Annotated in this window: 99 protein-coding genes, 8 tRNA genes and 1 riboswitch (1 of these 108 cut by a window edge); of the genes, 43 read left to right on the forward strand and 64 right to left on the reverse strand. The window is 45.8% G+C overall.

Going from position 1 to position 103,917, the window contains the following annotated elements:
- The 3 genes from ICN35_RS01595 to ICN35_RS01605 all read left to right on the forward strand — a co-directional run.
- Window positions 1–420, forward strand: partial view of a carboxylesterase gene (locus ICN35_RS01595; RefSeq protein WP_216123724.1) — the end only. Its footprint begins 465 nt before the window's first position; only the last 420 of its 885 coding nucleotides appear in the window; its start codon lies beyond the left edge, outside the window; its stop codon occupies window positions 418–420.
- 217 nt (window positions 421–637) lie between these two features.
- Window positions 638–1,648: a TolC family protein gene (locus ICN35_RS01600; protein ID WP_216123725.1), complete on the forward strand. Its 1,011-nt coding sequence runs from the start codon at window positions 638–640 to the stop codon at window positions 1,646–1,648.
- A 16-nt stretch (window positions 1,649–1,664) separates the two neighbouring features.
- The gene (locus tag ICN35_RS01605; RefSeq protein ID WP_216123726.1) at window positions 1,665–2,111 is read left to right on the forward strand and encodes a hypothetical protein; all 447 of its coding nucleotides are present in this window, start codon (window positions 1,665–1,667) and stop codon (window positions 2,109–2,111) included.
- A 60-nt stretch (window positions 2,112–2,171) separates the two neighbouring features.
- Here ICN35_RS01605 and ICN35_RS01610 read toward each other — a convergent pair.
- The 4 genes from ICN35_RS01610 to gltX form a co-directional block, all read right to left on the reverse strand.
- Window positions 2,172–2,248: transfer RNA gene (locus ICN35_RS01610), tRNA-Asp, on the reverse strand.
- 41 nt (window positions 2,249–2,289) lie between these two features.
- A tRNA-Glu gene (locus ICN35_RS01615) sits at window positions 2,290–2,365 on the reverse strand.
- 35 nt (window positions 2,366–2,400) lie between these two features.
- Window positions 2,401–2,476 (reverse strand) — tRNA-Ala (locus ICN35_RS01620).
- Window positions 2,477–2,554: 78 nt separating this feature from the next.
- Window positions 2,555–3,952, reverse strand: coding sequence for a glutamate--tRNA ligase (gene gltX, locus ICN35_RS01625; RefSeq protein ID WP_216123728.1), 1,398 nt, complete (start codon window positions 3,950–3,952; stop codon window positions 2,555–2,557).
- A gap of 64 nt (window positions 3,953–4,016) precedes the next feature.
- Between gltX and ICN35_RS01630 the strand changes: the two genes are divergently transcribed.
- Complete coding sequence (locus ICN35_RS01630; protein WP_216123729.1) at window positions 4,017–4,982, forward strand: Hsp33 family molecular chaperone HslO; 966 nt, start codon at window positions 4,017–4,019, stop codon at window positions 4,980–4,982.
- A 4-nt stretch (window positions 4,983–4,986) separates the two neighbouring features.
- Here the strand turns inward: ICN35_RS01630 and ftsB are convergent, their stop codons facing one another.
- From ftsB to ICN35_RS01650, 4 genes are read right to left on the reverse strand one after another with little or no spacing between them, the layout of a single operon-like run.
- Window positions 4,987–5,292, reverse strand: a complete 306-nt coding sequence (gene ftsB, locus ICN35_RS01635) for a cell division protein FtsB (protein ID WP_216123730.1) — start codon at window positions 5,290–5,292, stop codon at window positions 4,987–4,989.
- A 13-nt stretch (window positions 5,293–5,305) separates the two neighbouring features.
- Complete coding sequence (eno, locus tag ICN35_RS01640) at window positions 5,306–6,592, reverse strand: phosphopyruvate hydratase (protein ID WP_216123731.1); 1,287 nt, start codon at window positions 6,590–6,592, stop codon at window positions 5,306–5,308.
- A gap of 36 nt (window positions 6,593–6,628) precedes the next feature.
- Window positions 6,629–7,507, reverse strand: a complete 879-nt coding sequence (kdsA, locus tag ICN35_RS01645; protein WP_216123732.1) for a 3-deoxy-8-phosphooctulonate synthase — start codon at window positions 7,505–7,507, stop codon at window positions 6,629–6,631.
- Window positions 7,508–7,516: 9 nt separating this feature from the next.
- On the reverse strand, window positions 7,517–9,178 hold the full coding sequence (locus ICN35_RS01650) for a CTP synthase (RefSeq protein ID WP_216123733.1): 1,662 nt from the start codon (window positions 9,176–9,178) through the stop codon (window positions 7,517–7,519).
- A gap of 85 nt (window positions 9,179–9,263) precedes the next feature.
- Here ICN35_RS01650 and ICN35_RS01655 point away from each other — a divergent pair, with 85 nt between their 5' ends.
- From ICN35_RS01655 to ICN35_RS01665, 3 genes are all read left to right on the forward strand, one after another.
- Window positions 9,264–9,710, forward strand: a complete 447-nt coding sequence (locus ICN35_RS01655; protein WP_216123734.1) for a DUF2147 domain-containing protein — start codon at window positions 9,264–9,266, stop codon at window positions 9,708–9,710.
- A 29-nt stretch (window positions 9,711–9,739) separates the two neighbouring features.
- Complete coding sequence (locus ICN35_RS01660; protein WP_255535671.1) at window positions 9,740–9,904, forward strand: superinfection immunity protein; 165 nt, start codon at window positions 9,740–9,742, stop codon at window positions 9,902–9,904.
- A 143-nt stretch (window positions 9,905–10,047) separates the two neighbouring features.
- Window positions 10,048–12,633 (forward strand): bifunctional aconitate hydratase 2/2-methylisocitrate dehydratase, encoded by a 2,586-nt coding sequence (locus ICN35_RS01665; protein WP_216123737.1) that lies wholly within the window; start codon window positions 10,048–10,050, stop codon window positions 12,631–12,633.
- An 83-nt stretch (window positions 12,634–12,716) separates the two neighbouring features.
- Here ICN35_RS01665 and ICN35_RS01670 read toward each other — a convergent pair whose 3' ends face one another.
- Genes ICN35_RS01670 through ICN35_RS01680 form a run of 3 tightly spaced genes read right to left on the reverse strand, consistent with a single transcriptional unit; the run spans window position 12,717 to window position 18,228 of the window.
- Window positions 12,717–13,472, reverse strand: coding sequence for a spermidine synthase (locus ICN35_RS01670; RefSeq protein WP_216123872.1), 756 nt, complete (start codon window positions 13,470–13,472; stop codon window positions 12,717–12,719).
- 19 nt (window positions 13,473–13,491) lie between these two features.
- Window positions 13,492–17,538: a phosphoribosylformylglycinamidine synthase gene (gene purL, locus ICN35_RS01675; protein WP_216123739.1), complete on the reverse strand. Its 4,047-nt coding sequence runs from the start codon at window positions 17,536–17,538 to the stop codon at window positions 13,492–13,494.
- A 21-nt stretch (window positions 17,539–17,559) separates the two neighbouring features.
- Window positions 17,560–18,228, reverse strand: a complete 669-nt coding sequence (locus ICN35_RS01680; protein WP_370625648.1) for an ABC transporter ATP-binding protein — start codon at window positions 18,226–18,228, stop codon at window positions 17,560–17,562.
- A gap of 8 nt (window positions 18,229–18,236) precedes the next feature.
- Here ICN35_RS01680 and ICN35_RS01685 point away from each other — a divergent pair, with 8 nt between their 5' ends.
- A complete protein-coding gene (locus tag ICN35_RS01685; RefSeq protein WP_216123748.1) occupies window positions 18,237–18,896 on the forward strand; it encodes an arylesterase in 660 nt (219 codons plus the stop codon).
- A gap of 47 nt (window positions 18,897–18,943) precedes the next feature.
- Here the strand turns inward: ICN35_RS01685 and ICN35_RS01690 are convergent, their stop codons facing one another.
- The 10 genes from ICN35_RS01690 to ispD form a co-directional block, all read right to left on the reverse strand.
- Window positions 18,944–20,407 (reverse strand): peptidylprolyl isomerase, encoded by a 1,464-nt coding sequence (locus tag ICN35_RS01690; RefSeq protein WP_216123752.1) that lies wholly within the window; start codon window positions 20,405–20,407, stop codon window positions 18,944–18,946.
- 108 nt (window positions 20,408–20,515) lie between these two features.
- Window positions 20,516–20,591, reverse strand: a tRNA-Val gene (locus tag ICN35_RS01695).
- A 116-nt stretch (window positions 20,592–20,707) separates the two neighbouring features.
- Window positions 20,708–23,140 carry an endopeptidase La gene (lon, locus tag ICN35_RS01700; RefSeq protein ID WP_216123753.1) on the reverse strand — a complete coding sequence of 811 codons (2,433 nt, stop codon included), beginning with the start codon at window positions 23,138–23,140 and terminating at the stop codon, window positions 20,708–20,710.
- Window positions 23,141–23,329: 189 nt separating this feature from the next.
- Window positions 23,330–24,691: an ATP-dependent Clp protease ATP-binding subunit ClpX gene (clpX, locus tag ICN35_RS01705; RefSeq protein WP_216123755.1), complete on the reverse strand. Its 1,362-nt coding sequence runs from the start codon at window positions 24,689–24,691 to the stop codon at window positions 23,330–23,332.
- Between the two features lie 35 nt (window positions 24,692–24,726).
- Window positions 24,727–25,356 (reverse strand): ATP-dependent Clp endopeptidase proteolytic subunit ClpP, encoded by a 630-nt coding sequence (clpP, locus tag ICN35_RS01710; protein WP_215297184.1) that lies wholly within the window; start codon window positions 25,354–25,356, stop codon window positions 24,727–24,729.
- Between the two features lie 31 nt (window positions 25,357–25,387).
- Entirely contained in the window at window positions 25,388–26,725 is a 1,338-nt protein-coding gene (gene tig / locus ICN35_RS01715; RefSeq protein WP_216123762.1) for a trigger factor, read from the reverse strand.
- A gap of 57 nt (window positions 26,726–26,782) precedes the next feature.
- A tRNA-Leu gene (locus tag ICN35_RS01720) sits at window positions 26,783–26,869 on the reverse strand.
- 67 nt (window positions 26,870–26,936) lie between these two features.
- Complete coding sequence (locus ICN35_RS01725) at window positions 26,937–27,527, reverse strand: malonic semialdehyde reductase (protein ID WP_216123763.1); 591 nt, start codon at window positions 27,525–27,527, stop codon at window positions 26,937–26,939.
- Window positions 27,528–27,555: 28 nt separating this feature from the next.
- Entirely contained in the window at window positions 27,556–28,059 is a 504-nt protein-coding gene (gene ispF, locus ICN35_RS01730) for a 2-C-methyl-D-erythritol 2,4-cyclodiphosphate synthase (RefSeq protein ID WP_215317918.1), read from the reverse strand.
- A gap of 10 nt (window positions 28,060–28,069) precedes the next feature.
- Window positions 28,070–28,837, reverse strand: coding sequence for a 2-C-methyl-D-erythritol 4-phosphate cytidylyltransferase (ispD, locus tag ICN35_RS01735; protein WP_216123765.1), 768 nt, complete (start codon window positions 28,835–28,837; stop codon window positions 28,070–28,072).
- A gap of 23 nt (window positions 28,838–28,860) precedes the next feature.
- Between ispD and mfd the strand changes: the two genes are divergently transcribed.
- The gene (mfd, locus tag ICN35_RS01740) at window positions 28,861–32,397 is read left to right on the forward strand and encodes a transcription-repair coupling factor (RefSeq protein ID WP_216123767.1); all 3,537 of its coding nucleotides are present in this window, start codon (window positions 28,861–28,863) and stop codon (window positions 32,395–32,397) included.
- Window positions 32,398–32,399: 2 nt separating this feature from the next.
- Entirely contained in the window at window positions 32,400–33,299 is a 900-nt protein-coding gene (gene serB / locus ICN35_RS01745) for a phosphoserine phosphatase SerB (RefSeq protein ID WP_216123769.1), read from the forward strand.
- 15 nt (window positions 33,300–33,314) lie between these two features.
- Here serB and ICN35_RS01750 read toward each other — a convergent pair whose 3' ends face one another.
- From ICN35_RS01750 to ICN35_RS01780, 7 genes are all read right to left on the reverse strand, one after another.
- Entirely contained in the window at window positions 33,315–34,499 is a 1,185-nt protein-coding gene (locus ICN35_RS01750) for an acetyl-CoA C-acyltransferase family protein (RefSeq protein ID WP_216123771.1), read from the reverse strand.
- Window positions 34,500–34,578: 79 nt separating this feature from the next.
- On the reverse strand, window positions 34,579–35,937 hold the full coding sequence (rimO, locus tag ICN35_RS01755; RefSeq protein WP_216123773.1) for a 30S ribosomal protein S12 methylthiotransferase RimO: 1,359 nt from the start codon (window positions 35,935–35,937) through the stop codon (window positions 34,579–34,581).
- A gap of 2 nt (window positions 35,938–35,939) precedes the next feature.
- Window positions 35,940–36,500, reverse strand: coding sequence for a polyhydroxyalkanoate synthesis repressor PhaR (gene phaR / locus ICN35_RS01760; RefSeq protein ID WP_216123774.1), 561 nt, complete (start codon window positions 36,498–36,500; stop codon window positions 35,940–35,942).
- 108 nt (window positions 36,501–36,608) lie between these two features.
- Window positions 36,609–37,349 carry a 3-ketoacyl-ACP reductase gene (locus ICN35_RS01765; RefSeq protein WP_215297202.1) on the reverse strand — a complete coding sequence of 247 codons (741 nt, stop codon included), beginning with the start codon at window positions 37,347–37,349 and terminating at the stop codon, window positions 36,609–36,611.
- Between the two features lie 49 nt (window positions 37,350–37,398).
- Complete coding sequence (phaC, locus tag ICN35_RS01770; RefSeq protein WP_216123776.1) at window positions 37,399–39,021, reverse strand: class I poly(R)-hydroxyalkanoic acid synthase; 1,623 nt, start codon at window positions 39,019–39,021, stop codon at window positions 37,399–37,401.
- Window positions 39,022–39,143: 122 nt separating this feature from the next.
- Window positions 39,144–39,908 (reverse strand): peptidoglycan editing factor PgeF, encoded by a 765-nt coding sequence (gene pgeF, locus ICN35_RS01775; protein ID WP_216123778.1) that lies wholly within the window; start codon window positions 39,906–39,908, stop codon window positions 39,144–39,146.
- Window positions 39,901–40,944, reverse strand: coding sequence for an RluA family pseudouridine synthase (locus ICN35_RS01780; RefSeq protein WP_370625644.1), 1,044 nt, complete (start codon window positions 40,942–40,944; stop codon window positions 39,901–39,903). The genes pgeF and ICN35_RS01780 overlap by 8 nt, the downstream gene beginning before the upstream one ends.
- A 20-nt stretch (window positions 40,945–40,964) precedes the next feature.
- Here ICN35_RS01780 and ICN35_RS01785 point away from each other — a divergent pair, with 20 nt between their 5' ends.
- The gene (locus ICN35_RS01785; RefSeq protein ID WP_216123780.1) at window positions 40,965–41,852 is read left to right on the forward strand and encodes an outer membrane protein assembly factor BamD; all 888 of its coding nucleotides are present in this window, start codon (window positions 40,965–40,967) and stop codon (window positions 41,850–41,852) included.
- 61 nt (window positions 41,853–41,913) lie between these two features.
- On the opposite strand, the gene alr is transcribed toward ICN35_RS01785, so the two are convergent.
- The gene (gene alr, locus ICN35_RS01790; protein WP_216123874.1) at window positions 41,914–43,014 is read right to left on the reverse strand and encodes an alanine racemase; all 1,101 of its coding nucleotides are present in this window, start codon (window positions 43,012–43,014) and stop codon (window positions 41,914–41,916) included.
- A gap of 74 nt (window positions 43,015–43,088) precedes the next feature.
- Here alr and lplT point away from each other — a divergent pair, with 74 nt between their 5' ends.
- A complete protein-coding gene (gene lplT, locus ICN35_RS01795; protein WP_216123782.1) occupies window positions 43,089–44,414 on the forward strand; it encodes a lysophospholipid transporter LplT in 1,326 nt (441 codons plus the stop codon).
- 6 nt (window positions 44,415–44,420) lie between these two features.
- Here the strand turns inward: lplT and ICN35_RS01800 are convergent, their stop codons facing one another.
- Genes ICN35_RS01800 through scpA form a run of 8 tightly spaced genes read right to left on the reverse strand, consistent with a single transcriptional unit; the run spans window position 44,421 to window position 53,577 of the window.
- Window positions 44,421–44,942 carry a DNA polymerase III subunit psi gene (locus ICN35_RS01800; RefSeq protein ID WP_216123784.1) on the reverse strand — a complete coding sequence of 174 codons (522 nt, stop codon included), beginning with the start codon at window positions 44,940–44,942 and terminating at the stop codon, window positions 44,421–44,423.
- The gene (rimI, locus tag ICN35_RS01805) at window positions 44,939–45,466 is read right to left on the reverse strand and encodes a ribosomal protein S18-alanine N-acetyltransferase (RefSeq protein WP_216123786.1); all 528 of its coding nucleotides are present in this window, start codon (window positions 45,464–45,466) and stop codon (window positions 44,939–44,941) included. Before rimI ends, ICN35_RS01800 begins: the two co-directional genes overlap by 4 nt.
- Window positions 45,466–46,197, reverse strand: a complete 732-nt coding sequence (tsaB, locus tag ICN35_RS01810) for a tRNA (adenosine(37)-N6)-threonylcarbamoyltransferase complex dimerization subunit type 1 TsaB (protein WP_251370080.1) — start codon at window positions 46,195–46,197, stop codon at window positions 45,466–45,468. Before tsaB ends, rimI begins: the two co-directional genes overlap by 1 nt.
- A 40-nt stretch (window positions 46,198–46,237) precedes the next feature.
- Window positions 46,238–46,705, reverse strand: a complete 468-nt coding sequence (locus tag ICN35_RS01815) for a VOC family protein (RefSeq protein WP_215297215.1) — start codon at window positions 46,703–46,705, stop codon at window positions 46,238–46,240.
- A gap of 15 nt (window positions 46,706–46,720) precedes the next feature.
- On the reverse strand, window positions 46,721–48,745 hold the full coding sequence (gene accC, locus ICN35_RS01820) for an acetyl-CoA carboxylase biotin carboxylase subunit (protein ID WP_216123875.1): 2,025 nt from the start codon (window positions 48,743–48,745) through the stop codon (window positions 46,721–46,723).
- A gap of 27 nt (window positions 48,746–48,772) precedes the next feature.
- Window positions 48,773–50,305: an acyl-CoA carboxylase subunit beta gene (locus tag ICN35_RS01825; RefSeq protein ID WP_216123788.1), complete on the reverse strand. Its 1,533-nt coding sequence runs from the start codon at window positions 50,303–50,305 to the stop codon at window positions 48,773–48,775.
- 11 nt (window positions 50,306–50,316) lie between these two features.
- Entirely contained in the window at window positions 50,317–51,342 is a 1,026-nt protein-coding gene (gene meaB, locus ICN35_RS01830) for a methylmalonyl Co-A mutase-associated GTPase MeaB (RefSeq protein WP_216123789.1), read from the reverse strand.
- Between the two features lie 24 nt (window positions 51,343–51,366).
- Complete coding sequence (gene scpA, locus ICN35_RS01835) at window positions 51,367–53,577, reverse strand: methylmalonyl-CoA mutase (RefSeq protein ID WP_216860794.1); 2,211 nt, start codon at window positions 53,575–53,577, stop codon at window positions 51,367–51,369.
- Window positions 53,578–53,644: 67 nt separating this feature from the next.
- On the opposite strand from scpA, the gene ICN35_RS01840 reads away from it, so the two are divergent.
- Window positions 53,645–54,283: a GntR family transcriptional regulator gene (locus ICN35_RS01840; protein ID WP_216123791.1), complete on the forward strand. Its 639-nt coding sequence runs from the start codon at window positions 53,645–53,647 to the stop codon at window positions 54,281–54,283.
- 85 nt (window positions 54,284–54,368) lie between these two features.
- On the opposite strand, the gene ICN35_RS01845 is transcribed toward ICN35_RS01840, so the two are convergent.
- Entirely contained in the window at window positions 54,369–54,722 is a 354-nt protein-coding gene (locus tag ICN35_RS01845; protein WP_215317945.1) for a cytochrome c, read from the reverse strand.
- Between the two features lie 13 nt (window positions 54,723–54,735).
- Window positions 54,736–55,101 carry a cytochrome c gene (locus ICN35_RS01850; RefSeq protein ID WP_251371992.1) on the reverse strand — a complete coding sequence of 122 codons (366 nt, stop codon included), beginning with the start codon at window positions 55,099–55,101 and terminating at the stop codon, window positions 54,736–54,738.
- 173 nt (window positions 55,102–55,274) lie between these two features.
- Between ICN35_RS01850 and ICN35_RS01855 the strand changes: the two genes are divergently transcribed.
- The 3 genes from ICN35_RS01855 to ICN35_RS01865 are packed head-to-tail and all read left to right on the forward strand — an operon-like array spanning window position 55,275 to window position 57,859.
- On the forward strand, window positions 55,275–56,156 hold the full coding sequence (locus ICN35_RS01855; RefSeq protein ID WP_216123793.1) for a MoxR family ATPase: 882 nt from the start codon (window positions 55,275–55,277) through the stop codon (window positions 56,154–56,156).
- 19 nt (window positions 56,157–56,175) lie between these two features.
- Window positions 56,176–57,351: a VWA domain-containing protein gene (locus ICN35_RS01860; RefSeq protein WP_216123795.1), complete on the forward strand. Its 1,176-nt coding sequence runs from the start codon at window positions 56,176–56,178 to the stop codon at window positions 57,349–57,351.
- A 52-nt stretch (window positions 57,352–57,403) separates the two neighbouring features.
- Complete coding sequence (locus tag ICN35_RS01865) at window positions 57,404–57,859, forward strand: RidA family protein (protein WP_216123796.1); 456 nt, start codon at window positions 57,404–57,406, stop codon at window positions 57,857–57,859.
- Window positions 57,860–57,866: 7 nt separating this feature from the next.
- Here ICN35_RS01865 and ICN35_RS01870 read toward each other — a convergent pair whose 3' ends face one another.
- On the reverse strand, window positions 57,867–58,508 hold the full coding sequence (locus ICN35_RS01870) for an NTP transferase domain-containing protein (RefSeq protein WP_216123797.1): 642 nt from the start codon (window positions 58,506–58,508) through the stop codon (window positions 57,867–57,869).
- 47 nt (window positions 58,509–58,555) lie between these two features.
- Between ICN35_RS01870 and ICN35_RS01875 the strand changes: the two genes are divergently transcribed.
- Window positions 58,556–59,515, forward strand: a complete 960-nt coding sequence (locus ICN35_RS01875) for an XdhC family protein (protein ID WP_216123798.1) — start codon at window positions 58,556–58,558, stop codon at window positions 59,513–59,515.
- Window positions 59,516–59,524: 9 nt separating this feature from the next.
- Here the strand turns inward: ICN35_RS01875 and parC are convergent, their stop codons facing one another.
- Both parC and ICN35_RS01885 read right to left on the reverse strand, forming a co-directional pair.
- A complete protein-coding gene (gene parC / locus ICN35_RS01880; RefSeq protein ID WP_216123877.1) occupies window positions 59,525–61,819 on the reverse strand; it encodes a DNA topoisomerase IV subunit A in 2,295 nt (764 codons plus the stop codon).
- A 164-nt stretch (window positions 61,820–61,983) separates the two neighbouring features.
- Window positions 61,984–63,972, reverse strand: coding sequence for a DNA topoisomerase IV subunit B (locus ICN35_RS01885; RefSeq protein ID WP_215317953.1), 1,989 nt, complete (start codon window positions 63,970–63,972; stop codon window positions 61,984–61,986).
- A 79-nt stretch (window positions 63,973–64,051) separates the two neighbouring features.
- Here ICN35_RS01885 and ICN35_RS01890 point away from each other — a divergent pair, with 79 nt between their 5' ends.
- The 9 genes from ICN35_RS01890 (at window position 64,052) to ICN35_RS01930 (ending at window position 73,131) form a co-directional block, all read left to right on the forward strand.
- A complete protein-coding gene (locus ICN35_RS01890) occupies window positions 64,052–65,272 on the forward strand; it encodes a CaiB/BaiF CoA-transferase family protein (RefSeq protein ID WP_216123799.1) in 1,221 nt (406 codons plus the stop codon).
- A gap of 8 nt (window positions 65,273–65,280) precedes the next feature.
- The gene (locus ICN35_RS01895; RefSeq protein ID WP_370624043.1) at window positions 65,281–66,501 is read left to right on the forward strand and encodes an MFS transporter; all 1,221 of its coding nucleotides are present in this window, start codon (window positions 65,281–65,283) and stop codon (window positions 66,499–66,501) included.
- A gap of 232 nt (window positions 66,502–66,733) precedes the next feature.
- Window positions 66,734–66,808, forward strand: a tRNA-Arg gene (locus ICN35_RS01900).
- A gap of 216 nt (window positions 66,809–67,024) precedes the next feature.
- Window positions 67,025–67,858 carry an NUDIX hydrolase family protein gene (locus tag ICN35_RS01905; RefSeq protein WP_216123800.1) on the forward strand — a complete coding sequence of 278 codons (834 nt, stop codon included), beginning with the start codon at window positions 67,025–67,027 and terminating at the stop codon, window positions 67,856–67,858.
- Window positions 67,859–67,933: 75 nt separating this feature from the next.
- Window positions 67,934–68,041, forward strand: a riboswitch (TPP riboswitch).
- A 37-nt stretch (window positions 68,042–68,078) separates the two neighbouring features.
- Window positions 68,079–70,019, forward strand: a complete 1,941-nt coding sequence (gene thiC / locus ICN35_RS01910; protein WP_216860795.1) for a phosphomethylpyrimidine synthase ThiC — start codon at window positions 68,079–68,081, stop codon at window positions 70,017–70,019.
- A 5-nt stretch (window positions 70,020–70,024) separates the two neighbouring features.
- Window positions 70,025–71,170 (forward strand): FAD-dependent oxidoreductase, encoded by a 1,146-nt coding sequence (locus ICN35_RS01915; protein ID WP_216123801.1) that lies wholly within the window; start codon window positions 70,025–70,027, stop codon window positions 71,168–71,170.
- On the forward strand, window positions 71,161–71,358 hold the full coding sequence (gene thiS, locus ICN35_RS01920; protein WP_216123802.1) for a sulfur carrier protein ThiS: 198 nt from the start codon (window positions 71,161–71,163) through the stop codon (window positions 71,356–71,358). The genes ICN35_RS01915 and thiS overlap by 10 nt, the downstream gene beginning before the upstream one ends.
- A gap of 17 nt (window positions 71,359–71,375) precedes the next feature.
- Window positions 71,376–72,194, forward strand: a complete 819-nt coding sequence (locus tag ICN35_RS01925) for a thiazole synthase (RefSeq protein WP_216123803.1) — start codon at window positions 71,376–71,378, stop codon at window positions 72,192–72,194.
- Between the two features lie 10 nt (window positions 72,195–72,204).
- The gene (locus tag ICN35_RS01930; protein WP_216123807.1) at window positions 72,205–73,131 is read left to right on the forward strand and encodes a thiamine phosphate synthase; all 927 of its coding nucleotides are present in this window, start codon (window positions 72,205–72,207) and stop codon (window positions 73,129–73,131) included.
- On the opposite strand, the gene ICN35_RS01935 is transcribed toward ICN35_RS01930, so the two are convergent.
- The 3 genes from ICN35_RS01935 to thiD all read right to left on the reverse strand — a co-directional run bounded on the left by ICN35_RS01935 (window position 73,128) and on the right by thiD (window position 74,810).
- Window positions 73,128–73,370, reverse strand: a complete 243-nt coding sequence (locus ICN35_RS01935; RefSeq protein ID WP_216123811.1) for a hypothetical protein — start codon at window positions 73,368–73,370, stop codon at window positions 73,128–73,130. The two genes, ICN35_RS01930 and ICN35_RS01935, sit on opposite strands and share 4 nt — an antisense overlap.
- 83 nt (window positions 73,371–73,453) lie before the next feature.
- Window positions 73,454–73,795 carry a hypothetical protein gene (locus tag ICN35_RS01940; protein WP_215317961.1) on the reverse strand — a complete coding sequence of 114 codons (342 nt, stop codon included), beginning with the start codon at window positions 73,793–73,795 and terminating at the stop codon, window positions 73,454–73,456.
- A gap of 133 nt (window positions 73,796–73,928) precedes the next feature.
- Window positions 73,929–74,810 carry a bifunctional hydroxymethylpyrimidine kinase/phosphomethylpyrimidine kinase gene (thiD, locus tag ICN35_RS01945; protein WP_216123813.1) on the reverse strand — a complete coding sequence of 294 codons (882 nt, stop codon included), beginning with the start codon at window positions 74,808–74,810 and terminating at the stop codon, window positions 73,929–73,931.
- A gap of 21 nt (window positions 74,811–74,831) precedes the next feature.
- Here thiD and ICN35_RS01950 point away from each other — a divergent pair.
- Together ICN35_RS01950 and ICN35_RS01955 are read left to right on the forward strand one after the other, a co-directional pair.
- Window positions 74,832–74,907, forward strand: a tRNA-Asn gene (locus ICN35_RS01950).
- A gap of 165 nt (window positions 74,908–75,072) precedes the next feature.
- Entirely contained in the window at window positions 75,073–76,062 is a 990-nt protein-coding gene (locus ICN35_RS01955; protein ID WP_216123880.1) for a tripartite tricarboxylate transporter substrate binding protein, read from the forward strand.
- 5 nt (window positions 76,063–76,067) lie between these two features.
- Here ICN35_RS01955 and ICN35_RS01960 read toward each other — a convergent pair whose 3' ends face one another.
- Window positions 76,068–77,726 (reverse strand): thiamine pyrophosphate-binding protein, encoded by a 1,659-nt coding sequence (locus ICN35_RS01960; protein ID WP_216123815.1) that lies wholly within the window; start codon window positions 77,724–77,726, stop codon window positions 76,068–76,070.
- A gap of 177 nt (window positions 77,727–77,903) precedes the next feature.
- Between ICN35_RS01960 and ICN35_RS01965 the strand changes: the two genes are divergently transcribed.
- The 5 genes from ICN35_RS01965 (at window position 77,904) to ICN35_RS01985 (ending at window position 83,474) form a co-directional block, all read left to right on the forward strand.
- Window positions 77,904–78,773, forward strand: coding sequence for a fumarylacetoacetate hydrolase family protein (locus ICN35_RS01965; RefSeq protein WP_216123817.1), 870 nt, complete (start codon window positions 77,904–77,906; stop codon window positions 78,771–78,773).
- A 101-nt stretch (window positions 78,774–78,874) separates the two neighbouring features.
- Window positions 78,875–80,194, forward strand: a complete 1,320-nt coding sequence (locus ICN35_RS01970; protein WP_370625645.1) for a U32 family peptidase — start codon at window positions 78,875–78,877, stop codon at window positions 80,192–80,194.
- Between the two features lie 23 nt (window positions 80,195–80,217).
- Window positions 80,218–80,757, forward strand: a complete 540-nt coding sequence (locus ICN35_RS01975) for a hypothetical protein (RefSeq protein ID WP_216123821.1) — start codon at window positions 80,218–80,220, stop codon at window positions 80,755–80,757.
- A 133-nt stretch (window positions 80,758–80,890) separates the two neighbouring features.
- Window positions 80,891–81,658, forward strand: coding sequence for a transporter (locus ICN35_RS01980; protein WP_216123823.1), 768 nt, complete (start codon window positions 80,891–80,893; stop codon window positions 81,656–81,658).
- Window positions 81,659–81,725: 67 nt separating this feature from the next.
- Window positions 81,726–83,474, forward strand: coding sequence for an IlvD/Edd family dehydratase (locus ICN35_RS01985; RefSeq protein ID WP_216123824.1), 1,749 nt, complete (start codon window positions 81,726–81,728; stop codon window positions 83,472–83,474).
- Between the two features lie 6 nt (window positions 83,475–83,480).
- On the opposite strand, the gene ICN35_RS01990 is transcribed toward ICN35_RS01985, so the two are convergent.
- Complete coding sequence (locus ICN35_RS01990; protein WP_216123826.1) at window positions 83,481–85,151, reverse strand: AMP-binding protein; 1,671 nt, start codon at window positions 85,149–85,151, stop codon at window positions 83,481–83,483.
- A gap of 19 nt (window positions 85,152–85,170) precedes the next feature.
- Window positions 85,171–85,737, reverse strand: a complete 567-nt coding sequence (locus ICN35_RS01995) for a 5'-methylthioadenosine nucleosidase (protein ID WP_370625646.1) — start codon at window positions 85,735–85,737, stop codon at window positions 85,171–85,173.
- Window positions 85,738–85,739: 2 nt separating this feature from the next.
- Between ICN35_RS01995 and ICN35_RS02000 the strand changes: the two genes are divergently transcribed.
- Window positions 85,740–86,258: an adenine phosphoribosyltransferase gene (locus tag ICN35_RS02000; RefSeq protein WP_216123828.1), complete on the forward strand. Its 519-nt coding sequence runs from the start codon at window positions 85,740–85,742 to the stop codon at window positions 86,256–86,258.
- Window positions 86,259–86,266: 8 nt separating this feature from the next.
- On the opposite strand, the gene ICN35_RS02005 is transcribed toward ICN35_RS02000, so the two are convergent.
- From ICN35_RS02005 to ICN35_RS02020, 4 genes are read right to left on the reverse strand one after another with little or no spacing between them, the layout of a single operon-like run.
- Window positions 86,267–86,548, reverse strand: a complete 282-nt coding sequence (locus tag ICN35_RS02005; RefSeq protein ID WP_215294674.1) for a YqjK-like family protein — start codon at window positions 86,546–86,548, stop codon at window positions 86,267–86,269.
- Window positions 86,549–86,551: 3 nt separating this feature from the next.
- Entirely contained in the window at window positions 86,552–86,920 is a 369-nt protein-coding gene (locus tag ICN35_RS02010) for a phage holin family protein (protein WP_216123830.1), read from the reverse strand.
- Between the two features lie 6 nt (window positions 86,921–86,926).
- Window positions 86,927–87,268, reverse strand: a complete 342-nt coding sequence (locus ICN35_RS02015; RefSeq protein WP_216123832.1) for a YqjD family protein — start codon at window positions 87,266–87,268, stop codon at window positions 86,927–86,929.
- A 26-nt stretch (window positions 87,269–87,294) separates the two neighbouring features.
- The gene (locus ICN35_RS02020) at window positions 87,295–87,756 is read right to left on the reverse strand and encodes a Smr/MutS family protein (RefSeq protein ID WP_216123834.1); all 462 of its coding nucleotides are present in this window, start codon (window positions 87,754–87,756) and stop codon (window positions 87,295–87,297) included.
- Window positions 87,757–87,800: 44 nt separating this feature from the next.
- Here ICN35_RS02020 and ICN35_RS02025 point away from each other — a divergent pair, with 44 nt between their 5' ends.
- A complete protein-coding gene (locus tag ICN35_RS02025) occupies window positions 87,801–88,895 on the forward strand; it encodes an alpha/beta fold hydrolase (RefSeq protein WP_216123835.1) in 1,095 nt (364 codons plus the stop codon).
- Window positions 88,896–88,965: 70 nt separating this feature from the next.
- Here the strand turns inward: ICN35_RS02025 and ICN35_RS02030 are convergent, their stop codons facing one another.
- Both ICN35_RS02030 and ICN35_RS02035 read right to left on the reverse strand, forming a co-directional pair.
- Entirely contained in the window at window positions 88,966–89,262 is a 297-nt protein-coding gene (locus ICN35_RS02030; protein WP_215294684.1) for a hypothetical protein, read from the reverse strand.
- A 1-nt stretch (window position 89,263) separates the two neighbouring features.
- Window positions 89,264–89,443: a hypothetical protein gene (locus tag ICN35_RS02035; protein ID WP_071465709.1), complete on the reverse strand. Its 180-nt coding sequence runs from the start codon at window positions 89,441–89,443 to the stop codon at window positions 89,264–89,266.
- A gap of 199 nt (window positions 89,444–89,642) precedes the next feature.
- Here ICN35_RS02035 and ICN35_RS02040 point away from each other — a divergent pair, with 199 nt between their 5' ends.
- On the forward strand, window positions 89,643–90,179 hold the full coding sequence (locus ICN35_RS02040) for a hypothetical protein (RefSeq protein ID WP_216123836.1): 537 nt from the start codon (window positions 89,643–89,645) through the stop codon (window positions 90,177–90,179).
- A gap of 99 nt (window positions 90,180–90,278) precedes the next feature.
- Here ICN35_RS02040 and ICN35_RS02045 read toward each other — a convergent pair whose 3' ends face one another.
- From ICN35_RS02045 to cysS, 7 genes are all read right to left on the reverse strand, one after another.
- Complete coding sequence (locus ICN35_RS02045; protein ID WP_215294687.1) at window positions 90,279–90,851, reverse strand: phasin family protein; 573 nt, start codon at window positions 90,849–90,851, stop codon at window positions 90,279–90,281.
- A gap of 201 nt (window positions 90,852–91,052) precedes the next feature.
- Window positions 91,053–91,147, reverse strand: a tRNA-Ser gene (locus ICN35_RS02050).
- A gap of 88 nt (window positions 91,148–91,235) precedes the next feature.
- The gene (locus ICN35_RS02055; RefSeq protein ID WP_215294689.1) at window positions 91,236–92,486 is read right to left on the reverse strand and encodes an aspartate kinase; all 1,251 of its coding nucleotides are present in this window, start codon (window positions 92,484–92,486) and stop codon (window positions 91,236–91,238) included.
- 81 nt (window positions 92,487–92,567) lie between these two features.
- Window positions 92,568–93,863 carry a tRNA lysidine(34) synthetase TilS gene (gene tilS / locus ICN35_RS02060; protein WP_216123837.1) on the reverse strand — a complete coding sequence of 432 codons (1,296 nt, stop codon included), beginning with the start codon at window positions 93,861–93,863 and terminating at the stop codon, window positions 92,568–92,570.
- The gene (locus ICN35_RS02065) at window positions 93,829–94,800 is read right to left on the reverse strand and encodes an acetyl-CoA carboxylase carboxyltransferase subunit alpha (protein WP_216123838.1); all 972 of its coding nucleotides are present in this window, start codon (window positions 94,798–94,800) and stop codon (window positions 93,829–93,831) included. The genes tilS and ICN35_RS02065 overlap by 35 nt, the downstream gene beginning before the upstream one ends.
- Window positions 94,801–94,809: 9 nt before the next feature.
- Window positions 94,810–95,466: a DNA-3-methyladenine glycosylase gene (locus ICN35_RS02070; protein WP_215317986.1), complete on the reverse strand. Its 657-nt coding sequence runs from the start codon at window positions 95,464–95,466 to the stop codon at window positions 94,810–94,812.
- Window positions 95,466–96,887, reverse strand: a complete 1,422-nt coding sequence (cysS, locus tag ICN35_RS02075) for a cysteine--tRNA ligase (RefSeq protein ID WP_216123839.1) — start codon at window positions 96,885–96,887, stop codon at window positions 95,466–95,468. The genes ICN35_RS02070 and cysS overlap by 1 nt, the downstream gene beginning before the upstream one ends.
- 60 nt (window positions 96,888–96,947) lie before the next feature.
- Here cysS and ICN35_RS02080 point away from each other — a divergent pair, with 60 nt between their 5' ends.
- Genes ICN35_RS02080 through ICN35_RS02090 form a run of 3 tightly spaced genes read left to right on the forward strand, consistent with a single transcriptional unit; the run spans window position 96,948 to window position 99,092 of the window.
- Window positions 96,948–97,799 (forward strand): tetratricopeptide repeat protein, encoded by an 852-nt coding sequence (locus ICN35_RS02080; RefSeq protein ID WP_251371995.1) that lies wholly within the window; start codon window positions 96,948–96,950, stop codon window positions 97,797–97,799.
- Between the two features lie 4 nt (window positions 97,800–97,803).
- A complete protein-coding gene (locus ICN35_RS02085) occupies window positions 97,804–98,307 on the forward strand; it encodes a peptidylprolyl isomerase (RefSeq protein ID WP_216123840.1) in 504 nt (167 codons plus the stop codon).
- Window positions 98,304–99,092 (forward strand): UDP-2,3-diacylglucosamine diphosphatase, encoded by a 789-nt coding sequence (locus ICN35_RS02090; protein WP_216123841.1) that lies wholly within the window; start codon window positions 98,304–98,306, stop codon window positions 99,090–99,092. The genes ICN35_RS02085 and ICN35_RS02090 overlap by 4 nt, the downstream gene beginning before the upstream one ends.
- Here the strand turns inward: ICN35_RS02090 and ICN35_RS02095 are convergent.
- Complete coding sequence (locus tag ICN35_RS02095) at window positions 99,089–99,877, reverse strand: inositol monophosphatase family protein (protein WP_216123843.1); 789 nt, start codon at window positions 99,875–99,877, stop codon at window positions 99,089–99,091. The two genes, ICN35_RS02090 and ICN35_RS02095, sit on opposite strands and share 4 nt — an antisense overlap.
- 131 nt (window positions 99,878–100,008) lie before the next feature.
- On the opposite strand from ICN35_RS02095, the gene ICN35_RS02100 reads away from it, so the two are divergent.
- Both ICN35_RS02100 and cysE read left to right on the forward strand, forming a co-directional pair.
- Window positions 100,009–100,755, forward strand: a complete 747-nt coding sequence (locus ICN35_RS02100; RefSeq protein ID WP_216123845.1) for an RNA methyltransferase — start codon at window positions 100,009–100,011, stop codon at window positions 100,753–100,755.
- Between the two features lie 23 nt (window positions 100,756–100,778).
- Window positions 100,779–101,537, forward strand: coding sequence for a serine O-acetyltransferase (gene cysE, locus ICN35_RS02105; protein ID WP_215294706.1), 759 nt, complete (start codon window positions 100,779–100,781; stop codon window positions 101,535–101,537).
- 16 nt (window positions 101,538–101,553) lie between these two features.
- On the opposite strand, the gene ICN35_RS02110 is transcribed toward cysE, so the two are convergent.
- A complete protein-coding gene (locus tag ICN35_RS02110; protein WP_216123887.1) occupies window positions 101,554–102,174 on the reverse strand; it encodes a peptidylprolyl isomerase in 621 nt (206 codons plus the stop codon).
- A gap of 54 nt (window positions 102,175–102,228) precedes the next feature.
- On the opposite strand from ICN35_RS02110, the gene ICN35_RS02115 reads away from it, so the two are divergent.
- Together ICN35_RS02115 and ICN35_RS02120 are read left to right on the forward strand one after the other, a co-directional pair.
- Window positions 102,229–103,461, forward strand: coding sequence for a cupin domain-containing protein (locus ICN35_RS02115; protein ID WP_216123846.1), 1,233 nt, complete (start codon window positions 102,229–102,231; stop codon window positions 103,459–103,461).
- A gap of 108 nt (window positions 103,462–103,569) precedes the next feature.
- On the forward strand, window positions 103,570–103,758 hold the full coding sequence (locus ICN35_RS02120; protein ID WP_216123847.1) for a hypothetical protein: 189 nt from the start codon (window positions 103,570–103,572) through the stop codon (window positions 103,756–103,758).
- Window positions 103,759–103,820: 62 nt separating this feature from the next.
- On the opposite strand, the gene ICN35_RS02125 is transcribed toward ICN35_RS02120, so the two are convergent.
- On the reverse strand, window positions 103,821–103,917 hold a 97-nt coding region (locus ICN35_RS02125; RefSeq protein ID WP_216123889.1), incomplete at its 5' end, for an IS3 family transposase.

Raw genomic sequence — 103,917 nt, forward strand, 5'->3', positions numbered from 1 at the left:
AAAAACAAGGAATTACGACGCCATATTCAAAAGGCAGTGCAAGCTAATGCAGTTAGTGAGCTCGGTGCAGCTCATCTACCTGCAAAGCACCTTTATCAATCCTTGCAGCTAATAAAGGATGCCCAGAAAAATCTAGGTGGAGTTAAATCAGATTGCCTCATCATTCATGCAATTGATGATGAAACCGCCTCACCTAAAAATCCAGATTTAATACTTAAATCAATTGCCTCGGAAACAAGAAGAGTGATCTGGCTTGGAAATTCTTATCACATGATTACAGTTGATAATGAGAGAGAGATTGTCGCTAATGAAGTCAATATTTTTATAGAGCAGGCTGTTCAAAAAGCCAATCTTATTCTGCAGCTCAATATTGACACTCCATCACTCATTATCAAAAATCGATCTTTAAAACATGAATAAAAGATTTATATCTTTACATAAGACAATTTGTGCTTCATTAGGAGTTGTCGCCATTACAGCTTTGGGGCAAACACTTCCCCCATTTTCATCTCAAGATACTAAATATTTACCAGTTACTCTGAGTGTCTTTTTGAATGAGCTGAAAGAGAAGAATACTAATTTGCGGGCTCGAAAACTCACTACAGACTCTGCCACCAACATAGCAAAGCAGGCGGGGATGCCCAATCTAAACCCAATCATCACATACGCACGTGGCAGTATTTATACCCAAGCGCCATATACTGGCTACACCAACCCAGCCTCCAACACCCTGGGTGCAACTGTAACGGTTGAAGGTTGGGGTAAACGCTCAGCACGTGAGGCTCAAGCTCAGGCAGAGGCAAATAAGCAATTAGCCGATATGGTTGCCGAAACTCGAACCATTGAAACGCAAGCAATCTTTAACTATATAGATGCGTTACGTACAAAATTACTGTGGCAGTCTTATCAAGAAGCCATTAATGGCATCAATGGATTAAAGCTGGCAGGTGCTGCACCTTATAAATCAGAATTCATTAGTGCCCAAAAAGTACTTGCAAATGATTTGAAGTATTACTCCTATGGTCTGATCGGTATGTTAAATAATCCAGATCAACAACTTCTTTTGCCAATTGGATCTCTCAATATTCCGCCAAAAAACTTCGTTGTGAATGACCTTATTTTGCATGCACAAGAAAATAGATCTGATATTGCTTCAAATAAAGCTGCAGTTGACTCAGCTGCTGCTAACTTAGAATCTGTAAAGGCTAGCAAAAATGTAGATTTTCTACCAGGTGTGTTTTACACAGAAACGCCCTCGTATGCTTCCAGCGGTGTTGGGTATGGCTCACAAAAATCATTTAGCTTTTTACTTTCCATCCCTCTGGGGAATGGCTTTCTTAATGATTCAGATATGCTTGCGGCAACTAATAACATCGCAGAACAGGAAGTCAATTTATCAAGCACTAAAACCAAGATTGCTATAGAAATTAATCAAACCTACCTTCAATACCAGTCAGCCAAGGATCGTCTGGAGACGGCTATTAGTGCCTACAATTTGGCTAAAACATCAAAAAATAGCAATCTACAGGGCTTACTTAAATTTCGCGATGCGGAATATGAATTAATTGATGCACGCACCGTACACGCTAAAACTCTGATTCTCTTGGAGCGATTAAGCGGAAACTTCGAGCCCCCTAACCTCCACTAGAAATGTATGGGTAATAATGAAGAACAATCATCTAAAACTATGCGGCCTCCTACTTCCTATTGCTTTTGTTGCCTATAGCAACATTTCTTTAGCCGCCGTTCCATTGACGCCCAGCCAAATTGCTCAGCAGCAGGCAGCTCAAAAAGCAGCTGCTACTGCTGCAGCTCAAAAAGCAGCTGCTACTGCTGCAGCTCAAAAAGCAGCTGCTACTGCAAATATTTCTAGCGCCGCTGCAAGTAAAGCTGCGGCGAGCTCTGCCTTAACTAATAAAGCGAGTGTTACCCCTTCTTCAGCTAGCTCTCAAAACCTTAAGAAAGCTACCGCCAAGATCGCCGAACCAAAATCTTTGAGTGAGAAACAAAATGTAACAGCCATAAATGGTGGTAGAGCAAAATTAAGCTCTGATGCCAGCGGGCCTACTGATACAAATAGTTACGTAACTATTTCGCCTACGGGCCAGTAAATTGAGTGAGTAAGTCATAAAAATAAAAAAGCCCTTTTGAAAGGGCTTTTTTAATAAATTTGGCGGAACGGACGGGACTCGAACCCGCGACCCTCTGCGTGACAGGCAGATATTCTAACCAACTGAACTACCGCTCCAAATTACAACAGATAAAACATTTACAACTACCAAAAAGATCTGGCGTCCCCAGGGGGATTCGAACCCCCGTACTCACCGTGAAAGGGTGATGTCCTAGGCCTCTAGACGATGGGGACCTGGACTACTGCAAACTACAAATGTCTTGAATTTTTGGTGGAGATAAGCGGGATCGAACCGCTGACCTCTTGCATGCCATGCAAGCGCTCTCCCAGCTGAGCTATACCCCCGAAATCTCGCAATAAAACCACAAGACAATCAAAACAATCCAAGATTTTAGCCTATTTTTGCGTAAGCACGCAAATTGCCTACAGGACGACCTTCGAGAGCCTATTTACAGCCTCTTCTTTACCCAAAACGACTAATACAGAATCAATGGCTGGTGTCTGAGTAGTTGCAAATAATGCATAACGAACAGGCATTGCTAAGGCTGGCATTTTGAGTTGGTGCTTTGCTAGGACTTGTTTGAATGCAGCGCTATAAGCTTCTTTACTTGGCTCTGCATTTTGAATAGTTTCAATCAAATCTTTTAATGCAGGAACTACAGATTGAGGAATATTCTCTGCAATTTGTTGCGCATTGATTTGCGGCGCTGGCAGATAAAATAACTTTGCTCCTTCCGCAATCTCAATCAAGGTATTGGCGCGATCCTTTAATAAAGCAACCACTTGAATAAAGTTCGGACCACTTTCAGTATCAATGCCTAGTGCATGAGCAAAAGGCTTGGTTGCTTGTGCCAAGTTAGCTGGATCTGCATTTTGAATATATTGATGGTTAAGCCAAAGGAGCTTTTCAGGGTTATGTTGAGCTGGTGAGCGACCCAAACTATCGAGATCAAACCAATTGACAAATTGCTCCTTAGTAAATACCTCTGCATCACCATGTGACCAGCCCAAACGCGCCAAGTAGTTCAAGATAGCGTCCGGCAGATACCCTGCTTTTTGATAATCCCGCACACTCATGGCGCCATTGCGTTTGCTCATCTTTTCACCAGAGTCATTTAAGACTGTGGGTAAATGGGCATAGACAGGCGGAGTCCCGCCGAGAGCTTTCATGATATTGATTTGGCGTGGCGTATTGTTCACATGATCATCACCGCGTATGACGTGAGTAATCTTCATATCCAGGTCATCCACCACTACACAGAAGTTATAGGTAGGAGTACCATCCGGTCTCGCAATGACTAGGTCATCCAACTCATCATTCGAAATTTCAATTTGACCTTTGACGGCATCATCCCACATCACAGATCCACCAAGCGGGTTTTTAAAACGAATCACCGGTAGAACACCTTCCGGAATGGCCGGCAAAGTTTTGCCTGGCTCTGGCCGCCACAATCCGTTATATCGGGGCTTTTCTTTATTAGCCATCTGCTGGTCACGGAGTTTGTTGAGCTCATCCTCACTCATATAGCAGGGATATGCCAATCCAGATGCCACCATTTGCTTGATCACTTCACGATAACGATCAATACGCTGCATTTGATAGATAGGACCTTCGTCGATATCCATGCCTAACCACGCCATACCTTCAATGATGACGTCTACCGCCTCTTGCGTGGAGCGCTCAACATCCGTATCTTCAATGCGAAGAATGAAATCGCCTTGATTGTGACGCGCAAAAGCCCAAGGATAGAGTGCGCTGCGAAGATTTCCCAAATGAATGAAGCCCGTGGGACTGGGGGCGAATCGTGTACGAATATGCATAGTGAGTATTATCTCAGGTCGGCCAAATAGGCACCCAAATCAAAAAACAATGATACTTTGAACTATGAATGAATTGCTTGTATTTATGTGTGATGGTGCCCCAGTTCGCGGGGAAATTGTCTCTATCGGCACTGCCTGGCAGGCAGTTTTGGAGCGTCGTAACGACCCTCCGGCGGTACGTCGCATCCTCGGAGACTTCGTTGGTGCTGCAACACTCCTGAGTGCCAGTTTAAAGTTTGATGGCACCCTCATCATCCAGGCTCAAAGTAAGGGCCCTATTCAGCTACTCGTGGTCGAATGTAAATCCGACCTCTCAATGCGTGCCACTGTCAAACTATCAGTTGATCCCTCCGAAATACCCGAAGGCGCAAGCTTGGGAGAATTACTAGATGCCGGTAATTCAGGCAGGCTTGTGATCACTCTAGATCCTGCAGACCGTGAGCCTGGCCAAGCGCCTTATCAAGGCATAGTCGCCCTTCAAGAGTATCAGGGCGAAGTACTTCAGCCTGTTGCTAGCGCAGCTGAAGCAATAGCGCTATATATGCAAAATTCTGAACAGTTAGATACCCGTATTTGGCTGGCCTCGAATGAAAGTCATATTGGCGGACTTTTATTACAACGTCTTCCAAACTCTGGAGGCCATATTCACTTAGATCCTCAGGTCGCTGCAGAAGGCTGGTCACGCATCCAAACTTTAGGCGAAACAATTACTGATGAAGAACTATTGACTCTTCCTCCAGAAACCATCTTGAGACGCTTATTCCTTGAAGAGTCTGCAGAGAATGGTGTGAGGAGCTTTCCCGCACGCCCTATTCGCTTTGCGTGCCGTTGCTCTCGTACAAAAGTGGCTGATATCTTGAGAATGTTGGGTGAAGAGGAAGTGCAAAGCATCTTGGCAGAACAAGGCTCTGTAGAAACCATCTGTGACTTCTGTGCAAAACCTTACCGTTTTGATGCGGTAGATTGTCTGCAAGTATTTAAAACAGATTTGTTGAGTGACGCCACCAGACCGCCCTCAAGCGGCCATTGAAATCTTATTGCTTGGTAACTTGAGTACCTGAAGACTTATCAGCAGGCAGAATTTGCACAAAAAACTCACCATCTTTAATAAGACCATGCTCAACCCGAGCGCGCTCCTCAATGGCACGGGTTCCGTCTTTTAAATCTTTGACATCGCTTGCAAGCTTTGCATTACGCAAAGCCAAGAGGCTATTTTTAGCCTCTTGAAGCTCTACTTGCTTTTCCATCTCGTAAACCTTTAACCATCCACCCTTTCCCAACCAAAGTGGGTACTGAATTGCAAACAGTAATGCCAGCATCGAGTAGATAACAATGCGCATAAAAACTGAATGCTTAGCGTTTCAAGTTGTAGAACACAGACTTCCCAGGATAGCATGCTACATCACCCAAATCTTCTTCAATGCGCAAAAGTTGATTGTACTTAGCAATCCGGTCTGAGCGTGACAAGGAACCCGTCTTAATTTGTCCAGCATTAGTGCCAACAGCGATATCGGCAATCGTGCTGTCTTCGGTCTCACCTGAACGATGAGAAATCACAGCGGTGTAATTAGCGCGCTTAGCCATCTCAATAGCAGCGAAGGTCTCAGTCAAGGTGCCAATTTGATTAATTTTGATCAGGATCGAATTAGCGATTCCCTTTTCAATACCTTCTTTGAGGATGCGGGTGTTAGTTACGAAGAGATCATCGCCTACTAACTGAATCTTTTTGCCCAACTTCTGGGTAATATCAGCCCAGCCATCCCAATCACTCTCATGCATGCCATCTTCAATGGAGACAATTGGGAACTGGTCCGCTAAATTGCCTAGGTAGTCTGAGAACTCGCTTGAGCTCAGTTGCAGGCCCTCACCAGATAAATGGTATTTACCGTCATTATAAAACTCACTAGCAGCACAATCTAAAGCCAAGAGAACATCATCACCAGCTTGGTAGCCAGCACCCTCAATGGCCTTCATGATGGTTTGCAAGCACTCTTGATTGCTCTTGAAATTCGGTGCAAAGCCCCCTTCATCGCCAACTGTTGTCGGCATGCCTTGAGCGCCAATAATCTTTTTAAGCTCATGGAAAATTTCAGCGCCGCAGCGTAGGGCATCACGGAAGTTTTCTGCGCCTACCGGCATCACCATAAATTCTTGGATGTCTAAGCTGTTATTGGCGTGTGCACCACCATTCACAATGTTCATCATCGGCACAGGTAATTGCATACCACCAGAGCCACCAAAGTAACGATATAAAGGTAAGCCTGCTTCTTCGGCAGCAGCTCTAGCTACTGCCATAGAGACAGCCAGCGTTGCATTAGCACCGAGCCTTGCTTTGTTATGAGTACCATCCAAATCGATCAGGGTGTGATCCAAGAAGGCTTGTTCGCTAGCATCTAAACCAAGAATAGTTTCAGCAATCTCAACATTGATATTTTGAACGGCTTTAAGAACGCCTTTGCCTAAGTAACGTGACATATCACCATCACGTAGTTCAATAGCTTCACGTGAACCCGTGGATGCTCCAGATGGAACTGCTGCACGACCCATTACACCAGACTCGAGTAATACATCGCACTCTACTGTTGGGTTACCGCGTGAATCCAGAACTTCTCTACCGATGATGTCAACAATGGCGCTCATGCACCTTCTCCTTAAAACAATTTGAAATGGGGTGTATTAAAAATTACTTAATTGCTGAAAACTGTTCTCTAAAAAAGAGCCGCTAGATTTAACCACTGTATCGATTGCCACTAGTGACTCTAATAATTCTTTCATACGATTCAGTGGCACAGCATTAGGCCCATCAGATAATGCCTTTGCAGGATCTGGATGGGTTTCCATGAAGAGGCCGCTAATGCCAACGGCTATGGCGGCACGTGCCAATACGGGAACAAATTCACGCTGACCACCACTAGAATTTCCTTGGCCACCTGGCAATTGCACCGAATGAGTCGCATCAAATACCACGGGCGCAAGGGACTCGCGCAGGATGGCAAGGCTACGCATATCGGAAACTAGATTGTTATAACCAAAAGAAGCGCCGCGTTCACAGACCATGAATTGGTCCGGCAGATTACTCTCTGCTGCTGCTGCTCTGGCTTTTTCAATGACATTGAGCATCTCATGGGGAGAAAGAAATTGCCCTTTTTTGAAATTCACTGGCTTACCACTTTGGGCGCAAGCGCGAATAAAGTCAGTCTGTCTACACAGGAATGCTGGTGTTTGCAAAACATCGACCACTTGAGCTACCGCTGCAATCTCAGTAGTATCGTGCACATCCGTTAGTACCGGAACGCCAACTTCCTTTTTTACCTTCGCCAATATCTCAAGACCCTTTTCCATACCTAGGCCACGGAATGAAGTTCCTGATGAGCGATTGGCTTTATCAAAGGAAGACTTGTAAATGAATGGGATCTTTAAAGTAGCAGTAATTTCTTTTAATTGACCAGCGATATCGATAGCCGATTGTTCAGACTCAATGACACATGGGCCTGCGATCAGAAAGAATCGATGCTCTAGACCAACATCGAAACCACAAAGCTTGAATTTGCTCATCGTTTCCTCTTAGGCAACTTGTTTTAATGCAGCATCTTGATGCGCAAGCGCGGCATTGATAAACGCTGAGAACAATGGGTGACCATCCCGTGGCGTCGAGGTGAATTCTGGGTGAAATTGCACACCAAAGAACCAGGGATGCATGGATTCTGAAAGCTCCATCATTTCTGGCAGAGACTCGTTTGGAGTGCGCGCAGAAATAATCAAACCTGACTGCTCAAGTTTTGGTACGTAGATGTTGTTTACCTCATAGCGATGCCGATGACGTTCATTGACCTCCGCACCATAGATGCGATGCGCTAAGGTATCCGCTTTTACTGGACAACGTTGTGAACCAAGACGCATGGAACCACCAAGATCAGAATCGTTGGTGCGCTTCTCAACACGCCCTTCTCTATCCAGCCACTCAGTAATGAGAGCGACAACAGGGCTATCCGTGTCAGGGTCAAATTCAGTACTATTGGCTTTCGTAATGTTTGCCACGTGACGCGCAAACTCAATCACGGCCAATTGCATACCTAAGCAAATACCTAAATAAGGTACATGGTTTTCTCGGGCATAACGGATTGCAGCGATTTTTCCTTCTGTACCACGCTTACCAAAGCCACCTGGAACCAAAATTGCATCAAGCTTTTTAAGGCAGTCAACCCCATCTTTTTCAATTACTTCGGAGTCGATGTAATTGATGTTCACGCGAGTATGCGTATGAATACCTGCATGGCGTAAAGCCTCAATGAGAGATTTATAGGATTCAGTTAGCTCTACATACTTGCCAACCATGCCGATAGTCACTTCATGCTTGGGATTGGCCAACTCATAAACCAATTTAGCCCACACAGCCAGATTGGCTGGTTTAGCATCAATTTGTAACTCACGACAAATCAAATCATCCATACCTTGGGCATGAAGCATTTCTGGAATCTTATAAATCGTGTCGACATCCCATACCGAGATCACTGCTTCTTCGCGCACATTCGAAAATAAAGAAATCTTGGCACGCTCATCATCTGGAATGGGTCGATCAGCACGGCAAAGTAATACCGTTGGCATGATGCCTATCTCACGTAATTTTTGAACCGAGTGTTGAGTGGGCTTGGTTTTTAACTCACCCGCACTGCTAATGTAGGGCACCAAAGTTAAATGCACAAATGCGCAACTATGAGTGGGCAAACGCAGGCTCATCTGCCGCGCAGCCTCTAAAAAAGGGAGTGATTCGATATCACCCACAGTACCGCCAATTTCACAAATAGCAATATCCGCTTTGCCATCATGACTTGCTTTAGCGCCACGCTCTACAAAGGCTTGAATTTCATTTGTGATGTGTGGAATAACCTGAACTGTTTTGCCAAGGTATTCGCCGCGACGCTCTTTACTGATCACTGACTCATAAATCTGACCAGTAGTGAAGTTATTACTTTTACGCATCTTTGCCGACACGAAACGCTCATAGTGACCCAAATCCAAATCAGTCTCTGCGCCATCTTCAGTCACGAAAACCTCGCCGTGCTGGAGAGGACTCATCGTGCCAGGATCAACGTTGATATAAGGATCTAATTTTAGGAGGGTGACTTTCAGGCCGCGGGATTCAAGAATCGCGGCAAGCGAGGCAGCTGCGATTCCTTTCCCTAGAGAAGAAACCACACCACCAGTGACAAAAACGTATTTAGTCATCGCTTAAGCTCTGTTGGAAAAAGTAATTATAACGATAGCAATCCTCTTTTACAGAAATCTAAAGAAGGTTATATTGAAAAAATCTATGAAAAAACCTCTATTTTTCGTCTTTGTTGCAAGTATTTTGACCCTAGGGGTCAATGTCATCTCATCTCAGACAACAGACTCCATTGCGGGGTCTTGGAAGACTTTTGACGATGACACCAATCAGCCGGCAGCTATTGTCCTCATCACCGAGAAGAATGGCCTATTTTCAGGGGTGGTTACCAAATTACTAGATCCAAGTGCGCTCCCTACCTGCGAAAAATGCAGTGATTACCGTAAAGGCAAGGCAGTCATTGGGATGGAAATTCTATCTGGCCTAAAAAAGACGGGGGATTCCTATTCTGGCGGTCATATATTGGACCCAGACGATGGTGAAATTTACCGCGCTGAGATGAAGCTTAAGGAACAAGGGGCCAAATTAGATCTGCGCGCATACATTGGAATTCCCTTGCTGGGCAGAACCCAGACTTGGATTCGTGAAAGATAAGCGCCATGCGTCTTCTATTTTCGGTCCTAATGACTCTGCTATCCCTTTTTTACTTTTTGCCTTTTGCCATCGCTTTTAATAAGAGACGGGCCAACACAGGGGCCATATTTGCCTTAAACCTGTTTTTAGGATGGTCACTCATTGGTTGGGTAGTTTCTCTAGTTTGGGCTCTGAAAGAAGAGCAAGTGATCTAGTTTTGGTCAAAACGGTCGGTTTTGATGATCAATAGGGTTTAAACTCTTATATAAGACTTGAATTAGTCACTATAATTGAAAGATTCGGGTGAAAATGCCCTTTTGGCCTTTCTATTGATTACTTTTACCTCATAGGAAACACAATGTTAGAAGCCTATAACGCACAAGTTGCTGAAAGAGCAGCTCTTGGGATTCCAGCTCTTCCCCTGACCAAGGATCAAACTGCTGAATTAGTAAAGTTACTCAAAAGTCCTCCTGCGGGTAAGGAAGCTGAACTATTAGAGCTTATTACCAATCGCGTTCCAGCAGGGGTTGATGATGCCGCCAAGGTCAAAGCAGAATTTTTAGATACCGTTGCTAAAGGAACAGAAAAGTCTCCTTTGATTTCGCGTGTCAAAGCAACTGAATTATTAGGCACCATGCTTGGTGGCTACAACATCAAACCATTGGTTGAGCTGTTGACGGATGCCGGATGCGGTACAGCTGCCGCCGAAGCCCTCAAGAAAACACTTTTGATGTTTGATTATTTCAATGACGTGCATGAGCTAGCCGAAAAAGGTAATGCTAACGCTAAAGCAGTAATGAAGAGCTGGGCTGATGCAGAGTGGTTTACGAGTCGCCCTGCTGTTCCAGAAAGCCTAAAGCTCACAGTATTCAAAGTCACTGGTGAGACCAATACTGACGATCTCTCTCCTGCGCCTGATGCATGGAGTCGTCCAGATATCCCCTTGCATGCAACGATCATGCTGAAGAACCCACGTCCAGGTATTGAGCCTGATGAATCTGGTGTTCGCGGCCCGATGAAGCAAATCGCCACCCTCCAGAAAAAAGGCAATCAAATTGCTTACGTTGGTGATGTGGTGGGTACTGGCTCATCACGTAAGTCTGCAACTAACTCTGTTCTTTGGTGGACTGGTCAGGATATTCCATTCGTACCAAACAAGCGCTTTGGTGGCGTTTGTTTGGGTGGCAACATTGCTCCAATCTTCTTTAATACCATGGAAGATTCTGGCGCACTCCCAATCGAATTGGATGTATCGCAAATGAATATGGGTGATGAGATTGAACTCCGCCCTTACGAAGGCAAAGTATTTAAGAACGGTCAAGAGATTACTACTTTCGCCCTCAAATCCCCAGTGATTTTGGATGAAGTCCGTGCGGGTGGACGTATTCCTTTGATCGTAGGTAGAGGCTTGACGGCTAAAGCTCGCGCGGCATTGGGTTTACCAGCTTCCACTGAATTCCGCCTCCCAGTAAGTCCGCCTGATAACAACAAAGGTTTCAGCTTGGCCCAGAAGATGGTGGGTCGTGCCTGTGGCTTGCCAGAAGGTCAAGGCGTCCGTCCCGGCACCTACTGCGAACCACGCATGACCACTGTTGGCTCACAAGACACCACCGGTCCGATGACACGTGATGAATTAAAAGACTTGGCTTGCTTGGGTTTCTCTTCTGACTTGGTCATGCAGTCTTTTTGTCACACCTCCGCTTATCCAAAGCCAGTGGATATTCGTACACAACACGAATTACCACCATTCATGACAAATCGTGGCGGCGTTGCATTACGCCCAGGTGACGGTGTGATTCACAGTTGGTTAAACCGTTTACTTCTTCCCGATACTTGCGGTACTGGTGGCGATAGCCACACCCGTTTCCCAATCGGCATTTCCTTTCCTGCTGGATCAGGCTTAGTTGCCTTTGCAGCTGCTACTGGCGTCATGCCATTAGATATGCCTGAGTCTGTATTGGTGCGTTTTAAAGGCAAGATGCAGCCTGGCATTACCTTGCGTGACTTAGTAAATGCAATCCCTTTGTACGCAATCAAAAAGGGTTTGCTGACAGTTGAGAAGCAAGGTAAGAAGAATATTTTCTCTGGTCGCATTTTAGAAATCGAAGGCTTACCTGATCTGAAAGTTGAGCAAGCCTTTGAATTGTCTGATGCTTCTGCTGAACGCTCTGCTGGCGGCTGCACTGTTCATCTAAATAAAGAACCTATCATTGAGTACATGCAGTCCAACATCACTTTGATGAAGTGGATGATTGCCAATGGTTATGAAGACAAGCGTACTCTTGGACGTCGTATTAAAGCCATGGAAGCTTGGATTGCAAATCCACAATTACTCAAAGCTGATGCGAATGCAGACTATGCTGAGATCATCGAAATCAATATCGATGAAATTAAAGAGCCTATCCTTGCTTGCCCTAACGACCCAGATGATGTGAAAATATTGTCTGAAGTTGCTGGCGATAAGATTGATGAAGTCTTCATTGGCTCATGCATGACTAACATTGGCCACTTCCGCGCTGCTGGACAGGTATTACAAGGCAAGAAAGATATGCCAACCCGTTTATGGGTAGCACCTCCTACCAAGATGGATGCGATGATCTTGATGGAAGAAGGCTACTACGGCATGTTAGGTGCAGCGGGTGCACGTATGGAGAGCCCAGGTTGTTCATTATGTATGGGTAACCAAGCTCAGATTCGTAAGGGTTCTACAGCGGTATCGACTTCTACCCGCAACTTCCCTAATCGCTTAGGTATTGATACCCGTGTGTATTTGGCTTCTGCCGAATTAGCATCTGTAGCAGCCCTCTTGGGTCGCTTACCCACTCCTGCTGAATACTTGGAACAAGTAAAAGCGCTTGATGCTAAGGCTGGCGATGTTTATAAATATATGAGCTTCGACAAGATTAAGTCATTTAGCGACGTTGCTGATACGGTAGCGGTGTAATACTCAACATCCCAAGCTAGCAAGAAGTTGGAAAATAGAAAAGGTGATTAAGTGATCACCTTTTTCTTTTAGATCCCAAACGATTAAATCGAGAGTTTATTTTCTTGGCGCGCATTTTCGCGACTGATACCAGTTACCCACTTATTCGTAGGTAAGCCCGTCTTTTCCATAATGAGCTTTGCACGTTTTGAAACATCCTGCCATTCGGCTTCTAACTGAGGACCTTTGAATGCGATTGCGACAACATTGCAATCATGCGATTCTGGAAACAATAAAACACGGTCATCAAAAGCTTCACAGATATTCTGAAGATTGATATCAAAGCTTTGATGGCGTGAGAATAGGTTCACCGTCATTACGCCAGGACTATTTAGAATGTCAAAGCAACCTTGATAAAACTCCAATGAGCTTGCGGCAGGTCCATCACATATAGCGTCATACAGGTCAACCTGAACTGCGTCAAATTGATTCTTATATTGGTTCAATTGAACAAACGTCTTAGCATCAGCCTGCAGTGTCTCCAGCCTACGATCATCATTCGCCATAAAAAACATAGATCGAGCAGCCACTATGACCGCAGGATTGAGTTCAACTACCGTTGTTTTTACTGCCGGACAGTGACGATGTTGAAACTTTGCCAATGCACCCGTACCCAAACCTAATTGCGCCACCTTCATACCAGGTTTGGTCTCTAAAAATAGTAACCAAGCCATCATTTGCTGGTTATATTCAAGATAGATTTCATCAGGATCTCGAATACGCATTGCCCCTTGAATGAGTTCAGTTCCAAAATGCAGATAGCGTACTCCCCCACTTTCTGAAAAGGTCACTGGCTCCATCAACATCATCTAGTGGGGTTTAATTAGCCCAGCGACGTGCATTGCGGAACAAACGCAACCAAGGGCTAGCGCCATCTGGCGTATCCAACCACTCTGGTGGGCACCAACTCATTTGTACTGCTCTGAATACCCGCTCGGGATGAGGCATCAACACTGTAAAGCGACCATCAGCGGTAGTGACTCCAGTTAAGCCCCCAGGTGATCCATTGGGATTCATTGGATAGATCTCCGTTGGATTGCCTTGGTGATCAACAAAGCGTAATGCTGCTAAGCCCTGCTGGGTAATCTGATCTAAGCTTCCCTGTTTACTGAAATTGGCAAATCCTTCGCCGTGTGCAATTGCGATTGGGAGTTGGCTACCTTCCATGCCTTGAGTAAAGATGGAAGGCGATGCGAGCACTTCTGCCATGACTAAACGGGCTTCATATTGCTCAGACTGGTTACGGGTGAACTTCGGCCAAGCCTCAGCACCAGGAATAATCCCTGCCAGATTGCTCATCATTTGGCAGCCATTGCAAACGCCTAAGGCAAAACTATCTTGGCGATTAAAGAAATTGGAGAATTGATCTCGTAGTTTTTGATTGAATAAAATGGTTTTTGCCCAACCTTCACCGGCACCTAAAACATCACCGTAACTAAATCCCCCACACGCGATAAGACCACGGAAATCATCCAGCTTCGCTTTACCACTGAGCAAGTCTGACATATGAACGTCGTAACTATCAAATCCAGCCCAATTGACGGCATAAGCCATTTCTACATGGGAGTTAACGCCTTGCTCACGCAAAATGGCTACTTTTGGTCTCGCATTTTTTGCGATGAATGGTGCGGCAATATTTTCTGCAGCATCAAACGTAAGCTTTGGCGACATGCCAGGATCAGATAAGTTATCCAAGAGTGCAAATTCAGAGTCCGCACAGGCTGGGTTATCGCGTAAACGGGCTATTTGATGGCCCGTATTGCTCCACATCTTGTGCAATACCTCACGCGGTTCTGCAAAGATATTCTTAGCATCGCGCCAAATCTCAATTCGCCCATTGGTATTAGGCTTGCCAATCACATGACTATAAGCACTCAGACCTAATTGACGCAAAATTGCAAAGACTTCATCGCGATTTTCCCTACGAATTTGAATAACGGCACCGAGCTCTTCATTAAATAGAGCGCGAATGGTTTGCTCATGTCGACGGCCAGATACTTGCTGCGACCAGTTTTTCGCATCACCGTAATCTGGCTCATGGCCTGCATCGACTGCAATCATATCGACATTGATAGAAACACCCGTATGCGATGCAAATGCCATCTCGGCTACACAAGCCAGCAAGCCACCATCAGAACGATCGTGATAGGCAAGCAATTTATTTTCTTTGCGCAACTCAATTATTGCTTTAGCCAATGACTTGAGATCTTCTGGATAGTCTAGATCGGGCGCTGACTTACCAGATTGATTGAGTACTTGTGCCAAGATACTGCCAGCCATACGATTCTGACCGCGACCCAAGTCAATCAGAATCAACTCAGTTTCTAATACTGATCCATCTTGATTTTTTAATTGCAATAATGGTGTTGCTGTTTTGCGAACGTCTTGAACAGCAGCAAACGCAGAAATAATGAGAGAAACAGGGGCGACCACTTTCTTGGCCTCGCTACCATCACGCCATTCGGTTGCCATAGACAATGAATCTTTTCCTACTGGAATCGAGATACCCAAGGCGGGACACAATTCCATACCAACGGCTTTAACAGAGTCATATAACTTCGCGTCTTCGCCTGGAGCACCGCAAGCAGCCATCCAGTTAGCAGATAATTTGACATCTTCAAGACGACGAATATCTGCTGCCAATAAATTGGTCAACGCCTCACCAACTGCCATACGCGCTGCTGCTGGGGCATCAATAACTGCCAATGGGGTTCTTTCACCCATAGACATCACTTCGCCACGGTAGCCCTTGTAGTCCATCAAAGTGACAGCACAGTCTGCAACAGGTACTTGCCATGGACCTACAAATTGATCGCGAGCATTTAAACCACCAACGGTTCTATCGCCAATAGTGATTAAGAACGATTTACTTGCAACTGTAGGTTGCTGTAGCACCCAAGCAATGCATTGCGCTAGATCTGTATCAATAACATCAAGTTCTGTAAATTCTTGGTGAACACGTTTCACATCACGATGCATGCGGGGAGGCTTACCCAGCAAAACTTCCATCGGCATGTCGATCGGTAATGCAGAATCTGTGCCTGACGGATGTTTCGAATCGACTAATTGCAATTGACGCTCGGTAGTTGCTTCGCCAACTACGGCAAATGGGCAGCGTTCACGCTCGCAAAAAGATTTAAATAAATCGAGGTCTTTGGCCTCAATCGCTAGTACATAACGCTCTTGAGACTCATTACACCAAATCTCAGCAGGGCTCATACCGCTCTCTTCAAGGGGAACGCTGCGCAGCTTGAAGGTAGCACCTAAACCCGCACCATCAGCCAACTCAGGGAAAGCATTGGATAGCCCGCCTGCGCCAACGTCATGAATAGACACAATGGGGTTCTTCTCACCTAATGCTCGGCAGGCGTTAATCACTTCTTGTGCACGTCGCTCCATTTCTGGATTACCGCGCTGTACTGAATCAAAATCTAAATCTGCTGTATTGGTGCCAGTAGCTACTGAGCTACCAGTTGCGCCACCCATGCCAATCCGCATGCCCGGACCACCCAGTTGAATTAACAAGTGTCCAGATTGAATTGCTTTTTTTGCAGTATGTATGGCATCAATACTGCCAATGCCACCTGCAATCATGATGGGCTTGTGATAACCGCGACGCGTACCGTCTAAGGTTTGCTCAAAAACCCGGAAGTAGCCACCCAAAATTGGACGACCAAATTCATTATTGAATGCAGCACCGCCCAGTGGGCCATCAATCATAATTTGCAAAGGTGTGGCAATCCGTTCAGGCTTGCCGTATTGTTCGCTCTCCCAAGGAAGATCAGTTCCAGGAATATTGAGGTTTGACACTGAGAAGCCAGTTAATCCCGCCTTAGGACGACCGCCTACGCCAGTGGCACCCTCATCCCGAATCTCCCCGCCAGCACCAGTAGAAGCGCCAGGGAAAGGCGCAATTGCTGTTGGATGATTGTGAGTTTCTACCTTCATCAAGGTATGAACTAAGCGCGTATCTTTTTCGTAGCGATGATCAGCGCCTTGAGGACTCCAAGTTTCAGATTCACAACCAGCCATGACTGCTGAATTATCAGAATAGGCAACAATCGTCCCTTCTGGTTGGAGTTGATGTGTATTGCGGATCATGGCAAACAAAGACCGCTCTTGATCATCCCCATCAATTGTCCAAGTGGAATTGAAGATCTTATGACGGCAATGCTCACTATTGGCTTGCGCAAACATGATGAGCTCTACATCGCTAGGATTACGCTCAAGGCGTACAAAGTTCTCTGTTAAATAGGCAACTTCATCATCCGATAAGGCTAAGCCCAATTCTTGATTGGCTTTATCTAGAGCCGAACGACCCTCGGTCAGAACAGGAATGCGGCTTAATGGACGATCATCCAAAGTTTGATAAAGATCATTTGCAGCCTCAACCGCATCAATCACTGTTTCTGTCATGCGATCGTGTACTGCAGTCAAAACAGATTGCAACTGTTCTGGGTTTAATCCTTTTTTACTCTTCCAGGAAAATTGAACTCCGCGTTCGATTCGTAATATAGGCAAGCCGCATTGCAGAGCAATATCGGTTGCCTTACTTGCCCAAGGAGAAACCGTGCCTAAACGGGGAATCATAATTGTGCTGTGCTCAACTCTGGGCCCACTATTGGCTAGAACTAACCAAGATTTGCCTTCACCGATTTTCGAAATAAAGGGTTGGCCATAGGTCAATAAACTTGCAAGGACTTCTTGATTTTGACTGCTCAGTTGTGCTTCAGACCAAATGAAGTGAAGAAACTGGGCTTCAATAGACTCCAGCTCAATTCCTTGGGCTGCTATTGAGGCTAAAAGTCGTTGTTGACGAAACGGGGAAAGCGCATCAGCGCCAGGCAAAAAGTGGAAAAAAGACATCCCTAGATTATAAGGTTTTGCCTACACTAGGCGACCACCCTGCAGGTGTAGCTGGCGCTGGCACCGATTGGCCAAGGCGGGATCATGGGTGACCAATATGAGGGTAGATTGGCTGGCTTGATTGAGCTCAAACAGTAACTGAATCACCCTCTCTCCGCTGGCCTCATCAAGACTGCCAGTCGGCTCATCGGCGAAAAGAATGTCAGGCTGGACAATAAAGGCTCTAGCAAGGGCTACCCGTTGCTGCTCACCGCCAGACAAGGTTTTGGGGAAATGATTGAGGCGATCTTGCAAACCCACCTTTTCAAGCCAAGCCACCGCTTCAGCCTTAGCATCTTTGCGGCCATTCATCTGTGCTGGTAATAAGACATTTTCTAAGGCAGTTAAATGAAATAACAACTGAAAGGACTGAAATACAAAGCTCACATGGGAAGCGCGTAGCTTTGCCCGTCCATCTTCATCTAGAGTATTGAGATCTTGACCCATCAGGTAAACGTTTCCAGAGCTTGGCAGATCCAGTCCAGCCAGCAAGCCTAACAAGGTACTTTTACCGGATCCTGAGGCTCCAGTAATGGCGACACTTTCTCCCTGTGTAATATCAAAACAAATGTCGTGCAAAATGGTTAATGAGCCATCGCTAGATGACACTTGTTTTCCGAGATGATTTGCGCTCAATACTTTTGTTGGAATGCTCATAAATGATTCAAAGTTGGTGGACCTGCAAAAAACAGCAATTGCTATCAATAGGCTTATTTTGCCTGTTAATCCCCATTGCCACAGCGATTCACGCCAATCCTGTGATCTTGGTCATGGGCGATAGCCTTTCAGCTGAATATGGCTTACCCAAAGGGTCAGGCTGGGTCAAGCTTCTTGAAGGGCAATTACAAAAACAATTTAGTCCTTGGACAGTTTTTAATGCCAGCATTAGCGGAGAAACTACTTCGGGGGGTCTCGCTCGCCTACCAGCACTCCTAGAGTCTAAAAAACCAGGAATGGTTTTGTTAGAGCTCGGCGCAAACGACGCATTACGCGGACTATCAATTGAGCAAACACAAAATAACCTTCGAAGAATGATTGTATTGAGCAAAAAAACTGGTGCAAAGGTTTTACTATTAGGGATGCAAATACCGCCCAATTATGGGCAACATTACACTAAACAATTCAAAGAACTCTATTCAACACTCGCAGTCCAAGAAGGGGTTGAATTATTACCCTTCTTTTTAAATGGCGTTGCAGCTAATAAAGAACTATTTCAAGCGGATAACATTCACCCCAATGTTGCGGCACAATCCATCCTCTATAAAAACGTATGGGGCGCTATGGCCCCATATCAAAAACTTCTCCAACCATCACAGTAAAGACCAGTCCAACGTTCTGGATCTACTTTCAGAACTAGCTATCAGATCTAACTACCAGCACCAGTTGATGATGGCTTCAATGGGTTGATCACCTTTACAACAGCCGCATTACGCCAGTAAGCCATAAAACCAGCAAACTCAGATTGAGATGCTAAAGCCTGAATTTGCTGTGCTTGAGCTTTATGAATCTTGGCATCTAAGCCTGTAGGCTGTCGCGCCTGATCTACCCGATATAAGGTTGCGCCAACACCCGGAACGCTGAGAGAAACCACTTTGGGAAATTGATCAGGATGAATAGACATGACCTCATCTAATGCTGGTCCAACTAGATTAGCGGGCTTATTACGTGAAACCCAAAATGGGCTGGCAAAGCCACTGGAATTCTTTGGGTCTTTTTGTAAAGTGCCAAATTTTTCTGCGGCAGCAGCCACCGCTAATTTTTCTGCAGCACGCTGACTAACCTGACGCTTCACTTCAGCGGCAACATCTTGATAAGGCAAAATTTGTGCAGGATGAAATGTGACTACCCGAGCAGAAACAAAAACACCAGGGGTAGTTTGTACAGCTTCAGTATTACGTTTGTTCTTCAATGCCTCATCACCAAACAATGACTGGACCACTTTTGGATTTGCTAGTGGATGTTCTCTAGAAACACCAGTGACGCCAGAGCGGGTCAATCCCTTTTGCGTCTGAATCGATAATTTTAATTTATCAGCAGCAGGTTTCAGGCTATCAGATTGGTCATAAGTCATATTGGCAAATTGGTCTGCCTTTTCGCTAAATGCTTTGGCATCTTCTTTGGGATCAGCCTTCAGAACGATATATTCCACGTCAATAAACTCAGGGCTTTCAAATAACTTAGCATTCGCGTTATAGAAAGCCTGTAGTTCGTCTTGACTGGGATTCACTTTACTCAAATAGTCTTTAGCAGTAAACGACAGGGTTTGAACTTGACGCTCTGTTTCATAGAGCGTAGAAACAATTTCAGATAGTTTCGGTGTGCCGATCTCAGTCCGTGCGACGGAGTTAACTAATTGCCCAATCTGTAAATCAAAAGCCTGACTTGCGTAAAACTGCTCTTCATTTAAACCATTGCTAGCCAGTAGTTGCTTGAAGCGAACACCATCAAAACTGCCATCTTGACGATAGAGAGCACGAATTTGAGGAATACCTTGCAGACTCTTAATCAAAGCCTCTTTACCAACTTGCATACGAAGATCAACTACAGCAAAACCGAGGATGCGTTGTTGCAGCAATTCATTCAAGATGGCCTGTTTAAATGGCAAGCTTTGGGCAATTTGCAAATTACCGCCAACACGTTCAGCCTGTCGCTTAGCAGCGTTATCGACTTCTTGCGCAGTAATCGGTTTGCCGTTGACTTTGACCAAATCCGTCTCTTTGTCCATGAAGCTGGAATAGCTCGAAATACCAAAAAAGACGAATGACGGAACAATGAACAACATCAGCACGAGCTGAAGTAATTTTTGATGCTTACGGACGGTATCAAACATGAATTAGATCGCTAGTAAAGATTAGAAATAAGCAGGGATAGTAAGAGTTTACTAGGCACAGGAGATATAAATCAGAAAGCCGAGAAAAGGCTATAGATGGTGAATATTTGGTGGGCGCTGAGAGGCTCGAACTCCCGACATTCTGCGTGTAAGGCAGACGCTCTACCAACTGAGCTAAGCGCCCCAAAATATTACAGGTGAGATTGTAACCTAAGCGTGGGTTTTCACATGAAAACCATCAAAACCGCCCTCAAATACAGTGTGGCTTTGATGATCACTGGGCCCTCTACCTAACTTAGTTTAGTGCTTAAGAATATCTCCGGAAGAGACACTTTCACTGGCTTTACTTGCCTCAGTGACTTTCTTAGCCAACTCTTCAGGAGTAGGATCAGGCAGTGCTTCTGGCATGCGCTCTAAAGCGAGCTCAAGAACCTTATCAATCCAGCGAACTGGCACAATTTCGATCGCATTCTTAACGTTGTCTGGAATATCAATCAGATCTTTGACGTTTTCTTCAGGTATCAAGGCCAACTTAATACCACCACGATGAGCAGCCAATAGTTTCTCTTTCAAACCGCCAATCGGAAGTACTTCACCTCGCAAAGTAATTTCACCAGTCATGGCCACATCAGATCGAATGGGAATTCCTGTAAATACGGATACCAACGCAGTAGTGATCGCGATACCAGCTGAAGGGCCATCTTTAGGAGTTGCACCATCGGGGAAGTGGATATGGATATCTTTCTTCTCAAATGCCTCATCTGTGATACCCAGACGTTTTGCTCTAGAGCGAACCACAGTACGTGCAGCCTCGACTGACTCCTTCATGACATCGCCAATCGAACCGGTGCGAGTAATAACACCTTTACCGGGCATCGTCGCAGCCTCAATTGTCAGAAGATCGCCGCCTACTTCAGTCCACGCCAAACCAGTCACTTGACCAACTTGATTCTCTTTACCAGCCAAACCGAAGTCATACATGCGGACAGATAAGAACTTCTCTAAATTATCTGCATTGACAACAATTGGCGCAGCTTCTTTTTTCAAGAGCAAAAGCTTAACTACTTTACGGCAGATCTTGCTAATTTCTCTTTCAAGGGAACGCACACCAGCTTCGCGAGTGTAGTAGCGAATCATATTGCGTACAGCACTCTCTTCAATCTTTAATTCATCCTTTTTCAAACCATTGTTCTTGATTTGCTTTGGAATTAAATAATTCACAGCAATACTGGTCTTTTCATCCTCGGTATAGCCAGCCAAACGAATGATTTCTAAACGATCAAGCAATGGGCCGGGAATATTTAATGAATTAGAGGTGGCAACGAACATCACATCTGAGAGATCAAAATCAACCTCGACATAATGATCTTGGAACGTATGGTTTTGTTCGGGATCCAAAACCTCCAATAAGGCGCTAGCAGGATCACCACGGAAATCCATGCCCATCTTGTCCACTTCATCCAAGAGGAATAATGGATTGCGCACACCTACTTTGGTTAAGCTAGTCAATATCTTGCCCGGCATAGAACCAATATAGGTACGGCGGTGACCACGAATCTCAGACTCATCGCGCACACCACCCAATGCCATACGCACGAACTTTCGATTGGTTGCACGAGCAATCGATTGACCTAGAGATGTTTTACCAACACCAGGAGGACCAACTAAACAAAGAATCGGCGCTTTGACACGATCAACGCGTTGTTGGACTGCGAGATATTCCAGAATGCGTTCTTTGACTTTGTCTAAACCATAGTGGTCTTCATCCAATACTTTTTCAGCATTAGTCAGATCATTATTGATCTTGGTCTTTTTCTTCCAAGGAAGATTGACCAGGGTATCAATGAAGTTACGAATCACGGTAGCTTCAGCAGACATAGGCGACATCAACTTGAGCTTCTTCAATTCTGATTCTGCTTTTTTCAAAGCCTCTTTAGGCATACGAGCCGCTTTAATGCGCTTCTCGAGCTCTTCGAGATCAGCACCCTCTTCACCCTCGCCTAATTCTTTCTGAATCGCTTTGACTTGCTCATTCAAGTAGTACTCGCGCTGACTCTTTTCCATTTGGCGCTTCACGCGTCCACGAATGCGCTTTTCCACTTGCAGAATATCGATCTCGCTTTCAAGATCAGCCAAGAGGCTTTCGAGACGCTGAACAACATCAGTCATCTCCAGTAAGCGTTGCTTCTGCTCCAGTTTGACTGGTAAATGTGCGCAAATCGTGTCGGCAAGACGGCTTGGGTCATCAATGCCACCAAGCGATGACAAGATTTCTTGCGGAACTTTTTTATTCAGTTTTACGTATTGATCAAACTGAGCCATGATGGCGCGGCGCAAGGCTTCAGTTTCATGGGCATCAATGGCATTTAAAGCCGTTGGCGTAGCTTCGCAATTGAAGTAACCAAGGCTATCTTCAATTTGGCTCACTTCAGCACGTTGTACCCCCTCAACAAGCACCTTCACGGTGCCATCAGGTAATTTAAGCATTTGCAGAATATTGGCAATGCAACCGACCTCATAGAGATCCTCAATAACAGGCTCATCCTTAGCAGCAGTCTTTTGCGCTACTAAAAGGACGTTTTTACCCGTTTCCATCGCGGCCTCTAGTGCTTTAATGGACTTTGGGCGACCCACAAATAGGGGGATCACCATATGGGGGAAGACAACTACGTCCCGTAAGGGCAGTAACGGTAGTTGAATCGGTTCAGAGGGTAGTAATAAGTGGCCAGGCATTAGGCAATTCCTCCAAAGTAATCAATCCTCAAGGGTCTTCTTCTAGTGCTATGAGATTAAATAGCCACTAAATACAGACGATATTTTGAATAGCATACTACCTATATGGGTAGCACTTACTGAAATTCAAGGGGAAAAGGCGCAGAAAAGAGGCAAATAGGCCAAATAAATGGCAAAAAGACTGAAAAATTAGGCTTTTTTGCTTAAATCGGATTTTTCGAGATCTTGTTTATAGACTAATAAGGGTTTCCCGCCCTCAGCAATACTCGATTCATCAATCACGACCTTTTGAACATTCTTTAAGGATGGCAAGTCGTACATCACATCCATCAAGGAGCCCTCCAGGATAGATCTCAAGCCACGTGCACCGGTTTTGCGGGCGATAGCCTTCTTAGCAATAGCCGAAAGCGCTTCAAGACGGACTTCAAGCTCGGAGCCCTCCATGGTCAGTAAGGCTTGATATTGCTTTACCAGTGCATTTTTGGGTTCAGTCAGAATTTGAATTAAAGCCTCTTCATCAAGCTGAGCCAATGTAGCCACGACAGGCAAGCGACCAATCAATTCGGGAATCAAACCAAATTTAATCAGATCTTCTGGTTCAACTTCAACCAGCAAATCACTGACACCGCGATCGTCTTTACCAGGAACGACAGCATTGAAGCCAATACCAGTTTTAGCGGTACGTTGCTGAATCACTTTTTCTAAACCGTCAAAGGCACCGCCGCAGATGAACAAAATATTAGTGGTATCGACTTGTAGAAAATCTTGGTTTGGATGCTTCCGTCCACCTTGTGGTGGCACGGAGGCCATCGTACCTTCAACCAGCTTTAACAAAGCTTGTTGAACGCCCTCACCAGATACATCCCGCGTAATCGATGGGTTATCTGACTTACGAGAAATCTTATCGATCTCATCAATGTACACAATACCGCGCTGCGCTTTTTCAACGTTGTAATCGCACGCTTGTAAAAGTTTTTGAATAATATTCTCTACGTCTTCACCAACGTAGCCAGCTTCAGTCAATGTGGTTGCATCAGCCATCACAAAAGGTACATCGAGCATACGAGCCAATGTTTGCGCTAACAATGTTTTGCCGGAACCAGTTGGTCCGATCAGCAAAATATTGCTCTTTGCCAACTCAACTCCATCCACAATCGCTTTAGCAGCAAGCTTGGGTTCTTTTTTGTCAAGCGCCTCAACAGGTTTGCCGTCCTTATCTAACTTCACTTTTTTAGGCTTAGGGAGATATTGCAAACGCTTGTAATGGTTGTAAACAGCTACAGCCAAAGTCTTCTTAGCGTGTTCTTGACCAATCACATACTGATCAAGGTTTTCACGAATCTGATGTGGGGTTGGCAGAGAACCATCACCCTCTTCTTTAGGAAGTTTGGCAATCTCTTCTTGAATAATATCGGTGCAAAGATCGATGCACTCATCACAGATGAATACAGAAGGGCCAGCAATCAGCTTTTTGACTTCGTGCTGGCTCTTGCCACAAAAGGAGCAATACAAAACTTTATCAGTTGAATTGGTGCTCGTTGTATCGCTCAAAGTATTCGCTCAATCAGTGTAGTTAGGTCTAGCGCTTAAGGGCGCTTTTCAATCACTTTATCGATCAGACCGTAATCACGCGCCTGTTCAGCAGACATGAAGTTGTCACGATCAGTATCTTTTGCAATCGTTTCGATTGATTGGCCAGTGCGATCAGCCAAGATCTTATTAAGACGCTCACGTAAATACAGAATCTCACGTGCTTGAATTTCAATATCTGAAGCCTGTCCGCGTGCGCCACCCAAAGGCTGATGGATCATGACGCGAGAGTTTGGCAAAGCGTAGCGTTTCTCTTTTTCGCCGGCACATAATAAGAATGCACCCATACTGGCTGCCATACCCATGCACAAGGTACTGACGTTTGGTTTGATAAATTGCATCGTATCGTATATCGCCAAACCAGCAGATACAGATCCACCTGGTGAGTTGATATATAAAGAAATGTCTTTATCTGGATTTTCGCTTTCAAGGAATAGTAACTGCGCTATCACCAAATTGGCCGTTTGATCATTCACCTCACCGACTAAAAACACAACGCGCTCTTTTAGGAGGCGTGAATAAATGTCGTATGCACGCTCACCCCGACCCGAGGTCTCGATAACCATCGGAACCAAACCCAATCCTTTCGGTTCTAAATCTTCAGATTGAAATTGATTCTGGATCATATTGAGGCCTTTTTATTAAATAAATGACAACTTAGTTTAGCTTGCTTAACTCTTCAAAGCTAATCGCCTTATCGTTCACTTTAGCTAAAGATGTAAAATATTTAATCATGTTGTCTTCTAACACCAGATTTTCAATGTCTTTTAGGCGGCTTGGGTTGCTATAGAACCAACGAACTACTTCTTTAGGATCTTCGTAAGTAGCTGCCTGTTCATCAATTTCAGTCTTGATTTGGTCGGCCGTAGCAGCCAGGTTATTTTGCTTTACCAAGTCGCCTAAGATCAAACCAAGGCGCACCCGCTTGAGTGCCTGCTCAGCAAAAATCTCTGGCGGGATTGGGGCATCCTTAGCGTTTGGCACGCCGCGTTGAATGAGGTCTTCACGCGCATCTTGAACTAAGCGTTCCTGTTCAGACGCAACCAATGATTTAGGAACATCGAGTTCACATAATTCATTCACTTTGTCCATGACTTCACTTTTTAATAAGGAAGTAATGCGACGCTTTACTTCGCGATCTAAATTTTGTTTTACTTCTTCGCGCATTTTCGCAACGCCACCTTCGGTTACACCTAAGGAAAGTGCAAACGCATCATCTACTACAGGCAAGTGTGCCCAGTTAACAGACTTCACAGTAATGGTGAACTCTGCAGTTTTACCGGCTACATCTTTGCCATGGTAATCCGCCGGGAAGCTCAGTGGGAATGCCTTACTCTCGCCAACCTTTAATCCTAAGGTAGCCGCTTCAAACTCAGGAAGCATGCGCCCTTCACCTAAGACATATTCGAAGTCTTTTGCCTTTCCGCCAGTAAACTCAACGCCATCAATCTTGCCAACAAAGTCGATAATCACTTGGTCACCGTTTTGCGCGGCAGTATTAGCACCACCATCACCATGGGGGCTAGCCTCGCCTCGGGAGTGGTAATGCACTTGTTGTTTACGCAATACGTCAAGTGCACGATCTATTTCTGCGTCACCAATCTCAGTGGTGTACTTAGTTACTTCCGCTTTACTGAAATCACCGACCTTGACTTCAGGCAGTACTTCAAAGAAAGCATCAAACACAATCGTGTCAGCATCGAGTTCGCTCTTTGGTTCTAGACGAGGTTGTCCGGCCAGCTTAACGCCCTCTTTTTGACTTTGCTCATAAAAGAGTTCAGAAGCTTTATCAAACTGGAGTTCGAAATCCACTTGCATGCCATATTGCTTTTCAACAATATTCTTAGGCACCTTACCTGGACGGAAGCCGGCCATTTTCATGGTCTTACCAACTTTAGCCAAACGAGCTTCGCGTGCTTTTGTCAAATCAGCACGAGCGAATTCCAAAGTCATTTTGCGGTTTAACGAACCTAAATTTTCTATCTGCACAGCCATTCTCGTCTCTTAATTGAAGATCTGGAAATGTGAAGTCCAAGCCAAGTAGCAATCTTGTGGTGCGAGGAGGGGGACTCGAACCCCCACACCATTTCTGGCGTCAGGACCTAAACCTGGTGCGTCTACCAATTTCGCCATCCTCGCGATATCCGCAAACACTACCGAGCTTAAACTTCACTCTAAAGACCGTAATTCTACAATGCTTGAGGGTCTATAGGATCCTGCAGGCCTCATCAAAGGATGGGCGGGGATGACGTGGCATCAAGCTAGAGGCATCTCCATAGCCAATATTGAGCAAAAAGTTCGCTTTTAAACTGCCGCCAGGGAAAAACTCCGCGTTTACCTTATCAGCATCAAAGCCACTCATAGCGCCACAATCTAGGCCTAGGGCTCTAACAGCCAAGATCAAATAAGCGCCTTGCAAGCTAGAGTTTCTGAAAGCCGTTGACTGAATATAGTCATCTTTCCCGATAAACCAACTTCTCGCATCTACATGGGGGAAAAGCTTGGGTAGCTGTTCATAAAAATCCAGATCCATACCAATGATGGCAGTTACTGGTGCACTTCTGGTTTTATCCACATTACTTGGATTAACGCAGGCTACTAGACGCTCTTTTTCTGCTGGGCTTTTGACAAAAAGAATGTGGGCTGGATTGCTGTTTACTGATGTGGGTGCAAATTTATAGAGCTCGTAAATTTGCTTCAGTTGCTCATCGCTGACGGATTTTGGTTGCCATGCATTATGCGTGCGTGCATCTATAAATAATTGCTTTAGTGCTACTTGATCAATGGAATGACCCATGAACTGCTCCAATGAGATTGAGAAAATATTATGACTTGTAGAGTAATGCCACGGCGTGCACTGCAATACCCTCGCCTCTACCAAGATGTCCAAGAGATTCATTTGTCTTGGCTTTGAGATTGACATGACTTGGTGTAACGGCAAGATCATGGGCAATATTACGAACCATCTCTGGTAAGAATTCAGCTAACTTTGGTTTTTGACAGATGATAGTGGCATCCACATTGCCCACATGATATCCAGCAGCTTGAATCTTTTGTAATGCTGCTCTAATTAATATGCGGCTATCCATATCTTTGAATTGTGGGTCAGTATCAGGAAATAACTGACCAATATCATTCAAGCCTGCAGCGCCTAGCAATGCATCTGTCAGTGCATGTAACAACGCATCGGCATCTGAATGCCCTAACAAGCCCTTCTCGTAAGGGACATGCACTCCGCCAAGAATAAGCTTGCGATCTGCCACTAAAGCATGCACGTCATAGCCTTGACCAATACGGAACTGAGGAATGTGAGGAGTAGTTTGTGTCATAGCTAGATCTTTATGAATGACTAGAGTTCAAAAGCAATTGCATTAATTCCCAATCGGCTGGATGAGTCACTTTGAAATTGCGAGTGGCGCCCTCGATGAGTAGTGGTTTAACGCCTGATAACTCCATTGCACTGGCTTCATCAGTGACATCTGCTTCTTGTCTAATGGCATCTTGCAGCGCATCGTGTAATTTTTTTAGGCCAAACATTTGTGGCGTTTGAGCTTGCCAAAGATGTTTACGAGGAATTGTTTTCTCTGCATGTGGCATATTGCCAGCAATCACAGAATCAAGATCGGCTTGCTTCAAAGTATCTGCTAATGGGATGGCCAATAAGCCGCCTGATGATGATTTCACGACAGAGGTGATGAGTTTATCGATTAAGGCTGGAGTAATACCAGGACGGGCTGCGTCATGAACTAATACCCAATCGTCAGCAGAGATGCCTGATTTCAACAATGCGCTCAAGGTATTGCGAACGGTTTCTTGGCGAGTGGGCCCACCGGTTGGTAAAAAATGAATGGGCTTACCGTTCTCGCTACTATTCATGCCATCGGCAAGAGTCTTGAGAATGGGGTTATCAATAAAACCAGGGGCAACGCCGATCCAAATAGACTCGATTTGGGGGGAAAGCATGAAAGATTCAAGGGCATAAGCCAACATCGGCTTTCCTGCCAACTGCTGAAACTGCTTAGGAAGCTCACCGCCTAGTCGAGAACCAGACCCTGCGGTTGGCAAGAGTGCATGGCATTTCACTGTAGATTGATTTCCTGAGCCCATGCCTGATTCTATAATGAGCACAGATGTCTGATGCATTAAATCTAGTACCTCCCATACCTGCGCCGCGGGCTGGGCAGCGCTTTACCTTCTCGGGGCTAGTAGGATCAGCTGATGCGGCTTTGCTTGCCCAATCCACCCTGCGCTACCGCAACGATTTCTCCGTCATGGTGATTTTCTGTGCCCAAGCTCAAGAAGCCCAAAGACTGGTTGAAGAGATTCCTGCTTTTGCCCCGCAACTCAAGGTCCGCTTATTGCCTGATTGGGAAATCCTCCCCTACGATCATTTCTCGCCACACCAAGATTTAGTTTCGGAGCGACTCGCCACCCTCTATGAGTTACTCAATGGAAGTTGTGACATTGTTTTAGTTCCAGTGACTACTGCGCTACAGCGTCTAGGTCCCCCGCAATTTTTATCAGGTCACACGTTTTTCTTCAGACAAGGCGATAAGCTCAATGTATCAGCCTTAAGACTGCAATTGCAACAAGCAGGCTACGACCCTGTCAGCGCTGTTATGCGACCAGGTGAATATAGTATTCGTGGTGGCCTCATCGACTTATTTCCCATGGGCTCCAGCTTGCCCTATCGTCTCGATTTGTTTGGTGATGAGATCGAGCAAATTCGCTCTTTTGATCCTGATACACAACGCAGTTTGTATCCTGTAAAAGAGGTTCGATTACTGCCGGGTCACGAGTTTCCCTTTAATGATGAAGCACGCACTGCCTTTAGAGGCCGTTGGCGCGAGGTATTTGAAGGCGATCCAACCCGTTGCAACATCTACAAGGATGCCAACCTAGGTATACCCAGTGCCGGCATCGAATCCTACTTACCTTTATTTTTTGAAGAGCAGTCCAGTCTATTTGATTACTTCCCCAGATCGGGTGATCCGGTTTGGCTAGTCAACGTTGGCAATGCAGAAGAATCTATTCGCAGTTTTTGGAAAGACGCTCTCTCTCGCTATGAATTTCTCAAACATGACTTAGATCGCCCAATTCTTCCGCCAAAAGAATTATTTCTCGATGTGGATGAATTCTTCACCACCACTAAGCCCTATGCCCGCTTAGTTTTAGACAATGAAGAGAATGAGGCCAAGCAATTTTTACCCGTTCCTGATGTTGCTGTTCATCGCCGCGATACTGATCCGATAGCGCGCTTGCGCCAGCTTGTTGCTCAAGAGAAACTCCGCATCCTGATTTGTAGTGATAGTGCGGGACGTAAAGAATCTATTCGGCAATTGCTTGAGGAAAGTAATTCTGTAACTGGTCAAGATGGTAAGCCGCTTTTCCAGCTCAAGCCTGAAGGCTTTGAAAGCATCGCTGATTTCATGAAAAGTGATGCTCTGTTTGGCTTAGTGACTGCCCCGCTTTTTAATGGCTTTCTTTGGCAAGCAGAAAATGTACTGGTTATTACAGAGGCAGAATTATTTACCTCAACAGCAAGACAAAGACGTAAGAGTAAAGGTTCAGAAAATGCTGATCCCGATATGCTCTTTAAGGATTTGTCTGAGCTCAAGATTGGCGACCCGGTAGTACATGCAGAACATGGGATCGGTAGATACCAAGGCTTAGTTCTACTTAATCTTGCCCCAACTAAAGAAGCGCCCATCTTTGAAGAGTTCTTGAACTTGCAATACGCGGGACAAGCAACACTGTATGTACCCGTTCAGCAATTACAGATGGTGACCCGTTACGCGGGCTCTGACCCCGATTCGGCACCCTTGCATCAACTGGGCTCTGGTCAGTGGGATAAAGCCAAAAGGAAGGCTGCTCAACAAATTCGTGATACGGCTGCAGAACTCTTGGGCCTTTATGCAGCTAGAGCCATTCGTAAAGGACATGCGTTTGAATTCTCAGCCCATGACTATGCAGCATTTGCTGAAAGTTTTGGCTTTGAAGAAACACCCGATCAGGCCAACGCCATTACAGCAGTGATAGGCGATATGACTAGCGGCACTCCAATGGATCGCTTAGTGTGCGGTGATGTTGGCTTTGGCAAAACAGAAGTTGCTCTACGCGCAAGCTTTGTCGCCGTAATGGGTGGCAAACAGGTTGCCATTTTGGCTCCAACCACCTTACTTGCCGAACAACATGTCGCCACTTGGAAAGATCGCTTTGCTGATTGGCCGGTGAAAATTGTTGAGCTATCTCGCTTTAAGACCACGAAAGAAATTAATGCAGCGCTTGAAGCGATCGCCAAAGGAGAAGCCGACATCATTATCGGCACCCATAAATTGCTCTCTAAAGAAACGCAATTTGCTAATCTGGGTTTAGTCATCGTGGATGAAGAGCATCGGTTTGGGGTCCGTCAAAAGGATGCGCTCAAAGCCTTACGTGCAGAAGTTGATATTCTGACTTTGACGGCTACACCCATCCCAAGAACATTGGGGATGGCAATGGAAGGACTGCGCGAGTTCTCCATTATCGCAACGGCACCACAAAAACGCTTAGCAATTAAGACCTTTGTTCGTCGTGAAGGAGATGGCGTCATTCGTGAAGCTGTCCTGCGTGAGATTAAGCGTGGTGGTCAGGTCTACTTCTTGCACAATGAAGTAGAAACGATTCAAAATCGTAAACACGCTTTGCAGGAGCTCATTCCTGAGGCGAGTATCAGTGTGGCTCACGGGCAAATGCATGAAAGAGAGCTTGAATCTGTCATGCGTGAGTTTGTCACTCAACGCACCAATATTCTGCTGTGTACCACCATTATTGAGACCGGTATCGATGTACCTACAGCCAACACCATCATCATGCATCGTGCGGACAAGTTTGGCTTAGCGCAGTTACATCAACTACGTGGTCGTGTTGGTCGCTCTCATCATCAAGCTTATGCCTACCTATTGGTACCTAATCCTGAGGCCCTCAGTAAACAAGCCCAATTGCGTTTGAATGCTATTCAAGCCATGGAAGAGCTTGGCTCTGGCTTCTACTTAGCGATGCACGATTTAGAGATACGCGGTGCTGGGGAAGTCTTAGGGGATAAACAGTCGGGCGAAATTCATGAAATTGGCTTTCAGCTATATACCGAGATGCTTAATCGAGCGGTGAAGTCTCTGCGAAGTGGTAAAGAGCCAGATCTGCTCTCTCCTTTGCAAGCCACTACCGATGTCAATTTAGGTGTGCCCGCCCTGTTCCCTGAAGACTATTGCCCTGACGTGCATGAGCGCCTCTCTTTATATAAGCGCTTTGCTGGTTGTAATGATTTTTCCGAATTGATGGGTCTACGTGAAGAGTTGGTAGATCGCTTTGGCGATTTGCCAGACCAAGCCAAATCTTTTTATGAAACCCACCGCCTGCGTTTAGAAATGGTTGGTTTTGGTATTAAGAAAATAGATGCCAGCACAGCTTCAATCCAAATTCAATTCATTCCAAACCCACCGATTGATCCAATGAAGATTATTCAGTTGATTCAGTCATCAAAACACATTCAGCTAAATGGCCAAGATAAGTTAAAAGTGCTGCCCCAAAAAGACCGAGAGTTTGAGAAGCTTGAGCAGCGCTTGGATGTCATTCGACAAGTTTTGCGCCGCTTAAACGAGTCAGCCGTTCTAAGCACTATCATTTAGCTATGCCTAAGCACCAACCGCACCAAACTCTTGTCGCTCTCTCTCGGAAACCCATTTCTGAAAAGCTCGTTTTTGAACTGAAGGATCGGGCTTTGCAGTTTGGCGCCACTTTGCACAGTCTTGGCAGACAAATGTCGAATGGTGCATATCATTCAGAGCGTTGGGATTGCAATCAGCACCTAGACATCACTCAGAGAGAATCTTTACGGTCTATTGCAAATATCCATCGGACAGACCTATGCTTTCTGCAATCAAATTTAATGGTACAAGATATTCGTGTTCTTGCCATGGATATGGACTCTACCCTCATCAATATTGAATGCATCGATGAGATTGCAGACTTTACGGGCAAAAAATCAGCAGTTGCCCAAATTACTGAAGCCACAATGCGCGGTGAGATTAAAGATTTTAAAGAAAGTTTGCGCAGACGCGTAGCGCTTTTAGAGGGTGTACACGTTGATGCTTTGGAATCAGTCTATCTTGAACGCTTACGCCCAAATCCTGGTGCCATTGAGCTTCTTGCAGGCGCCCATCAACGTGGAATCTATACCCTGCTCGTCTCTGGAGGCTTTACCTTCTTCACAGAAAAATTAAGGCAACAATTAGGATTCAAGCAATCCCAAGCTAATACGCTCGAGATCATTGATGGCAGGCTCACTGGCAAGGTGCTCGGCGATATTGTTGATGGCGCCGCGAAAGCGGCTCATTTAGATGACGCCTGCCGCAACTTAGGCTGCAGCAAAGCCAACGCAATCACGATGGGTGATGGTGCAAACGATCTGATCATGATGAATGGCTCAGGTATTAGCGTTGCCTATCAAGCTAAACCGATCGTTAAAGAAAAAGCCGACGCGGCTTTTGACCACGTCGGCTTGGATGCTGCTTTGCTGCTGATTACTTAAGATTACTTAGGCGATTTACATACGCTCAAAAATAGTCGCAATACCTTGACCGCCACCGATACACATGGTGACCAAAGCATATTTGCCTTGTACACGCTGTAATTCATGAAGCGCTTTAGTTGCAATCGCTGCACCAGAGCAGCCAATAGGGTGACCTAAAGCAATCGCTCCACCATTCACGTTCGTCTTAGCAGGATCTAAACCGAGGCCTTTCGTAACTGCCAAAGCTTGCGCTGCAAACGCTTCGTTAGACTCGATCACATCGATTTGATCTAATTTCAGGCCAGCGCGCTCCAGAGCAAGTTTGGTCGCAGGGATTGGGCCTTCGCCCATAATGTGGTTTGGAACGCCAGCTACTGCGTATGACACTAAACGTGCGATAGGTTTATGTCCAGCCTTCTTAGCAGTTTCAGCATCAGCCAATACAAAAAACGCTGCGCCGTCATTAATACCAGATGCATTGCCAGCAGTCACTGAGCCGCCTTCTTTTTTAAACACGGCCTTCATCTTGGCAAGTGTTTCCATAGTGGTATCAGGCTTGCAATGCTCATCGGTATCAAACACGATATCGCCCTTGCGAGTTTTGATCGTGATTGGAACGATTTGTGATTTAAAGCGACCTTCTTTAATGGCATTTGCTGCACGACGGTGTGACTCCACTGCCAATGCATCTTGCTCTTCACGGGTGAGCTTCCATTTTTCAACCAGGTTTTCTGCTGTAACGCCCATATGGCCAACACCAAATGGGTCAGTTAGAACAGCCACCATTAAATCGAGCATTTTGGTATCACCCATACGAGCGCCACTGCGCATCGCTGGTGAACCATACATACCGCGCGACATTACTTCAACACCACCACCAATACCGTAATCACAATCACCCAACATAATTTGCTGAGCAGTGGTCACAATCGCTTGCAAACCGGAACTGCACAAACGGTTCAGCGCCATTGCGACAGAATCCATAGGCAAACCTGCCTGAATCGAAGCAACCCGTGCAACGTAAGCGTAACGACTATCGGTTGGAATCGTATTGCCAACAGTCACGTAATTAATCAGAGCAGGATCTACACAAGAGCGAGTTACTGCTTCTTTCATGACGATTCCACCAAGCTCTGAAGGCTCAAAGCTGCTCAAAGAACCATTAAAGGTACCGATTGCTGAACGAACAGCACTTAAGACAACGACATCACGACTCATATCAATCCCCTTAGCTATGCCCAAAAATGGGCTGAATTTCCACTCACTTCATTAAACAAATAATATATTTAAAAAATCTTCAAGTTTCGGCTATTAGATCATGCCCTTGGGAGCTAATGACAGTAGCGCGGATGATTTCTCCGGCTCGGTACCGCTTAGAAGGCTTACTGGGAGGCAAAACCCTGACTAAACCATCGATTTCAGGGGCGTCACCAATGCTGCGGCCAATTCCACCAGATTCGTCTACCCGATCAATCATGACTTGGATCCGCTTGCCGACTTTCTTGGTAAGTCGCTGAATAGAAATTTCTTCGGCTTTAGCCATAAATCTGGCTTTGCGTTCATCACGAATAGCCTCGGGCACTGGGCTATCTAACTGATTGGCAGTTGCGCCATCCACAGGGGAATAAGCAAAACATCCAGCACGGTCAATTTGGGCTTCATCCAAGAAGTTGAGCAAGTGCTCAAATTCCTCTTCAGTCTCGCCCGGGAAGCCTGCAATAAAAGTACTGCGAATCACTAACTCAGGACAAGCTTGGCGCCAAGACTGAATGCGCTCTATATTTTTTTCACCACTAGCAGGACGCTTCATACGCTTAAGGACATCCGGGTGGGCATGCTGTAAAGGAATATCGAGATAGGGCAAAACACCATAACCGTGCTCTGAGAACTCCGCCATTAAAGGCAAGATGTCATCCACATGAGGATATGGGTAAACGTAATGGAGCCTTACCCAGGCTTGATGTTCGCGTGCGATTTGATTTAGGGCATTCACCAGATCAAACATTCTGGTTTTGACTGGCTTGCCATCCCAAAAGCCAGTGCGATATTGAATGTCAACACCGTAAGCACTAGTGTCTTGTGATACGACCAACAGTTCTTTAACGCCCGACTCAAAGAGACGCTTAGCCTCTTGCAACACTTCGCCAATGGGGCGAGAAACTAAGTCTCCGCGCATGCTAGGAATAATGCAGAACGTACAGCGATGATTGCAGCCTTCAGAAATCTTGAGGTACGCATAATGCTTTGGCGTAAGCTTCACACCAATCGGCGGAACTAAATCAGTGAAGGGATCATGTGGTTTAGGCAGATGCAAGTGGATTGCCTGCATCACCTCAGCAGTCGCATGTGGGCCGGTAACGGCGAGGACTTTCGGGTGAATGCTTTGGATCAGATCGCTACCATCTACATTTTTTCTGGCACCTAAGCAACCAGTAACAATCACTTTGCCATTTTCTGCGAGCGCCTCACCGATGGCAGACAAGCTCTCCTCCACAGCGGAATCAATAAAGCCACAGGTGTTCACAACGACGAGATCAGCGCCAGAATAATCTTTAGCAGTCTCATAACCCTCTGCACTTAGTTGCGTGAGGATCAGCTCAGAATCTACTAATGCCTTGGGGCAACCCAAGGATACAAAACCAATTTTTCCAGCCACAACTATTCTTTTTCGGTTTTATTAGGCTGTGGTGTAAATGGAAAGCCACTGAACATATTGTGAGAGCCTTGCATCTGCTCCTGCATCTTGACGAACAAGTCTTTACTCTGTTCCATGTAGCTCCCCATCAAACCCTGCATGAGGGGGTTTTGGAGGTTCAGCATTTGTGACCAGGCCTCAGGAGTACTGCTAGCACCCAAGCCTTTAGTTTGATCACCTAACTTGTTGTGAATATCTACAAAAGATTGCATGGTCTTTTCGAGATAATTGCCCATCAAACCTTGCATCGAGTTTCCATAGAAACGAATGATTTGGGAAAGCATTTGGGATGAGAACACGGGTGCACCACCAGCCTCTTCTTCCAAAATAATTTGCAACAGAATATTGCGCGTCAGATCTTCATCTGTTTTGGCATCAACGACCTTAAAACTTTCATTAGTCATGACCAGGCCTTTGATGTCAGCTAAGGTGACATAAGTACTGGTCTGGGTGTCATAGAGACGACGATTGGGATACTTCTTAATCAGCCGATCTTCACCAACTCTTTTGGTACGGGTAGCCATTTTTTTCCTTACGGTTTACTGCAACGCAACATCGGCATAGTTTATCCCTAGTTTAAGCAAAAGGAAAATAAGCCATGTTGCGCTACAACAAAATACTTTTTACCTACATTAACCAGTGTGAATACCGCCATTGAGGGAGAAGTCTGCCCCAGTCGCATAGCCACCATCTTCAGATGCAATCCAGCAGCATATGGAAGCAATCTCATCTGGGGTTCCTAAGCGCTTTACAGGAATCCCAGCAACAATCTTCTCCAAGACATCCTCGCGAATAGCCTTGACCATATCGGTGCCGATATAACCAGGCGAAACCGTATTCACAGTAACGCCTTTGGTGGCGACTTCTTGTGCCAAAGCCATAGTGAAGCCATGCAGACCTGCTTTTGCAGTGGAATAGTTGCATTGACCAAACTGACCTTTTTGGCCATTCACAGAGGAAATATTAATAATTCTTCCCCAGTTGTTATCCACCATACCGTCAATCACTTGCTTGGTGACGTTAAACAAGGAATTTAGGTTGGTATCAATTACCGCTTTCCAAGCATCAGGAGTCATCTTGCGGAAAACGCTATCGCGTGTGATACCTGCGTTGTTAACTAAAACATCAACCCGGCCAACTTCTGCTTTGACCTTTTCAAAGGCAGCAACCGTGCTATCCCAGTCTGAAACGTTACCTTCTGAGGCAATAAAGTCATAGCCTAAGGCTTTTTGCTCGCCAATCCAGCGGTCTTTACGTGGTGAATTTGGGCCACAGCCTGCAATCACCTTAAATCCATCTTTTGCCAAACGTTGGCAAATAGCGGTACCAATGCCACCCATACCACCAGTTACGTATGCGACTTTTTGAGACATCACTTTCCCCTTAAAAAAACCTTCGTTAATGATTTATCTTGCAATCGTACTAAGCTGCTTTTTCTTTCACATAAATGCCTGGAGCAGCTTCCATCTTTTGATATTTCGTATTGCCAAATGTTTTGCTAGCTGGCTTTTGTTCGCCACCAAATGGTTCAAGCCATTTGGTGTAGTTGGGCCACCAACTTCCAGGAATCTGCTTAGCGCCTTCAAGCCACTTCTCTGCCGTAGATGCAATCTTGTTATTTTCAAAGTAGTAGCGCTTATTTTTAGCGGGCGGATTAATGACGCCGGCAATGTGCCCAGAGGCTCCCAACACAAAGCGATTTTTTCCCTTCAGAATATGGGTAGACTGATAAGCGGATTGCCAAGGGACAATATGATCTTCTTGCGAGGCATAGACATAAGCAGGGCATTTGATCTTGCCCAAATCAACCTTCTCACCACAAATCTTCACCTTGCCAGGTTTAATCAGATCATTTTGCAAGTAGGTATGACGCAAATACCAGCAATACATATTGCCCGGTAAGTTTGTGGAATCACCGTTCCAGTACAACAAATCAAATGGTGGCGGAGAATTTCCCTTCAGGTAGTTCTCGACAACATAATTCCAGACTAAATCGTTTGGCCGCAAGAATGAGAAGGTATTGCCTAGATCAAGACCGGACATCATGCCGTATTTGCCACCCTTACCACCAATGGTGTTCTCGCGCATCTCGACCATGCCTTCATCAATGAAGACATCCAAGATGCCAGTATTCGTAAAGTCAAGCAAAGTCGTAAATAGCGTCAAGCTAGCAGCTGGATGTTCATCACGCGCAGCTAAGACGGCAAGCGCTGAAGTTGTTAAGGTTCCACCAACGCAAAAGCCTAGGATATTGATCTGCTTTGATTCACCAATATTTTGAGCGACTTCAATTGCCTTAATAACGCCTTTACCCACATAGTCATTCCAACTCACCTCTGCCATCGAGGCATCTGGATTCTTCCAAGAAACTAAAAAGACGGTGTGTCCTTGCGAAACCATATGACGGACTACCGAGTTATCAGGTTGCAAATCCAGAATGTAGTACTTATTAATACAGGGAGGCACCATTAAGTATGGGCGCTCAAAAACCGTTTCCGTTAATGGCGTGTATTGAATCAGTTCAAACAACTCATTACGAAACACCACATGACCTTCTGTAGTAGCAATATTTTTTCCAACCTCAAAAGCACTTTCATCGGTAATCGAGACTTTACCCTTTTTCATGTCCCCAAGGAGATTCACAATTCCTTTTTGAATGGATTGTCCTTGAGTGCTAATAATATTTTCCAAAACCTCTGGATTAGTGGCAATGAAATTCGATGGCGAGAGTGCGTCAATCATTTGTTCGGTCGTGAACAAAATTTTCTGACGAGTCTTTTCATCCGTCTCCACTGCTTGCGCCAAAGATATTAAATGTTTGGAGTTCAATAAATAAGTGGCAGCAATCACTTTGCTCCATGAGGAATGCCAAGCCTTACCAGCAAAGCGACGGTCTTTAACTTCTATCGCCTCAGGATTGGTGGCAATATGTGCAAGCTCTGCAAAATATTCTTTTTGAATTTCAGTTAAACGCTCTTGTGGAATCAGCGCCATATGGTGCGGCGCCAAAGAAGGCGTTGCACCCGGATTCATACCTGCAAACATAGTGATCTCTTTAAATTAGTAAAGCCATTCTCCATCCATAAGGCATATAGAGTTATACGCAATAACCCTAGCTAAATTCTGAATCTAGTAGTAACCCTCACATGGGGGAAAACATAGAGGGGTTACTTAGCGTCAGATATCCAGATGAGACTTGCAAACCTACCAGTTTCTCCATCACGGCGATAGGAGAAAAATTGAGCTGCCTGCGTGACTGTGCAATATTGACCGCCAAAAATCTGATCAACACCTACGGACTCAAGCCTGCTACGTGCTAATGAGTAAATATCAGCTAAATACTTTCCTGGTTTTTCAGAAATTGGTGAAAAAGCGGATTGGGGATACGAAATCCCAAAATCCTGAAATGCATTAAGCACGTCTTGCCCTACTTCAAAAGCCTGAGGCCCAATCGCAGGTCCAAGCCAAGCGATGATGTTTTTATCTGCATCCTGACAGATAAGCTTTGTCATTTCAGTGACCGTATTTTCCAAAACGCCGGAACATAAGCCTCTCCAGCCAGCATGGGCTGCACCAATCACCGTACCGCTCTGATTTGTGAATAACACAGGCAAACAATCGGCGGTCATGATGGCCAAGACTTCATTGGGGATGTTAGTCACGACTGCATCAGCTTCTAGTAATCGTGTGCTAGGTGTACTTACTTTGACACCATGGATTTGCTTTAACCAAATAGGGTCAGCTGGCAGATAAGTTCTCAAAAGCGCCTGATTGGCTAATACGTTCTCAGGCAAATCACCCACATGATCCCCAAGATTAAACGAATCAAAAGGCGCTAGACTAACTCCACCAGTTCTTTTAGTGACTAGAGTCTGGATTGATAAGGGCGCATCCCACTCTGGTTTTAAGAATCCATTAGTCAAACTAGTCATGAGTGCGTTCGTTATGAATAGAGGCTAATACAGTTGCCTCTTGAGGGAAATCCGCTTCCGACATGCCCACCTGGGGCAACAACTGCATTAAATCCAGTGGTGGCAAACGAAACCAGCTAACCAGCTCTTGCGTTACAGGATGCTGCAGACTCAGCGCAAAGGCATGTAATGCTTGGCGCTCAAATGGCAGGCTTTTTGCTACGCCCGGAGTTTTCTTGCGATAGACCGGGTCCCCAAGCAATGGAAATCCGAGTGATTCGAGATGCACCCGAATCTGATGAGTACGCCCCGTCTCTAAACGACATTCCAATAAAGCCAGGGGTGATTCTAAAAATGTTGATTTCGCTAAGCGTCTAAATAATGTTGCTGCTGGTTTACCTTGTGGACTGCCTGCCGCCATCTTTAAACGATCACGTTGATCTCGACCAACCGATGCCAACACCTTGCCTTGACTAGGAGCCCCTCCCCAAACCCAGGCTAAATATCTTCGGCCTACGGTTCTATCTTGCAGTTGTCTGACGAGAGAGGTTTGAGCTTGAGCGGTTCTCGCAACCACCATCAAGCCAGAGGTATCTTTATCCAGTCGATGCACAATACCTGCCCGCGGTAAAGATTTGAGTTCTGGGTATTTAAATAGCAGCCCATTTAACAAAGTTCCCGACCAATTGCCTGCTGCGGGATGCACTACTAGACCTGGGGGTTTATTGATCACAATGATGGCATCGTCCTCATAAACCACCTCTAAAGGAATGTTTTCTGGACTAAAGGCAAATTGCTCCGGCATTTCTTGTGGAAATACCTTAATGCTCTCCCCACCTCTCAATAAATAACGGGCTTTGGTGACCTTGCCGTCAACCATCACAGCGCCAGCCTCTACCCAGGTCTTTAGACGATTCCGTGAATAATCTGGCAAAGAGCCCGCTAGTACCTTGTCGAGGCGTTCACCAGCCATCTCCGGGGGAATTTCCAGGGAGATGAAATCCTCTTCATCGATATAATCAATAGGATTCGAATCAGGAGTTTGCGGCAATGCCACGCTTAAAGAGCCTTTCAGTTATGTCCGACGTAATATCAGACCCCAGTTTAAGGCTTGCTGGGTCATCTGCCTCTCAAAAAATCATTCCCCGTTCAAGCATGGGTTTACTCACCCTGCTTTTGACTTGCATGTGTGCTTTATTAGTTTTAAGTGGCTGTGCTGGTAGTGATGGGCAAAAGGATGACACTGATATTTGGTCAGAATCTAAACTCTACTCAGAAGCAACCGATAAATTAAATGATGGTGACTTTGCGAAGTGCGGCAAATATTTTGACAAATTAGAGGCCCGTTTTCCATTTGGCCCCTATTCACAGCAAGCCCAAATTAATGCTGCCTATTGTTATTGGAAAGCGCAAGAGCAAACTCAAGCACTGGTAGCGATTGATCGCTTCATCAAATTACACCAAGGTAGCCCTACCTTGGACTACGCTTACTATCTCAAAGGTCTCATTACTTTTAATGATGATTTAGGTTGGCTTGGTAAATTTACGGGGCAAGATCTAAGTGAACGCGATCCGAAGGCTGCTAAAGAAGCATTCGAATCCTTCAAAACAGTTGTTGAGCGCTTCCCCAATAGCAAATATGCACCAGACTCATTGGATCGCATGCGCTATATCGTGAACTCACTGGCTGAGGCAGACGTGATCGTTGCCCGTTTCTACTATCAACGGGGCGCCTACCTCGCTTCTGCAAACCGCGCGCAACTGGTGATCCGTGATTACGACCGTGCTCCAGCCGTAGAAGAGGCTCTGTATCTCTTGACGAAGTCCTACGAAAAATTGGGTATGACTCAATTAAGTAATGACACTGCGCGTGTTTTTAAACTGAACTTCCCAGACAGTCAAATGCTAGAAACTGGACAACGTGTTCAAAAAGAACGCAAATGGTGGCAGATCTGGAATAAGTAATCTAGCGTTTGCAATAACATTATAAAGGATCCTCTTCAATAGAGGATTTTTTATTGAAAGTCTATTTAATCGCGACTGGCACTCTTGGCGCTACCGCACAAAGCAGCTCGTAGCCAATAGTGTCACTCATGCGTGCCACCTCATCTACTGGAACCTGGTCACCCCAGAGCTCCACGACACTGCCGATCTTGGCGTTTGGTGCATTTCGTAAATCTACACTCAACATATCCATAGATACCCGCCCAACGATCGGACAAATAATACCGCCACCCGCTTTACTATCATCACCGACCCAAACCGGTGTGCCATCCTTTGCCTGACGTGGATAACCATCCGCATAACCACAAGCCACTATGCCAATCCGCATGTTCTCAGAAGCTTTATAACGACCACCATATCCTATGCGATCACCTGCTTGAAGATCTTGAATATCAATAATCTCACTCTGCAGCTGCATCACCGCTTTGAGATGAGCATGCTCAATGTCCGAATATAGGCCTGTAGGAGATGCACCATAGAGCATGATGCCAGGACGCACCCAGTCGCCGAGAGCATTGCGATGCCATAGAATTGCTGCGGAGTTTGCTAAAGAGGTAGGTGCCTCAAGGCCTTCAATAGTTTGATTGAATAGCTCTAACTGACTATCCACTGTAGGCTGACGATCAATTTGATCTGCATTAGCAAAATGCGTCATGTGATGCATGCGGTAAGCTGCGGCATGCAGACGATGAAAGGCCGTTCTATAGGCGGCTGGTTTTAAACCCAGACGATTCATGCCCGTGTTCATTTTCAGAAAAACACTAATGGGCTTATGGACTTTATCTGCATAACGTTCGAGCCACTCGATTTGCGCTTCACAGTGGACCACCAAATCACAATGCAATTCCTGGCTTAGGCCCATTTCACTCTCATGAAATAAGCCTTCTAACAGCAAAATTCGCCCTTGCCAGCCATTTTCTCTTAACCAAACCGCATCCTGTATATCTAATAATGCAAACCCGTCAGTTGATTCAAGGCCCTTGAGCGCCGCCTCAAAACAATGCCCATATGCCCTAGCCTTAATAACAGACCAAATTTTTGACTCCGGGGCAAGCTCCCGAACACGGTTTAAGTTATGCTGAAAGGCATGTGAATGAATAGATGCCAAAATTGGTCTATTGATTAAGCTATTAACCGAAGCGCTCATATCCACCCCTCCTTTCATGTTTTAATTGTATTAATGACTAGATTGTACGAATGAACCGTAGTTTTTACATCATTATGGCGGCGCAATTTTTTTCGTCGCTTGCTGATAACGCATTGCTGATTGCAGCAATTGCCCTCTTGGCCCAGCTTAGCGCTCCGGCCTGGATGACTCCTTTGCTTAAATTGTTCTTCGTTTTATCGTATGTTGTGCTGGCTGCCTTTGTTGGTGCGTTTGCTGATTCTCGCCCCAAAGGTAATGTCATGTTCATTACTAACACGATTAAATTCGTTGGTTGTGTGGCAATGCTCTTTGGTGGGCACCCTTTATTGTCTTACGCTATTGTTGGTCTCGGTGCTGCAGCCTACTCTCCTGCAAAGTATGGCATCTTGACGGAATTGCTTCCCCCTGAAAAGTTAGTTGCCGCCAATGGTTGGATTGAGGGATTGACAGTAGGCTCTATCATTTTGGGTACGGTATTAGGGGGTGTTTTAATTAGTAGCACCGTCTCGCAAAGCCTGCTTTCCTTGGATATGCCTAGCATTGATACCGGCATAGATACACCCGCAGAATCAGCAATCCTCATCATCATGATGATTTATGTCATCGCCGCATTAATCAATCTTAAGATTCCAGATACCGGCGCACGCTATGTGGCCCAGAAAACCAATCCCATAGAATTAATTAAAGATTTCTCCGTCTGCTTTAAGACGCTTTGGGAGGATCGCCTGGGTCAAATCTCTTTGGCGGTGACTACCTTGTTCTGGGGTGCTGGCGCCACCTTGCAGTTCATTGTGATTAAGTGGGCACAGGTAGCGCTGCATATGAATCTCTCACAAGGCGCTATTTTGCAAGCCATTTCCGCGGTTGGCGTTGCTGGCGGAGCGGTCTGGGCGGCTTGGCGCGTACCTTTGCGCAATTCACTCAATGTACTTCCCTATGGAATCGCCATGGGGCTGGTTGTTTGCGTATTAGCGATTTACAACTCCGATATGTTGCCAAATACGCCATTGCTGACAATAGGCAAAATGCAAGTTACCTTAAATCTATTGCCGGCTTATTTCTTACTCATTTTGGTGGGCTGGTTAGCGGGATATTTTGTGGTGCCCATGAATGCGCTATTGCAACATCGTGGTCACGTACTGATGTCAGCTGGACATTCCATCGCAGTGCAAAACTTCAATGAAAATATTTCGGTATTAGGAATGCTGGCGATGTATTCATTATTGATCTGGCTTGATCTGCCGGTTCAATACGTCATCATTGGATTTGGCTTAGTGGTGAGCCTCATCATGTGGCTAGTAATTCGGCGCCATGCCCGCAACCAAGCTGAATATGACTCTATGCACCTTATCGGTGAACACAAGCACCAAGACTGAGCTAGATTAAGTATTTTGTAGGATAGATTTAGCCAGCAAGAGGTCTTGCCAAAACAGGGCCTTCTCTTTTGACTTTGTTGCTAATTGAGCCAAATCGAAAGTAGCAACCACCGGAATCTCATCATCATTTCCGGTGTTCAGAGCCAAGATCGTCTCGCGCAACTGCGGCAATGGATCACGCTCACCCGTAATTTTTTGGGCTGCCGGGCCGCCAAAGGCAATAGCAACTACCGGGATAGCACTTTCTGGCGCATGCATTTTAGAAAGATTGTCATTTGGGCTTTTCCACGACCATTCATTGCTCGCTAAGCCTAAAACACGAATGACATTCTGAAACAATATCTGGGCATCACCCTGGGGTTGGCTTCCAAAAAACCACCAATGTGCCTTGGGAGTACTTTCAGCTGATACCGCTACATTTACTGGAAGCTGTGATTGCTTGACAGTGGCAACTTCAGCAGAACCATCCCGCGCAGTCCACTCTGTAATGCCCATTTCTTTTAGAAAGCTTGAATGCGTGTTGGTCATAACTCTAGCTTAATCGATTTAGCCATCACGATGGCATCTTCTCGATTACCAGACCCTTCGCTGGCAGGATAATAATTTTTGCGCACCCCGATTTGTTCATACCCAAGCTTTTGATACAGGGCGACAGCAGACTCATTGGAAGGCCTTACCTCAAGAATAATGCGTGGCATGTTCTGCTGTGAAGCGACGCCTTCAATGGTTGCCATCATGCGCGATCCTAGCCCTAGTTGGCGTAACTTAGGGGCAACAGTGATATTTAAAAGATGTAACTCATCTACCGCTGGATACAGAATGCAATAAGCCCACAGGACTTGAGGATCAAGATAGCTTCCTGCCATTGCATTCGCTTGATCAAGCTGTGGTCTGATGCAATAAGCCCAATGACCTGCAGCCAAGGAATTGGAAAAATTACCTCTAGTCCATGGATGAATATGAGAAATCGATTCGATTGCCAGGACATCATCTAGATCAGCCACCTGCATCGGCATAAAGGTTAGCTCAGCGCCATCATCCTGCATAGTCATTACCGCGTACCTTTTTTGAAGGCAATTTCACGTTCATTCGTCGTGAAGGCAACTTTATTGCGCACATAGAGTGGCTCTAGCTGATTGACCGAGATTTGCTGTCCAGCCTTAAACATCTGTTGAGCTAGCTCTAAGATGCCCAATGCGGAAATGGAGATTTCTGGATCAAGCGCTTCACTGGGAAAAGAATGATTTACAAATAAACGTTCGCCAAATTCTTTAATCGCGCTACCAGCAAGGTATTGGATATTCCTTAAATCAATCTCTTCAGGCTTTGAAAGTTGGATATTGCCAATACGTAAAGGAAGGGATGTGGAGTCATTGAATTCATACTTCGCCCAATAGATCTCGCCCATACGAGCATCAACAGCAATCACAAATTGAGTTGGCTTGATCTTGGCAAAATGAGGTGTTTTGCTCAGTTGCGCCGCAATGGCATCCAAGCTAGCAACTGGCAGGACGGGTAGATTTGCCGCTATCGCAAGACCTTGAACTGCTGCAAGGCCTAAACGCACCCCAGTAAATGCGCCCGGGCCAATACCTATCGCAATCGCATCAAGTTGAGAAAGTTGCTGATTTGCTTGGGCCAGTAAATTTTCAATCCAAGGCAATAAGCATTGGCTAGCGCCCGCCGACACCAATTCGTGTCGGAGCTGAGGTGCTGAATCACCTAAAGATAAAGCCACCGAACACCAAGCTGAGGAAGTGTCGATGGCCAATAATCGCGTCAATTCAAGTTCGCTTTATGGTTGTGATTATCTAAAGACTAAATTATGAACGCAATCCCGCGATGACTTCAGGAGGAGCTTGAACCAACTCAATGAGGACGCCCTCTCCACTGATCGGAAATTCATCGTTACCCTTGGGATGGACAAAGGTGATGTCGTAGCCCGCAGCGCCCTTGCGAATACCTCCAGGAGCAAAACGTAAGCCATTAGCGGAGAGCCATTCAACCGCCTTAGGAAGGTCATCCACCCACAATCCGATGTGATTGAGGGGTGTTTGATGTACGGCAGGCTTTTTCTCAATATCCAATGGTTGCATCAGATCTACTTCTATCTCATGGGCACCGTTTCCAATCGCACAAATATCTTCATCCACGTTTTCACGCTCCGAGACAAAGGTAGTTTTGTACTCAAAGCCGAGCATCTCTACCCAAAGTTTTTTGAGGCGATCTTTGCTTGTGCCGCCAATAGCGATTTGTTGAATACCGAGAATTTTGAACGGTTTAGCTGTCATGGATGATGGTCCTGCTTATTCAAAACGAATGATGAGTTGATCTACCGCCAAGCTTTCACCTTCTTTGGCGCAGATTTCTGAAACAATCCCATCCTGTGCTGCAGAGATTGTGTTCTCCATCTTCATCGCTTCAATTGAAGCTAATTTTTGACCCGCTGTGACGGCTTCACCCACCTTAACAGCAAGTTTCGTGAGCAAACCTGGCATGGGAGACATCACCAACTTCGAGGTATCTGGTGGAAGCTTTACTGGCATGCGACGCTGGAGTTCGGCCCCTAATGGACTCAACACCATACATTCGTAATGCGCGCCATCAAGTACTAAGTAGAGCCGAACACCCTTGCGCTCTACTTGTGCCGTAATCTTGCTGGTACGGTTAATCGTGGCATGTAAAGCCAGCTGACCTGGACGCCAATCACTCTCAATGTCATAACGGCTAACACCATCTGCATCATCAATATATACAGAATAGATGCCATCTTTTAATTCAATGCGCACTGCCTCTTCATACGGATCAATCATTGATCCTGTTTTCTTACCAGTGACCACGACAAACTTCTTGGCAATCACCATTTCGTGACCAGCCAATTGACCATCAATCATCTTGATATGCTCAAGATAGCGATAGCGCATAAAGGCAGCTAGGGCTGCAAGGCGTTTTGGGTCTGCAGGCTGCACAGAATCCTTCTTAAAGCCTTCTGGATATTCTTCAGCGATAAAGCCCGTTGTGAAATCGCCATTCACGAAACGGGGATGTTGCAGTAAAGCAGCCTGAAACGGTATATTCGAATGAATACCGCGAATGACAAAATCATTCAAGGCAGCACGCATCTTTTCAATTGCCTCAGCACGATCTTTGCCGTGCACGATTAACTTCGCAATCATAGAGTCGTAGTACATCGGAATTTCACCGCCTTCGTATACACCGGTATCTACTCGTACTCCATTAATGGACTCCGGTGGACGATATTTCACAAGACGGCCTGTGGATGGTAGGAAGTTGCGAAATGGATCATCTGCATTAATGCGACACTCCATTGACCAACCATCCAACTTCACATCCGCTTGTTTAAATGCTAACTTTTCCCCAGCCGCTACCCGAATCATCTGCTCAACCAAGTCAAGACCAGTAATGCTTTCCGTTACGGGATGTTCCACCTGCAAGCGCGTATTCATCTCTAAGAAGTAGAAAGACTTATCTTTGCCTACCACGAACTCCACAGTGCCAGCAGACTGGTAGTTCACAGCTTTAGCAAGGGCAACGGCTTGCTCACCCATCGCTTTACGGGTAACAGGATCAATAAATGGAGATGGCGCCTCTTCGATCACCTTTTGGTGACGACGCTGAATTGAGCAATCGCGTTCATTCAGATAGACTACGTTGCCATGTGAATCACCCAAGACCTGAATCTCAATATGACGCGGACCTTCCACAAACTTCTCAATAAAGATCCGATCATCACCAAAACTATTCATCGCTTCGGTTTTGCAGGCAGCAAAACCTTCGGCTGCTTCTTGATCATTCAAGGCAACACGTAAACCTTTACCACCGCCGCCAGCAGAAGCCTTAATCATGACTGGATAGCCAATACCTTGCGCAATTTTTACCGCTTCATCTGTTGTGGCAATTGCCTCGTTGTGGCCAGGGATCGTGTTGACCTTGGCTTCTAATGCCAGCTTTTTGGAGGCAATTTTGTCGCCCATTGCTGCAATCGATTCATGCTTCGGACCAATAAAGATAATACCCTCTTCTTCACATCGTTTAGCAAATTGCTCATTCTCGGATAAGAAACCATATCCTGGATGCACTGCTTCAGCACCAGTATCTTTGCAGGCTTGAATAATACGATCCATTACAAGATAGGATTCACGGGAAGGCGCCGGTCCAATACAGATAGCTTCATCCGCCATCTGAACGTGACGCGCCTCTTTATCTGCTTCAGAATAAACAGCCACTGTTTTGATGCCCATTTTTTTGGCAGTTTTCATGACACGGCAAGCAATCTCTCCGCGATTAGCAATCAAAATTTTCTTAAACATTTTCGTAGTCATCATCTATCAGCGCCTTTACAGAGGGATATTGCCGTGTTTACGCGCAGGATTTTTTAAATCTTTATCTTTGAGCATTGCGAGCGAACGGGCAATCCGTTTGCGAGTCTCATGCGGGAGGATAACATCGTCAATATAGCCACGACGACCTGCCACAAAGGGGTTTGCAAACTTGGCTTTATACTCTGCTTCACGGGCAGCGATCTTTACTGGCTCAGATTTTTCTTCACGAAAGATAATCTCGACTGCACCCTTAGGGCCCATCACCGCAATCTCTGCTGAAGGCCAAGCAAAATTCACGTCGCCACGCAAGTGCTTGGAAGCCATCACGTCATAAGCGCCACCATAGGCTTTACGGGTAATCAAAGTCACTTTAGGTACGGTGCAATCCGCATAGGCATAGAGTAACTTCGCACCGTGTTTAATAATACCGCCATATTCTTGGGCGGTACCTGGCATAAAGCCTGGCACATCAACTAAAGTCACTACCGGAATATTGAAGGCATCACAGAAGCGGACAAAACGCGCTGCCTTGATAGATGCCTTGATATCTAAGCAACCAGCCAAGACTAATGGTTGATTAGCAACGATACCAATAGAGCGACCTTCCATGCGAGCAAAGCCAATCACGATGTTCTTAGCATAGTCGGGTTGAAGTTCAAAGAACACGCCATCATCCACAATCTTTTCAATCAACTCTTTCATGTCATAAGGTTGATTTGGATTAGATGGCACTAAGGTATCGAGAGAAAAATCAGGCTCTTCTGTGCGGTTTGCCCCTTTGATCAAGGGCGGTTTTTCACGGTTAGAAAGCGGCAAGTAGTTAAAGAAGCGACGCAACATCATGATGGCATCCACATCATTGTCAAAGGCCAAGTCGCAAACACCAGAAACGGTTGAGTGCGTTACTGCCCCACCCAACTCCTCAGAAGTCACGTCCTCATGAGTCACGGTCTTAACCACTTCCGGACCAGTAACAAACATATAAGAGCTGTCTTTCACCATGAAGATGAAATCCGTCAACGCCGGCGAATACACGGCTCCACCAGCAGACGGACCCATGATCAAGGAGATTTGTGGAATCACTCCCGAGGCTGTGACGTTGCGCTGGAAAATCTCTGCATAGCCACCTAATGAAGCCACACCCTCTTGGATACGCGCACCACCTGAGTCATTCAAACCAATCACGGGAGCGCCGACTTTGAGCGCTTGGTCCATGATCTTGCAAATCTTCTCAGCGTGGGCTTCTGATAATGAGCCCCCAAGAACCGTAAAGTCTTGTGAGAACACAAATACCAAACGACCATTGATCATTCCATAACCAGTCACAACGCCATCACCTGGCACTGTTTGATCGGCCATGCCAAAGTCGTGGCAACGGTGCTCTACGAACATATCCCACTCTTCAAAGGTGCCAGCATCGAGTAAGAGCTCGATACGCTCACGAGCAGTTAACTTGCCCTTAGCGTGCTGAGCCTGAATACGCTTTTGGCCACCGCCTAAGCGTGCTAGCTCGCGCTTTGCTTCCAGTTGTTGAATGATGTCTTGCATTACCCGACTCCTTAGAAAAATTCGTGTCCCATGGACTCCAATAAGCGTCTTGCTGCTACTGAAGGCGCCATGGTTCCCTGGTTTACTTGTGCCACTAAGCTTGGTAGAAGCGCTTGAACCGCTTCATTACTACGAAATGCATTCTTTAAGCCAGCATCAATGCGATCCCACATCCAGGCACCAGCCTGTTGCTGACGACGTGAATCAAACTTACTATTGGCTCGCTGCAGTTTTTGAAAATGCGTGACCTTATCCCACAACTCAGGAACACCTTTGCCCTCTAAAGCGCTTAATGTCATGACAGTGGGATGCCAAAAGTCTTCATCGTGCGAAGCATGGTCAGGATTTCCCTCGAAGCCCAAGAGACGTAATGAACTGGTGATAAAAAGTTGCGCGCGCATTGCCGCAGCTGGATCTAGATCAACCTTATTGATCACAATCAAATCTGCAATCTCCATGACACCTTTTTTAATCGCTTGCAAATCATCGCCAGCATTGGGTAATTGAAGTAGCAAGAACATATCCGTCATGCCTGCGACTGCAATCTCACTTTGACCAACACCGACTGTTTCAACGATGATGATGTCAAAGCCAGCAGCCTCTGCCACCAGCATGGCCTCACGGGTTTTTTCAGCAACACCTCCGAGCGTCAATGACGATGGGCTGGGGCGAATGAAGGCATTCTCTAGAACAGATAAACGCTCCATGCGCGTTTTATCCCCCAGAATGGAACCGCCTGACAAACTAGAAGATGGATCGATTGCAAGTACAGCAACACGATGCCCCTTTTCAATTAAATACAGACCAAGCGTTTCAATGAGCGTTGATTTACCAACCCCTGGAACTCCCGAAATACCTAAGCGAAAGGACTTGCCTGTTTTAGGTAAAAGCGCATTAAGGACATCATCAGCGCGCTTGCGATGATCTAAGCGAGTGGATTCCAGCAAGGTAATGACCTTTGCCAATGCACGTCGCTGTTTAAGCGAGGGTGCGCCAGTAAGATCGGCTATTAGCGCTAGGTCGGCAACTTCAAGCATGCTCGTAAATATGTTAGTTTTGTATCAAACAGGTTTTACAGATTGACGAATTTGCTCAAGCACATCCTTTGCCGAAGCTGGAATTGGGGTGCCTGGACCATAAATCCCTTTGACACCTGCTTCGTAAAGAAACTCATAGTCTTGTCTTGGAATTACACCGCCGACAAAAACGATGATGTCATCAGAACCTTGTTTCTTCAATTCAGCAATGATGGCTGGCACTAGAGTTTTATGACCTGCCGCCAAAGTCGATACACCTAGAGCATGAACGTCATTCTCAATCGCCTGACGGGCGCATTCTTCTGGTGTTTGAAATAAGGGTCCAATATCCACATCGAAGCCCAAATCCGCATAGGCAGTTGCTACGACTTTAGCCCCACGGTCATGTCCATCTTGGCCAAGTTTGGCAATCATCACGCGAGGGCGACGACCAAACTCTTTGGCAAAGTCAGCGATTTCAGTTTGTAATTTTGCCCAACCCTCGGCTGAGTCATAAGCAGCTGCATACACTCCGGTCACCTTTTGAGTATCGGCGCGATGGCGCCCGTAAACTTTCTCCAACGCATCAGACACTTCACCAACGGTCGCACGCAAACGAATTGCATTAACAGATAACTCCAATAAATTACCGGAGTGATCTTCTGCAGCCTTAGTTAACGCCTCTAATGCAGCCTCTACTTTTTTACTGTCGCGCTTGGCTTTGATTTGTTTTAAACGCGTGACTTGACCTTCACGAACCTTGTCGTTATCGATCATTAATACATCCACAAGATCTTCCTTGCCCAGCTTATATTTATTGACGCCAACAATCACATCAGTGCCTGAGTCGATCTTGGCTTGTTTTTCAGCTGCTGCTGCCTCAATCTTGAGCTTAGCCCAACCACTTTCAACTGCCTTTGTCATGCCGCCCATCGCATCAACCTCTTGAATGATGTCCCAAGCTTTATCGGCCATCTCTTGAGTGAGGCTCTCCATCATGTAAGAGCCAGCCCAGGGATCGATCACGCTAGTAATGTGGGTTTCTTCCTGAAGTATCAACTGCGTATTACGAGCAATGCGGCTTGAAAACTCAGAAGGCAAAGCGATTGCCTCGTCTAGGGAATTGGTATGCAAGGATTGAGTGCCGCCAAAGACGGCAGCCATCGCTTCAACCGTAGTTCTCACGACATTGTTATAGGGGTCTTGTTCTGTCAATGACCAGCCCGAAGTTTGACAATGCGTCCGCAACATCAAAGACTTTGGATTCTGTGGTTCAAATGATTTCATAATGCGCCACCACAGCAAGCGTGCCGCACGTAATTTAGCAACTTCTAGGTAGAAGTTCATGCCGATTGCAAAGAAGAATGAAAGACGCCCAGCAAAGCCATCAACATCCAAACCTTTAGCAAGCGCTGTTTTGACATATTCCTTACCGTCAGCCAAGGTGAATGCCAATTCCAATACTTGGTTTGCTCCAGCTTCTTGCATGTGATAACCCGATATCGAGATCGAGTTAAATTTCGGCATGTGTTGTGCGGTGTACTCAATGATGTCGCCAATAATGCGCATCGATGGTTCTGGCGGGTAAATATAGGTATTACGCACCATGAACTCTTTCAGAATGTCATTCTGAATGGTGCCTGATAGCAGTTCTTGCTTAACACCTTGCTCTTCGCCAGCAACAATATATCCCGCTAACACTGGCAATACAGCACCATTCATCGTCATCGATACAGACACTTTGTCCAGCGGAATACCATCGAACAAAATCTTCATATCTTCTACAGAGTCAATGGCTACTCCCGCCTTACCAACGTCACCCGTAACGCGTGGATGATCAGAGTCGTAACCGCGATGTGTTGCTAAGTCGAATGCAACAGAGACACCTTGTCCACCCGCATCTAATGCTTTGCGATAAAAGGCATTCGATTCTTCTGCAGTGGAGAATCCTGCGTACTGACGAATCGTCCATGGCCTCACGGAATACATTGTTGCCTGTGGTCCGCGCACATAAGGCTCGAAACCAGGCAAAGTATCGGTGTAATTTAAGTTCTCTGTGTCTAATGAGGTGTAAAGCGCTTTTAACTGAATACCATCAGGAGTATTCCAGCCCAGCTTATCTACATCGCCATTTGGTGCTGATTTTTGGGCAGACTTTTTCCAAGCCTCTAAATTGACTTCTGGAAACGATGGCCATGCACTAGCTGGACTTTTCTTTTCTGAACTCACAAAGCGCTCCTGTTTAATATGTTGCATTGCATCTAAGATTTCGTAATTCTGCTTGACTATTTAGAATTTGTCTAGATATCATGTATTCATAATTATGAATACAAAACTGAATAATCGACCTTTATACGAAGACGTGGCCGATCGTCTCCGAGAGCAAATTTTTGCTAAGGAACTAGCTCCTGGAAGCTGGCTAGATGAACAACGCTTGGCAGAACAATTTGGAATCAGTCGAACCCCGATGCGCGAAGCTATTAAAGTACTCGCCTCTGAGGGGCTAGTGACTATCAAAATGCGCCGTGGAGCATATGTCACTGAGGTCGCCAGAAAAGATTTAGAGCAAATTTATACGATCCTCTCGCTGCTGGAAGGTGAAGCAGCTAGAGAAACGGCCGCTAAAGCAAGCGAAGATGAGTTAAATCAATTGGACTATTGGCATCACCGTCTTGAAAAGGCAGCCGCAGATCGAGATATTGAGCAATTTTTCGAGATTAATGGCAAATTTCATGAATTAATCCAAGAAATCGCCGGAAATCGCTGGATGAATGGGGTCATTGCAGATCTTCGTAAGGTGCTTAAATTACATCGGAAGGATTCTCTAACCAGCACAGGAAGACTACAAAACTCTCTAGTGGAGCATCGTGACATCCTCAATGCCCTATTGAAAAGAGACCAAACTGGGGCTGAAACTGCTATGCGCAAACACTTTGCGAGAGGCTTAGAAGCTTTGAGATAAAAGTTTTTACTATAAATAACAATGGCTTAGAAGATTATTCTAAGCCATTGTATTGAATACCCAATGAAGAACTGCTGAAACGGATTTACTTCTTAATGACGAAGTTTCCAGGCAAAGAGGCAACATAAGCTGCAATGTCCTGCATGTCAGCATCAGAGAATGCCTGAACTTGCGAGCCCATCACGGCATTATTACGTCCATATTGAGCATTTCCATTGCCTACTTTGTAAGCTTTCAAGGCGTAATAAATGTAATCAGGATATTGACCAGCCAATTTTGGGTAGGCAGGCAGGATCGGTGCATTTAAACCAGCACCATGGCAAGAAGCGCAATTGGCTTTCTCAACTAAAGCTTGACCTTTTTCAACGCTGGCAGCGTTAGCAACATGAACCAAGCCAATACTGGAAAGCAAAACTGCTGTAACTAGTGCAAATTTCATAAACGTGTCTCTATCACTTCAATGGGTTGTTAGGTGAGCTGGCAGTTTGCGCAGCATAGTATTCGCCAATATCAGCCATATCTTGGTCAGACAAGCTAGCGGCGATAGCTCGCATAGATGGATGCTTTCTGTTGCCCTTCTTGTATTCAGCCAAGGAGGAAGCAATGTAAGCGGCATTTTGGCCGCCCAACATAGGCACTCTGTAAACCAACGGATAGTCAGCACGGTAATCGGGGATGGAATGGCAGCCAACACAAAGCCAAACCTTGCCGTTGCCCGCAGCCGCATTGCCTTTAACTTCATCAGCCTGAGCGGCAAATCCAGTTAATGCTATGCCAGCACAAACAAGCAATCGAGTAAGAATGGAGAGTTTTTTCATAGAAATCTGTATTTATCAGTTTGATTTAAATCAACCACCGAGAGTATAGCGGAGAGACGTCCTCCTAACCATGATTTCCTCATTTCTGAGCTCTAAATCAAGAGAAATACTGAAGATTGGGCACTATTTCCCTATACTTAATCATCCGATAAAAGACCTCTAGATTGCCTCTCATGACCCACCAACTCAACACATCCTCTGCCCAAAACTCAAAGCGCTTTGATGGTAGTCAAAGCTATGTTGCGACCGATGACCTCAAACTGGCAGTCAATGCGGCGATAGCGCTTCAGCGTCCCCTGTTGATCAAAGGTGAGCCAGGTACAGGCAAAACCATGCTGGCTGAGGAAGTCGCTGCCGCTCTCAAAATGCCACTCTTGCAGTGGCACATCAAGTCCACCACCAAAGCACAACAAGGTTTATATGAATACGACGCTGTCAGTCGTTTGCGCGATTCTCAACTGGGCGATGAAAAGGTTAAAGATATTCGCAACTACATAGTCAAAGGTGTTTTATGGCAAGCCTTTGAAGCAAACGAATCCACTGTTTTGCTCATCGATGAAATTGATAAGGCAGACATTGAATTTCCGAACGACCTTTTGCGTGAAATTGATCGCATGGAATTCTATGTCTATGAAACCCGCGAGCTGATTAAGGCAAAGCATCGCCCTCTCGTCATCATTACCTCCAATAATGAAAAAGAATTACCAGATGCCTTTTTGCGTCGCTGCTTCTTTCATTACATCACTTTCCCTGATGCTAAAACTATGCAAAGTATCGTGGATGTGCATCACCCCAGTATCAAACAAGATCTCCTAGAGGCGGCCCTCAAAGCCTTTTACCAAATACGCTCGCTGCCAGGGCTGAAGAAGAAGCCCTCTACCTCTGAACTCATTGACTGGCTCAAGCTTTTATTGGCAGAAGACATTCCTCCAGATGCACTCTATAGTCAAGATGACAAGATCGTTGTTCCTCCACTGCACGGCGCTTTATTAAAGAATGAACAAGATGTTCATTTATTTGAGCGCTTAGTGATGATGAATCGTAACCATCGCTAATTGCTCTTAGGCTCATGCGATGTTGATTCAATTCTTTCTCAATCTGAAAGAGGCTAAGGTACCGGTTTCAGTAAGAGAGTTTTTGACTCTCTTAGACGCATTAAAGTCAGGCGTCATCAACCCGTCGATCGATGAGTTTTACCAACTCTCGCGAATGACGCTCGTGAAAGACGAGCAACACTTTGATCGCTTTGACCAGGTATTTGGCTCGTACTTTAAAGGTGTTGAGCAAATCATCGCCCTGGTTCCTGATATTCCAATGGAGTGGCTAGAAAAGAAACTACAACGCGTTTTAACCGATGAAGAAAAAGCGGCACTCCAAAAACTGGGCGGTCCAGAAGCGCTTAAGAAACGTCTTGAAGAATTACTGAAAGAGCAAAAAGATTGGCATGGTGGTGGCAATAAATGGATTGGGGCTGGTGGCTCCTCGCCTTTTGGGCATAGTGGCTATCACCCAGAGGGCATTCGAATTGGCGGGGAAAGCGCAGGCAATCGCACTGCCATCAAAGTATGGGAGGCTCGAGAATTTAAGGATTACGACAGTGATCTTGCCTTGGGCACCCGCAATATCAAAGTTGCATTACGACGTCTTCGTCGCTTTGCTCGAGAGGGTTCAGTGTTAGAGCTCGACTTAGATAAGACCATACATTCGACTGCTGCGAATGCTGGCATGCTCGATATTCAGATGCGACCTGAGCGGCACAATCAAGTCAAAGTATTGCTTCTCATGGATGTCGGTGGCTCGATGGATGACCACATCAAGCAGATAGGAGAATTATTCTCCGCTGCCAAAGCAGAGTTCAAGCATCTGGAGTATTACTATTTTCATAATTGCGTATATGAAAATCTCTGGCAAAGTAATCGTCGTCGTAGAGATCAAGTCACTTCTACGCAAGACATCATCAATAAATATGGTCCTGACTACAAGCTGATTTTTGTAGGTGATGCCACCATGTCACCTTATGAAATCTTGAGCCCAAATGGCTCAGTTGAATATAACAATCAAGAGGCTGGCGCCGTTTGGATTAACCGCCTCTTAGATCACTTCCCTCACTTTGCCTGGCTTAATCCAGAGTCAGAATCCATTTGGGAGTATCGACAATCCATCGATATCATGAAAAACCTTATGAAGGATCATATGTATCCAGTGACCTTAAATGGTCTCGAGAGCGCAATGCGTCAGCTCTCGAAATAATTAAGCAGTAAGATTCTTTCATTAAATATCTTTTAAAGATTGAAATAACACTATGAGCATGATTAGCGATCGCCTGAAAACCCTTGGCATTGATTTGCCTCCACCTGGACCACCAGCAGCGGCTTATGTGATGGCAGCAACAACTGGTAATACGGTATTTTTATCTGGTCATATTGCCAAGCACGATGGCAAACCTTGGGTTGGCAAGTTAGGTCAGGATATGAATACCGAGACTGGCAAAGCGGCCGCTCGCTCAATCGCAATTGATTTGATTTCTACATTACAGAATCATCTTGGCTCGCTCGATAAAGTTAAACGGATTGTCAAGGTAATGGGCTTAGTGAACTCTACAAACGAATACACAGAACAGCACCTTGTTGTTAACGGCTGCTCAGAACTCTTATTCGAAGTCTTTGGCGATGCTGGCAAACATGCCCGCAGCGCTTTTGGCGTAGCGCAAATCCCATTAGGTGCTTGCGTTGAGATTGAACTGATCGCAGAGATCTAAATAATCTCTAAGTACGTGTGATCCCTAGTTTCTGGATGTCAGCTTCGGTGTCGACATCGAGGATGAAGGCTGCATGATCTGTTTCGTAAATTTTGACTAAGTCTGGGTGTTGATCCATATAAGGTCGACACACCATGTTCGGCATTGACAAAATTGCCTCTACTGCCTTTCTAGATAGCAATACTGGGTTACCACGTTGTCCATTGACTTGTGGCATCACTATTTCTTCTGGATCTTTTCGGTCTATGAACTGCTCCAATAAAACCATCAACTCTTGATCGGTAATGTGAGGCTGGTCGCTCAGACACACCGCAAGTACATCAAATTGACTTTGTAGACTCTCTAGAGCCAGTCGCACCGATGAGCCCTGACCCTGAGCAGACTTCGAATTATGAATGACGGTGATTGCTGCATTGGTCGTTTTACCTACGCGTTTTAATTCGGCTTCAATAGCTTGCGCATGAAATCCAGTCACGACCAAAAACTCCACTGGATTAAGCATATCAACAGAGGCACAGAAGGTTTCTAACAAGCTTTTTCCATCTTGACGAAGCAAGGCTTTTGGAATCGAGCCCATGCGACTTCCTTCACCAGCAGCCAATAGGACAATGGCCAGCTTAAGATTGGTAGATTTACCCGATAGAGTCATTAGAGTGATAATAAATAAGAATCTAAAAAAATATAAAAAGACATTACATGAATAGTACTGATTTAAGCGTCCTCAAATCTGCAGTGAGCTGGTTAACAGCGGGTCACCCTGTGGCTATTGCTACCGTAGTCCAAACTTGGGGCTCAGCACCCCGCCCTGTGGGCTCTTGGCTAGCGATTCGACAAGATGGTCAAGTAGCAGGCTCCGTATCGGGTGGATGCGTCGAAGATGACTTGATTAGCCGCGTCCAAACTGAAATTCTGACGCGCGATACCCCTGAAATGGTGATCTATGGCGTGAGTCAAGAAGAAGCCGCGCGCTTTGGACTTCCCTGTGGCGGCACTTTACGTCTCTTGGTAGAGCCTAGACCCGAATTAGCAGTGCTTGAGAAATTACTTGAGTCCATCACTTCACACCAAGTCACAAGACGCAGTGTCAATATCGCTAGTGGTAAATCGACTTTGCAGGTCGGTAATCGGAATGATGAATTTACTTGCACGGCTACTGAGATGTGCACCACTTATGGACCCCGTTGGCGCATGGTAATCATTGGTGCTGGTCAGTTATCTTTGTACACCGCAGACTTTGCCTTAGCCTCTGACTTTGAGGTCATTGTGATTGATCCACGAGAAGAATATGCCGAAGGTCTTAATCGTGATGACGTGACTTTTATCAAAGGTATGCCAGATGATGTTTTACTCGAGATTGGTGTCGACCCCCATACTGCTGTTGTGGCGCTAACACACGATCCCAAGCTTGATGACATGGCGCTGATGGAAGCCTTAAAGTCCCCCGCTTTTTATGTGGGCGCTTTAGGTAGTCGCAATAACACTCAAAAACGCAAAGAGCGTTTAATCGATTTTGATGTCAGCAAAGAGGAGGTGGAGCGCTTGCATGGGCCAGTGGGCCTCTACATCGGAGCACTCACCCCACCAGAAATCGCAGTATCTATTCTGGCGGAAGTGATCGCCGTTAAATACGGTGTTGCGATTCCGAAGAAAGTTTAATTTTTCGGCTTAGTTAGCCTTCAGCTTGCCCTCTTTGAGGCGTGGCTCAACAAAATGACCTTTGCGTGCGCGGTTGCCAGCAAACGACTTTAGGGTTTTTGCATCTAAACTTAGTTCAGTAGGCTTACCGGCTCGTCCTGCCCCTGAATAGGTAGCGCCATTAGGTCCCACCGCAATGGCAGAAGCCATAAACTCTTTGTCATCCAAGCCCATCAAGATCACGCCTTTGCCACCAGTTGGCAGACGTTTGAGCTCATCTAACGGGAATACAAGCAACTTAGAAGCTTCTGATAAGCAAGCAACTTGCTTCATGCCAACTTGTACCTGAGTGGCTCCTAAAGGGGCATCACCCGACACTTTAGCATCGACAGTAATAAAAGATTTACCAGCCTTATTGCGTGTAGTCATATCCGACACATTAGCCAAGAAACCATAACCTGCTTTAGTAGAAAGTAATACCAAATCATCAGGCTGACCAGCGTAATAAGCGACCATTTGCGAGCCTGCCGCTAAGTTTACAAAGCTGGTCAATGGAGAGCCGTCGCCGCGTGCACCAGGAAGCTCGCTCACAGGCACTGTATAGACACGGCCATCACTACCGAAGCCCTGAATAACATCTACCGTTCGCACCTCGAAGGTTGCATAGAGCGCATCACCAGCCTTAAAGCTAAATTGTGTGGCGTCATGCTCATGGCCTTGTCGCACCCTGACCCAGCCTTTTTGAGAAACGATCACTGTGACTGGCTCATCAATCACCTTCGTTTCTGCAACAGCACGCTTATCTTCCTGAATCAAAGTGCGACGATCGTCACCAAAATCTTTGATATCAGATTCGATTTCTTTAATGATGCGTTTACGTAAAACAGTATCACTTTGTAACAAACCCTCTAAATCATCACGCTCGGATTTAAGCTCTTTAAGCTCTTGCTCAATCTTGATGCCCTCTAAGCGCGCCAATTGCCGCAAGCGAATATCAAGAATGTCTTCAGCTTGACGATCTGTAAGTTTGAACTCTTTCATCAGATCAGCTTTGGGCTCATCGCTATTGCGAATGATCTTGATAACCTTATCAATATTGAGAAGAACCGTTAAGCGCCCTTCCAAAATATGCATGCGGTCTTTAACTTTGCCTAAGCGGAACTGAGTACGACGTGTGACTGTTGCCACTCTGAACGCTATCCACTCAGAAATAATCTCTTTTAAGCCTTTTTGACGTGGTCGACCATCATTACCAATCATCACCAAATTCATCGGTGCATTAGATTCTAAGGAGGTATGCGCCAATAGCAGATTTACGAACTCATTGACATCAATATTCTTACTCTTTGGCTCAAACACCAGGCGCACTGCAGCATCTTTACTAGACTCATCGCGCACTCCATCGAGCACGTTCAAGATCGTAGATTTGAGATTATTTTGTTCAGGAGTTAGGGTCTTCTTGCCAACCTTCACTTTAGGATTGGTGATCTCTTCGATTTCTTGCAAGACACGTTGCGATGAAGCAGATGGTGGTAATTCATTAACAACGACCTGCCATTGACCACGGGCCAACTCTTCTACAGACCAACGGGCACGCACTTTAACGCTGCCACGGCCAGTTTCATAGATCTGCGCAATTTCAGCTGCAGAAGAAATAATCTGACCACCGCCTGGATAGTCTGGGCCTGGCATGATCTCTAATAAATCAGCTGTTGAGAGCTTGGGTGACTTCATTAAAGCGATTGCTGCAGAAGCAACCTCACGCAAGTTATGCGAAGGAATTTCAGTAGCCATACCTACTGCAATCCCAGAGGCACCGTTTAATAAAACAAATGGTAAGCGTGCTGGTAATAGCTTCGGCTCTTGAAATGAGCCGTCATAGTTTGGTGCAAAGTCGACAGTACCCTCATCGATTTCACTGAGTAATAAGCCGGCAATTTTGGTTAAGCGGGCTTCGGTATAACGCATCGCTGCAGCACCATCGCCATCACGTGAACCGAAATTACCTTGCCCATCAATTAATGGATAGCGCAATGAAAAGCTCTGGGCTAGACGAACTAAAGCGTCATAAGCTGATTGGTCGCCATGCGGATGAAATTTACCTAATACATCACCCACAACACGAGCACTCTTCACGGGCTTAGCATCGGCGCGCAAACCCATTTCGCTCATCGAGAACAAGATACGGCGCTGGACAGGCTTTTGACCATCAGAGACATCTGGTAATGCACGACCTTTGACAACGCTAATCGCGTAATCCAAATAGGCACGCTCAGCATAGACGGCTAGCGTCAAACTGTCTTTATTGTCTTCATTGAGATTCATGGTTTTAGAATCGTGTGGATCCTTGGGGCCATTCGGAGTTGAGGATTGTCCTTTTGATGCAGTAGCCTGATCAAGCTCAACAATTTCCCTCTCTTCGATAGAGGATGAAAATAGATCTGCCTGCTCAACTGCTGGCTTCATGCCTGGAGTCTTTTTCGTAGCCATTAAATATCTGCCTCCACTTCATTGCCACGCTCTTCTAGCCAATCACGACGTGCACCAGACTCTGATTTACCCATCAACATATCCATGGTTTTAAAGGTCTCATCTTCAGTCCAGGTGCCTAAAGTAACCGGCAACAAACGCCGCGTATCTGGGTTGAGGGTGGTATCCCACAATTGCTCGGCACTCATCTCACCCAAGCCTTTAAAGCGAGAGATCTGCCAGGCAGACTCTTTGACGCCATCCTTGCGCAACTTATCTTCAATGGCTTGCAACTCGCTCGCATCGAGCGCATAAATTTTTTGTGCTGGTTTTTTACCACGCGCAGGTGCATCTACTCTAAAGAGCGGCGGTCTAGAAATATGGACATGGCCTAACTCAATGAGTTTTGGAAAATGTTTGTAAAACAAGGTGAGCAGCAATACTTGAATATGCGCGCCATCAACATCCGCATCAGACAAGATACAAACCTTGCCGTAACGCAAGTTAGACAGATCCGGATTGTCATTCGGACCGTGTGGGTCAACACCAATCGCTACCGCAATATCGTGGACTTCATTATTTGCAAATAGGCGATCACGCTCTGCTTCCCAAGTATTCAAAACCTTACCTCGCAAGGGCAAGATGGCCTGATATTCCTTATTACGACCCATTTTGGCTGAGCCACCTGCTGAATCACCCTCTACCAAGAAGATCTCGTTTTGGGCAATATCCTCACTCTCACAATCCGTCAATTTTCCAGGAAGTACCGCGACGCCAGAAGACTTTTTCTTTTCGACTTTTTGACCAGCTCGTGTTCTAGCCTGTGCTTGTTTAATGACCAAGTCTGCAAGCTTGCGACCATAGTCAACATGTTGATTGAGCCAAAGCTCTAGAGCTGATTTTGCGTATCCAGAAACCAAACGCACTGCATCTCGCGAATTCAAGCGCTCTTTAATCTGACCTTGAAATTGTGGATCTAATACTTTGGCAGACAAAATAAAGGAAGCGCGTGCGAACACGTCTTCAGGCATGAGCTTCACACCCTTTGGTTGCAAAGCATGCATCTCAATAAAACCTTTGACAGCATTAAAGAGACCTTCACGCAAACCACTTTCATGTGTTCCACCGGCAGGTGTTGGAATCAAGTTCACATAACTTTCACGGACCGGTGCGCCATCTTCGGTCCAGCTCACTACCCAGGCTGCGCCCTCGCCTTCGGCAAAGGAATCATCTTCACCAGTGCCAGTAGCGTATTGCTCACCTTCAAAGGCTGGGATCACTTCCGGACCATGCCCAGCTTGGGCAATCGCCTCATTGAGGTAGCCGCGTAAGCCTTGGGCATATTGCCATGTTTGACTGTCGCCAGACTTCTCTTGAATCAATGTGACTTTGACGCCTGGCAAAAGAACTGCTTTGGATCTGAGCAAGCGAATCAGATCTGCCATCGGAATCGCGGAGCTATCAAAATATTTACCGTCGGGCCATGCACGCACACGCGTGCCATGTGACTTATCGTCTTTAGTGGAGGATTTAGATTTGAGTTTCTCAATCACTTTGCCATCAGCAAAGGTCAAGGTAGAAACTTGACCATCACGCCAAACAGTGACCTCTAATCGTTTAGACAGTGCATTTGTTACAGAGACACCGACACCATGCAAGCCGCCAGAGAAAGCATAAGCACCACCAGTACCTTTTTCAAATTTACCGCCAGCATGAAGCTGTGTGAAGACGATTTCGACGACAGGCAACTTTTCTGTAGGATGCATACCCACTGGAATACCGCGACCATCATCTTCCACGCTTACGCTGCCGTCTGTATGCAAAGTAACCATGATTTGCTTACCAAATCCGCCCAGAGCTTCATCGGAAGCGTTATCTAAGACCTCTTGAATGATATGCAAAGGATTGTCAGTGCGGGTGTACATCCCAGGACGCTGACGGACTGGTTCTAGTCCTTTGAGGACCTGAATCGACGATTCGCTGTATTCGGAAGTTTTACGGGTAGCCATGCGCGCAAATTGTAGTCATGTCTGAGCCTAAGTCGGAACTTTTCCCGAATTCCCCTGTCATCCATGCCAAAATTGGGGCATGGGAGCCTTAAGTCATATTCGTGTTTTAGACCTCAGCCGGGTGCTTGCGGGTCCCTGGTGTACTCAAAATCTCGCAGATTTAGGTGCGGACGTTATTAAAGTTGAGCGCCCAGGCGCTGGAGACGATACCCGCCACTGGGGCCCTCCCTTTGCCAAAGACGCTCATGGTCAAGAAACTGACGAGTCTGCCTACTTTATTTGCATCAATCGCAATAAACGCTCGATTACGGTTGATATCAGCAAATCGGAAGGCCAAGCGATTATTCGTGAGTTGACTGCCGAATCCGATGTGCTAATCGAAAACTACAAAGTGGGCGACCTCGCCAAATATGGCTTGGACTACGAGAGCCTAAAAAAGATTAAGCCAGATTTAATCTATTGCTCTATTACGGGTTTTGGTCAGACCGGCCCTTATGCACATCGACCTGGTTATGACTTCATTATTCAAGGCATTGGTGGATTCATGAGTGTGACTGGTGAAGCAGATGACTTTGAAGGGGCCAGCCCACAAAAATCGGGAGTTGCGATTGCAGACATCTTTACCGGCATGTATGCCTCAACGGCAATCCTGGCTGCAGTAATACATCGTGATCACACTGGTGAAGGTCAGTACATTGACATGTCTTTGCTCGATACACAAATCGCTGTGATGGCCAATGTCTCCAGCGCCTATTTAACCTCAGGTGAGATTCCCCGTCGCTGGGGGAATGCTTCTCCAATCATTGTTCCCTACCAAACCTTCCCCACCTCAGATGGTTGGATGATCGTAGCAGCAGGTAATGATGGCCAGTATCGGCATTTTGTTAACGCAGGTGGCGAAGCTCATCTAGCAGACAATCCACTTTTTTTAACCAACCCCCTACGTGTGCAACATCGCAAACAACTGATTCCATTATTAGAGGCAATGACGCGCAAAAAGACTAAGGGCGAATGGATCACTCTGCTGGAACAAGCCAATGTGCCTTGTGGTCCGATTAATAATTTCAAAGAAGTATTTGAAAATGAACAAGTGATTGCGCGCAATGTGCAAATCAATGTGCCGCATCCAACGGTAGGCAATATGAAATTAGTAGCTAGCCCTATGAAACTGTCCAAAACACCTACTGAAGTCCGTATGGCTCCGCCCACTCTCGGGCAACATACTCAAGAAGTACTTCAAGAGCGACTCCATATGGATGACAAATCAATCGCCGCACTTCGCAACAAGGGAATCATTTAATGACCGCTATCTCCAAACCCTCTCTCACCATGAAACAAGTCCTCATTTTTGGTGGACTCATGGTCACACTCTCCATGGGTATTCGTCATGGTTTTGGCTTATTCAATTTACCCATCACCACGGCCAATGGTTGGGGTCGTGAAACTTTTGCCTTAACGATTGCCCTACAAAATCTCATTTGGGGCGCTGTACAACCAATCACAGGGGCACTAGCAGATCGCTACGGATCATTCAAAATCATGATTGCTGGTGGCGTACTTTATGCGCTCGGTTTAGCAGGCATGGCTGTTTCCACTGATGCACTTAATTTCACGATTGCGGGCGGTTTACTCATTGGTTTAGCACAAACTGCAACCACCTACAGCGTAGTCTATGGCATCTTAGGTCGTAACGTGCCTGCCGATAAACGAGTTTGGGCAATGGGCATTGCAGCAGCAGCAGGTTCGTTTGGTCAATTCCTGATGATCCCCGCAGAACAAGGATTGTTAAGTGCATTCGGTGCGCAAGACGCGCTCTTAATGTTGGGCTTAATGGCCAGCCTGATGATTCCGACGGCGTTTATGTTGCGTGAGAAGAATTTTGTTCACAGCCATAACTTAGGTGATCAAACCATTAAAGAAGCTTTAAAAGAGGCCATCAATAATCCGAGCTTTCAATTATTGACCCTAGGTTATTTTGTTTGTGGATTTCAAGTGGTCTTTATTGCAGTTCATTTAGCACCCTACCTTAAAGATTTATCTTCTATTTATCCTGCCGTAGGCGCACCTGCAGTTGCCACTACTGCACTTGCCTTAATTGGACTATTTAATATCTTTGGTACCTATGGCTCTGGATATTTTGGGCAACGCTTTCCAAAGCGTTATCTGCTCTCAGGAATCTATTTAGGTCGTGCGTTTGCAATCACTGCATTTTTATTGATCCCACCAAGTCCTATGAGCACTTATGTGTTTGCGGCCATCATGGGCTTCTTGTGGCTTTCGACGATTCCATTAACCAACGGCATTGTGGCGCAAATCTTTGGTGTTAAATACCTGACAATGCTTTCAGGTTTAGTATTTTTCTCTCATCAATTAGGTAGTTTTTGTGGTGCTTTCTTAGGGGGATATTTGTTTGATCGCACAGGCTCTTACTTGATTGTTTGGCAGATTGCGATTGCATTAGGAGTATTTGCGTTCTTAGTAAACTTACCAGTGAAAGAGCGTGCCATTGCCAGAGTCGCCAATGCTTAAGCAGCCTAAGCTAGCTTTAAGGAAGTGGATTTTTTATGGCTTAGCATTGCTTGTATTGTTCATCATTTTTTCTTCATACTATGCACCCGATATGATGATCGCCATTAGCAATCAAATGTGGGCTTTATGCGGTTGGTAGTGAAGTTCGCAGTTAAGCAATCATTGGCAAATATGAATGTAGTCAAATTTTCCTTAGCATCATTCTTTAATCATTAGGGAAAAAGTTTTACTACTCGCCGTAGCACAATGGATAGTGCACATGCCTCCTAAGCGTGGGATACAGGTTCGATTCCTGTCGGCGGGACCAACAATGTATTCAGAGTTATCCACAGGCAATGTGGATAAATCGGCAAAAGTTTTCGTAAGTCGCAGATTTATATAGACCGACCTAGCTTGCTTAAATTATCAGCATGTCTTCTTCTGCAAATTTTTGCGATGCGTATTCCTATTGCTTTTCAGTTTTGTGTTATGAAGTCTTGACAAATTGCGGCAGAGCAAGTCAAGTTCCCTTACACTTCAACGAATGACTGCCTTATCTAATAGCACCATCGCCGCCCTTGAGGAAATGCTCCAGAATACGGCGCGCTCTGCTCCTGCTGATTACTTACCAATTTATTTTGCTCGTGGCGCTAGTGAGGAGCAAGCTATTGGCTACCTTAATCCTGAATTTATTCCATACCTGCAAGAGTTTCTCAAGAAACAAGCTGTTCCACTGATTTCTATGGGCAATGATCGCTTAAGTATTCACTTGGGCAAGCCTAAAGATGTATCAATGAGCTTAAATCAGCTAGCAAATCACCTGCGCTTGGGTGGCTTTATCCCAGGATGGCGAAACGAAGAGTTTGCTTGGGTCGATCAAAACGGTCATCAATACTTTAGTCTGGAGCGAGCTGCTTTTCGTACTTTTGGATTTCGCAGTATGGCAACCCATATCAATGGTTACACCATGAGCCAGACAATTTGGTTGGGTAGGCGCAGTGAAAATAAGGCTACCGATCCAGGCAGGTTAGACAACATGGCTGCCGGCGGAATCTCTGCTGATGAAACTCCTTGGGTCTGTGCGCGACGTGAACTCTGGGAAGAAGCCGGAGTGCCAGCGCAAATTGCCGATGAAATTGAGCCCGTAACTCGCATTCATATACGTAGACCGCTTACAGGATGGGGTTTTCATGATGAGCAACTCTATGTGTATGACCTGGTGCTAGCCGATAATTTCATTCCTACTAATCATGACGGTGAAGTGAGTGGCTTTATTAACGTTTCTTTTGCGGAAGCCGCTGCCCGCATTCTTGCTGATGAATTCACGAGCGATGCTGCTTTTGTGACTGCCGATTTCCTTTTGCGACGCAATAAATAGCCTTTTAAACACTTCATTGCCCTTCTTGGACGGCATCCTGCAGAAAAGCGGCTTTTCGTGGTTAAATCCTCCTTAAGGATGAAACAGGGGTGCCCTTAGAGCAGATTTTGCTCACAGGCGCTGAGAAAGACCCTAGAACCCGATCCAGGTAATGCTGGCGTGGGGAGTTACATCAGACCGACACCCGGTTTCGTCCATCTAAAACAGTTAGGAGATGGACATGAGTACAGCTAGCCCCAAAACCACCAAACATGAAATTCCGAGCCTCAAGAGCTTAGAACGCGACTTCGGTCAAAAATTTGCATATCCTGCATCTACCAAAACCTATTTACAGGGTTCACGTGCAGATATCAAAGCACCGATACGCATGATTGAGCAATTACCAACTCGGGTTGGTGAAGAACTCGTTGCCAATCCACCCGTTCCTGTTTATGACACTTCAGGCCCATACAGCGATCCAGAAATCGTTATCAATCTGGAAAAAGGTCTGCCAAGATTGCGTGAGACTTGGATTAAAGAACGCAATGACACTGAACAACTCTCTGGACCCAGCTCTGAATATGGTGTAGCGCGCTCCCAAGATGAGGCTACTCAAAACTTACGCTTTGCGCATATAAGTGCGCCACGGGTTGCTAAGACAGGCAATAACGTCAGTCAAATGTATTACGCCCGCAAAGGCATTATTACTCCAGAAATGGAATACGTTGCCTTACGTGAATCCATGGGCCTAGAGCAACTGCGTAAAGATCCTGCATACAAGCAATTACTCAAACAACATCCCGGTAAGGGCTATGGCGCCAATCTGCCTGACATCGTCACCGGTGAATTTGTGCTCTCTGAGATTGCTGCTGGTCGCGCCATTATTCCAGCCAACATTAATCACCCAGAATTAGAGCCAATGATTATTGGTCGTAACTTCCGTGTGAAAATCAATGGCAACTTAGGTAACTCTGCTGTGACTTCTTCGATCAATGAAGAAGTAGAGAAAATGGTTTGGTCGATTCGTTGGGGTGCTGACACCATCATGGATCTATCTACTGGTAAACATATTCATGAAACCCGTGAGTGGATTATTCGTAACTCACCAGTTCCAATTGGTACGGTGCCGATTTACCAAGCTTTAGATAAAACTGGTGGTATCGCAGAAGATCTCACTTGGGAAATGTTCCGCGATACCTTAATTGAGCAAGCTGAACAAGGTGTGGACTACTTCACAATTCACGCTGGTGTATTGCTGCGTTACGTACCGCTGACAGCTGACCGAATCACTGGCATCGTTTCCCGTGGCGGATCCATCATGGCTAAATGGTGCTTGGCTCATCACAAAGAGAACTTCCTCTACACCAAGTTTGATGAGATTTGCGAAATCATGAAGGCCTATGACGTCTCCTTTAGCTTAGGTGATGGCTTACGTCCTGGTTGCATCGCTGACTCAAACGACGCAGCCCAGTTTGGTGAGCTCCATACCCTCGGCGAACTGACTGCCAAGGCTTGGAAACATGATGTGCAGGTGATGATTGAAGGTCCGGGTCACGTTCCGATGCAGCGCATTGAAGAGAATATGACTGAAGAGCTCAAGCATTGCTTAGAAGCACCCTTCTATACCCTCGGACCATTGATTACCGATATCGCCCCTGGTTATGACCATATTACTAGCGGCATCGGTGCAGCACAAATTGGTTGGTATGGTACTGCGATGCTTTGTTATGTCACACCAAAAGAGCATTTAGGTCTGCCAGACAAAGAAGATGTGCGCGAAGGCATCATCACCTACAAGATTGCAGCGCATGGTGCTGACCTTGCAAAAGGTTTACCTGGCGCTCAAGTACGTGATAACGCCTTATCGAAAGCCCGTTTTGAGTTCCGCTGGGAAGATCAATTTAATCTCGGCTTAGATCCTGAACGTGCCCGTGAATATCACGATGCTACTTTACCTGCTGAGGGCGCCAAGATTGCGCATTTCTGCTCAATGTGCGGTCCAAAGTTCTGCTCGATGAAGATCACACAAGAAGTGCGTGACTATGCTGCTACATTAGACGCTGATGGCAACCCCAAGCAAGGCTCTAAGGTCATTCCGATTGCAGAAGTGACCGACGCCGCTAAGGGCATGGAAGAAATGTCTGCAGAGTTCCGCAAGCGCGGTAGCGAGATTTATCAGTAATCACGATGAATCAAGCTTTGTCCATGCACAGCAAATACGCTATCGTCGGCGCCGGCCTCATGGGTAGGCTTCTGGCGGTAGCGCTTGCTCAGCGTGGAGCGCAAGTTGATTTATTTGATCAAGGCGGCTCTGATGCAAGCGGTGCAGCTGCTCGGATTGCTGCTGCCATGCTGGCGCCATTGGCTGAATCTGCTATTACCGAGGATTCGGTGGTGAGCATGGGTATTCATAGCTTGCCACGTTGGAAACAGCTCATTAGCGAACTCTCTAATCCAGTCTATTTTCAGCAAGATGGCACTTTGATTTTGTGGCATCGACAAGATACCAATGAAGCCGAGCGCTTTACCAATCATCTTGAAAAGAATTGTCGTCACAATCCTCAATTAACGCTGCCGCAAAAACTCAATAGTGCAGAGTTACGCAAACTTGAACCTGGTGTCGCAGATCGATTTATACAAGGCTTATATTTACCTGGCGAAGGTCAACTCGATAATCGTCAATTACTGAATGCTCTATTACAAGAATTAATCATTCTGAAAGTCAATTGTCTTTGGAATACTGCGGTAGATCCGGAGCAATTGCGTAATGACAGTCAATACCAATGTGTAATTGATTGCCGTGGTAATGGCGCCAAAGATGCTTGGACCTCACCTGGCAAGAGCTTGCGAGGAGTACGCGGTGAAGTGGTGCGACTCTTTGCCCCAGAGGTCAAATTACGCAGACCTACTCGCTTGATTCATCCTCGTTACCCCATTTATATCGCCCCTAAAGAGAATGACGTCTACGTTGTAGGTGCAACTGAGATTGAGTCTGATGATCTTTCGGAGATGAGTGTGCGCTCTGCGATGGAGCTGCTCAGTGCGGTATATACCGTGCATAGCGGCTTTGCTGAAGCCCGCATCTTAGAGATGGCAACCCAATGTCGCCCTACTTTGAAAAATAACTTGCCAGAAATTCGGGTGCAGAAAGATAAAGGCTTATCAGATTTGATCATGATCAATGGTCTCTACCGCCATGGATTTATGATATCTCCAGCTGTGCTAGATTCCACATTAGAGCTCTTAGAAGTTGGTCGAAGCAATACTGCATTCGAATTGGGTTTGAGCATTACCAGTAACACTAGCAATCATGAGGCAAGTGTATGCGTGTAATCGTCAACCAAATCGAATGTGAGCTTCCGAGTCAGAGCATGATCTCAGATGCGCTATCCTTGATTAATGCAAAACCGCCTTATGCAGTTGCGGTGAATTTGAACTTTGTACCCAAAACGAAATATGATCAATTTCCCCTCAATGAAAATGATCAGATTGAAGTCATTGCCCCAGTCACTGGCGGCTAATCCCCTATTTACTATTTATGACTGCACCATTATCCAATAATCTGAATAGCGCTGATGCCCTCGTTTTATACGGCGAGAGCTTTGCCAGCCGTTTACTATTAGGCACCTCACGCTATCCCTCTCCACAGGTGCTCGAGAATGCAGTAGAGACAGCCAATCCAGCGATGATTACCGTAAGCTTGCGTCGCCAAGGTACTAGCACTACTGAAGCCCATAGCGGCTTTTGGGATCTGCTCAAGAAAATGTCAGTACCCGTTCTACCAAATACAGCAGGCTGCCATAGTCCGCAAGAGGTCATTACTACTGCCCAGATGGCGCGCGAAGTGTTTGAGAGTGATTGGATTAAGTTAGAGCTTATCGGCGATGACTATACTTTGCAACCCGATACATTGCGCCTCGTGCAAACAGCAGAAACCTTAATTAAAGATGGTTTTAAGGTGTTACCGTACTGCACCGAAGATTTGATTTTGTGCCAACGTTTGGTGGATGTAGGTTGCCAAGCAGTGATGCCTTGGGCCGCGCCTATTGGTACTGGTCAAGGCCCACTGAATCCATATGCCATGAAGTTATTGCGTGACCGCATCAAGGTACCACTGATTGTGGATGCCGGATTAGGACTTCCTTCCCATGCTTGCACGGTAATGGAATGGGGTTTTGATGGCGTGCTGCTAAATACCGCTGTAGCCCTTGCGAATGATCCTGTGGCTATGGCCAAATCCTTTGCGATGGCTGTGGATGCAGGTCGTACTGCTTACCTGTCAGGCGCCATGAAACCACAAGAGTCTGCCCAAGCAAGTACCCCTTTAGTTGGCACACCCTTTTGGCATCAAGCCTAAAGACTAATCCATGAGTCTAGTACGTGACCTTGCCGATCAGATTATTCAAGCGCATAAAGGCGATGAATTATGTATTCCATTGCCACAATTTTCCATGAGTTCACCTCCTCCACGCATTGATAATGAGGCTGCAACTGATCATTACGAACTTGCTGGCGCACTTGCTGCTATTGAAATGGGCTTTATTGAATCGGATGCCAAAGTCTTAGGGAAAGCATGGTCACGCATGACCTTGCATGATGGTGGTTTTAATCCGTTTAAGTGGCCCAGCAGACCAGAGCAGTTCGACTTATTGCCTTGGATGCGCAATATGAATCCAAATGCTTTTAAAGAATGTCCGAAGCGCTTGGGACTTTATGGTGTCATGCCCGATGCTGATTGGGTAAAGCGTATGGTTGAAGCTGAACTGCCGACTGTGCAATTGCGCTTTAAATCTGAAGATCGCTACAAAATCAGAAAACAGATTAAAGAATCTGTCAAAGCGGTCGAAGGCAGTAAGACCTTACTCTTTATCAATGACTTCTGGGAAGAGGCTATAGATGCACAGGCTTATGGAGTGCATCTCGGACAAGAGGATTTAGACACTGCTGATTTGGAAAAAATTCGGGCGGCAGGTTTAAGGCTGGGCTTAAGCACTCATGGTTATGCTGAGTTAGCTCATGCAGACCGTTTTTGTCCTAGCTATATTGCGATGGGCGCAGTCTTCGCGACTAACCTCAAGAAAATGCCTACGGCTCCACAAGGACTAGGCAGACTGTATCAATACGCGAAATTGATGAGTCACTATCCATTAGTTGCTATTGGTGGCATCGATCAAGAAAGCATTCATGTGGTTGCTAAGAGTGGCGTAGGTTCTGTTGCGGTGGTGAGAGCTATCACACAAGCCAAAGATCCTAAGGCTGCCGTCAAACACCTGCAAGCATTAATGCAAACTTAGTTTTTAGAAATTGATAAAGCTTTATTGCCAATCACCAATTTACCCGTAGCAGGACAGATTAAAACATCTTTGTAGCGAACCGGAACATACTCATATTGTCCTCCTGATGCGACTTTCCAAGTAGAGTTGTCATAGAGGGTAAATACATCTCCCGGATTGCCATAGAAAGTAAATGGCTCTTTGATGACATCCTTGTAGCAAGTGATAGCTTCGCTTTTAGATGTTTGCGAGAGCGCCATTTGTGATTGAGCTATAAACCCAAGAGATAAAACCAATGAAGCTACAGACTTTCGAACGAGTAATCTGTAGAATTTTTTTCCTCTCATCGATTCTGAGAACTAGCTAATAATTCGTCTTTATCTTTGAGCCAGGATAAGCCCTGTTTAGTGGGCAATACATACTTACGTCTTGCATCACGCTTACAAGTCTCGGTCTTTATCATCTTCTTTAAGATCAAAGTCTTCATAATGGAATGAAGGGTAGCTTGTGAAGCAATATCACCAAGCAAGATTAGATCTAAAACCGAAAATTCCACACCATCAGAATAAGCCCCTAATACAGCCTCTAGGACCAGAAGCTCTTTACAATCATTGATTTTGTAGCGCTTATTGATCTTGCGGGTAGACTTCGAAAATTCCAAAAAGGGAGACGAGGAAAATAACATGCTCGCTATCGTATTACCTCTATGGCTAATAGCCTAGAAGTATCGAAAATAACTTTTATATTTAATTTTTATAAAAGGTCTAGACTAAGCAATGCGGATAAGTCAGCAAAAATCTCAATAGCAGCTATTGGGCTTAACTACTTTCTTCATTTGGCAAAGCAGTTGGATAAAAATCGTGCATATGCCAAAGCGGGCCAGGACCCTCCCCAATACTCAAGAAGCGGCCCGCTTCTAGTCCTGCCTCAACGTAAGCAATCGCTTTGGCAACCGCATGACTTAAATCATGACCATCCGCTAAATAAGTCGCAATCGCCGCAGCAAGAGAACAGCCGGTACCGTGAGTATTTGCAGTGTTCACACGATAGTGTTTGAACTCTTTTGACTGAACCACTTCAAGACCATCTTCAATCATGCGCCACATTAAATAGTCAGTAATTTGAGTGTGGCTTGCATCAAGATGACCGCCCTTAATCAGAACTGCTTGCGGACCCATCTCGAGTAATTTTTGTGCTGCGAATTGAAATTCATTTGGGCCAGTAATATCGTGACCCAATAGTAAAGATGCTTCATCTAAATTTGGAGTGATCAGTGTTGCCATTGGAAATAACTCTTGCATCATTGCCTGAGCAGTATCGTCACCACCCAAACTTGCGCCTGAGGTTGCGCGCAATACAGGGTCTAAGATAATTCTGCTGACACCATGCTTACGAAGTGTTTTGGCGACAGTGCGAACAATTTCTGGGCTAGCTAACATACCGATCTTGACGATATCAGCGCCAATATCTAATAAAACGGCATCGATTTGAGCCTCCACGACATCTAAGTCGACATCCTGAATACGCGTAACCCCTAAAGTGTTTTGAGCTGTAATTGCTGTGATCACAGACATCCCATAGCCACCGAGGGCAGTGATTACTTTGAGGTCGGCCTGAAGTCCTGCTCCACCGCCGCTATCCGAGCCAGCAATAGTCAGTACCCTGGGGATACGGATAGAAGTGGGAAGAAGTGATTTCATCTTGCTATAATATCGGCTTATTCCTCGATAGCTCAGTCGGTAGAGCGCCGGACTGTTAATCCGTAGGTCCCTGGTTCGAGCCCAGGTCGAGGAGCCAAATAAGTGAAGGGTCTAGAGAAATCTAGGCCCTTTTTCATTTTGATCCCCTCAATTTGCTCTGTTATGTTTAAATTAAGTAATTAAAAATCATCATCAGAATGATTTTCATCAACAGGAGATGGCAATGATTCAAAGTAGCCCTTTTAACGCGTTTATCCGTGCAATGCAGTGCTGCATTATCATTGCTTCCTTCTTTGCAGGATCGCAAACGTCTTTTGCGCAATCTGATTACCCCAATAAGCCAATCCGTTTTATTGTTCCGTTCCCGGCTGGTGGCGCAACTGACAATATTGCTCGGCCACTCCAAAATGAACTTTTAGGTACTGCTAAGTGGAATGTCATCATCGACAATAAGCCCGGTGCTGGCGGCAATATCGGCGCTGAGATTGTTTCTAAATCTGCTCCTGATGGTTACACCTGGCTCATGGCATCAGTAGGTACACATGGCATCAACCTGCCGCTCTACACACAAGGTGGCGGTAAATTACCATTTGATCCGATTAAGGATTTCACACCGATTACCTTGGTCGCCGAGTTGCCTAACGTATTAGTGCTTAATCCAGAATTTGCGTCTAAGAACAACATCAATAGCGTGAATGATCTGATTGCTTACGCCAAAGCCAATCCAGGCAAGGTCAATATGGCATCGAGCGGTAACGGTACCTCCATCCATATGGCTGGCGAGCTGTTTAAATCAATGACTAAAACCTATATGGTTCACCTCCCCTACAAAGGAAGCCCGCCAGCAGTGACTGATCTCATGGCCGGCAACGTTGACATCATGTTTGATAACTTACCGTCTTCGATTAACTATATTCGAGCTGGACGTTTAAAGGCATTAGCAGTGACGAGCGCTAAACGGTCTCCTGCATTCCCAGATTTACCAACCATTGCTGAAGCAGCAAACCTCCCAGGTTATGAAGCTACCTCTTGGTTTGGAGTAGTGGGCCCTGCAAATATGCCTGCCGATATTTTAAATAAAGATAGTTCTGTATTGATGGCTGCTATCAATAGTGCCGCAGTCAAAGAGAAATACTTAGCCATGGGTGCACAACCGGTTGGCAATACACCAGCCCAATTTTCAAACTTCATCAAAAATGAAATTGCGAAGTGGACTAAGGTTGTAAAAGATTCTGGAGCGAAGGTAGATTGACCCTGCTACTTTCCTAATTGGGAAAGTAGCTTGCTTGGCGAGATCACTTCTTGGTCGAGCACCAATTCTATTAATGCGCCCTTCTTGCTTGCCAACGCTTTTGCAAATGCGGGCGCAAACTCTGCCGTTTTAGTCACTCTAAATCCTGGCATGCCAAAGCTATCGGCAAACTTCACAAAATCTGGATTAGTTAAGTCTGTGGCAATCACGCGAGAGGTAAATTCTCGCTCTTGATGCATGCGGATTGTTCCGAGCATATTGTTATTCACCACAAAAATGATTGGAAAGGCATCATACCGTGCTGCCGTTGCCAGCTCTTGGCAATTCATCATGAAATCACCGTCACCGCAAACTGCAATCGCCACCTTTTCAGGATTGGTTATTTTGGCAGCAATTGCTGCTGGCAGACCATAACCCATGGATCCATTGGCTGGAGCTAATTGCGTTTTATAAGGGCCATAGGGATAAAAACGATGCACCCAAGTAGCAAAGTTACCGGCGCCATTAGTCATGATTGAGTCACGTGGAATAGAGCTTGGTAATGAAGCCATAATCTGCGCCAACTGCAGATCACTAGGAACGGTTACCGGGCTTGAGAATGTTAAATACTCAGCATGCGCCGTCTTCATGACTGCTGAGTCATAATTCTTAGCCATCTTTACCGTCTTGAGTGCTGCGCAAAAATTTTCTGGGCTGCAATTAAGGGCAAAGTCTGGGCGATAAACGCGTCCCAACTCTTCGGGTCCTGAGAGGACGTGAATTAATGTTGCTTTAGTTTGCGGAACAGACAATAAGCTGTATCCCGCCGTTGTCATTTCTCCTAAGCGCTCACCAATCACCAAAAGAACATCAGCCTCTTGAATCCGCTTCACTAAGGCAGGATTGGCACCGATACCTAAATCACCTGCAAACGCTGGATCTAGATTATCAATGACATCTTGTGAGCGAAAGCTGGTCGCCACCGGTACACCTTCTCTATTGACCCAGCTTCTCAAGTCCTCACAGGCAGCACTATTCCAATTGCCCCCACCGGCAATGACCATAGGCTTGTTGGCTGATGCAAAAGCTTGCATTGCCTGTTGAAAAACATTCCCATCTAAGCCTGGCTGAACGATATGAGCAGGCTTCACAGGGTTTTCTTGGCCAGTCATATACAACACATCTTCTGGCAAAGCTAACACTACAGGTCCTTTGCGCCCTGCCTGTGCTACGTGGAATGAATGCGAAACAAATTCGTCAATGCGATCAACGCGATCAATACTACCAATCCACTTTGCACATTCTGAATACATGCGGCGATAGTCGATTTCTTGAAAGGCTTCACGCTCAACCATATCAGTGCCAACTTGCCCTACCAATAAAACCATGGGCGTTGAATCTTGATAAGCCGTATGCATGCCAATCATGGCATTTGATGCGCCTGGTCCACGCGTGACCATCAATACACCTGGCTGACCGGATAACTTTGCATAGGCCTCTGCCATATAAGCAGCACCACCTTCTTGTCGGCAAGTAATGAATCGAAACTTAGGATGATCTACTAGACCATTTAATAAGGGAAGAAAACTCTCACCTGGCACACCAAAGGCAATATCCACCCCTTGCCTTACCAATGCATTTGCCAGGATCTGGCCACCATTGAGCAGCGTGCTTGGTGTATCCATGATGTTTTTATGCTTTCTTATAATTAATAATATTCATGCGTATGACTGAAAAGTTATCATACTTTAATAGGCTAGGAGGTCTTTAAATGGGTGAATAGTCGGTCTTTTGATGTATGAAGGTTGTCATATACTGCATGCCTTAGATAGAAATCAAACAATGAAATTGGAGATATTGACATGAGGCTATTTGGCTTTAGAGGTCCAAATGGATATGAGAGTGTTGGCGCCCTCTCAAAAGGTAGTCACGATACCTATATTGATCTGTGCGCCACAGATTCACTCATTCGGAATAACTTACAAGAAATCATTCAATCTCCAGAGCAATTGGAGCGAGCAGCCTTGGCACTTAAAAACTCCAAAGCAATCGGCGGCAACCTCAAAGAGATTTCTTTTAAGGTTCCCATTGAAAGACCGGGGAAAATTGTCTGCATGGGCTTGAACTATGCTGACCACGCAAAAGAAGGTGGTAACGCGAGACCTGAATACCCAAGCTTTTTTATGCGCGGCCCAAGTTCCATGACAGCGCATTTAAGTCCGATGATTCGACCAAAGGTATCTGACAAACTCGATTACGAGGCTGAGCTGGCTTTTATTGTTGGCAAGAAAGCGCGTCACCTAACACTAGACAATGCCTTAGATTGCGTTGCTGGCTATAGCATCTTCAACGATGGCAGCATTCGTGATTACCAACGTAAAACTACTCAGTGGACGATTGGTAAAAACTTTGATCAAACGGGTGCATTCGGTCCATGGCTAGTGACGCCAGATGAACTTCCCCTAGGATGTGATGGTCTCAATATTCAATCACGCTTAAATGGTCAAGTGATGCAAAACGCCAATACCAAAGATTTTCTTTGGGGTGTTGCAGAGACTATTGTGTTGATTTCTGAATGTATGACTTTAGAGCCAGGAGATGTTGTGATCACGGGCACTCCTGCTGGCGTAGGTTACGCAAGAACACCTCCTGTCTTTATGAAGCCAGGTGATGTTTGTGAGATTGAAATTGAATCTATTGGCGTCTTACGTAACACCATCGCAGACGAATAAACTGCTGAGCGTCTGAATTAACCCCTAAATGAGGCCTTTTAAGCACATTTAGGGCACTTTCTCACCAAGCAAATGGGCTAAGCAGGCATTAAAATAGCCCCATGATGAAAACGCCAGAACTACTAGCCCCCGCGGGCAGCCTCCAAATGCTCGAAACTGCTTTTGATTTTGGAGCAGATGCTATTTATGCAGGTCAGCCACGCTATTCCTTACGCGTTCGTAATAATGACTTCGGAAAGATTGAAGTTCTTAAACAAGGTATCGATACTGCCCACGAATTAGGAAAAAAGTTTTATCTCGTTTCTAATTTACTGCCTCATGGCGGAAAGACGCGGACTTACATTCGAGATATGTCGCCAGTTGTAGCGCTGAAACCGGATGCTCTCATCATGTCAGACCCTGGTTTGATCATGATGGCTAGAGAAGCCTGGCCAGATATGCCAATTCATTTGTCTGTGCAAGCGAATACGGTAAATGGTGCCTCTGCAAAATTTTGGCGTTCAGTTGGCATAAGTCGTGTCATTTTGTCTCGCGAACTCTCTTTCGATGAGATTGAAGAGGTTCGTCAAGACTGTCCAGAAATGGAACTAGAAGTTTTTGTACATGGTGCTTTATGCATTGCCTACTCTGGACGGTGCCTACTCTCAGGTTACATGTCACATCGTGATTCGAATCAGGGTGCTTGCACTAATGCTTGCCGTTGGGACTATAAAGTAAAACCAGGACAACAAAATCAAAGTGGTGATGTTGTATTGCTCCAAGAAGCCAGAAGGCCGGATGAATTGATGCCCATGGAAGAGGATGAGCATGGTACTTACATCATGAACTCTAAAGACTTGCGAGCGGTTGAACATATTGAACGGCTCACTAAGATGGGTGTAGATTCTTTTAAGATTGAAGGTCGTACCAAGTCACCTTATTACGTTTCCCGTACTTGCCAAGCTTATCGCTCAGCGATTGATGACGCTGTTGAAGGCAGACCATTCAACACAACATTGCTTGGTAATCTTGAAGGCTTAGCCAACCGTGGGTATACCGATGGGTTCTATGAACGCCACCACGATAAAGAGTATCAACTCTATATGCGAGGTTATTCGCTCTCAGGCAGAAGCTTATATGTTGGTGAAACTCTCGATATAGATCAGTCTAATAGTCGCGTGAAGGTCGATGTCAAGAATCGTTTTTCTGTTGGCGACAAACTCGAAGTCATCGAACCTCAAGGCAATCAAGATATGGTTTTAGATGCGATGTGGAATATGCAGGGAGAACCCATTACTGTTGCACCCGGCTCAGGACACTTTGTATGGATCAAGCTGGACTTAAAAGATAAGAAGGCCTATATTGCTCGCTATACCAATGAACCTGCACCCGTTGAAGTGAGTTCTGCATGCTCAAGTGGCGAATCTTGTTGTAATGCTTAATCGCAGTCCTATAGATTGCCCTCATGACCAATACACCAGCTACAACTGATCCTAAACGTAAACTGCTGCAAGGATTGATAGGTGAGGCTGAAAAGGCATTAGCCCTGTCCATTTATTTTGGTATTTGGTTTTGCTCTCTCACGTTTTTGGGCGTCACCTCACTACATGAGCGCCCTATTTCGCTGACTATTTTTGGCCTAGCACTGATCAAGGCCGGGCTTTCGGCAAAATTTATGTTGATTGGCCAAGCGATTTTCCCGATCAAAGTGAATAAGACTTATGGCATTCTGAAATCACTTTTTGTTGAATCCTTCATTTATCTGGCGATTGTTTTATCTCTAAACTATCTCGAAGCTGGGATTGATGGCGCCATTCATGGCAAAAACTTTCTAGCTTCCATGGCTGCTTTTGGACAAGCTGACCCCTTACACGTTATTGCAATGGCTTTGGTCTATTGGTTGATAGTGTGGCCCTATCTCATTTTTACTGCTATGCAAATGATGATGGGCAAAGAAAATGTACTGAGCTTATTTTTCGGCAGCCGCATTTCAGAAAGTAAATAATTTGTATTTAAGGCAGTTATCTTTGCGAGCGCTGGCTGCCCGCCTTTGCTTGATCTGTATTTTATTTTTTTCTATCGCTCATGTTCAAGCCCAAGAAATAGAGGCCCGCGCATACTCTAATGCGCCTATTGGCATGAACTTTGTCACCGGCGGTATTGCGCAGGCCAAAAGTGGCTCTTACACCCTCCATACTCAAGCAGTTAGTCTGACTCACGTGATTGATGTCGCCGGACAATCTGGCAGACTTACCTTGGCGCTGCCTTATGGGGAGCTATCGGGTACAGGTCATGTTGGTGGCCAAGCGATAAATGCCTCAGCGGAAGGACTCTCAGATCCCATGATCAAAGCCTCTGTCAATCTCTATGGCGCGCCTGCACTATCCAACAGTCAGTTCAGAGACTATCAACAGAACTTAATCATTGGGGCGAGTATCGCTGCCACTATTCCCTGGGGTGAGTACAACAGCAATCAGATGATTAATGTTGGTGCCAATCGCTCCCTGATTCAGCCAGCCATGGGACTTTCCCAAGCACTAGGACCTTGGAGGCTAGAGTTAGCTAGCATGGCAACCATTTACACCAGCAATACTAATTATTTAGGTAATAACACCCTTTCACAAAGCCCAATCTACTCTGGTGAAACCCATGTGATTTATTACTTCCCCAATACGGCATGGGTCTCTGCTGATGCCACCTATTTCACTGGCGGTCAAACTTATGTCAATGGGATTCCCGTTAACGGTACACAAGAAAATTGGCGCTTTGGTAGCACCCTCTCCTATCCAATTGATAAGCAAAACTCAATTCGAATCACTGGTAGCAAGGGAGTCTACTCACGCACTGATACGAGCTACAACGCTGTTGGCATCTCCTGGCAATACCGTTGGGGCGGCAACCCCTAGGCCATACTGCGCCCAAATAGCTACAATGAGCAAAACAGCCTTTTAATCATCAACCCTTGAGACAAGCATGAGCTCCAAACCAAAAGACAACAAAACTCCATCGGAAACAGGCCTGCGCAAAGGTCTAACGAGTTATGGCGATAAAGGCTTCTCATTATTTTTACGCAAAGCATTTATTAAAGGGGCTGGTTATACCAATAGCGCTTTAGATCGACCAGTCATTGGCATCATTAATACCGGTAGCGCCTACAACCCCTGCCACGGCAATATGCCGCAATTACTCGAGGCCGTAAAACGTGGTGTGATGTTGGCTGGTGGTTTGCCCATGGAATTTCCGACGATATCCATTCATGAAAGTTTTGCGGCTCCAACCAGTATGTATCTACGTAACTTAATGTCGATGGATACCGAGGAGATGCTGCGAGCACAACCGATGGATGCCGTTGTGATGATTGGCGGCTGCGATAAAACTGTTCCCGCCCAAATGATGGGCGCAGCTTCAGCAGGTTTACCTGCTATTCAACTGATTACTGGGTCTATGCTCACGGGCTCTCATCGGAGTGAACGGGTTGGCGCTTGCACTGACTGTCGCCGCTACTGGGGTAAATTCCGCGCCGGCGAGATTGATGAAGTTGAAAAAGATGAAGTGAATGATCAACTGGTCGCCAGCGTCGGCACTTGTTCTGTGATGGGTACCGCTAGCACCATGGCGTGTATCTCCGAAGCACTTGGCATGACAGTGCCTGGGGGTGCCACACCTCCTGCTGTGACTGCAGACCGTATTCGGGTTGCTGAAGAAACTGGTGCCTGCGCAGTACAGATGGCCAAAGATGGTTTAACGATTGATCAGATTTTGACAGCGGATGCCTTTGAAAATGCGATGCGGGTATTACTGGCGATTGGTGGCTCTACGAATGGCATTGTTCATTTAGCAGCTATTGCTGGACGCATGGGTCTAGAAATTGATCTTGATGCGCTCGACAAAATGGGTAATGAGACCCCGGTCTTAGTTGACTTAAAACCATCCGGTGATCATTACATGGAAAATTTCCATGATGCAGGTGGCATGACGACGCTTTTACGTGAACTTAAACCACTCTTAAAACTGGGTACGATGACTGTAACGGGAAGAACCTTGGGCGAGGAAATCGATGCGGGCCCGCCAAGCTTCAAGCAAGATGTCGTTCGAAAAATGAGTAATCCGATTTATCCCCGCGGCAGCATTGCCGTTCTGCATGGCAACCTTGCTCCCGGTGGCGCCATTATTAAGCAATCTGCTGCAGATGAAAAACTCATGGAGCATGAAGGTCGAGCCGTAGTCTTTGAAAACTCAGAAGACCTAGCCAATCGCATCGATAGTCCAGATTTGGATGTCACTGCCGACGATATTATTGTTCTAAAAAATATTGGCCCTAAAGGCGCACCTGGAATGCCCGAAGCTGGCTATATTCCGATTCCGATGAAGTTGGCTCGTGCTGGCGTTAAAGATATTGTGCGTATCTCGGATGGCCGTATGAGTGGCACTGCTTTTGGCACGATTGTGCTGCACGTCACCCCCGAGTCTGCGATTGGCGGCCCCTTAGCCCATGTCCGTAATGGTGATCGCATTCGTCTCAGCGTCAAAAACCGGGAGATTAGCCTCTTGATTTCTGAAGCAGAATTAGAAAAACGCATCAAAGAAAATCCAGTCGTCTCGCCAACCGCAGAGCGTGGCTACAAGAAGCTATTCCTCGACACTGTTACTCAAGCAGATAAAGGCGTGGACTTTGACTTCTTAAGAGCTGCCAAGATGGTGGGCAAAACTCCTAGCAAGTAATTTTCCTCAAATATTTCTGAGTTCGCGCCTGAGAATTTTCCCAACATTGGATTTTGGGAGCTCGTGAATGAATACTGCTTTTCTTGGTCTCTTGTAGCTAGTGAGATGCTCTTTGCAATATTGCAAAACGTCTGCTTCAGTAATGTGATGATCTGATTTGACGATATAAGCTTTGACAATCTCACCAAGCTTGCGGTGAGGAACGCCAATCACTGCGCATTCTTTAATGCCAGGCATTTGAGATAAGACATCTTCCACATCATTTGGGAAAACCTTAAAGCCGGCAACCACGATCATGTCTTTTTTGCGATCAACAATTTGAATATGACCATCCTCAGTAATCAGGCCAATATCACCAGATTTAAAGTAGCCGTCAGCCGTCATGCAGTGCGCAGTTTCTTCTGGTTTATTCCAGTAGCCCGCCATCAGCTGTGGCCCTTTAATGCAAATCTCACCGGGAGTGCCCTGGGGTAGTTCTACTTCATCATCATCCAGAATCACAAGGTCTGTACTGGGCATGGGCACACCAATATGTCCTGTAAAGTGTTTCTCTAAAGGGCTATTGACGCAAACTACGGGTGATGTTTCAGATAAGCCATAGCCTTGGGCAATGGGCGAACCTGTCAGGGCCTGCCAATGATCGGCAGTTTTCTTATGCACTGCCATACCGCCACCGATAGTGACCAATAAATGGGGTAGCTTGACATTCTTAAACTCGGGACGATGTATCAATGCATGAAAGAGCGTATTGACGCCTGGAAAAATATTGATCTTGGGATGTTTGATCAGCAACTTAATAAAGCCATCAATATCTCTTGGGTTTGCTACCAGGACTAACAAGGCCCCTTTAGCTATTCCCAAAAGAGCGCAAGCTGTGAGGGCAAAGATATGAGTCATGGGTAACGCACATAAAAAACTCAGCTGTTGATCTGGTTTATGTTTGAGACCCGGATTTAACCAAGACTCAATTTGCATCAAATTAGAAAGAATATTGCGGTGGAGTAAAACTGCCCCTTTGGAGGTTCCAGTAGTGCCGCCGGTATATTGCAAGAAGGCAATATCATCCAGGCCAATCTCAGGTCGATGATATGGATGTCGACTACCTATGGTCAGGGCGTCTTTAAAGTTGGTGTGCGCAACATTCCATGCTGGCACGATCTTTTTGATATTCCGGGCTACCCAATTGACGATATGTCCTTTTAAACCCAAGAGCTCCCCGGGACTACTGATAATGACTTGTTTTAAAGTCAGCCGTTCTGCTATTTGCTGATATGTATTAGCAAAGTTTTCCATCAGCACCAATACGCTAGCTCCGCTATCTTGCAATTGAGCCTCAAGCTCTCGTGAGGTATAGAGTGGATTAATGTTGACGACTGTATAGCCAGCACGCAGTGTTCCAAGCATCGCAATCGCATACTCAATCACGTTGGGGTACATCAAGGCTACCCGTGCTCCCCGATCTAATTCCAGGGTTTGAAGATAGGAAGCAAAGTCTTTTGATAATCGATCAATTTGACCATACGTGAAAAACTTGCCCATGGACTCCACTGCCTTGCGATTACTAAAGCGATCAAAGCATTCTTCTAAGAATTCGGTTAAGGATGCATGAGAAGGGTCGCCAATTTCCTGCGGGACTCCTGCAGGATAGTTTTTTAGCCAAGGTTTTGGAGTATTCATACAAATCCTATTGATAGGCTTAACTCATTATTTGCTTGAGTTTATCAATGAATAGCTCTTGCCCGTGATTTACTTTTTCTTGCCAATCATTACCAGAATTTTCATTAGCATCATCAGTAATATATTTGAATGACCGCCATACAATCTGATGCTGATGCGCTACCGCTGCGAGTGCAAACAACTCCATATCGACAACATCAACCCCTTGGCTATTGAGCCAAGGATCCTGCGCAGTCACAAAGCTATCGCCAGTACCACATAGAAATTTTCCAGATGAGAGATATTCTGATGGCTTATTACAAAACGGGGTTTGGCCTCGAGGAGCAAGCGGCTCTGTATCCATATCACGCTGAATGACCTTGCCGATATTTATTAAGCCATGAATTTGAGGGTTCACCTTCCCAGCGGTCCCAAAATTAATAATCTGATTAGGCGCATATTGATGTATTGCTTTGACACAGGCGATCGTTGCGTTTATTTTGCCAATCCCAGAGTAGATAATCTCAACGCCTGACGGGAGTGCCTCGCGCTTGAGCTCACTCTCTAATGCGGTAATAATGAGGTAATTCGTTTTCATGTCTGCCATATATGAATTTATTAGATTATCTACCCGGTGTACCCAATTTTCCGAAACCTGGAATTCTGTTTAGAGATATTTCCCCTTTATTAGCAGACCCAGCAGCCTTCAAAGAAGCGATTGCGAAGCTCAATGAATTAGCCCAATCATTTGACTATACCCATATTTTAGGGATTGAATCGCGAGGCTTTATTTTTGGCTCCGCCCTTGCACATCATGCCCATAAAGGCCTAGCCCTCGCCAGAAAGCCCAATAAACTTCCCTTAGTGACCCATCGAGAGTTTTATGGCTTGGAATACGGCTCAGACTCCTTGGAAATTCAGCAGTCAACCCTGCTAAAAGATGCTCGGGTCTTGATGATTGATGATGTACTGGCAACTGGAGGTACTTTAATAGCTGCTGATAAGCTGATTCGCAATGCTGGCTTTACTGTCTGTGGTGCGATTACGCTGCTTGAAATAGGCGCACTCAATGGCAGTGCTATTTTGAATCAACATGGAATACTGAATAAATCTGTATTGATTGGCTAAATCTTGACCTAGACTAAGCGCTTGACACTCTTGAGCAACTTCATAGCACCCCAACCAACAGCCAAAACCTTGCTAGCCAATTTAGGTCTGTAATGAGCCAGGGCCGCAAAGGCACTCGTCCATAGTAATGGGTTGTCTTTGAGAAAGTGAAAGGCATCAACACCCTTATCAGCCCATGAGAGTGGCTTCTCCCAAGGCTCAAAGTGCTGAGAAAATTCAAGGCGCTCATGGCTGGATCTTTTTTGAAGCTCTTGACGACGAGCCTCCAGGGCTTTGAGTCTATTGCTCATACCTTAGCGCGAAAGCTCTTCCCTGTCTTTAGCGAATTCTGTAATCGATGCTTCGAATAACTTAGGCATATTGCGTAGCGCTTGCATAATCACAAGCGCCAAAATTAAGCCGATGGAGATAAATGCCGTAGCGAGCAAGCCTAAAGCTAGCATCCGATCAGATTCCCAACTATAGATGACGATGAGTAAAGCCAACATTACTAAGCCAAAGAATAAAAAGAATAAGGCACTCACAATCATTACCAGCAGGCTGATCAATTTGTTTCTGGCAATTTGCACATCAACCGACAAAAGCTCTAAGCGAGTTTGCGCAATAGATGCACCCGTTGAGGCAAGGTTTTTAATGGAGGAGAGTAAATTTTCTTGAGACATGCGAACCTAGCGACGACGGATCAAAAGACCAATTAATAAGCCTAAGCCAGCAGCAACACCAACTGCCTCCCACGGATTACGATGCACGAAATCATCCGCACCTTCAGCAACTACCTTAGCTTTTTCGGTCAAAGTCCCCTCAAGATTTGATAGACTTTCCTTAGCACCGGAGATAGTTTCAAGCGCCTTATGGCGAATAGCACTAATTGTCTCACTCGGATGATCTTCAGTAGCCTGAATTAAAGCCTCAGCATCGGCCATTAGAGATTTAAATTCACCGATTAATTGATCTGCGCTAGAAGCTGATGCTTCTTGAGGAATGGCATGTTGTGATTTCTGAGTAGTCATAAGAGTTTCCTAGATACCTGTCTATTCTAAGTACTTCTAGGGGTAGAACCTAGCAATAAAATTGTCATACCTGCATTGCCAGCCTTGAAGTGCTTTAAATACCGTTTTAAACCTGGGCGCTTTTTCAATAAATCCTGACAAGCTGGGCTTGCATAGGGAACATTCTCCCCATAGAAATACTCCTCAACCCGATCAGCAAACCGATTATTTTCGAGCGCCGCATGAATCGCCCATTTAATACGACCACCCTCACCAGATGAGCCATAGCCGTGTATTAAAACGATCGCCTTCAGACCAAGCTCATAAGCAGCTCTCAGATATTCAGTTAAATGGTCCAAGGCCTCTTCAACATTTGGAAAGCCCTGCTTAATATTGAATTCGGTGACATCTACAAACATGCTGGGCAGTTCTGCGCTCCCACAATGCTGACAGGAGCTCATTAAAAATCTAGGATTACCGCATTCTGCACACTCAAATGCCTGGGTCATCAGAAAATCCTGCTATAAATAAATAATAATAAAAGGAGACAAGTATGTATTTAGCCATTATGAAGGGCGTTGCGCTCGCCCTCACAATTACCTCACTCAATGCACTAGCCCATAAGCCGACTGAACCGACTCATCAACTCTATTCTGAAGGCAACTTTCAACTAGAGAATGGCTCCATCATTCAAGATTTTAATTTGTCCTATACGACACAAGGCACCCTGAATGCCGATAAGAGTAACGCTATTTTGATGGTGACAGCCATTGGCGGAAATCATCATCGCATTGATTACCTGATTGGTCCCGGTAAAGCGTTAGATACTGACAAGTACTTTGTCATCTGCACTGATGCTATTGGTAATGGCTTGAGTACCTCGCCATCCAATAGCAAAGCACAAGCAAATGTTAGCTTTCCAGAATTTAATATACGGGATATGGTCAACACACAACATCAGTTAGTTGTAGATCACTTTGGTATTAAAAAATTAGTTGCGGTAATCGGAGCCTCTATGGGTGGTATGCAAGCCTTACAGTGGGCTGTCTCCTACCCAAATGCCATGCAAGTAATCATTCCAATTATTCCTTTAGCTAAAACCCCAGCATGGACTACCGGCGTGTTAGAGATGCTTCGTCAAAGCATCATGACTGACCCCGGCTACCAAGGCGGCAAATACGATAAACCGGTGGAGCAAGGCATGCGTCTATGGTCGGGTTGGTTAAGTGGAGTAATCGTCAGAACACCCGCTTATCAGGAACAATTAAATCCAACGCCTGCAGCAGAAATTGAATACCTTAAAAAGGTGCAAGATGCTGGCTGGAAAAGAATGGATGCTAATGACTGGATCTGGCAATCACGTGCCTATGACCGTCATGACGTAGGGCAAACTAAAGGCTTCGACAATAATACGGCGGCGGCGCTGAAATCTATCAAAGCTAAAACATTGATATTGGCAGGTACGGGTGACTTGCTTAATCCAGAGTCAGATGCCAAGTCTTCAGCAAAACTCATTCCTGGAGCCAAGTACATGGCAATCAATGATCGCCTGCCAATGGGTCACTTGTCTGGGGCTGGCGCAACTCCAGATGAAAATTCTTTTCAGAATAAAGTGATTAAAGACTTTTTATCCACTCTCAAGAATTAACTTGATAAAAAATTGTATCAACTATTCAAACCCCGCCTAGCGCGGGGTTTTTTAACTGCTCTGTCCAGAATTAGGAGCAGTACTTCACTTCAAGAACGCTGGCGTCAGTAGATTTGTCGTCAACCATCAAGCTCAACTTCTTATGAGCGCTCTCTCTATTTTCCTGAGTCTTCAAATGACGATCAATCAAACTGGCTACATCTTTACGGATTGAAGTATTGCCGTATTGCAGGCCTTTTAATGTAGATACCGCTTCCGCGGAAATCTTGCACTGCTGAGTTACTAATGCAGAGGAATCGGATGCGGTATTTGCGTATGCAAAGGCAGCGACTGAAATAGTAACAACAACCAATAGAGTCTTTTTCAACTTAGTTCCTTATTTTGTGACCACATGTTGGGCAACAACCCATATCTTTTGCCTTCGTTTTTCTGAGGGCGGCATACACACTGGACTCTGAAATCTCCATCTTTCGAGCGGCCTGAGCTGCGCTCATGCCCTTCCCTATCCACTCCAAGGCTTGATGTGTTTTCGGTATTTGTCTCTTCATTTCCTCTCCTAGTCATCAGACTATAACACAACTTCATAAGTTGTGAAATTGTGAAGTGTAGTAAATTAATCATGACAAACCCTAGGTTTTGAAATAAAACGCTGAACTTGATAAAACGAAGGTCTTCAACCTGATTTGAAGAGAATGGTCAGGGAAGCTGGCAGACGATAGTATGATTTGGGGATCTAAGGAGCTAAATATGTACCGTTTTGCATTATTACTAGCAATCAGCTGTGGGCTAATCGCCTGTGCCAATAACGATAAAAAGATTAGTGCTTGGGAGGTCAATGATGTCTATCAATCTACGATAGTCACCCCTAATACCTCTGGTGGAAAGACCTATGTAGGGCCATCGATCAATACGATGGATGAATCCAATACCTATGAAATGTTTAACTTGCGTAGCGAGAAAACCCAGCAAGGAGTGAAGTCCTATGAACTCCAGGTTCACTTGACCTATTTCACACAAATGCGCAATTACGATTCTGCAACCCTGCTCAATGGACCAGTTACCACCTTTAAGGCGATCTCCAAAGAGGCTGGTCTGTGTGAGGCCAGAGGATGCATCTTCAAGGAATTAGTGTCGATTAATCTGACTGATGCTTTTTTAAAGGAGCGCGTGAAGGACGGTTTTCAACTGACCCTCTCCTCAAAGGCTAGTATCAGTACGGTGATATATGTTCCACCGCAATATTTAAAAGGCTACCTAAAAGCGGTTGACGGTATCAACTATTAGAGCCTGCTATGCATTGCTGCATATAGCTTTGCAGCTTATTGCAGAGAAATAAAAAACCGCCCGAAGGCGGTTTTTTATTGAAGCAAGTAAGTCTAAGAATTAAGCAGCTTTACGTGCTTTTGCAGCTGGCTTAGCTACAGCGTATTGACCTTGAATGTTAGCCAATGCAGCGTCAACACTTTTCTCAAAGCTTGCGAATGCATCAGTTGCAGTTGCGCGAACTTGGTCAAACTGTTGAACTGAAGCTTCAAATGCAGTTTTGAATGCAGCAACAAATGCCTCAGAACCAGCAGGAGCTGTCTTAGTAGCTTCTTTAACAAAGTTAACCATATCGTCACGTGCATCATCGATTGAAGCGTCAATCACTTGAGCAACTTCTTTGTTACCGTTACGAACAACTTTGCTAACTTTAGCTTGATATGCAGTTGCATACTTAACAGCTTCTTGAGCAGTTTCAGGTTGAGCTAATTTAGCCAATTGTTGTGGATCCTTGATTGCCAACAACTGTGAGCTTGTATCTTGTGCAGCAGCTAATGCATCTTTAGCAGCAGCTTGGTTGATTTCTGCCAATTCTTGCGCACTTTCAACAGCAACTTGTGCCAAATGTTTAGCGTTTTCAACAGCTTTAGCTTGAGCTTGAGCGATTTGATCGTTTAATTGATTCTGGAACATGGTTAATCCTTTATTTAGTAAATGGTTGTATAACTTGTTGCGATGCACCATTGTAAGAAATATTTTGTTGTGTTGCAACATTTATTTGGTGCGAAGCAACATAATTTGTAAAAAACTGTTGGATTTTTGATAATTTAAGGAATTTATGAAAACAAAAAACCCAGTAACTCATTGAATTTACTGGGTTTATTTGAAAAGTACTGGCGGAGACGAGAGGATTCGAACCTCCGATCAGAGTTTTAGCCCCGATGCTCCCTTAGCAGGGGAGTGCCTTCGACCAGCTCGGCCACGTCTCCGTACTTTTTACAGCTCTTTTGATACCACAACGCCACACAGTTTAACGGATAACCGCTTCTGAGGGGCTTTAATACCCTTTTGATTGATTTACTTCTGGTCGAGCTCAAATGCCTTGTGCAAGGCGCGTACTGCTAGCTCCATGTACTTCTCGTCAATCACTACTGAAATTTTGATTTCACTTGTGGAGATCATCAAGATATTGATGCCCTCTTCTGACAAGGTGCGGAACATTTTGCTAGCGATGCCTACATGGGAACGCATGCCAACGCCCACAACTGAAACTTTGGAAACCTTAGGATCGCCTGAGATTTCTTTTGCTTCGATATGTGCTTGAACTGTGTTCTTCAAAATATCCAAAGCTTTCTGATAATCAGCTCTTGGAACTGTGAAGGTGAAGTCAGTCTTACCATCTACAGATTGATTTTGAATGATGATGTCCACATCAATATTTGCATCAGCGATTGGACCCAGAATTTGATAGGCGATACCTGGACGATCAGGAACTCCTAACACGGTAATCTTCGCTTCATCACGCGCAAAGGCGATGCCGGAAATAACTGCGGCTTCCATAGTGCTGTCCTCTTCAAATGTAATCAAGGTGCCCGACTTCATCTCTTGGTCTAAGGGCATCAATGGATCTGTCAACGATGACAGAACACGGGTTTTAACTTTGTACTTACCGGCAAACTCAACTGAACGAATTTGCAATACCTTAGAACCGAGGCTAGCCATTTCTAGCATCTCTTCAAAGGTAATCTTATCTAAGCGACGCGCATCCTCACAGACGCGTGGGTCAGTGGTGTATACGCCATCGACGTCGGTATAGATCAAGCACTCATCGGCTTTGAGTGCAGCAGCCATCGCTACCGCGGAAGTATCAGAACCACCGCGACCTAAAGTAGTGATATTTCCTTCTGAATCCACCCCCTGGAATCCAGTGACCACTACTGCACGACCTGTATTGAGATCATTCAGAATCTTTTTATCATCAATGCTCTTAATGCGGGCTTTGGTAAAAGCAGAATCCGTATGCACAGTAACTTGCCAACCAGCGTAGCTCACTGCATCAATACCTTCGCGCATCAAAGCTAAGGCAAGTAAACCAGAGCTGACCTGCTCACCCGTTGAGGCAATTTGATCCAACTCGCGGGGATTTGCTTCAGGATTAATTTCTTTTGCCAAGCCGAGCAAGCGATTGGTTTCACCTGACATGGCCGAAGGTACTACGACCACCTGGTGGCCAGCACGCATCCATTTGGCAACGCGCTTAGCGACATTCGCAATGCGCTCAACCGAGCCCATTGAGGTGCCACCGTATTTATGAACGATAAGAGCCATAAAACCGTCTATTCAATTCTCTGTAAGCGGGAATTAACTACCCGAGGATCTAAAAAAGGCTTATTTTACAGGGTTTTGAACCTACAAAGCCTTCTCTTGCCACTCGGGCAAAACGCGTGTTCCAGAATCTACTAAGTGCGGATGACTAACGCCTACGCCAGCAACCGCAATCAGTTGATTGTCGATATACAGCAGAGGCGCATTGCGTTGCCAAGGCGGTATGTCGCCTTCCTGAAAGAGATTTTTCAAGGTTTTTCGCGGAGCATTGGGTTTAATTTGTAGCTTTTCAGAACCCGACCTGGTTTTGGTATGAATACGCCCTTCTTTTTGAGCACTTTTTACCCAGGCAGCCGGCAAGCCCAGATTTTTACTTCTGGATGCAATGGGTTTAAAAACCCACAGCCCTGAGCTAGGGCTAGACACTTGCAATTGATCGCGCCACAGCCGAATGGCTTTGCCATCATGAGCCCACTCAAGCTGAGCATCACTTTTCACTGAACGCAGATCACGCCACCAAGCGTCAAGCCGCTCTTGGGATGGCATGGCTAATTCATTCAGCCTTAGCCAATAGCGCAGAATATTGTTTGCTGCTGCTTGGTCTAACTTAGCCAAACTCAATAGTGGTTTTATTTTCAAGGAGTCTTTTAAAAGAATATCTTTGCTATCTTGAATTGCTAGGCGATCTAACAATATTTGTGCATCACTCAATAGATTTGCACTGCGTGCCAAATTCATAATCGCTTCTGGCTGAATCTTTACCAGCCTTGGAATGATGTCTTTGCGAATCGCGTTACGTCTGAATTGACGATTTTGATTACTAGGATCTTCTATCCATTGAAGCTTATGTTCTTTAGCGTAGGTTTCCAATTCCGCTCTGCTTTGGTTCAGCAGTGGACGCCAGAGGGTGACAGTATTGCTACCTACCTTGATCTCCCTAATAGCGGGCATGCCTGATAGACCAGCCACCCCAGCACCGCGTAAGAGTTGCAACAAAACAGTTTCTGCCTGATCGTTCAGATGATGCGCTAGCAGTAAATCTTCAATGCCATATTCTTCACAGAGATCCGCTAGAGCCTCATAACGCCCTGCTCTTGCTCTAGCTTCGATATTGCCTTCTTCTTGACTTAGATGAAGTAAGCGAAAGTCAAAATGAACTTTGTATTTCTGAGCGAGCTTCTCGCAAAAGATAAGCCAGTCATCGGCAGGTTTTTGTAAACCATGATGAATATGGAAAACAAAAATTTCGGTATTTTTATTTTTTGCTTGCGCTTTGCAAACAGTGTCAAGTAATACAACCGAATCGAGGCCACCACTTAAGGCGATCGCAATTCGATTTGTAGACTTAAAACTTGGCTGTGATTTCCTTGAACTTGCCATAACTCATTAGACGCGCATGACGACGTTCAAGTAATGCGTCAGCCTTCATGCCATCAAAAGTTTTGATCGACTCGGCAAGGGCTTTGCTCATGTTACTCATCATGACATCGTAATCCCGATGAGCCCCACCAACTGGCTCAGCCACAATCTTGTCGATTAAGCCCAGGGCTTTCAAGCGTTGCGCAGTTAAGCCCAACTGTTCAGCAGCCTCAGAGGCTTTATCAGCGGTCTTCCAAAGAATAGAGGCACATCCTTCCGGAGAAATGACAGAATAAGTAGAGTTCTGCAACATCAAGACAACATCACCCATGGCAATTGCCAGAGCGCCGCCCGAACCACCTTCACCAATGATCGTAGCGATGATCGGCACTTCAAGCTCAGCTTGCACATAGAGGTTACGACCAATCGCTTCAGATTGGTTGCGCTCCTCTGCATCGATGCCGGGGAATGCACCTGGTGTATCTACGAAAGTAAATACAGGAATACCAAACTTTTCTGCAAGGCGCATGAGGCGCATGGCTTTGCGATACCCCTCAGGACGACTCATACCGAAATTACGCAAGGCACGCTCTTTAGTATCGCGACCCTTTTGATGACCAATCACCATGCACGGCTGATGATCAAAACGTGCTAGACCGCCAATGATCGATTGGTCGTCTGCAAACATACGATCACCGTGGAGTTCATGGAAGTCAGTGAATAAGGCGTCAACATAGTCTAAGGTGTACGGACGTTGCGGGTGACGCGCAACTTGCGATACCTGCCAAGGCGTTAAGTTGGCATAAACATCCTTGGTGAGTTGTAGGCTTTTTTCAGAAAGCGTTTTGATCTCATCGGAGATATCTACCGATGATTCATCTTGCACAAAACGCAGCTCTTCAATCTTTGACTCTAATTCGGCGATTTGCTGCTCAAAATCTAGGAAAGTCGTTTTCATAGTCTGATTTTAATATTCAACCGGGATGGGATCGATACTTCTCCACATATACCAGGTAGCAACCGTACGCCATGGGGCCCAATTAGCCGCCACTTCCCTTGCCTCATGGCGGCTAACAGGCTCACCACTGAAGTAATTGAGGGAAATTGCCTTAATGAGGCCAACATCATCTAGCGGCAGAATATTAGGGCGAACCAGATTAAAAATGAGGAACATTTCTGCGGTCCAGCGTCCAATTCCCCGAATTGCGCTCAATTCTTTAATCACGCTCTCATCGTCCATACCTTTCCACTGATTGGCATGGAGACGACCAGAATCAAAGTGATCGGCCAAGTCGCGGATGTACTCGACCTTGCGACCTGATAAGCCAGCTGTCCTTAAATCCTCCACCGTGAGCGCCAAGATATTTTTTGGGTTCACTTTTTTCTTGCTAGCGATAAGCACCCTATCCCACACTGCTTGGGCAGCAGCTACGGAGATTTGTTGTCCAACAATCGCACGAGCAAGCGTTGTAAATGCATCGCCCCGAGTAACTAAAAAACCAGATCCATATTTGGGAATCAATTTCTTCATAATGCGATCATGCTTCATCAGCTCACGACAAGCCTGCTCCCAATAATCAGGCGCAACTTCTTTGAGAATGGATTCTTCTTTAACGGACGCCATTAAGCCCTCCGCCATTCTGTGAGACCGCCAGGCTTATCTTCCAAGACAACGCCCTGCTCTAATAAAGTTTTACGAATAAGGTCGGCTTTAGCAAAATCTTTTGCTTGCTTAGCCGCAATCCGAGCAGCAATTTGTTCTTCGATTTGCTCGGGACTGAAGCCACCCACGTCTTTAGTGCCCGATTGCAAGAATGTGGTTGGATCTCGTTGCAAGAAATTCAAAACGCCACCTAAAGATTTGAGGGTGCTTGCGAGCATCTGTCTCTCATCACCTTGAGCTCGATTAACTTCACTTGCCAAATCAAACAACACCGCAATCGCATCTGATGTATTGAAGTCGTCATTCATGGCATCGGCAAAGCGCTTTGACCAGGAATTATTGGGATCAAGCGCTACGTTTACTATGTTGGATGCCTGTGCTAAAGCGATATATAAGCGCACCAAGCCAGCACGCGCCTCTTCTAATTGCGCATCGCTGTAATTGATGGGGCTGCGGTAATGGGCTTTCAGCATGAAGAATCGCAAGACTTCGGGATCAAAACTTTTTAAGACATCACGGATTAAGAAGAAGTTACCCAAAGACTTAGACATCTTCTCTTGGTTCACTCGAATATGACCGTTATGCATCCAATAGTTCACAAAAGGAGCGTCATCCTCTTTTCGATTTTGCCCGTACAAAGCCCCTTCGCTTTGTGCGATTTCATTTTCATGATGCGGAAACTGCAAATCGGCGCCACCACCATGAATATCAAAGTGTTCGCCAAGTAAGTCGCATGACATGGCTGAGCACTCGATATGCCAACCTGGTCGGCCCTCGCCCCAAGGGGATTTCCAACGGGTATCGGCAGGCTCTTCTGGCTTAGCGCTCTTCCACAATACAAAATCCAATGGATCGCGTTTACCTCCTCCTACTGCAACGCGCTCACCTTCATTGAGTTCATCGAGAGATTTGCCAGACAGCTGACCGTAACGGGGCAGTAAACGAACTGCAAAATTGACATCGCCGTCTTCTGCTTGATACGCCAATTTATTTTCAATGAGCTTGCCGATCATCCCTTGCATTTGTTTGATGTAATCCGTAGCACGCGGCTCCTGATCTGGATGCATTAAACCTAACTCATCAGAGTCAGAATGCATGGCAGCAATGAAGCGATTGGTTAAGCTTGTAATCGGCTCGCCATTTTCTAGAGCACGCTTAATGATTTTGTCATCAATATCGGTGATATTGCGAACATAGAGAACCTGATAGCCACTGGCTCTGAGCCAGCGAACAACCATATCAAAGACGATCATGACCCTGGCGTGGCCAATATGGCAAAAATCATAGACCGTCATGCCGCAGACATACATCTTCACCTTACCCGGTTCGATGGGCTTAAAAACCTGTTTAGAACGGCTTAGGGTGTTATAGATTTGCAGCATAGGGCTATAAAGGTGAGGCAAGTAGCGCCAATTTGTTAGACTGAGCGCTGAGTATATCGAATGAGCCAGTTTTTCACCCCTTCCCTTATGTTTGCAACCCTCAAAGCACCGATCGTCACCACTTTTCTAGCAATTGCTATTGCCCTGAGCTTTTTATTGCTGACTGGGTGCAGTACCCCTGCCCAACAACAGGCAAATGCTGAAATCGCCGCCGTCAATAGGCAAGAAGCAACTTCTCCACAAGCTAAAACTCAAGCCTACCTGGGCGGCTATGGACCCAGCGATCCTCCCAGACTCTCCACGGATGCTCCATACGATCCATTAAATCCAGAGCTCTCTGAAACCGTTGGTGTGCCCTTTTTATCTTTCTTGATTATTGAGCCAGATCCGGTGACTAAAAATGCGGTGCCATCGGATATAGAAAAATTAGTGAAGGCGAGAAAATATCAAGATGCGATAGATTTAATTAATACTCGCCTCAAAAAGACTCCTCGTAATGTCCAATTACGTTATATCAAGGCCCGCTTGCAACTTGAGCTACGTGATTTTGATGGGGCCAAGAAAACCTTAATTGAAATTACTCAACAATTTCCAGAGCTGCCAGAGCCTTATAACAATCTTGCAGCGATCGTCGCGAATCAAGATAAATGGATTGAAGCACGCGACTATTTAGAGCTCGCACTGAAGCTGCGTCCTAGTTACAGCACTGCTGCAGCGAACTTAGGCGAAGTCTATGTGCGCTTGGGTGCTAAGGCTTACGAAGATGCTGCCGCCAATACTCAACTCAATCAGCGTCTGTATGCCAATCGCGCTAAATATCTACTCAATTTATTAAAACCTCAGACCAGAGGTCCTACAAACCCCAGTTCTTCTTCAAGCAATCCATCCACTAACTCTCCAGAAAGTAAATAAAACAATGGCGAAGGTTCTCCTTAAAACCAATCAGGGCGATATCACCCTCACTCTTGACGCAGCTAAAGCACCCATAAGCGTTGCCAATTTTTTGCAGTATGTAAAGAGCGGTCACTACGATGGCACAATTTTTCATCGGGTGATTAATAACTTCATGATTCAGGGTGGCGGCATGACTGCTGGCATGAAGCAAAAGCCGACTGGTGCAGAAATTGAGAATGAGGCTAATAATGGTCTCAAGAATGAACTTGGTACCGTTGCGATGGCTCGCACGAGTGATCCACATTCAGCTACTGCGCAGTTTTTCATCAACGTGAATGACAATGAATTTCTAAACCATACCGCTCAAAATGCGCAAGGCTGGGGTTATGCTGTCTTTGGCAAAGTCACTGAGGGTATGGATGTAGTTGATACGATTCGCAAAGTGAAGACTGGTAATGCTGGTTTTCATCAAGATGTACCAGCAGAAGATGTTGTGATTGAGAAAGCCTCTGTTCTCGAGGAATGATCCCGCAATACGCGAGCGCACTGCTCATCTCAGATCTACACTTGACGCCGTCAATGCCCTTGACGGCTCAACGCTTTTTTGACTTTTGTGAAAAAGATGCTTCTCAGGTAGAAGCTGTTTTTATTCTGGGTGATCTTTTTGAATATTGGATTGGCGATGATGCTTCAGCGCATTCGCCTTTTCAACAAGAAGTAAAACGCGCCCTCGCGAATCTTTCTGCCAAAACCAAAACGTATTACATTCATGGCAACCGTGACTTTCTAGTGGGTCCTGCCTTCTTGAAAAAAACTGGCATAACTCCATTGTCAGATCCTTCGCTGGTGGAACTTGCCGGCCAACATTACCTACTCTCACATGGGGATGCTCTGTGCACCGCAGATGTGGGCTATCAGATATTTCGTAGCTGGACTAGAAAGCCTTGGTTGCAAAAAGGATTTCTCTGCCTCCCCTTGGCTTGGCGGCGTTCCGTTGCCAATCATTTACGGGGCAATAGTCATGCGCAATATCAACGCAATGCAAGAGCTTCCTATCAGAAGAATCAGATTAAAACGAATGTCACTCAAGAGGCTTGTGCTGCAATACTACGTAGTCATTCAGGCGATAAGCTGATACATGGACACACCCATTTACCCGCTCATCATCAAGAGCAATTAGGCGAACAATCTTGGCAACGCTGGGTTTTGTCTGATTGGGACTTAGATCATCCGGAAGGTGCTCGCCCAAGAGCGAGTGCACTCATGATTAATGCTCAAGGCGTGCGCGCTATCGACTTGATTAAATCTTAAGAAGCAGAATATTTAGAAAGCGTTTGCACCATTTGAGCGTAGATACGTGGATTTGCAGCCATTACTTCGCCGCTCTTTAAAAATCCCTCTTCACCGCGGTAATTACCAATCAAGCCACCGGCTTCAGTAATCAACAGAGCACCTGCAGCCATATCCCAAGGCTTGAGATCACTCTCAAAGAAACCATCGTAACGACCCGCAGCAACATAAGCTAAGTCTAATGAAGCTGCACCAGGACGACGTAAGCCTGCGCACTGACGAGACATCTCTGCAAATATGCTGAGATATTTATCGAGGTCTTGATCTTCTCGATAGGGAAAGCCAGTGCCAATTAAAGAATTCGCTAAACGATCTTGTGCACCAACCCGTAAACGCCGGCGATCCAAATAAGCGCCCGCTCCTCGAGTTGCAGTAAATAGTTCATCGCGAGTTGGATCGTAGACAACAGCCTGTTGAATTACGCCATTGACTGCTAAAGCAATTGACACCGCATACTGCGGAAAGCCGTGAATGAAGTTAGTTGTGCCATCCAATGGATCAATGATCCATACGTTCTCTGCATCGGCATTGTGTTCACCCGTCTCTTCAGCCAAAAATCCATGTGTTGGATAGGCCTCGCTCAGGGTTTCGATGATGGCCGCTTCTGCGGCCTTGTCCACCTCAGTTACAAAGTCATTGTGCTGTTTACGATCGACTTGGAGACGCTCTAAATTGAGAGAGGCGCGATTAATCACGGTTCCAGCACGACGGGCAGCCTTTACGGCCACATTTAACATGGGATGCATAGTATTGATGGACAAATTAAATAAGAACGAGCCTGTCACATTGCCAAAACTGCACGACAATACGAAGCTAATACGCTGATTCTAAACGATTTGCAATTTACCCTCCTCCTGACTAAACAGCTAAGAAACTCATGGAAATCGACCAAGCCCACCTGATACGCTGGGTTCTCGTAGAAACAAGCCACCCTGGCAATGTGGGTTCGGCAGCAAGAGCCCTGAAAACCATGGGCTTTCACGATCTTCATCTAATTAAGCCAAAAATTCCAGGTATTGCTAATCAGGCTGAGGCAATTGCTTTGGCTAGCGGCGCTGCTGACCTACTCGAATCTTCACAAGAGTCAGAGTCTCTTGATAGCGCTGTGCAGGGTTGCTCACTTGTTCTGGGTCTTACTAGCCGTGAACGAGAGTTTGGCCCTCCCGCCATAGATTGGGAAACCGCTCGAGGCCTGATTACCGACACAGTACGCAATCAGGGGCAAGTCGCTCTTGTCTTTGGCCCCGAAAGAACGGGTTTAGAAAACCATCATCTTTCCTTATGCACTCATCGCGTCTGGTTGGACGCCAACCCCGATTACCCATCCTTAAATCTTGCGCAAGCGCTGATGGTCTGCGCCTACACGCTGAGAGAAGCGTTTTTAGCAGGTATCTCGCAGGACTCAAGCAATAGTCGGGATTTGTCGGACTATGCTGATCCAGCTGCGGTGGCTGCTATGTTGGAGCATTGGCGTCAGGGTCTAGAGGCTATTGGCTATCTTGATCCCGCCAATCCTAAGAAGCTGATGCCCCGCTTGGAGGCCTTATTTGCTCGCAGCCGCCTGCATCAGGAAGAAATCGACCTCTTGCGCGGAATTGCCAAACAGATGCTCCTGAGAAAATAAGCCAGCCCCGTTAAAATCTAGCCATGTTTAATTCACTCTTCGACCAAGTCGACTCCATCATCCTCCGCGACCCTGCTGCAAGAAACCGTCTCGAGGTGATCACCTGCTATCAAGGCTTACATGCAGTTTGGCTGCACCGTATCTCTCATTTTTTATGGAACCTAGGTCTGAAGTGGATTGCACGGGTTCTATCGATGCTGTCACGTTTTATCACCGGCATTGAAATTCATCCGGGCGCCAAGATTGGTCGTCGCGTCTTTTTAGATCATGGTCTTGGTATTGTGATTGGCGAGACTACTGAGATTGGGGATGACTGCACCATTTACCAAGGCGTGACTTTAGGTGGCACCTCTCTCTATAAAGGGGTGAAACGTCACCCCACCCTGGGTAAAGGTGTAGTTGTGAGTGCTGGTGCAAAAGTACTCGGTGGATTTACTGTGGGCGATGGTGCACGCGTTGGATCAAACGCCGTCGTCTTAAAAGAAATTCCTCCGGGAGCTACTGCAGTGGGTATCCCTGCGCGCATCTTACATCCTGATCTGCCTCAAAGCGCAGATAGCAAAACGAAAGAGTATTTTTCTGCTTATGGTGTCACGCCCAATGTAGACGACCCAGTATCGATGGCGCTCAAGGGTTTAATTGATGCCACGATCGAACAAGAGGCCAAAATTGCTCAGCTTGAAAAGGCGCTCGCCAAGTTAAGCAATCTTCCGACAGATTCTCCTGCCAACAGCGATACCAAGCGCGATCTGGATGCCATCAAGGAATGGCTTAAAGAGTAATGTTCTATCTTGCGGATTAATGCAAGGTGCGTGGTGCCTGAGTTTTTAAGCTCAGTGCTTTCTCAAGAAAATCTTCCTCATCTGCGTCCTCATTGGGCATACCAAAGGTGAAGTTCTCACTTCCTTCGGGATAGCGATTTTGAATTTCATCATCAGTCGCTGCGCGCACATCCTCTACCTGCACCCAGAAGCGAAGAGCCATCCCTGCCAGGGGATGATTACCATCTAGAACAACTTGGTTATCAGCCACATCAGTCACGGTATAGATCAAAGGTTCATCGTCAGTTTCGTCTGCATCATCAGCAGATGCAGAGATATCTTCAGCCTCTTCATCTGCATCAGAATCTGGAACGCCTTCAAATTGCATGCCTACTTCTAATGGCTCTGGGAAGCGCGTACGTGGTTCTATCTTCAGTAGCTCTGGGTCATATTCGCCAAAAGCCTCATTAGGCTCTAATTGAATAGTGGCTTCATAGCCAATGTCTTGACCGTCCAACATCGATTCAATTTTGGGGAAAGTGCCTTCATAGCCACCGTGCAGGTATACCATCGGAGCATCTGGCTCCTCGATGACATTATTTTGAGCATCGGTTAATTTATATCGAAGGGATACGATAGTATTTTTTTCAATCTTCATGCGCAATTTGTCGTACATTCGTTTTTTTAATGATTTAACACTAGCCTTTACTTTATGAGTTCATTTTACTTGAGCAAGCCTTATCAGCCGCCCCAAGCACCCCAAAAGCTCCCTTTAAACGAGTCCTGGGCCCTATTTGGCGGAATGAGCCCTGAGCAGTTCATGAAACGGTATTGGCATAAAAAGCCCTTGCTTGTTCGGGGGGCCATTCCAGCATTTGCGCTTTGCTCTCAAAACGAGGAGTCGCTAGAAAGCCCGATTTCTTATGAACAATTAGTTCACTTTGCCGCTCAAGAGGAAGTAGAGTCTCGCCTCATTCAATCTAAGCCTTGGCGCTTTGATCAGGGACCCTTCCAGAAAAAATCCTTACCCAAGCTCGATATGCGGGACTGGACGCTTTTGCTCCAAGGTATGGAAGCGCATCATCCCGCAGCCACAAAAGTGCTTTCCTGGTTTCGCTTTATACCTGATGCTCGCTTAGATGACCTGATGATCAGTATTGCTGGCATTGGCGGAGGTGTGGGACCCCATTTTGATTCCTATGATGTTTTTCTCATCCAAATGTCGGGAAGAAGAAAGTGGCGCATCTCTCAACAGAAAGACTTAAGCCTCGATACTAAGTTGCCTCTGAAGATTCTGCAGAATTTTCAATGCGAACAAGAGTGGGTGCTTGAGCCCGGCGATATGCTGTATCTCCCGCCCCATGTGGCTCATGATGGGATCGCTTTAGATGCTGGCTGTCAAACCTGGTCTGTAGGGTTTCGCTCTCCTAGCTTTAAAGAGTTGCTTCAAGAGGGTTTATGGCGACTCGCCGAATCCTTGGAAGACATTCCCGATTTAGATCGTAAATTTGCTGACCCAAAACAGGGGTCAACCGCCAGCCCTGAGCAACTTCCACAAGAACTCATCAAACAATTACGTGAACAGTTGGCTAGCCTGAACTTGAACCAAATTGATCGATTTTTACCTGGCATCACCGCATACCTATCCGAACCCAAACAGCAGGCATTTTTTGATGGCCCCAAGCAGCCCTTAAGCCAAAGCCAGTTCCTCAAGGAGCTGGCTAATACATCACTCATTCCAAGCCCCCAAAGCCGTATTTTGAGCCTTGGCAAGCAAGTATTTTGCAATGGTGACAATGTCACAAAAGATCAAACCATCGAGATCATATCTGCCTGGAACGACCTATCATCCGCCAAAAGACTGAAAACTAACCGGCTTAAAAATAGCAGCAAAACAAGTCTTTACGAAGCCTACCTCGCTGGTTGGCTGATTTTCGAAGATTAATCAGGTATGGCTATAATAAATACAGGAAACTACCTAGGGATTTGCCCTTGGTAGCTCCCACAACAATTATCGATAATTGGTGTTTAATTTTTTTAGAGGAAATTACAAATGAAGAAGTCACTCGTATTTGCTGCAATGTTAGCTATCGCTTTGGCCGCTTGCGGTAAAAAAGAAGAAGCAAAACCTGCTGAAGCTCCTGCTGCTGCTGCTCCTGCCGCTCCTGCTGCTGAAGCTCCTGCTGCCGCTCCTGCAGCCCCTGCTGCTCCAGCCGCTCCTGCTGCTGACGCTAAGAAGTAATCTTCTTCATGAAGAAAAAAAGCCGCTGAAATGAACTGACCCCCAGTAGTTGGACAGTTTAGTTAGGTTAGCACGAGGGATTGAGTTCGGTATTGCACCGGGCTCAATCCCTTTAGTTTTTGCTTGATTCGATCATGGTTGTAGTAGTGGATATATTCC

Source organism: Polynucleobacter sp. es-GGE-1 (genome assembly GCF_018882005.1).
Classification (GTDB): Bacteria; Pseudomonadota; Gammaproteobacteria; order Burkholderiales; family Burkholderiaceae; genus Polynucleobacter.

Bases quoted from the DNA above. Each gene is read 5' to 3' on its own strand.
- meaB (WP_216123789.1), bottom strand. From the start codon at position 51,342: ATGCTTGAAGTTGCCGACCTAGCGCTAATAGCCGATCTTACTGGCGCA.
- ICN35_RS02070 (WP_215317986.1), bottom strand. From the start codon at position 95,466: ATGGCGTCCGTTAAAGAAGAATCCATTCTCAAAGAAGTTGCGCCTGAT.
- phaC (WP_216123776.1), bottom strand. From the start codon at position 39,021: ATGTTTGCAGGTATGAATCCGGGTGCAACGCCTTCTTTGGCGCCGCAC.
- ICN35_RS02120 (WP_216123847.1), top strand. From the start codon at position 103,570: ATGAAGAAGTCACTCGTATTTGCTGCAATGTTAGCTATCGCTTTGGCC.
- ICN35_RS02095 (WP_216123843.1), bottom strand. From the start codon at position 99,877: ATGCATCCCATGTTAAATGTGGCCGTAAAGGCTGCCCGTCGTGCTGGA.
- serB (WP_216123769.1), top strand. From the start codon at position 32,400: ATGCCTAAGCACCAACCGCACCAAACTCTTGTCGCTCTCTCTCGGAAA.
- ICN35_RS01965 (WP_216123817.1), top strand. From the start codon at position 77,904: ATGAGGCTATTTGGCTTTAGAGGTCCAAATGGATATGAGAGTGTTGGC.
- ICN35_RS01940 (WP_215317961.1), bottom strand. From the start codon at position 73,795: ATGTTATTTTCCTCGTCTCCCTTTTTGGAATTTTCGAAGTCTACCCGC.
- gltX (WP_216123728.1), bottom strand. From the start codon at position 3,952: ATGCATATTCGTACACGATTCGCCCCCAGTCCCACGGGCTTCATTCAT.
- thiC (WP_216860795.1), top strand. From the start codon at position 68,079: ATGAGTACAGCTAGCCCCAAAACCACCAAACATGAAATTCCGAGCCTC.
- ICN35_RS01650 (WP_216123733.1), bottom strand. From the start codon at position 9,178: ATGACTAAATACGTTTTTGTCACTGGTGGTGTGGTTTCTTCTCTAGGG.
- thiS (WP_216123802.1), top strand. From the start codon at position 71,161: ATGCGTGTAATCGTCAACCAAATCGAATGTGAGCTTCCGAGTCAGAGC.
- ICN35_RS01885 (WP_215317953.1), bottom strand. From the start codon at position 63,972: ATGGCTACCCGTAAAACTTCCGAATACAGCGAATCGTCGATTCAGGTC.
- ICN35_RS01980 (WP_216123823.1), top strand. From the start codon at position 80,891: ATGAACTTTGTCACCGGCGGTATTGCGCAGGCCAAAAGTGGCTCTTAC.
- ICN35_RS01915 (WP_216123801.1), top strand. From the start codon at position 70,025: ATGAATCAAGCTTTGTCCATGCACAGCAAATACGCTATCGTCGGCGCC.
- purL (WP_216123739.1), bottom strand. From the start codon at position 17,538: ATGTCTTTTTTCCACTTTTTGCCTGGCGCTGATGCGCTTTCCCCGTTT.
- ICN35_RS01660 (WP_255535671.1), top strand. From the start codon at position 9,740: ATGACTCTGCTATCCCTTTTTTACTTTTTGCCTTTTGCCATCGCTTTT.
- mfd (WP_216123767.1), top strand. From the start codon at position 28,861: ATGTCTGATGCATTAAATCTAGTACCTCCCATACCTGCGCCGCGGGCT.
- ICN35_RS01665 (WP_216123737.1), top strand. From the start codon at position 10,048: ATGTTAGAAGCCTATAACGCACAAGTTGCTGAAAGAGCAGCTCTTGGG.
- cysS (WP_216123839.1), bottom strand. From the start codon at position 96,887: ATGCTGCAAATCTATAACACCCTAAGCCGTTCTAAACAGGTTTTTAAG.
- ICN35_RS01955 (WP_216123880.1), top strand. From the start codon at position 75,073: ATGCAGTGCTGCATTATCATTGCTTCCTTCTTTGCAGGATCGCAAACG.
- clpP (WP_215297184.1), bottom strand. From the start codon at position 25,356: ATGATCCAGAATCAATTTCAATCTGAAGATTTAGAACCGAAAGGATTG.
- thiD (WP_216123813.1), bottom strand. From the start codon at position 74,810: ATGAAATCACTTCTTCCCACTTCTATCCGTATCCCCAGGGTACTGACT.
- lon (WP_216123753.1), bottom strand. From the start codon at position 23,140: ATGCCTGGCCACTTATTACTACCCTCTGAACCGATTCAACTACCGTTA.
- ICN35_RS01785 (WP_216123780.1), top strand. From the start codon at position 40,965: ATGTCCGACGTAATATCAGACCCCAGTTTAAGGCTTGCTGGGTCATCT.
- ICN35_RS02020 (WP_216123834.1), bottom strand. From the start codon at position 87,756: ATGACCCAGGCATTTGAGTGTGCAGAATGCGGTAATCCTAGATTTTTA.
- ICN35_RS02040 (WP_216123836.1), top strand. From the start codon at position 89,643: ATGTACCGTTTTGCATTATTACTAGCAATCAGCTGTGGGCTAATCGCC.
- ICN35_RS02100 (WP_216123845.1), top strand. From the start codon at position 100,009: ATGGAAATCGACCAAGCCCACCTGATACGCTGGGTTCTCGTAGAAACA.
- ICN35_RS01855 (WP_216123793.1), top strand. From the start codon at position 55,275: ATGACCCACCAACTCAACACATCCTCTGCCCAAAACTCAAAGCGCTTT.
- ICN35_RS02035 (WP_071465709.1), bottom strand. From the start codon at position 89,443: ATGAAGAGACAAATACCGAAAACACATCAAGCCTTGGAGTGGATAGGG.
- ICN35_RS02085 (WP_216123840.1), top strand. From the start codon at position 97,804: ATGGCGAAGGTTCTCCTTAAAACCAATCAGGGCGATATCACCCTCACT.
- ICN35_RS01960 (WP_216123815.1), bottom strand. From the start codon at position 77,726: ATGGATACACCAAGCACGCTGCTCAATGGTGGCCAGATCCTGGCAAAT.
- ICN35_RS01990 (WP_216123826.1), bottom strand. From the start codon at position 85,151: ATGAATACTCCAAAACCTTGGCTAAAAAACTATCCTGCAGGAGTCCCG.
- ICN35_RS02065 (WP_216123838.1), bottom strand. From the start codon at position 94,800: ATGAAAACGACTTTCCTAGATTTTGAGCAGCAAATCGCCGAATTAGAG.
- ICN35_RS02115 (WP_216123846.1), top strand. From the start codon at position 102,229: ATGAGTTCATTTTACTTGAGCAAGCCTTATCAGCCGCCCCAAGCACCC.
- ICN35_RS01840 (WP_216123791.1), top strand. From the start codon at position 53,645: ATGAATACAAAACTGAATAATCGACCTTTATACGAAGACGTGGCCGAT.
- ICN35_RS01935 (WP_216123811.1), bottom strand. From the start codon at position 73,370: ATGGCGCTCTCGCAAACATCTAAAAGCGAAGCTATCACTTGCTACAAG.
- accC (WP_216123875.1), bottom strand. From the start codon at position 48,745: ATGTTTAAGAAAATTTTGATTGCTAATCGCGGAGAGATTGCTTGCCGT.
- ICN35_RS01970 (WP_370625645.1), top strand. From the start codon at position 78,875: ATGATGAAAACGCCAGAACTACTAGCCCCCGCGGGCAGCCTCCAAATG.
- ICN35_RS01670 (WP_216123872.1), bottom strand. From the start codon at position 13,472: ATGGAGCCAGTGACCTTTTCAGAAAGTGGGGGAGTACGCTATCTGCAT.
- ICN35_RS01765 (WP_215297202.1), bottom strand. From the start codon at position 37,349: ATGTCTCAAAAAGTCGCATACGTAACTGGTGGTATGGGTGGCATTGGT.
- scpA (WP_216860794.1), bottom strand. From the start codon at position 53,577: ATGCAACATATTAAACAGGAGCGCTTTGTGAGTTCAGAAAAGAAAAGT.
- ICN35_RS02005 (WP_215294674.1), bottom strand. From the start codon at position 86,548: ATGAGCAATAGACTCAAAGCCCTGGAGGCTCGTCGTCAAGAGCTTCAA.
- ICN35_RS01690 (WP_216123752.1), bottom strand. From the start codon at position 20,407: ATGTTTGATACCGTCCGTAAGCATCAAAAATTACTTCAGCTCGTGCTG.
- ICN35_RS01655 (WP_216123734.1), top strand. From the start codon at position 9,264: ATGAAAAAACCTCTATTTTTCGTCTTTGTTGCAAGTATTTTGACCCTA.
- pgeF (WP_216123778.1), bottom strand. From the start codon at position 39,908: ATGACTAGTTTGACTAATGGATTCTTAAAACCAGAGTGGGATGCGCCC.
- kdsA (WP_216123732.1), bottom strand. From the start codon at position 7,507: ATGAGCAAATTCAAGCTTTGTGGTTTCGATGTTGGTCTAGAGCATCGA.
- parC (WP_216123877.1), bottom strand. From the start codon at position 61,819: ATGAATCTCAATGAAGACAATAAAGACAGTTTGACGCTAGCCGTCTAT.
- ICN35_RS01925 (WP_216123803.1), top strand. From the start codon at position 71,376: ATGACTGCACCATTATCCAATAATCTGAATAGCGCTGATGCCCTCGTT.
- ICN35_RS02025 (WP_216123835.1), top strand. From the start codon at position 87,801: ATGTATTTAGCCATTATGAAGGGCGTTGCGCTCGCCCTCACAATTACC.
- ICN35_RS01825 (WP_216123788.1), bottom strand. From the start codon at position 50,305: ATGCAAGACATCATTCAACAACTGGAAGCAAAGCGCGAGCTAGCACGC.
- ICN35_RS01985 (WP_216123824.1), top strand. From the start codon at position 81,726: ATGAGCTCCAAACCAAAAGACAACAAAACTCCATCGGAAACAGGCCTG.
- ICN35_RS01845 (WP_215317945.1), bottom strand. From the start codon at position 54,722: ATGAAATTTGCACTAGTTACAGCAGTTTTGCTTTCCAGTATTGGCTTG.
- ICN35_RS01600 (WP_216123725.1), top strand. From the start codon at position 638: ATGCCCAATCTAAACCCAATCATCACATACGCACGTGGCAGTATTTAT.
- ispD (WP_216123765.1), bottom strand. From the start codon at position 28,837: ATGGGCTCAGGAAATCAATCTACAGTGAAATGCCATGCACTCTTGCCA.
- ICN35_RS01875 (WP_216123798.1), top strand. From the start codon at position 58,556: ATGAATAGTACTGATTTAAGCGTCCTCAAATCTGCAGTGAGCTGGTTA.
- ICN35_RS02000 (WP_216123828.1), top strand. From the start codon at position 85,740: ATGAATTTATTAGATTATCTACCCGGTGTACCCAATTTTCCGAAACCT.
- ICN35_RS01865 (WP_216123796.1), top strand. From the start codon at position 57,404: ATGAGCATGATTAGCGATCGCCTGAAAACCCTTGGCATTGATTTGCCT.
- ICN35_RS01930 (WP_216123807.1), top strand. From the start codon at position 72,205: ATGAGTCTAGTACGTGACCTTGCCGATCAGATTATTCAAGCGCATAAA.
- ispF (WP_215317918.1), bottom strand. From the start codon at position 28,059: ATGACACAAACTACTCCTCACATTCCTCAGTTCCGTATTGGTCAAGGC.
- ICN35_RS01995 (WP_370625646.1), bottom strand. From the start codon at position 85,737: ATGGCAGACATGAAAACGAATTACCTCATTATTACCGCATTAGAGAGT.
- phaR (WP_216123774.1), bottom strand. From the start codon at position 36,500: ATGGCTACCCGTACCAAAAGAGTTGGTGAAGATCGGCTGATTAAGAAG.
- ICN35_RS01975 (WP_216123821.1), top strand. From the start codon at position 80,218: ATGACCAATACACCAGCTACAACTGATCCTAAACGTAAACTGCTGCAA.
- ICN35_RS02045 (WP_215294687.1), bottom strand. From the start codon at position 90,851: ATGTTCCAGAATCAATTAAACGATCAAATCGCTCAAGCTCAAGCTAAA.
- ICN35_RS02080 (WP_251371995.1), top strand. From the start codon at position 96,948: ATGAGCCAGTTTTTCACCCCTTCCCTTATGTTTGCAACCCTCAAAGCA.
- eno (WP_216123731.1), bottom strand. From the start codon at position 6,592: ATGAGCGCCATTGTTGACATCATCGGTAGAGAAGTTCTGGATTCACGC.
- tilS (WP_216123837.1), bottom strand. From the start codon at position 93,863: ATGGCAAGTTCAAGGAAATCACAGCCAAGTTTTAAGTCTACAAATCGA.
- ICN35_RS02090 (WP_216123841.1), top strand. From the start codon at position 98,304: ATGATCCCGCAATACGCGAGCGCACTGCTCATCTCAGATCTACACTTG.
- tig (WP_216123762.1), bottom strand. From the start codon at position 26,725: ATGGCTGTGCAGATAGAAAATTTAGGTTCGTTAAACCGCAAAATGACT.
- ICN35_RS01605 (WP_216123726.1), top strand. From the start codon at position 1,665: ATGAAGAACAATCATCTAAAACTATGCGGCCTCCTACTTCCTATTGCT.
- ICN35_RS01750 (WP_216123771.1), bottom strand. From the start codon at position 34,499: ATGAGTCGTGATGTCGTTGTCTTAAGTGCTGTTCGTTCAGCAATCGGT.
- rimI (WP_216123786.1), bottom strand. From the start codon at position 45,466: ATGACTATGCAGGATGATGGCGCTGAGCTAACCTTTATGCCGATGCAG.
- ICN35_RS01850 (WP_251371992.1), bottom strand. From the start codon at position 55,101: ATGAAAAAACTCTCCATTCTTACTCGATTGCTTGTTTGTGCTGGCATA.
- ICN35_RS01630 (WP_216123729.1), top strand. From the start codon at position 4,017: ATGAATGAATTGCTTGTATTTATGTGTGATGGTGCCCCAGTTCGCGGG.
- ICN35_RS01685 (WP_216123748.1), top strand. From the start codon at position 18,237: ATGATTCAAAGTTGGTGGACCTGCAAAAAACAGCAATTGCTATCAATA.
- ICN35_RS02110 (WP_216123887.1), bottom strand. From the start codon at position 102,174: ATGAAGATTGAAAAAAATACTATCGTATCCCTTCGATATAAATTAACC.
- cysE (WP_215294706.1), top strand. From the start codon at position 100,779: ATGTTTAATTCACTCTTCGACCAAGTCGACTCCATCATCCTCCGCGAC.
- ICN35_RS01800 (WP_216123784.1), bottom strand. From the start codon at position 44,942: ATGACCAACACGCATTCAAGCTTTCTAAAAGAAATGGGCATTACAGAG.
- lplT (WP_216123782.1), top strand. From the start codon at position 43,089: ATGAACCGTAGTTTTTACATCATTATGGCGGCGCAATTTTTTTCGTCG.
- ICN35_RS01890 (WP_216123799.1), top strand. From the start codon at position 64,052: ATGGGAGCCTTAAGTCATATTCGTGTTTTAGACCTCAGCCGGGTGCTT.
- ICN35_RS01860 (WP_216123795.1), top strand. From the start codon at position 56,176: ATGTTGATTCAATTCTTTCTCAATCTGAAAGAGGCTAAGGTACCGGTT.
- ICN35_RS01815 (WP_215297215.1), bottom strand. From the start codon at position 46,705: ATGACAGCTAAACCGTTCAAAATTCTCGGTATTCAACAAATCGCTATT.
- ICN35_RS01725 (WP_216123763.1), bottom strand. From the start codon at position 27,527: ATGGGTCATTCCATTGATCAAGTAGCACTAAAGCAATTATTTATAGAT.
- ICN35_RS01905 (WP_216123800.1), top strand. From the start codon at position 67,025: ATGACTGCCTTATCTAATAGCACCATCGCCGCCCTTGAGGAAATGCTC.
- ICN35_RS02015 (WP_216123832.1), bottom strand. From the start codon at position 87,268: ATGACTACTCAGAAATCACAACATGCCATTCCTCAAGAAGCATCAGCT.
- ICN35_RS01870 (WP_216123797.1), bottom strand. From the start codon at position 58,508: ATGACTCTATCGGGTAAATCTACCAATCTTAAGCTGGCCATTGTCCTA.
- ftsB (WP_216123730.1), bottom strand. From the start codon at position 5,292: ATGCGCATTGTTATCTACTCGATGCTGGCATTACTGTTTGCAATTCAG.
- ICN35_RS02010 (WP_216123830.1), bottom strand. From the start codon at position 86,920: ATGTCTCAAGAAAATTTACTCTCCTCCATTAAAAACCTTGCCTCAACG.
- ICN35_RS02055 (WP_215294689.1), bottom strand. From the start codon at position 92,486: ATGGCTCTTATCGTTCATAAATACGGTGGCACCTCAATGGGCTCGGTT.